83 protein-coding genes and 1 tRNA gene (1 of these 84 running past the window's edge) are annotated in these 115343 nt (G+C 55.2%); 31 read left to right on the top strand and 53 right to left on the bottom strand.

Features of this window, described 5'->3' with window-relative positions; translation table 11 throughout:
* Positions 1–119 precede the first annotated feature (119 nt).
* Positions 120–1025 carry an IS982 family transposase gene (locus tag LX66_RS21350; RefSeq protein ID WP_145715802.1) on the top strand — a complete coding sequence of 302 codons (906 nt, stop codon included), beginning with the start codon at positions 120–122 and terminating at the stop codon, positions 1023–1025.
* A 24-nt stretch (positions 1026–1049) separates the two neighbouring features.
* Here the strand turns inward: LX66_RS21350 and LX66_RS21355 are convergent, their stop codons facing one another.
* The 5 genes from LX66_RS21355 to LX66_RS21375 form a co-directional block, all read right to left on the bottom strand.
* Complete coding sequence (locus LX66_RS21355) at positions 1050–1502, bottom strand: MarR family winged helix-turn-helix transcriptional regulator (RefSeq protein WP_145717398.1); 453 nt, start codon at positions 1500–1502, stop codon at positions 1050–1052.
* Positions 1503–1891: 389 nt separating this feature from the next.
* The gene (locus LX66_RS21360) at positions 1892–3589 is read right to left on the bottom strand and encodes a sodium:solute symporter family transporter (RefSeq protein ID WP_145717400.1); all 1698 of its coding nucleotides are present in this window, start codon (positions 3587–3589) and stop codon (positions 1892–1894) included.
* Positions 3590–3693: 104 nt separating this feature from the next.
* A complete protein-coding gene (locus LX66_RS21365; RefSeq protein ID WP_145717402.1) occupies positions 3694–4725 on the bottom strand; it encodes a metallophosphoesterase in 1032 nt (343 codons plus the stop codon).
* Between the two features lie 116 nt (positions 4726–4841).
* Positions 4842–5999 (bottom strand): FecR family protein, encoded by a 1158-nt coding sequence (locus LX66_RS21370; protein ID WP_145717404.1) that lies wholly within the window; start codon positions 5997–5999, stop codon positions 4842–4844.
* A gap of 162 nt (positions 6000–6161) precedes the next feature.
* On the bottom strand, positions 6162–6638 hold the full coding sequence (locus tag LX66_RS21375; protein ID WP_145717406.1) for a hypothetical protein: 477 nt from the start codon (positions 6636–6638) through the stop codon (positions 6162–6164).
* A gap of 244 nt (positions 6639–6882) precedes the next feature.
* On the opposite strand from LX66_RS21375, the gene LX66_RS21380 reads away from it, so the two are divergent.
* The gene (locus LX66_RS21380; RefSeq protein WP_145717408.1) at positions 6883–8424 is read left to right on the top strand and encodes an alpha-N-arabinofuranosidase; all 1542 of its coding nucleotides are present in this window, start codon (positions 6883–6885) and stop codon (positions 8422–8424) included.
* 125 nt (positions 8425–8549) lie between these two features.
* Here the strand turns inward: LX66_RS21380 and LX66_RS21385 are convergent, their stop codons facing one another.
* The 6 genes from LX66_RS21385 to LX66_RS21410 form a co-directional block, all read right to left on the bottom strand.
* Positions 8550–8771, bottom strand: coding sequence for a hypothetical protein (locus tag LX66_RS21385; protein ID WP_145717410.1), 222 nt, complete (start codon positions 8769–8771; stop codon positions 8550–8552).
* 73 nt (positions 8772–8844) lie between these two features.
* Entirely contained in the window at positions 8845–9714 is an 870-nt protein-coding gene (locus LX66_RS21390) for an aldose 1-epimerase family protein (RefSeq protein WP_145717412.1), read from the bottom strand.
* Between the two features lie 49 nt (positions 9715–9763).
* On the bottom strand, positions 9764–11203 hold the full coding sequence (locus tag LX66_RS21395; RefSeq protein ID WP_211366459.1) for a glycoside hydrolase family 30 protein: 1440 nt from the start codon (positions 11201–11203) through the stop codon (positions 9764–9766).
* A gap of 240 nt (positions 11204–11443) precedes the next feature.
* Complete coding sequence (locus tag LX66_RS21400; protein ID WP_145717417.1) at positions 11444–12913, bottom strand: RagB/SusD family nutrient uptake outer membrane protein; 1470 nt, start codon at positions 12911–12913, stop codon at positions 11444–11446.
* Between the two features lie 11 nt (positions 12914–12924).
* The gene (locus tag LX66_RS21405; RefSeq protein WP_145717419.1) at positions 12925–15861 is read right to left on the bottom strand and encodes a SusC/RagA family TonB-linked outer membrane protein; all 2937 of its coding nucleotides are present in this window, start codon (positions 15859–15861) and stop codon (positions 12925–12927) included.
* 292 nt (positions 15862–16153) lie between these two features.
* Positions 16154–18073 (bottom strand): 7TM diverse intracellular signaling domain-containing protein, encoded by a 1920-nt coding sequence (locus tag LX66_RS21410; RefSeq protein ID WP_145717421.1) that lies wholly within the window; start codon positions 18071–18073, stop codon positions 16154–16156.
* A gap of 86 nt (positions 18074–18159) precedes the next feature.
* Between LX66_RS21410 and LX66_RS21415 the strand changes: the two genes are divergently transcribed.
* Complete coding sequence (locus LX66_RS21415; RefSeq protein WP_145717423.1) at positions 18160–18801, top strand: LysE family translocator; 642 nt, start codon at positions 18160–18162, stop codon at positions 18799–18801.
* A gap of 3 nt (positions 18802–18804) precedes the next feature.
* Here the strand turns inward: LX66_RS21415 and LX66_RS21420 are convergent, their stop codons facing one another.
* The 7 genes from LX66_RS21420 to LX66_RS21450 all read right to left on the bottom strand — a co-directional run bounded on the left by LX66_RS21420 (position 18805) and on the right by LX66_RS21450 (position 25946).
* Positions 18805–19215 carry a copper resistance protein NlpE N-terminal domain-containing protein gene (locus LX66_RS21420; RefSeq protein WP_145717425.1) on the bottom strand — a complete coding sequence of 137 codons (411 nt, stop codon included), beginning with the start codon at positions 19213–19215 and terminating at the stop codon, positions 18805–18807.
* A 32-nt stretch (positions 19216–19247) separates the two neighbouring features.
* Entirely contained in the window at positions 19248–20267 is a 1020-nt protein-coding gene (locus LX66_RS21425; RefSeq protein ID WP_145717427.1) for a zinc-binding alcohol dehydrogenase family protein, read from the bottom strand.
* Between the two features lie 46 nt (positions 20268–20313).
* Entirely contained in the window at positions 20314–21540 is a 1227-nt protein-coding gene (locus LX66_RS21430; RefSeq protein WP_145717429.1) for an MFS transporter, read from the bottom strand.
* 185 nt (positions 21541–21725) lie between these two features.
* Positions 21726–22493: a 3-ketoacyl-ACP reductase gene (locus LX66_RS21435; protein WP_145717431.1), complete on the bottom strand. Its 768-nt coding sequence runs from the start codon at positions 22491–22493 to the stop codon at positions 21726–21728.
* 49 nt (positions 22494–22542) lie between these two features.
* Complete coding sequence (locus LX66_RS21440; protein WP_244620478.1) at positions 22543–23706, bottom strand: Gfo/Idh/MocA family protein; 1164 nt, start codon at positions 23704–23706, stop codon at positions 22543–22545.
* A gap of 27 nt (positions 23707–23733) precedes the next feature.
* Positions 23734–24567, bottom strand: coding sequence for a sugar phosphate isomerase/epimerase family protein (locus LX66_RS21445; RefSeq protein WP_145717433.1), 834 nt, complete (start codon positions 24565–24567; stop codon positions 23734–23736).
* Positions 24564–25946 carry a glycoside hydrolase family 88 protein gene (locus LX66_RS21450; RefSeq protein ID WP_145717435.1) on the bottom strand — a complete coding sequence of 461 codons (1383 nt, stop codon included), beginning with the start codon at positions 25944–25946 and terminating at the stop codon, positions 24564–24566. The genes LX66_RS21445 and LX66_RS21450 overlap by 4 nt, the downstream gene beginning before the upstream one ends.
* Before the next feature lie 134 nt (positions 25947–26080).
* Between LX66_RS21450 and LX66_RS21455 the strand changes: the two genes are divergently transcribed.
* From LX66_RS21455 to LX66_RS21465, 3 genes are all read left to right on the top strand, one after another.
* Positions 26081–27538, top strand: coding sequence for a M20 family metallopeptidase (locus tag LX66_RS21455; protein ID WP_244620479.1), 1458 nt, complete (start codon positions 26081–26083; stop codon positions 27536–27538).
* 62 nt (positions 27539–27600) lie between these two features.
* Positions 27601–28863 carry an alpha/beta hydrolase family protein gene (locus tag LX66_RS21460; protein ID WP_158642704.1) on the top strand — a complete coding sequence of 421 codons (1263 nt, stop codon included), beginning with the start codon at positions 27601–27603 and terminating at the stop codon, positions 28861–28863.
* A gap of 113 nt (positions 28864–28976) precedes the next feature.
* A complete protein-coding gene (locus LX66_RS21465) occupies positions 28977–29951 on the top strand; it encodes a sugar phosphate isomerase/epimerase family protein (protein WP_145717439.1) in 975 nt (324 codons plus the stop codon).
* 51 nt (positions 29952–30002) lie between these two features.
* Here the strand turns inward: LX66_RS21465 and LX66_RS21470 are convergent, their stop codons facing one another.
* The 14 genes from LX66_RS21470 to LX66_RS21535 form a co-directional block, all read right to left on the bottom strand.
* Complete coding sequence (locus tag LX66_RS21470) at positions 30003–32435, bottom strand: ABC transporter permease (RefSeq protein WP_145717441.1); 2433 nt, start codon at positions 32433–32435, stop codon at positions 30003–30005.
* A 132-nt stretch (positions 32436–32567) separates the two neighbouring features.
* Complete coding sequence (locus LX66_RS21475; protein ID WP_145717443.1) at positions 32568–33602, bottom strand: sialidase family protein; 1035 nt, start codon at positions 33600–33602, stop codon at positions 32568–32570.
* Positions 33603–33757: 155 nt separating this feature from the next.
* The gene (gene eutC / locus LX66_RS21480; protein WP_317130588.1) at positions 33758–34534 is read right to left on the bottom strand and encodes an ethanolamine ammonia-lyase subunit EutC; all 777 of its coding nucleotides are present in this window, start codon (positions 34532–34534) and stop codon (positions 33758–33760) included.
* Positions 34535–34563: 29 nt separating this feature from the next.
* Complete coding sequence (locus tag LX66_RS21485; RefSeq protein WP_145717444.1) at positions 34564–35946, bottom strand: ethanolamine ammonia-lyase subunit EutB; 1383 nt, start codon at positions 35944–35946, stop codon at positions 34564–34566.
* Between the two features lie 3 nt (positions 35947–35949).
* The gene (gene eat, locus LX66_RS21490; protein ID WP_145717446.1) at positions 35950–37266 is read right to left on the bottom strand and encodes an ethanolamine permease; all 1317 of its coding nucleotides are present in this window, start codon (positions 37264–37266) and stop codon (positions 35950–35952) included.
* A 378-nt stretch (positions 37267–37644) separates the two neighbouring features.
* A complete protein-coding gene (locus tag LX66_RS21495; RefSeq protein ID WP_145717448.1) occupies positions 37645–38889 on the bottom strand; it encodes a sensor histidine kinase in 1245 nt (414 codons plus the stop codon).
* A gap of 38 nt (positions 38890–38927) precedes the next feature.
* Complete coding sequence (locus LX66_RS21500; protein WP_211366462.1) at positions 38928–42050, bottom strand: glycoside hydrolase family 2 TIM barrel-domain containing protein; 3123 nt, start codon at positions 42048–42050, stop codon at positions 38928–38930.
* A 37-nt stretch (positions 42051–42087) separates the two neighbouring features.
* Entirely contained in the window at positions 42088–42939 is an 852-nt protein-coding gene (locus tag LX66_RS21505; protein WP_244620481.1) for a LamG domain-containing protein, read from the bottom strand.
* A gap of 46 nt (positions 42940–42985) precedes the next feature.
* Complete coding sequence (locus tag LX66_RS21510) at positions 42986–44395, bottom strand: right-handed parallel beta-helix repeat-containing protein (RefSeq protein WP_158642705.1); 1410 nt, start codon at positions 44393–44395, stop codon at positions 42986–42988.
* A gap of 20 nt (positions 44396–44415) precedes the next feature.
* Complete coding sequence (locus tag LX66_RS21515; RefSeq protein ID WP_211366465.1) at positions 44416–46083, bottom strand: RagB/SusD family nutrient uptake outer membrane protein; 1668 nt, start codon at positions 46081–46083, stop codon at positions 44416–44418.
* Positions 46084–46105: 22 nt separating this feature from the next.
* Positions 46106–48904: a SusC/RagA family TonB-linked outer membrane protein gene (locus LX66_RS21520; protein WP_145717452.1), complete on the bottom strand. Its 2799-nt coding sequence runs from the start codon at positions 48902–48904 to the stop codon at positions 46106–46108.
* A 29-nt stretch (positions 48905–48933) separates the two neighbouring features.
* Positions 48934–50649 carry a RagB/SusD family nutrient uptake outer membrane protein gene (locus tag LX66_RS21525; protein ID WP_145717454.1) on the bottom strand — a complete coding sequence of 572 codons (1716 nt, stop codon included), beginning with the start codon at positions 50647–50649 and terminating at the stop codon, positions 48934–48936.
* 101 nt (positions 50650–50750) lie between these two features.
* Positions 50751–53873 carry a SusC/RagA family TonB-linked outer membrane protein gene (locus LX66_RS21530; protein WP_145717455.1) on the bottom strand — a complete coding sequence of 1041 codons (3123 nt, stop codon included), beginning with the start codon at positions 53871–53873 and terminating at the stop codon, positions 50751–50753.
* A gap of 106 nt (positions 53874–53979) precedes the next feature.
* Positions 53980–57999: a hybrid sensor histidine kinase/response regulator transcription factor gene (locus LX66_RS21535; protein WP_145717457.1), complete on the bottom strand. Its 4020-nt coding sequence runs from the start codon at positions 57997–57999 to the stop codon at positions 53980–53982.
* Between the two features lie 51 nt (positions 58000–58050).
* Here LX66_RS21535 and LX66_RS28510 point away from each other — a divergent pair, with 51 nt between their 5' ends.
* Positions 58051–58167 carry a YdeI/OmpD-associated family protein gene (locus LX66_RS28510; RefSeq protein ID WP_244620482.1) on the top strand — a complete coding sequence of 39 codons (117 nt, stop codon included), beginning with the start codon at positions 58051–58053 and terminating at the stop codon, positions 58165–58167.
* A gap of 3 nt (positions 58168–58170) precedes the next feature.
* Here the strand turns inward: LX66_RS28510 and LX66_RS21545 are convergent, their stop codons facing one another.
* The 5 genes from LX66_RS21545 to LX66_RS21565 form a co-directional block, all read right to left on the bottom strand.
* Entirely contained in the window at positions 58171–59115 is a 945-nt protein-coding gene (locus LX66_RS21545) for a PorP/SprF family type IX secretion system membrane protein (protein WP_145717461.1), read from the bottom strand.
* 13 nt (positions 59116–59128) lie between these two features.
* Positions 59129–63481: a Calx-beta domain-containing protein gene (locus LX66_RS21550; protein ID WP_158642706.1), complete on the bottom strand. Its 4353-nt coding sequence runs from the start codon at positions 63479–63481 to the stop codon at positions 59129–59131.
* 219 nt (positions 63482–63700) lie between these two features.
* Complete coding sequence (locus tag LX66_RS21555; RefSeq protein WP_145717465.1) at positions 63701–64375, bottom strand: response regulator transcription factor; 675 nt, start codon at positions 64373–64375, stop codon at positions 63701–63703.
* A gap of 677 nt (positions 64376–65052) precedes the next feature.
* The gene (locus LX66_RS21560; RefSeq protein ID WP_145717467.1) at positions 65053–65751 is read right to left on the bottom strand and encodes a DUF6515 family protein; all 699 of its coding nucleotides are present in this window, start codon (positions 65749–65751) and stop codon (positions 65053–65055) included.
* A gap of 132 nt (positions 65752–65883) precedes the next feature.
* Positions 65884–67866, bottom strand: coding sequence for a PI-PLC domain-containing protein (locus LX66_RS21565; protein WP_145717469.1), 1983 nt, complete (start codon positions 67864–67866; stop codon positions 65884–65886).
* A gap of 51 nt (positions 67867–67917) precedes the next feature.
* Between LX66_RS21565 and LX66_RS21570 the strand changes: the two genes are divergently transcribed.
* From LX66_RS21570 to LX66_RS21580, 3 genes are read left to right on the top strand one after another with little or no spacing between them, the layout of a single operon-like run.
* The gene (locus tag LX66_RS21570) at positions 67918–69366 is read left to right on the top strand and encodes a hypothetical protein (RefSeq protein WP_145717471.1); all 1449 of its coding nucleotides are present in this window, start codon (positions 67918–67920) and stop codon (positions 69364–69366) included.
* A gap of 10 nt (positions 69367–69376) precedes the next feature.
* A complete protein-coding gene (locus tag LX66_RS21575) occupies positions 69377–72745 on the top strand; it encodes a DEAD/DEAH box helicase (protein ID WP_145717473.1) in 3369 nt (1122 codons plus the stop codon).
* A gap of 31 nt (positions 72746–72776) precedes the next feature.
* Positions 72777–74240, top strand: coding sequence for an MFS transporter (locus LX66_RS21580; protein ID WP_145717475.1), 1464 nt, complete (start codon positions 72777–72779; stop codon positions 74238–74240).
* Here the strand turns inward: LX66_RS21580 and LX66_RS21585 are convergent.
* Positions 74237–77443: a GH92 family glycosyl hydrolase gene (locus LX66_RS21585; protein ID WP_145717477.1), complete on the bottom strand. Its 3207-nt coding sequence runs from the start codon at positions 77441–77443 to the stop codon at positions 74237–74239. The two genes, LX66_RS21580 and LX66_RS21585, sit on opposite strands and share 4 nt — an antisense overlap.
* 87 nt (positions 77444–77530) lie before the next feature.
* Here LX66_RS21585 and LX66_RS28215 point away from each other — a divergent pair, with 87 nt between their 5' ends.
* Positions 77531–77692, top strand: a complete 162-nt coding sequence (locus LX66_RS28215; protein ID WP_158642707.1) for a hypothetical protein — start codon at positions 77531–77533, stop codon at positions 77690–77692.
* 37 nt (positions 77693–77729) lie between these two features.
* Here the strand turns inward: LX66_RS28215 and LX66_RS21590 are convergent, their stop codons facing one another.
* Positions 77730–78074 (bottom strand): TfoX/Sxy family protein, encoded by a 345-nt coding sequence (locus tag LX66_RS21590; protein ID WP_145717479.1) that lies wholly within the window; start codon positions 78072–78074, stop codon positions 77730–77732.
* A 169-nt stretch (positions 78075–78243) separates the two neighbouring features.
* Here LX66_RS21590 and LX66_RS21595 point away from each other — a divergent pair, with 169 nt between their 5' ends.
* The 6 genes from LX66_RS21595 to LX66_RS21620 all read left to right on the top strand — a co-directional run bounded on the left by LX66_RS21595 (position 78244) and on the right by LX66_RS21620 (position 81405).
* Positions 78244–78750 (top strand): RNA polymerase sigma factor, encoded by a 507-nt coding sequence (locus LX66_RS21595; protein ID WP_145717481.1) that lies wholly within the window; start codon positions 78244–78246, stop codon positions 78748–78750.
* Between the two features lie 11 nt (positions 78751–78761).
* Positions 78762–79424 (top strand): hypothetical protein, encoded by a 663-nt coding sequence (locus tag LX66_RS21600; protein WP_145717484.1) that lies wholly within the window; start codon positions 78762–78764, stop codon positions 79422–79424.
* A 73-nt stretch (positions 79425–79497) separates the two neighbouring features.
* Positions 79498–79571, top strand: a tRNA-Pro gene (locus tag LX66_RS21605).
* Positions 79572–79834: 263 nt separating this feature from the next.
* Positions 79835–80407: a Crp/Fnr family transcriptional regulator gene (locus LX66_RS21610; protein ID WP_145717485.1), complete on the top strand. Its 573-nt coding sequence runs from the start codon at positions 79835–79837 to the stop codon at positions 80405–80407.
* A 142-nt stretch (positions 80408–80549) separates the two neighbouring features.
* Positions 80550–80957, top strand: a complete 408-nt coding sequence (locus LX66_RS21615; RefSeq protein WP_145717487.1) for a VOC family protein — start codon at positions 80550–80552, stop codon at positions 80955–80957.
* Positions 80958–81042: 85 nt separating this feature from the next.
* The gene (locus tag LX66_RS21620) at positions 81043–81405 is read left to right on the top strand and encodes a DUF1801 domain-containing protein (protein ID WP_145717489.1); all 363 of its coding nucleotides are present in this window, start codon (positions 81043–81045) and stop codon (positions 81403–81405) included.
* A gap of 67 nt (positions 81406–81472) precedes the next feature.
* Here LX66_RS21620 and LX66_RS21625 read toward each other — a convergent pair whose 3' ends face one another.
* Positions 81473–82732 (bottom strand): hypothetical protein, encoded by a 1260-nt coding sequence (locus tag LX66_RS21625; protein WP_145718348.1) that lies wholly within the window; start codon positions 82730–82732, stop codon positions 81473–81475.
* Positions 82733–82851: 119 nt separating this feature from the next.
* Here LX66_RS21625 and LX66_RS21630 point away from each other — a divergent pair, with 119 nt between their 5' ends.
* Entirely contained in the window at positions 82852–84048 is a 1197-nt protein-coding gene (locus tag LX66_RS21630) for a hypothetical protein (protein WP_145717491.1), read from the top strand.
* Positions 84049–84141: 93 nt separating this feature from the next.
* On the opposite strand, the gene LX66_RS21635 is transcribed toward LX66_RS21630, so the two are convergent.
* Positions 84142–85746 carry a serine hydrolase domain-containing protein gene (locus LX66_RS21635; protein ID WP_145717493.1) on the bottom strand — a complete coding sequence of 535 codons (1605 nt, stop codon included), beginning with the start codon at positions 85744–85746 and terminating at the stop codon, positions 84142–84144.
* 16 nt (positions 85747–85762) lie between these two features.
* Positions 85763–86611, bottom strand: a complete 849-nt coding sequence (locus LX66_RS21640) for an AraC family transcriptional regulator (RefSeq protein WP_145717494.1) — start codon at positions 86609–86611, stop codon at positions 85763–85765.
* A gap of 108 nt (positions 86612–86719) precedes the next feature.
* On the opposite strand from LX66_RS21640, the gene LX66_RS21645 reads away from it, so the two are divergent.
* From LX66_RS21645 to LX66_RS21655, 3 genes are all read left to right on the top strand, one after another.
* Positions 86720–87235 (top strand): lipocalin-like domain-containing protein, encoded by a 516-nt coding sequence (locus tag LX66_RS21645; RefSeq protein WP_145717496.1) that lies wholly within the window; start codon positions 86720–86722, stop codon positions 87233–87235.
* Between the two features lie 202 nt (positions 87236–87437).
* The gene (locus LX66_RS21650) at positions 87438–88463 is read left to right on the top strand and encodes an SDR family NAD(P)-dependent oxidoreductase (RefSeq protein WP_145717498.1); all 1026 of its coding nucleotides are present in this window, start codon (positions 87438–87440) and stop codon (positions 88461–88463) included.
* 35 nt (positions 88464–88498) lie between these two features.
* Positions 88499–89311, top strand: a complete 813-nt coding sequence (locus tag LX66_RS21655) for a helix-turn-helix domain-containing protein (protein WP_145717500.1) — start codon at positions 88499–88501, stop codon at positions 89309–89311.
* 39 nt (positions 89312–89350) lie between these two features.
* Here the strand turns inward: LX66_RS21655 and LX66_RS21660 are convergent, their stop codons facing one another.
* Positions 89351–89950: a Crp/Fnr family transcriptional regulator gene (locus tag LX66_RS21660; protein ID WP_145717502.1), complete on the bottom strand. Its 600-nt coding sequence runs from the start codon at positions 89948–89950 to the stop codon at positions 89351–89353.
* 162 nt (positions 89951–90112) lie between these two features.
* On the opposite strand from LX66_RS21660, the gene LX66_RS21665 reads away from it, so the two are divergent.
* Positions 90113–91000, top strand: coding sequence for an SDR family oxidoreductase (locus tag LX66_RS21665; protein WP_145717504.1), 888 nt, complete (start codon positions 90113–90115; stop codon positions 90998–91000).
* A 71-nt stretch (positions 91001–91071) separates the two neighbouring features.
* On the opposite strand, the gene LX66_RS21670 is transcribed toward LX66_RS21665, so the two are convergent.
* A complete protein-coding gene (locus LX66_RS21670) occupies positions 91072–91683 on the bottom strand; it encodes an HAD family hydrolase (protein WP_145717506.1) in 612 nt (203 codons plus the stop codon).
* Between the two features lie 151 nt (positions 91684–91834).
* Here LX66_RS21670 and LX66_RS21675 point away from each other — a divergent pair, with 151 nt between their 5' ends.
* Complete coding sequence (locus tag LX66_RS21675; RefSeq protein ID WP_145717508.1) at positions 91835–93862, top strand: GxGYxYP domain-containing protein; 2028 nt, start codon at positions 91835–91837, stop codon at positions 93860–93862.
* 196 nt (positions 93863–94058) lie between these two features.
* Positions 94059–95015 (top strand): CvpA family protein, encoded by a 957-nt coding sequence (locus LX66_RS21680; RefSeq protein ID WP_145717509.1) that lies wholly within the window; start codon positions 94059–94061, stop codon positions 95013–95015.
* A gap of 10 nt (positions 95016–95025) precedes the next feature.
* On the opposite strand, the gene LX66_RS21685 is transcribed toward LX66_RS21680, so the two are convergent.
* Positions 95026–95952, bottom strand: coding sequence for a helix-turn-helix domain-containing protein (locus tag LX66_RS21685; RefSeq protein ID WP_244620483.1), 927 nt, complete (start codon positions 95950–95952; stop codon positions 95026–95028).
* 63 nt (positions 95953–96015) lie between these two features.
* Entirely contained in the window at positions 96016–96780 is a 765-nt protein-coding gene (locus tag LX66_RS21690; RefSeq protein WP_145717511.1) for an SDR family NAD(P)-dependent oxidoreductase, read from the bottom strand.
* Positions 96781–96896: 116 nt separating this feature from the next.
* Between LX66_RS21690 and LX66_RS21695 the strand changes: the two genes are divergently transcribed.
* From LX66_RS21695 to LX66_RS21705, 3 genes are all read left to right on the top strand, one after another.
* On the top strand, positions 96897–97991 hold the full coding sequence (locus LX66_RS21695; RefSeq protein ID WP_145717513.1) for a transporter substrate-binding domain-containing protein: 1095 nt from the start codon (positions 96897–96899) through the stop codon (positions 97989–97991).
* Positions 97992–98195: 204 nt separating this feature from the next.
* On the top strand, positions 98196–99245 hold the full coding sequence (locus LX66_RS21700) for a hypothetical protein (RefSeq protein ID WP_145717515.1): 1050 nt from the start codon (positions 98196–98198) through the stop codon (positions 99243–99245).
* Positions 99246–99329: 84 nt separating this feature from the next.
* On the top strand, positions 99330–101501 hold the full coding sequence (locus LX66_RS21705) for a xanthine dehydrogenase family protein molybdopterin-binding subunit (RefSeq protein WP_145717517.1): 2172 nt from the start codon (positions 99330–99332) through the stop codon (positions 101499–101501).
* On the opposite strand, the gene LX66_RS21710 is transcribed toward LX66_RS21705, so the two are convergent.
* From LX66_RS21710 to LX66_RS21740, 7 genes are all read right to left on the bottom strand, one after another.
* The gene (locus tag LX66_RS21710; RefSeq protein ID WP_145717519.1) at positions 101479–102510 is read right to left on the bottom strand and encodes an AI-2E family transporter; all 1032 of its coding nucleotides are present in this window, start codon (positions 102508–102510) and stop codon (positions 101479–101481) included. The genes LX66_RS21705 and LX66_RS21710 overlap by 23 nt on opposite strands.
* Before the next feature lie 9 nt (positions 102511–102519).
* The gene (locus LX66_RS21715; RefSeq protein WP_145717535.1) at positions 102520–103527 is read right to left on the bottom strand and encodes a YihY/virulence factor BrkB family protein; all 1008 of its coding nucleotides are present in this window, start codon (positions 103525–103527) and stop codon (positions 102520–102522) included.
* Positions 103528–103662: 135 nt separating this feature from the next.
* Positions 103663–104805 carry an efflux RND transporter periplasmic adaptor subunit gene (locus tag LX66_RS21720; protein WP_145717537.1) on the bottom strand — a complete coding sequence of 381 codons (1143 nt, stop codon included), beginning with the start codon at positions 104803–104805 and terminating at the stop codon, positions 103663–103665.
* 20 nt (positions 104806–104825) lie between these two features.
* The gene (locus tag LX66_RS21725; protein WP_145717539.1) at positions 104826–108113 is read right to left on the bottom strand and encodes an efflux RND transporter permease subunit; all 3288 of its coding nucleotides are present in this window, start codon (positions 108111–108113) and stop codon (positions 104826–104828) included.
* A 19-nt stretch (positions 108114–108132) separates the two neighbouring features.
* A complete protein-coding gene (locus LX66_RS21730; protein WP_145717542.1) occupies positions 108133–109524 on the bottom strand; it encodes a TolC family protein in 1392 nt (463 codons plus the stop codon).
* Between the two features lie 199 nt (positions 109525–109723).
* A complete protein-coding gene (locus LX66_RS21735) occupies positions 109724–111031 on the bottom strand; it encodes a sensor histidine kinase (protein WP_145717544.1) in 1308 nt (435 codons plus the stop codon).
* 3 nt (positions 111032–111034) lie between these two features.
* On the bottom strand, positions 111035–111718 hold the full coding sequence (locus LX66_RS21740; protein WP_145717546.1) for a response regulator transcription factor: 684 nt from the start codon (positions 111716–111718) through the stop codon (positions 111035–111037).
* 440 nt (positions 111719–112158) lie between these two features.
* On the opposite strand from LX66_RS21740, the gene LX66_RS21745 reads away from it, so the two are divergent.
* The 4 genes in view from LX66_RS21745 to LX66_RS21760 are tightly spaced (at most 45 nt apart) and all read left to right on the top strand, a layout consistent with a single transcriptional unit that may run on beyond the window.
* Positions 112159–112584, top strand: coding sequence for a hypothetical protein (locus LX66_RS21745; RefSeq protein WP_145717548.1), 426 nt, complete (start codon positions 112159–112161; stop codon positions 112582–112584).
* A gap of 38 nt (positions 112585–112622) precedes the next feature.
* Entirely contained in the window at positions 112623–113132 is a 510-nt protein-coding gene (locus LX66_RS21750) for a hypothetical protein (protein ID WP_145717550.1), read from the top strand.
* Positions 113133–113145: 13 nt separating this feature from the next.
* A complete protein-coding gene (locus LX66_RS21755; protein WP_145717552.1) occupies positions 113146–114732 on the top strand; it encodes a tyrosinase family protein in 1587 nt (528 codons plus the stop codon).
* A 45-nt stretch (positions 114733–114777) separates the two neighbouring features.
* Positions 114778–115343, top strand: partial view of a hypothetical protein gene (locus LX66_RS21760; RefSeq protein WP_145717554.1) — the 5' end (the start) only. It continues 931 nt past the right edge of the window; only the first 566 of its 1497 coding nucleotides appear in the window; its start codon is at positions 114778–114780; its stop codon lies off the right edge, out of view.

Here is a 115343-nt window from a genome sequence, read left to right on the forward strand (position 1 = left end):
TAACGTGTTGTGCTATTAAAAAGGCAAGTTGTATTTTAACAATAAATATATGTAGCTCAATGAAATAAAAAATGTTGTGCAATCGTCCTGGTAAGTAACCACACAAACCAGAACGATAGATGCACAACATCCGCACGAATTTCAGGAAATTCTACAGCATTTGCAAAGAGCTCTTTGAAAAAGAAGTAAATAGTCGGAACAATTTTCAATTCTATCCAGTTGCACCCAAGATGAACGATTTACAGATCGTTGCACTTTCTTGTTGTATGGAAGCCCTGGGCATTGATTCCGAAAATTTACTCTGGAGTAAGTTGAAGACCGATTATGCTGACCAGTTTCCCCACCTGATTGATCGAAGCCGTTTTAACCGTCGTCGCAGACGTCTGACAGCGGTTATCGAACGTGTACAAGGCCATGTAGGACAGCATTTGGAACATCTGAGTCAGACAATGATCGTGGACAGTATCCCGGTTCCTGTAATAAAGATGGTAAGGGAAAAGTCCTTCCGATCCTTTAAACAGGATTTTGAAACCGCACCGGCTAAAGCTTACAGTGCCATAAACAGAAGTTGGTATATTGGCTACAAATTACATCTGATCATCTATGATAACGGTGTTATTCAGCAGGCCGGTATCACCAAAGCCAATATCCATGATATCAACTTCCTGAAGGATCTGGATGCTTTACCTGAACAGAAAGTAATGTTAGGTGATCGTGCCTATATCTCTAAAACGGTTCAAATGGATTTGTTTGATCATTACCAGGTTAAGTTAAACGTTCCTTTTCGAGTCAATCAGCATAACTACAGAAAGTATCCCAAGAAGAACCGGTCGAAACGACAGATGGTAGAAACGGTATTTGCACAGTTATGTGATCAATTCCATTTGCGAAGAAACTACGCTAAATCATTTACAGGATTAGCTGCCAGGTTGACTTCCAAGCTATCGGCAACCTCCTTACTCCAGTTTATCAATTTTAAAAATGGTCTCAAAATTTCAAAGATCAAACACACTTTATGTTTTTAATAGCACAACACGTTAATTATTAATTTATCGGCGAACGCGGTCCAGCAGGTCGCTCAGGAGCAGCGCCTCTTCCTGGCTCAGGCGGGTTGCCAGGTCTTCATAAAAAGACGCTATGGGCGCTTCCAGTTCTTCCAGGAGCTGCAGGCCTTTGGTAGTAATGGTAATATCCATCTTACGGCGGTTGTACTCACAGAGCTGCCGCTTTACATAACCCTGCTTTACCAGTTTGTCCAGCAGGCGGGTCACATCACTGGCCTTATCCAGCAGCACATCCTTTATTTCACCGGCCGATACCGGTTTGGGACAACGGCCCTTGATAATGCGCAGCGCATTGAAATGTTGCGGCAGGATATCATATTTTTTAAAAATATCCGCCTGCGTATCCCGTAGCCAGTTGCTGGTGTAGATCAGGTTCACCACCGCCTTCTGGAAATTGTTGCCGAACCGGGCCTGTTTAATGGCTTCTTCTATTTTCATTCGTCAATAACTTTTTGTTAGCGGTTGCATGGAACCTCCCGGTCTCATCCGCTAGCATTTTGCCGGGTGTTACAGGCCCAAAGTTAACGAAAACAACAGATGTTGTAACATACTTCCCCCGGAACGGCTGACAATATTTCACCCATACTGCCATATTTCGTAGATATTTCATCGTTAGCCTCCCGGTCATTTGTTAATTCCTCGTTAAGAAGCCCGTTTTTCCCACGTTAACTAGACAAAATCATGTCTTCACCAAATGATGCCGGTTTGCTGGCAGCAGGAATATACCTTTGTACCAGGTTTTTCATAGGATATGGTTAAAAAATTAGGCGGTATTCCTACCGCCTTTTTTATTTTGATGATTTTAGCAAAGTAACTTTTACTTCCCCCTACCAGAAACGGATATACAGCGCGCTCAATATCAGCAACGTAACAACGATCAGCACCATGGTGGACGGCTTTACGCGGAACATGCTGGTATCCAGCTCAAAGGCTTTGGGATTGACCCTGGGCCCCGCCAGGCTCATCACCACCATCACCAGTACGGTAAAGAAGAAAGACCAGCCCATGCAGATGAGGAATGGAATTTCGTATTCCCCCTTCCCGTTAGGGAAAGCCGTATACAGCCAGGTTTCATGACCAAACCAGGCCGGCGCATAGTTATTGAACACCACGGACAAGAGGAAGCCGGTGATCACGCCCGCCACGGCTGCAGCGCCGGTAGTGCGCTTCCAGAACATACCCAGCAGGAACATGGCAAAAACGCCCGGGCTGATAAAGCCGGTGTACTTCTGGATGAAGGTAAAGCCGCCCTCACCGCCAATGCCCAGCAGGTCGTTCCAGGTGAAGAGGATTGCCAGCAGCATAGCCGCTACAATGGTAAAACGGCCGATCCATACCAACTGCTTTTCGTCCGCGTCTTTGCGGATATATTTCTTGTAAATATCCAGTGTAAAAATAGTGGAGATACTGTTGGCCTTACCCGCCAGGGAAGCCACGATCGCCGCGGTCAATGCCGCCAGGGAAAGCCCTTTGAGGCCGGTGGGCAGAAAGCCCAGGATGGCGGAATAGGCATTGTCTGCATTAAAACGGCCACCGGGCGCCATTTCCTGCTGCAGGGCGCCATTCTTGTACAGCACATAAGCCGCAATGCCCGGCAACATTACGATAACGGGCATCATCAGCTTCAGCAAACCGGCAAAGAGGATGCCATTGCGCGCTGTCTGCAGGTCGGCCCCGAGGGCCCGCTGCGTGATGTATTGATTACAGCCCCAGTAATTCAGGTTTACGATCCACTGGCCGGCAAAGTACATGGTGATACCGGGCAGCATCAGGTATTTGTTGATCTCCGCCTGCGGCGCATCCTGCGATGGCTTTTCCAGTATCATCTTAAAATGGTCCGGCGCATCTTTTATTAAGGCGTTAAAGCCGGCCAGCACGTTCCTGCCCAGGCCAAAATGCTCGCTTACCATGCTCAGGGCCAGGTAAGTGGTGGCCAGACCACCGATGATGAGCACCGCTACCTGTATCACGTCTGTATAACCGATCACTTTCATACCGCCCAGGGTGATCAGCAGGGCAAACACGGACAACCCGATCATGATCAGGTGGAAATTGCCGTTGCCCACCAGGCTGTTGATGGCCAGGGCTCCCAGGAACAGGATGGAGGTCAGGTTCACGAATATGTACAGGAACAGCCAGAAAACAGCCATAATGAGGCTTACCGTTTCATTGTACCGGGTTTTCAGGAACTGCGGCATCGTAAAAATGTGGTTCTTCAGGTACACGGGCATAAACCACACGGCCACGATGATCAGCGCGATGGCGGCGATCCATTCATAGGCCGCTACCGCCACACCCACGGAAAAGCCGTTGCCGCTCATGCCGATGAACTGCTCCGCGGAAATGTTGGATGCGATCAGCGAGGCGCCGATGGCCCACCAGGTAAGGGAACCCTCGGCCAGGAAAAAGTCCTTGGTGTCCATGCTGGTCTTCTTCTTTCGCTGGTAGATCCAGTACCCGTAGAGGGCTACTATAAGGAAGTAGATAATAAAGATTACGTAGTCAATAAATACCAGTTTGTTCATAACGCTTTGTTGCGGGTTTATTAGCCCTCTAATATATGTCTATTTGACAATTATTCAAACAGGAAAAAAATTCACCGGGTTCTTTTAAAAAGATCCATTCATTTTTATACCATCCGTTTCCCCCTTCCCTCCTTCCCCACCCTCCATATCTTCCCTTGCTTTATTAACACCCCTTCCGACATACCAAACGCATGCGGCGTATCAATATCAATCACTTTCCCCTCAAAAAAAGCAGTGGCTTGCTCCACCGTTGTATGGCCGATCACGATATGGCGCACGTCAAACTTTTCCAAAGTAGCAGCCACCTGCTGCAAGGTAGCGCCTCCCATGGCGTAGCCCCGGTACCAGAAGGGCGCATCGGAAGAGAACAGGAGATCATACAACACCGCCAGTTGCGCCGGCGCCGCTAATGGCGGCATAAAATACCAGGGCCGGCATAGCCCGTTCAACTCGGCGAGGGAATAAGGCAGGGCATTGACGGCCGCGGACACACCGCCATGCACAAACAGCACAGGGCCTATCTTTTCCATAATGTTCTTGGTAGCCAGCCAGCGCCCGAGCTCCGTGTCCGGCGTATAAAAAAGCCCGTAGTCCTTCCGCAGCAGCCGGGCGCTGACCAGGTATTTTTCATGCACATAGCGCAGGTCATGCGTCATGTTCATGATCTCGTGATTGCCGAGTATAAAATGTACATACCCGCCCTGTTGCCGGGCTTTTTCCTCCAGGCCATACAGCAGCCAGAGGCATTCCGTCACGTGCTCGCCCCGGTCAAAACAATCACCGTTCATTACCAGGTGCCCGGGCCCAAAGGTCCAGTTGTACTGTTCATCTATAACGCCGCCGGCCAGCAGCAGGTGCCGGAACGCTTCAAAATTGCCTTCTATGTCTGAAATGGCGAAGATCCTGGCGGCTTCCGGGAAAACGGCCGGCTCCGGGTGCAGGGCCTCTTTCAGGGGAATGGAAAAATTCCAGCCGGGGTGCCCGGGAAAAGTACAGTTGACCGTAATAGCAGCCTTCTGCTGCGGGGTAAAATAGGCTGTTTGCGGCTGGGGTTTGCCGCTCCTGGTAGCAATGGACTTTACCAGTATCCTGTTTCCCTGGTAAAAGATATATGGGCCGTCAGTTACTGCGTTCATGATAATGGTAAATTACGAATTATCATGAGGCCTGTAAAAAGAAGAAGGGTGAGATGCGAAAGCAGCTTCAACTTCCACATTCACCCTTGCAATGGTTATTCGGAATATCTTATTGCTTACTGTGCGGCGGACCTGAGGTGCAGCGTTTCCCCGCTGAAATAATAGTCCACCCCAAAACCGGTGTTCTTCAGGTTCTTCAGGAAAAAGTCCAGTTCATGGTGCTTATCCAGCACGCCGGTAAAGAGGGAATTGGCCAGCGCCGGATCATCAAACTCCACCTTTACGCCAAACCAGCGTTTGATCACCGGGGCCAGGTCGCCCAGGCGGGTATTATCAAACTGGAAAACCCCGTTCATCCAGGATAGCACCATGTCTTTATCAAACTGCTGCACCGTAAAACCGAGGCGTTTTGTATACACGGCTTCCTGGCCGGGCCGCAACTCGATAACGGAAGCGCCGGAGCGGGCGGATACGGCGCCGGACACCAGGGCGGTGCTGGTAATGCCTGCTTTATAGGTGTTGATATTAAATTCCGTGCCCAGCACCTCCACATCTGTTTGCGGCGTGTGCACGATAAAGGGCTTTTCGGCATTCCTGGCCACTTTGAAGTATCCCTCCCCTTCCAGGTACACTTCCCGGCGGTTTTCCCGGAAATTAAAGGGGAATTTCAGGGTAGAGGTGGCGTTCAGCCATACCTCCGTACCGTCTGACAGGATGATGCGGTAGTCCATCCTGGGCGGCACCACCAGGGTATTATAGCCGCTCAGGCCATAATCCTCACCGCTGTACTGCAGGGTCCGGGCGCCGGCATTCAGGGCCATATTCCCCGTGGTGATCTGCTGTGCGGGGCTGTTATAAGGCAGTTGGATGGTTTTTCCATTGGCCATTTGCAGGCGCAGCCCCTTTGCCCGGGCGGCATTCTCTTCCGTAAGGTTTGCAAAGTTACCGGCCGGGGGCGTCAGCAGGAAGTAAATGCCGGTACCGATGATACCAATGGTACAGGCCGCTACCAGCCATTTTTTTACGGATAATCGCACGATGCGGCGCCTGGTGCGCAGCAGCTCCGGTGCTACTTTCTCCCAGGCTGCCTCGCTGTCCGCTATCTCATACCAAACGTTCTCGTCAAAATCATGCTCCCGGATGTCCTCCCACAGCCGGCTGACGGCTTCATCCTCCTCCATTAACTGCTCCAGGTACTGATCATCCGGGTGATCAATACCTCCTTTTTTCTTGCGTAGCAGCAACTCATAAATATGCTCCTGAGTATATTCCATTTGTTTGATTAGCGGCCTGTTAATGAAATTTAAGAACGAACAGCACTTTGAGGAAAAATGTACAATGATCAGTTCAGATAGCTGTTCTCATTGTGTGGGTAGCAGTTCCAAAAATAGCACTAATCAATTTGACACCTCGTTAATACGCGGTTAATTCGCTTGTTAACAAAATGTTAAAGCGGGCTCCGCGAGCAATTGGTTATAAGGAATTTTCACCTGTTGTAACAGCCTCTCTTCCAGCAGGGTAGCAAATGTTTCCATATACAGGATCACATCTTCCCGCTGGTTGCGCTTCAGCCAGCGGAAGCCTCCCGGCAGGTGCTCCAGCACCGTCCGGTCCTGTAAATATTCAATATTGTGAATATCTGACGGGGTCAGGCCCTTTTCCATCAGTCTGGAGATCAGGAGGCCTACCGGGGCATTGGAGGTTACGCAGTAATCTTCTGCCAGCTCCGTCCATTCTCCCATACCCGTATGGGCATAACGCAGGATGTCTTCTTTGCTGTAACGGGTGATCACCTGCAGCAGGTTACCGCAATTGCAGGTACCGTGATTTCCCCAGGCATAAGGCGCTCCGTTCTTTAACCGGCGGGCTGTTTCCCGCAGCGCTGCAATCAGTTCCACGTTAGGATGTGCCATAAAAAAACTTTTTCTTTAAAGTTACAAAATATTGTGCAGCCCGCGACCATCGCGTACAAGCGGAAATTTCACCCCGTTCGGGAAGGAATAATTTTAATTGTATAATTGACATTTATAAAAATAATGGCTAGATTCGGGCTCTAATCCTCACGTTATGATGAAACCGAACATGATACATTTTTCTCACACCGGGCCGCTTAAGGCGGGGTTCCGCGAGACCACTGAGAAAAACAAAACTTTACGAATGAAAAAGATAATGTACTCCCTTGGCCTCCTGCTTGTGTCGCTGTACGCAGCCGGGCAAAGCAACGCCACCCTTACCATTCAGCAGAACAACACCGGGCTTACCATCAGCCGGCATATTTACGGGCACTTCTCGGAGCACCTGGGCCGTTGCATCTATGGCGGATTTTGGGTAGATCCTTCCCTGCCGGTAAAAAAGCAGGACCGCATCCGCCTGGACGTGGTGGAAGCCCTCCGTAAGATCAAAATTCCCAACCTCCGCTGGCCGGGCGGCTGTTTTGCCGATGAATACCACTGGCGGGACGGCATCGGTCCCCGCGAGCAGCGGCCCAAAATGGTAAATACCCACTGGGGCGGTGTTACGGAAGACAACAGCTTTGGCACGCACGAGTTCCTGGAGCTTTGCAGCCTCCTGGATTGCGAGCCTTATATCAGCGCCAACGTAGGTAGCGGCACCGTAGAGGAAATGTCCAAATGGGTAGAATACCTCAACTTCAACGGCGAAAGCCCGATGTCCAAAATACGGAAGCAAAACGGCCGGGAGCAACCCTGGAACGTGCATTTCTGGGGCGTAGGCAATGAAAGCTGGGGCTGTGGCGGCAATATGACGGCCGCCTACTACGCGGGCGAATACCGCCGCTATGCCACCTTTGCCAAGAACTACCCCGGCGCACCGCTCAAAAAGATCGCCGGCGGCGCCAATTCCGGGGACTACTCCTGGACGGAGACCTGCATGAAGAACATTCCGCTTAACCAGATGTGGGGCCTTTCCCTGCACTACTACACCGTGCCAGGCACCTGGGGGAAGAAAGGCTCCGCCACTGCTTTTGACGAGCAGGAGTACTTTACTACCATGAAGAAATGCCTGCACATGGAAGAACTGGTCAGCCGTCACAGCGCTATTATGGATCACTATGACCCGGAGAAAAAAGTGGCCCTGGCCGTGGATGAATGGGGTATCTGGACAGATGTGGAGCCTGGCACCAATCCCGGCTTCCTGTACCAGCAAAACAGCCTGCGCGATGCGCTGATAGCCGCCACCACGCTCAACATATTCAACAATCACTGCGACCGCGTGCGCCTGGCCAACCTGGCCCAGATCGTGAACGTACTGCAGTCGCTGATACTGACCGACAAGGAAAAAATGCTGCTGACGCCTACCTACCATGTATTTGACCTGTACAAGGTGCACCAGGACGCCAAACTGCTGCCGGTGCTGCTCAACAGTCCCGACTACAGCGTAGGCAAGGAAAAAATACCGGCAGTAAATGCTTCCGCATCCGTGGATTCCAATAACGTGATACACGTGACCCTGGTAAACCTGGACGCGCATAAGAACATCGATGTATCTACCATGATCAGCAACCTTCCCTGGAAGACGGTGGAAGGCCAGGTTTTGACGGCTGATAAATTCGCTGCCATCAATACTTTTGATGCACCGAACACCGTGCAGCCGGCAAAATTCTCAGGCGCTAAAAAGAACGGGGCCAACCTGAGCGTAAGCCTGCCGCCACACTCGGTAGTGCTGCTGGAGCTGAAGTAAATTCAAAAAATCCAAATCCCAAATTCCAAAATCCGGACAAGTCATCAAAATAATAGATAACTGTTATTAGTCAGGTGACTACTACCATTTTGGAATTTGGAATTTGGAATTTGGGATTTGGATTTTTATTTACGTTTAGTAACCGCAGTGGTTTGCTTTTTAGCCGGCATACGTTTCGAGCGTTCAGCGGCTGTTTTTTTCTCCTTACGTTTCCTGTTCTGCACAATGATATCAGAGGTATCCACACCTTTCGCCTTACGGCTCAGGTCCCTGCTGTAATCATTCCCCATATTAGGGCCGCCCTGCTCTAAACCTTTGCTTCCTATAGACCTGTCTCTTACTGGCATACCATACAATTTTAACGGTTAGATAATGGTGTTTCCTGTAATCAGGCCGCTAAAATGGTGCCATTCCACATCTCTAAAACACCCTTACCCACCACGCTTTCTCAAACACCTCCCCTGCTTCCAGCCGCATAATGCCCTCCTTTTCTTCCAGCTCGCCGCTGGCATCCACATGATCTGCAATGCCGCACCAGGGCTCTATGCAAACGAAATCCGCATCTTTGGCGGCCCAGATGCCCAGGTAGGGAAAGCCCCCGAAATGAAATTCCAGCCCATGGGGTGTTTTATCACTTTTCAGCGTAACGGTATCGGAAGCCAGCGCTTTCAGCACCAGCGCATCCTCGTAGAACAAAGGTTTGGTTAAAGGCAGGGCATGCGAGTGCTCCAGCAGCGGCTGCGGCATGCGCTCTATCAGTCCATCAGGCGACAAAGGCCACCTGCCGGCATCTTCTGCCTGGTTAAAGTAAAGGTAATAGTCCTCGTAAGCCGTGCCCGGCGCCAGCGGCACTTTAAAGGCCGGGTGACCGCCCACGGAAAAAAACAGGGGGCCGTCCCCTGTATTGAGCACCTTGTATGTAACGGTCAGTTGGGTTCCCTGGAGGGTGTAGGTTATTTCAAAACGGAACGGGAAAGGGTATACCTGCAGGGTGCCGGCGTCATTTACAAGCTGCAGGCGGAGGGTATCGGCTGTTTGCTCCACTACGGTAAACACGCGGTCCCTGGCAAAGCCGTGCCGGCCCAAAGTGTAGGTTTGCCCGTTATACCGGTAGCTGTTCTGCTTCAGTCCGCCTACCACAGGGAACAATACCGGGCTTTTCTTTCCCCAGAAAGCGGGGTCGCCGCTCCACAGGTACTCCTGCCGGAGGTCTTTACGGGTAAGGCTTTGCAGCTCCGCGCCTTTCTCAGCGATCGTAATGCTTAGCTGTTCGTTGGATAATTGCAGCATTGTCTTCGGGTTTGGTTCCGGCTGCAAAATAGTAAAAAGTGAAAGGTGTTCACCAAACAATCGTGGCTACGGCATCTCCTTCCAGGGAACAATCAAAGCTGCGGTCGCCGTCGGCAACGGTAAAGGTGCGCGCATGGCTGTCCGTATTCAGCACCACCAGCACTTTGGCGCCATCGCCGTTCAGGAAGGCCACCGTTTCCAGCCCGCCGGTGTTGCTACCGGTCAGCGTTACACGAAAAGCGCCCGGCCGCACAAACCTGGACAGGTGGCCGATGGCGTAATACTCCACGTTGCGGGTAATGCTCCCATCGGCGCCAATGGTCACTACGCCGCGACAGTCCTGGCAGCCACCGTTCCGGGGGCCGTGCTGCGGGTCCAGCGCCAGGTTCCAGAGCAGGGCGGTTTTAGACCAGTTGTTCATACTGCCGATGAAAATATTACGCATGTTCCATTCCAGGTTGTCTGAAAAATCCGGCGCCCAGGCTCCGCCCGATATCTCGGTAAAGTACAACCCTTTGTCCGGGTGCTGCGCATGCACCTGCGTCATGGCGGACACCTGGCCGGCATAGGCATGAAAGGCGGAGCCGGTCACATATTGACGGGCAGCGCTGTCGTCCAGGATGCTGATGGGGTACTGCGGCGCGTCCCAGTTATGATCATAAATAATGATGCCGGTATTAAGCTGGTGCTGTTTGAACGCAGGGCCCAGGTGGTCCCTGATAAAAGCGGCCTGCTCCCCTGCTTCCATACGCATGGAAGGATAGGCGGCCTCATGCAGCGGCTCGTTCTGCGGCGTCACCGCGTGGATGGTGATGCCCTCCTGCCGGAATGCCTGTAGGTATTTCACGAAATAGGCGGCATATGCGCTGTACCATTCCGGCTTCAGCTTACCGCCGGCCAGCCTGCCATTGTCCTTCATCCAGGCGGGCGGGCTCCAGGGGGAGCTTATGATCTTTATACCCGGCGCAATCGCCTGAATGGATTGCAGCACCGGCACCAGGTCCTCCTTATCTTTTGCAATGGTAAACTCCGACAGGTCAGGGTCCGTTTGCCCCGCAGGCATGTCGTCGTATGTAAAGTCCGACAGGGAAAAATCCGATGCACCCATGGTGATGCGCAGGTAGCTGATGCCAATGCCCTGCTGCGGATCAAACAGCTCCTGCAGCAGTTGGCTGCGCTGCGCACTGTTCAGCTTTTGATGGATCAGGTAAGCGGAGGAGCCGGTGAGCGCTGCACCAAAGCCCTCCACTTCCTGCAGGGTCTTTGAAAAATCGACGGTGATGCGCGAAGCGCCGGCTACGGCGCCGGTTTTAATGTTGATGTCCGGTTGCTGCTGCAGCAGCTTTACCTGGTTGCCGGTGGTCACCCATACCCGGGCCTTGCCTACCACCCTGGCGGAGTCTGCGGGCGGCGGGGCCGTATCCTTCGGGCCATTGCTTTTTGCGCAACCAACGTTCCAAATTCCAAAGAAGAAAATCCAAATCCCCAAGAAGAAAATCCTAAATCCCAAATTCCAAATTCCAAAACCTAAATTCCAAATTCCAAACCCCAAATTCCAAATCCCCAAATGCGGACGAGCCCCAAAATAACAGGGAACGGTTGCTGTAGTTAGGTGTTTCCCGCCAGTTTGGAATTTGGATTTTGGATTTTGGGATTTTGTCTTTGCATTTTTCATTTTGGATCTGATTTTTGGGTTTTGGAATTTGGATTTTGGATTTTGGATTTTTTCCTAATTATATCCCGGGTTCTGGTCTAACTGTTTGTTGCGGTCCCGTTCCAGTTGCGGGATGGGCAGCAGTTCCTTTTCTTTTGTCATGTTGTAGTTCACGGGCTGGCCGGTGCGCAGGTCTGTTTCCTGCAGGTTGTTCATCACCGTTTCCGCGCGTCCGTAACGGCGCAGGTCATCCCAGCGCTGCGCTTCCTGGGCCAGTTCCAGCCGCCGTTCCTTTTCAATGGCCAGTTGCATGGCTTCCTGTGTGGCGGCGGTGGTGGCCGGCAGGTTTACCCGGCCGCGGATGGCGTTCAGTTCCGTAGCCGCCTCGCCGGTACGGCCCAGCTCATTCAGGGCTTCGGCCTTCAGCAAGATGATATCCGCCAGGCGAAGCAGGTATTGCCGGTTGGTGCTGGCCCAGCCGTTGGCGCTTTTCCATTTGTAGGCAAAGGGCACGCTGCCGCCGCCAATGGCCCAGTACTCATCCGTCCAGGTCACCTCTTCAAAGAGGATGCTGGCGTTCTTGCGGATAGTGTCCTGCTCGCTGTCAAATGCCTTTACCAGGTCCTGCGAGGGCGTTACGAATTTGCGCCAGGAATCGCCGCTTTTGGAGGGCGGCAGCAGCAACTGCGGTCCCCAGTTGGCTTCCGCGCCGCCGGTGAACTGCACTTCCAGGATGGATTCGTCATTGTTGTAATGGTTGCCATCAAACAGGAAGCTGTAATTGCCCAGCAACTGGTAGCCGGCCGGGCTGCTGATCACCGCGTTACAGTATTCCAGCACCTTGTTGTAATCGCGGTCGGGCTTTTGCGCGTACACCTTGGCCAGCAGGGCGTTGGCAGCTCCTTTGGTGGCGCGGGCCTTGCTGATGCTGGCATCCCCTTCGTAAATATCCGGCAGGCGGCTCGCGGCAAATTCCAGGTCCGTGATGATCTGCGCATACACTTCGGCCTGGGAGCTGCGGGGCTTGTTAGTCTCCGCAGGATCGGCGGAAGTGGCGGGCGCCAGCACCAGGGGCACGCCGCCCCACATCTTCACCAACTGGTAATAATGGTAGGCGCGCAGGAAAGCGGCTTCGCCCAGTATCTGCTCCTTGCGGTTGTTGGCGTCCAGCTTGGGATCGTTGATCTGCGGCACTTTATCCAGGATGATATTGACCCGGGCGATGCCGTCGTAGATCTGGCTCCAGTTGTTGAACAGGCGACTGTTTACCGGCGTAATGTTCAGCAGGTCCACGGCAAAAAGCTCCGGGTTGTCGCCGCCGGCGTAGTAGTTGTCGGAGATCACATCGTTGAAATTAACATTGTCCCAGATGTAGTACTCCGTCTGGAAAGCGTCGTAGGCCCCTACCAGCGCGGCTTCTGCATCGCTGGCGGTCCGGTATGCGTTGTCGGTGGTGGCCTCAGAAATGGGAGAAAGGTCCACGAACTTGCTGCAGGCGCCCAGGGCCAGGACCATCACGAATAGTAAAATATATCTTGCTTGCATGGTAGTAAGAATTAGAATGAAACATTCAGTCCAACGATCAGGTTGCGCGTTTGGGGGTAGGTGCCGAAATCAACGCCCAGCGAGGTGTTGCTGTTGCCGGCAAAGTTCACTTCCGGGTCAAAGCCGCTGTAGCCGGTAAAGGTGAACAGGTTCTCGCCCGTAACGTATACCCGCAGGCTGTTCAGCTTTATCCGCTTCAGAAGGTTGCCCGGCAGGTCGTAGCTCAGGGTGGCGGATTTTACACGCAGGTAAGAACCGTCTTCCACGTAGCGGGTAGAGATGCGCGAGTTGTCGGCGTTATTGGGCGTAGCCCTGGGAATATCCGTTACCTGTCCCGGCGTGGTCCAGCGGCGCAGCACGGCGGTGGACTGGTTCCGCGGGTCGGTCATGGATTCCGTTTCTATGCGGGAGGCGTTGAACATGTCATTGCCCTGGGAGCCCTGCAGGAAAACGCTGAGGCGGAAGTTCCGGTAGCTGAAATGATTGGTCATCCCGTAAATAAAATCCGGGTTGGGATTACCAATCACCACGCGATCGTCCGCAGCAGGCGCGAAGGTTCGTTGCCCCTTCTTGTCCAGGTACCACATGTTACCGGTTTCCGGGTCCACGCCGGCGGCTACATAACCGTAGAACAGCCCCAGCGGCTCTCCTTCACGGGTAAGGCTGACATTGCCCCGGCCGGCTACTTCGGAGCTGAACAGGTCCGTTCCTACGATGTCCACCACCTCATTCCGGTTGATGGAAATATTGAGATCCGTTTCCCACTGGAAAGCGCCGGTAAAGTTGCGGGAGCTGACCAGGAATTCCAGGCCCTTGTTCCGCAGCTTGCCGATGTTCTGGGTGGATACATTGAAGCCGGTGGACCTGGGCACCGGTACGTCCAGCAGCAGGTCGGAGGTATTTTTCACATAGGCGTCCGCGCTGAAGGTAAGGCGGGACTGCAGGATGGCTACATCCAGCCCGATATTGAACTGTTCGGTGGACTCCCATTTCAGGTTCTTGTTCTCAAAAGAAGACGGGGTGGTGCCCGGCAATACGGTACCGCCTATCGGGTAATTTTTGCCGGAGCCTACGCGGCCCAGCCAGGGATAACGCTGGTCGCCCAACTGATCGTTCCCTACCAGGCCCCAGCCGGCGCGCAGCTTCAGGTCGTTGATCCCCGTTACATCCTGCATGAAATCCTCGTTGGAGATACGCCAGCCGGCGGATACGGAGGGGAAATAGCCCCAGCGGTGGTCCGGCCCGAAGATGGAGGATGCGTCGGCCCTGAAATTGGCGGTGAGCAGGTATTTATCGGCATAGCTGTAATTGATCCTGCCCAGGAAGGAAGCGTTCCGCTTTTCCGCCTTGGTGTTTTCCGCGGTCTGGAAAACGGAGCCGGCATTGGTGGTGGGAATGCCGCTGCTGGAAAAACCGATCTTTTCGATGCGGGCGCTTTCCCAGCGGGTTTGCTGCGCTACCACACCGGCCAGCGCGCCCACGGTATGCTTGCCGAAGGTATTGTCGTAGGACAGCGTATTTTCTGCTATCCAGTAATTGATCAAATCGGTATTATTCTGGCCGATGCCCTGCTTGGCGCGGCCAAAGCTGGTGCGGAAGGGGTCCAGGAAATAGTCGTACACGGCATTGTTGTAGTCAATACCAAAATTGCTCCTGAACTTCAGCTCCGGCAGCAGATGCACCTCTGCGTACACATTGCCCAGCAGGCGTTGCTGCTTGTAGTTGCGGTCCGGCCCGTCAGTGCTGGCCACAGGGTTTTCCCAGTCCTGGAAGGGATTGCTGGTAAAGGTGCCATTGTCATTATAAATGCCTATCACCGGCGGGGTGGCCAGGGCGCCCAGCAGCACGCCGCCCCTGTCTACACCGGTATTATCGGTCACATCCACATCGTGCCAGCGGCTGTAGGCCACATTGGTGCCCATGGTGAGCCAGTTGTTCACCTGCTGCTCCAGGTTCACTTTAAAGTTGAAGCGGTCCATGGTGGCGGAACGAACGGCGCCGTTCTGCTGTACCCAGCCGCCGGACAGGTAGTAGGTCGTCTTGTCGTTCTTACCGGAAACGGAAAGCTGGTAGTTCTGGGAAGTGCCCTTGCGGAATATCTCGTCCTGCCAGTTGGTGTTATGGTTGTATTTGTCCCAGTCGGTGATGTAGCCCATTTCCGTCATCAGATCCCGGTACTGGGCGCCGTTGAGCACGTCCAGCTTTTTCCATACGGAGGCATAGCCGGCATAGGCATTGAACTCAAAGCGGGGCGGGCCGGTTTTGCCCTTGCGGGTGGTGACCAGCACTACGCCGTTGGCGCCGGAAGCGCCGTAGATAGCGGCGGAGGAAGCGTCCTTCAGGATGGATACGCTTTCAATATCCGCCGGGTTCAGGGAGCGGGTGTCTGTAGTGGGCACGCCATCTATTACATACAGCGGGTCGCTGCTGGCGGTAATGGAGTTGGTGCCGCGGATGCGGATATTCAACCCGGCGGAAGGTTTGCCCGAAGGGGCCTGCACCTGCACGCCGGCGGCCTTGCCCTGCAGTACGGCGCCCAGTTGCGTATTGGGACGGGAGGCAAATTCCTCTTCTCCCACTACGGATACCGCGCCGGTGATATCTTTCTTTTTCTGGGTGCCGTAGCCCACTACCACTACTTCATTGAGCTGTTTGTTCTCTTCCTGCATCACGAGGTCAATGGTGCTGCGGCCGTTTACCTGCACCTCCTGCGGACTGAAGCCGATGTAGGAGAATACCAGCACGTCCGTACCGGAGGCCTGTAAGGCATAGGTGCCATCCGGGCGGGTGGTGGCGCCCCGGTTGGTGTCCTTGATTTTTACGGATACGCCCGGCAGGGCATTGCCCTGTGCGTCCCTGATCAGTCCTTTCACGGAAATGTCCTGCGCGCTGGCCCATGAAACGGCCATAAACAGGACGGCCATTAAAAGCGCTACCTTTTTTTGCATACGTTAAGCATAAATGGTGATAGGATAAAAATTGCTGCGATCCTGGTGTTCCCCCTCATAACATGGATAAGTTTATGTGGAATCGTTGCCGTAAAGTTATCCGAAAATTCTGCTTTCTACCAAAAAATATTTTATGTAACTTGTTGATAATTAAATGTTTGCACAAAAAATGATACGCTTGGTTACCGTAAGCCGGAAGCGGGTGATACGCCTGATAATCAAAGGTATCCGGCCGGGCAGGCGCAGCGCCCGGCAACGAACCTGATACGGATGACTACCCCGGAAAAAAGTTTTAATCGTATTCCATCACCAGCTTGCTCCAGCCTTTTTCGTCCGATTGCAGGAGGGTTTTCTTTCGTTCCGCCATCACTTTTTTGATGCGGCTGCTGTAGGACCAGCAGGTGCTTTGCCGGATATTGAGGATCGCGGAGAGCTTGTGGGAGGAGATCTTGCCTTTAGTGGAATACACCAGGAAGATCATGTAGAAGGCTTTATTGATATCTATGCGGGTGTTCTGTAAAATGGTATTGGCGGTTACGGACTCTTCGTAGCCGCATTTGGCGCAGCGGCGGCTGTACAGCAGGTGCCCGCTGAAGTAATGGTCATGCCCGCATTTGCGGCAGGTGTAGCCCTGGTTCCATTTCAGCTCCGCCAGGAAGCGGAAGCAGCTTTCCTTGTCGGGGTATATTTTGCTGAATTCCTCGAAGTCCACCGGGGCGGACAGCACCCTGGCCCTGGACACCTTTTCCACGTTGGTCTGTAATTGCCGGTTGTCCTGCTCCAGCAGGGTATTCATGCGGGATATTTCCTCTGCCTGGGCCTTCAGCAGCAGGTTGGCCTGCTGCAGCTCCTCGTTCTGCCGGGCTATCAGCCCCGATTTTTCAGACAACTCCCGGGTACGCTCCTGCACCTGGCTTTCCAGCTCCCGGTTTAGAGTGTCCTTCAGGCGGGCGTTCTCCACCATCTGCCGGATGATCTGCCGCTGGGCCTTGTCCTTTTTGCGTTTGAGCAGGCGCACCTTGTCGCCGATGGCGAAGGAAAGGAAGAACATTTCCAGGATAAAACAGAAGCTCAGGCTGTAATAGCTTACCACGCCGAAATTGAGCCAGTCATACCCCAGCATAATAAAGAACTTGAGCATAAAGCCCAGGAACAGGAAGCTGTAGGCCAGCACAAAGAAACGGGCCGGCCGGTACCCGCGCCGCCAGATGTAGATACCGGTATAAAAGGCCACCGCCAGCGGGATCACTTCAATGAACTTGTAGTTGAACCAGGAGCGGTCCAGCAGCAGTGCGGCCAGGAAGAAGGCCGTGCGAGCGGCGATAATGCCCAGGAGCACCTTGTCCAGCAGGGGCGCCCGGGAGCGCACGTGCAGCAACTGGCGGGTAAAGAGCAGGGCAAAAATGCTCATGCAGTACAGCGGTACGGCAAAGGCGTACTGGTTCCAGGCCGGGGCGTTGGGCCAGAGGTACTGGTAGGCAATACCGTCCGTGCACATTTCGTACAGGGCCACGCTCAGGTTGTACAGCACATAGTACAGGTACTGGCGTTGGCGCACGGCCAGGAACATGATCAGGTTGTAGAAGCTGAAGATCAGGATCATGCCGTAAAAGATCCCGAAGGAGAAATATTCGCTGAGGGCGTAGCCGATGAACATGTGCACGGAGCGCAGCACGATGATCACGTCGGCTATCTGGGCGGAGCGCACCCGGAAATAATAGACCTGCTCCCCGGCGCGGCTGTTGTCCAGCTCCAGCTCAAAATTCTTGTGGCGGAACAGGCGCTGCCCAAAGGGATAGCGGTCGCCCATCTGCCTTACCCGGTACTGCCCGCTGCCATCCGGCAGGTAAGCGGTGATCTCGTCGATGGTCTGGTCAAAGTATTCGAGGATGAAATGTTTCCTGGCTGCAGGATCGTGCCGTATTTTAATGCGGTACCAGTAAGCGGCGCCCAGGTGATGGTTCTGCGGGGTGCTCTGCGTGCTGGGCCTGAACTGCCGGCTGAAGGGCGGGCTGCTCACTTCCGCGATGGTGAGCTGTCCGCCGGTATCTTCCAGGCATTCGATCTCCGCATAGGTAAAGATATGCTGCTCCACTTCATCGCTGATAGCTACCGCCTGCTGCGCCCGGGCGGGTAGCGCCGCCAGTACAGCCAGGCAGCAAAATAATACAAGACGGTATCCTTTAGCAGGTGTGAAACAGTGGCCCCCCATGTGCAGTGTGCGCTGATTAGTGCATTAAAGGTAGGAGATTAGCAGCTATTTCCTATATTTAGCCTGTTCATTAACGCATATAACCGATGTTTGACCTTCATACCCTCCTGGCTTTTATAGGTGCTTCCCTCCTGCTGCTCGTCATTCCCGGACCGGCCGTACTATACATTATCGCCAAAAGCGCGGAGCAGGGCCGGAAAGCCGGTATGGCCTCAGTAGCAGGTATCGAAACCGGCACCCTGGTGCATGTATGCGCTTCCGCAATAGGGATATCCGCCCTGCTGCTGGCATCCGCTACGGCTTTTGCGGTATTGAAATATGCCGGGGCTTTCTACCTGATATGGATGGGACTTAAAAAAGTGTGCACGCGGCAGCCAGTGCCCCTGGCTGCGCAGGAAAGGAAGCAACCATCCCTGCGGGCCATTTTCTGGCAGGGCGCGATCGTGAATATCCTGAACCCCAAAACTGCGCTTTTCTTCTTTGCATTCCTGCCACAGTTCGTAAACCCGGCCCGGGGAGCGGTAACATTGCAACTGGCAGTGCTGGGCGTGATCTTTGTAATGCTGGCTACTATTACGGACAGCGTGTTTGCGTTAGCAGCCGGCAGCCTGTCCGACTGGCTCAGGCGCCAGCCGCGTTACCTTGTTATACAGCATTATATCAGCGGGGGTATCTATATTTTCCTGGGATTACTGACCATGCTGGTGCAGCCCTCCCAAAAGAAGTAAAAGTTATTCCACCCTTTCCAGGTAGTAGGTATCCACTTCCTGCTCATCCGCGTCCAGTTCCACCAGGCGGGAGCCTTTCACCTTGTAGTAGCGGGTAGCTTCGCCGCTGTCGCCGTGCAGTACATACACCGGCTCCTTTCCCTTGCGGATATACCACTCCCCTTCATCCCGGAAGGTATTGTTGTTATCCTTGCAGCGCTGTATCATCTGGTAGGTGCCGGTATCTGCTCCCTGTTTGCGCATAAAAGATATCTTCACTTCTATATCCTCGCAGGTAACGGCATGCACCGTCCCCTCCCATTGCTCCGCCACGGTCAGCGTATCGGTAACGGTGTCCTTCTTGTTCCCGCCACACTGCCGGGCATTACACGACCAAAGGAATAAACAAGACCAGAAAAGTAACCATACTCTCATATTTACAGCGCTTTCGGGCAAAGCTACAGAAATTATGCTTCCATGGTCACCATGGCTTTTATTACCCCGTTGGCCGGGTCCAGCCAGCTTTCAAACTCATCTTTTACGCGGTCAAACGTTACGCGGTGGGTGATATAGGTGGCCGGCTGCACCCATCCTTTTTTCATGGAGGCGATCACATGCTCAAAATCCTCGCGGGTGGCGTTGCGGCTGCTCATCAGCGTAGCTTCCCTTTTGTGGAATTCCGGGTGGGAAAAACTGATCTCCCCTTTCTGCAGCCCTACCAGCACATAACGCGCGCCATGCGCCATGTAGGGGAAGGCGCCGCGGATAGCCTGCTGGCTGCCGGTAGCATCTATGACCACCGTAGGCATATCGCCGTTAGTGATCTCCAGCAGCCGGGCGGTGACATCCTCCTCCTTTGCATTTACAGTATGCGCCACCTGCAGGCGCTCCCGGCAAAAGGCCAGGCGGCGCTCGTTAATATCCATGGCAATTACCTGCGCGCCGGCAATCCTGGAAAACTCCATGATGCCCAGGCCAATGGGACCGGCGCCCACCACCAGCACAAACTCTCCCGGCTGCACGCCTGCCCGGCGCACGCCATGCGCGCCAATGGCCAGCGGCTCCACCAGGGCCAGCTCGTCGAAAGAAAGCCCCTGCCCGTGGACCAGGCTATGCGCAGGCACGGAAAGATATTCCACCATGCCGCCGTCCACATGTACGCCGCAAACTTTCAGGCTGGTGCAGCAATTGGGCTTGCCGGAACGGCAGGCAATGCAGGCGCCGCAATGGAAGTACGGTATAAAAGTAACGGCCTCGCCCTGCTGAAAACCGGGTGCAACGTCCGCTTCCACCAGCTCGCCGGCCAGCTCATGCCCCAGGATGCGGGGATATTCAAAATAAGGCTGGGTGCCTTCAAAGGCGTGCAGGTCCGTGCCGCAGATGCCGATCCGGCTGATCTTAATAATGGCCTGCCCCTTGCTGAGCACAGGTTTTTCTTTCTCTCCGTAGGCAAATTGCCCGGGCGTAGTGCAGATAAGTGTCTTCATGTAGTGATCGTGAAATTCGTATTTGATTTTAACAGGTAAAGTTAATCTAATTGGCTTCTACATAATCCAGGTCTTTGGTAAATGTTTCATCAATGAAGTACAGGGCCGCCAATGCCAGCAGCACAGTGAGCGCGCCCACCGCCATGGCGCTGTACACCAGGCCCCAGGCGGGCCGCAGGTACAGGAACAGCGTGGTGAGCGGAATAACGGCGCCGCGCACAAAATTAGGCACCGTAGTGGCCACGGTAGCCCGCAGGTTGGCGCCAAACAGCTCTGCCGCCACGGTAACGAACAGCGCCCAGTAGCCATTGGTGAACCCCAGCAGCGCGCACACCACGTAAAACGCACCCGTGGTCCTTACCGGCAGCAGCAGGTACCCGCCTATGAACAGGCAGGACAGCAGGATGAAAAGCAGCACGATCTTCCGGCGGCTTTTCGTGTACTGGCTCAAAAGGCCGCTCACAATATCGCCCGCTACCTGGCCGGCAAAGGCCAGCATCACCGCCTTGCCGGCCACTACCGGCTGCTGCAGGTCCAGTGCCTGGCCAAACTCCGGCGAGAAGGTGATCAGGATGCCTACCACAAACCAGATGGGCAGCCCGATGGCAATACATTGCAGGTATTTCAGGAAGCGGCGGGGCTTCAGCAGCATCAGCAGGTTGCCACGCTGCACCGGCATGCTTTTCATTTTCGTATACACCGGCGATTCAAACACTTTCATGCGCATCACCAGCAGCAACAGGCCCAGCCCGCCGCCAATGAAATAGGCCATGCGCCAGTCAAAAATATCAGCCACAAAATAGGCGAGTATGGCGCCTATTACACCCAGCGTAGCCACCAGCGTGGTACCGTATCCGCGGATCTGTTTGGGCAGCACTTCCGTAACCAGCGTGACGCCTGCTCCCAGCTCGCCGGCCAGGCCGATACCGGCAATGAAGCGGAACACCGCGTACTGCGGCACCGTTTGTACAAAACCGTTAGCCATGTTGGCCAGGGAATAGATCAGGATGGAACCGAACAATACGGACAAACGGCCTTTCTTGTCGCCCAGGATGCCCCAGCCAATACCGCCCAGCAGCAGGCCGGCCATCTGCATATTCAGCAGCAGCACCCCGTGCCGCAGCAGCTCATCGCCGCTGGCGCCAATGGCGCGCAGGCTGGGCACCCGCACCACGCTGAACAGGAAGAGGTCGTACATATCCACCAGGTAACCGAAAGCGGCGGCCATGACCGGCAACCGGAGGAGTTCTTTTAATACAGGGGTTTCAGCCATTAATTAATAATTAAGAATTAATAATTAAGAATCGTTATGCAGGTCTTTAAATATAGATCAAGCGTGCTATGAAGCCCTGGTAGTAATTAATGAAGTAATTAATAATAGTAATAACCGTTACACCAATGCATCTGCGAAAGCCTGCCCTACGATTATTAATTATTCATTCTTAATTGTCAATTACCTCACAGCCGCGGCAGGCTCAATCCTCCATCCACCATGATCACCTGGCCGGTGGAATAGGGAAAATCGCCGCCGGCCAGGGCCGCCACCGCTTTGCCTACATCCTCCGGGAAGCCCCAGCGGGGCTGCACGCAAAGGCCGGACGCGATCAACTGGTCGTATTTTTCCTTTACGCCGGCGGTCATATCCGTGGCAATAATGCCCGGCCGCACTTCGTACACGGGTATGTTATAAGAGCCCAGCCGCACGGCAAACAGTTGCGTGGCCATGCTCAGCGCCGCTTTGGCCAGGCAATACTCGCCCCGGTTCACGGAAGCCACGGTAGCGGATATGGAAGAGATGTTGATAATGCAGCCCCGGAAATCACGGTCTGCCTGCTGCTGCGAGATCATCCAGTTGGCGGCTGCCTGCGTAAGAAAATAAGGCCCTTTCAGGTTGGTGGACAGCACATGGTCAAAGCTTTCTTCCGTGGCTTCCAGGACATCCTTCCTTTCTTTGGGCGCTACGCCGGCATTGTTCACCAGCACATGCAGGCAACCGTAATGCGCAGCAACATCCTGCAGCAGTTGCCGGCGCTGTTCGCCGTCCGCAATATCCGCCTGGCAGTACAGCACCTGCCGCTTATAGGCCGCCAGTTCGCTGATCACGTCCTGCACCGCCTCCCGGGGACGCAGGCCGTTAATGGCCAGGTCAAAACCTTTGGCGGCCAGTTCCCGGGCAATGCCCAGTCCTATGCCCCGGCTGCCGCCGGTAATTAAAGCAACTTTCATAGCAGCGTTTTTTTACGTGAAAAGTGAAAGGCGAAAAGTGAGCTCTTCACTATTCTCCCAGCTCCGGCACCTCCACCCAACAGCGTTTGGCCCAGCTTTCCAGGCCCTTTTCTGCCAGTTGTACGCCCCTGGCGCCGGCTTTCAGGTCCCAGGGAAAGGGATCATTCTTTACCACGTGGCGCAGGAACAATTCCCACTGCACTTTAAAGGCGTTATCATAAGCTTCCTGTTCCGGCACCCTGGTCCAGCCCTCAAAAAAGCGGATGGGCTGCTCCACGTCCGGGTTCCATACCGGTTTGGGCGTGTTGCCGTAGTGCTGTATGTAGCAATCCCGCAACCCGGCCACGGCAGAGCCCTGGGTGCCGTCTACCTGTATGGTCAGCAGGTCGTCGCGGCGCACGCGCACCGCCCAGGATGAATTGAAATGCGCAATGATGCCGCCCTCCAGCTCAAAAGTGGCATAGGCCGCATCATCGGCGGTGCATTGATACGGCTTGCCCTGTTCATCGATGCGCTCGGGAATGTGCGTGGCGCCCAGGCAGGATACCGCCTTTACATTGCCGAACAGGTTGTCCAGCACATAGCGCCAGTGGCAGAGCATATCCACGATAATGCCGCCGTCATCCTCCTTGCGGTAGTTCCAGGAAGGGCGCTGTGGTGCAATGGTATGCCCTTCAAACACCCAGTAACCAAACTCGCCGCGAACGGAAAGGATGCGGCCAAAGAAATTTTGCTGTACCAGCCTTTTCAGCTTCAGCAGCCCGGGGAGCCAGAGCTTGTCCTGCACTACGCCGTGCTTTACACCGGCCTCCCTGCACAGCGCATACAGCTCCAAGGCTGCTTCCGTGCTGGTGGCCACCGGCTTTTCACAGTAGATGTGCTTGCCCGCCTTTACCGCCTGCTTTACGGCGGCGGCGCGGCGGCCGGTGGTCTGCGCATCAAAATAGATCGTATAGGCATCATCGTTCAGCACGCTGTCGAGGTCTGTTGTGAACTTTGTAATGCCGGTGCGCTGCGCCAACTGCTGCAGCTTGGCGGCGTTGCGGCCTACCAGTACCGGGTCGGGCATGATGTATTCCGTATCGCTCACCTTTACGCCGCCGCCGGCAATGATGGCGGCAATAGAGCGCAGCAGGTGCTGGTTGGTGCCCATGCGGCCGGTTACGCCGTTCATAATAATGCCTGTTCTGTGAATAGTGATCGGTGCTTGCATACCCGTTGGATTTTTTTAGCCATCAGTTCATCCGTGCGCCAGGTACGCGTCGCGGATACGCTGCAGGAAGGCGTGCTGGTCCTGCGCCCAGTATTCGTCGGAAAATATCTCTACTTCATGGAAGCCGGTAAAGCCGGTGGACTCCACCCATTCCCGTATCTGCCGGATGGGAATGCAGCCTTCTCCCATGATGCCGCGGTCGTACAACAGGTGCCGGGTGGGCACGCGCCAGTCGCAGATATGGAAGGCCAGCAGGTGCCCGTTGCTCCCGCAGCGGATGATCTGCTCCTGCAGCGCGGGGTCCCACCATACATGGTATACATCCACGGCTACGCCCAGCCAGGGGGAGTTAAAGGCGGCGGCCATGTCATTGGCCTGCGCCAGCGTATTGATAGCGGAGCGGGTATCCGCATACACCGGGTGCATGGGCTCTATGGCCAGCTTTACGCCGGCTGCTTTTGCCTGCGGCAGCACGGCGGCAATCCCTTCGTATATCTGCCGGCGTGACTCCTCCAGCGGCTGCGCCGGGTCTGCCCCGCATACCAGCACTACCAGGGGCGCACCCAGCAGGGCGGCTTCCTCAATGGCCAGCAGGTTGTCGTCAATCGCTTTCTGGCGGCCGATAGCGGTGGTATGCGGGAAAAAACCGCCCCGGCACAGGGACACGATTTCCAATCCCTGCCCCCGTATCATCTGGCCGGTGGCCCGTATATCCCTGCCCGTGAGCGCGTCGCGCCACACGGTAATGCCTTTTACACCCGCCTGTGCATACTGCTGTACGGCCGTATCAATATCCCAGGGCCGGGTAGTAATGGTGTGCACGCACAGGCGCGACAAGTCTGTTACCGTTTGTATGCTCATGGTACGCAATTGAAGAATGCATAATAAGGTTCCCCGTTCATGACGCGCTGCACATACAACGCCAGCTCGCGCAGGTGGTAATCGCCCCACATGCTGGACTCGCCATAGGGTATGTTACTCCCGGCGGGAACATAGTCCCAGCCGTTAGGGCGGTGATAAATGGAATGCAGCAGCAGTCCCTGGTGCGCCGGGTCTGTGCTCAGGTAAGGCTCCGCCAGCAGGGTATTGCAAACGGTGAGCCCTGCCTGCCAGTACCGCGCGCCTTTTTCACGCTCCCCCTTTTGCTGCAGGTAGTGGCCCAGGCGCAGCAGGCCCTGTGCGCCAATGGCCGCAGCGGAGCTGTCCACCGGCTCCTCCTTGTTAAAAGGATCGGCCGGGCGGTCCAGGTAATTACCCAGGCGCGCCAGGCCCGGAGCGCCGGTATCCCAGTAGGGAATGCCGTCCGCAGGCGTATGCTGCAGGTAAAAATCGCAGGTAGCGGTGGCGGCCTTCAGCAGCATGGCCTCCACCTGTTCCCGTCCGCCCCGGGTATCCAGGGTGGCATCATCCGCCAGCGGCAAAAATTCCAGCAGCTCGCTGAAGCCGCACATGGCCCAGGCCAGCCCGCGGGTCCAGGTGGTGAACCCGGAAAAGCCCTGCTGCGCGTTGGGCGAGCGGAAACGGCCATCCTTTGTATTGAAGATGCATTCATGCGCGGTGCGGCCCCATTCATCGTAGGTGTCGCGCCCCTCCCCGTAATAGATGGAATAGGCGGCCGTGCTGCGGGCATGCTGCAAGGCGCGCGCCAGCAGGTTGATGCGCAGGTCGCCTTCTCCCTGCAGCACATGGCCCAGGGCATGGCTCACTGCCAGTATACGGCAGGAGCGGATGGTATCCACGAACAGGGAATGCGGTCCGTTAAAAGAGTACATGAAACCGCCATCCGGCAACGGGGTCCAGCGGGCCGCCTGTACCGCGCCGGAAATTTTCAGGGCCAGCATGTAAAAATGCTGCTCCCATTCATTAAAAGGTATTTTACCCTCCGTCATCAGGCGCAGCAGGTTGCCGTAGGTGCTGATGTTGTTAAACCCGTGGTCATGCACACCGGTATGGCTGATGTGAGGAGCCATCACGCTGACGGTGCTACGTTTTCCCATATCCAGGAAAGCGGCATCACCGGTAGCGTCGTATTGCAGCACCGCGGCGCCATACTGGAAGCCCTGCGTCCATTCCGTCCAGCCGCGGGTGGTGTAGCGCCCTTCCCGTGTAAATACGGGCGCGCCCTGCGAGGGGGCATACTGCCGTTCTATAAGCATTATTTTTTCTGCGGACAGTTGCCAGCAGCGCTCCAGCCTGCTTTTGAGTGCAATCGTTTGCAGCGAAAGGTCGATGTTTATCATACGTGGACGGGTTTTTCCGGGTCTATTCGTACATAAGATGGGAAAAAAATCGCAGAATCCCTATAAAAAGGGGCCAAAATTCCATATTTTAAATCATCACATACTTCCCGGTAAAAACCCAACACATGCTGATCATGAAGAAAAACCAACTGTTCCCTGCCTGTATGGCTTACCTGTTATGGTGCTCACTGCCTGTAATGGCCCAAAAGCAAACGGCCGCTTTAAAACAAACTGCCATCAGCGACCTGCAGTCGCAGTATGATCATTACAAACAAACGGCCCTGCAGATCTGGGAATATGCCGAAGTGGGCTACCAGGAATACAAAAGCGCGGCCCTGCTGGCACAAACCCTCCGCAGCAGCGGATTTAGCGTAGACACCGGCGTGGCCGGCATTCCCACCGCATTTGTAGCCACCTATGGCAGCGGTAAACCGGTGATCGGCATCCTGGCGGAGTACGATGCGCTGCCGGGCCTCTCGCAGCAAGCGGTGCCGGAGAAAAAGCCCCGGGAAGGCGCCAGCGCCGGGCATGCCTGCGGGCATCACCTGTTTGGCACAGCCTCCGTGGCGGCGGGCATTGAATTGAAAAAGCTGATCGAAGCCGGTAAACTAAAAGGTACGGTAAAAGTATATGGCTGCCCGGCGGAAGAAGGCGGCTCCGGTAAAGTATACATGGTGCGGGCCGGCCTGTTCAACGATGTGGACGCCGTGCTGCACTGGCACCCCGGTGACCGCAACGGCGTGAGCCTGGGCCGCTCCATGGCCAACATCAGCGCCAAGTTCCGCTTCCACGGCCTTTCCGCCCACGCAGCCGCTGCGCCGGAAAAAGGACGCTCTGCACTGGATGGCGTGGAAGCCATGAACCATATGGTGAATATGCTGCGCGAGCACATCCCCTCCTCCACCCGCATCCATTACGTGATCACGAGCGGCGGCAAGGCCCCCAACGTGGTGCCGGACTTCGCAGAAGTATATTACTATGTGCGTAACCGTGACCGGGATATTGTGCGCGATGTTTTTGAACGGGTGGTGAATGCCGCCAAAGGCGCGGCCCTGGGCACCGGCACCACCATGGAATATGAAATCACCGGCGGCGTGTACGATATGCTGCCCAACCGCACCCTGGCGCTGGCCATGCACAAAAACCTGCAGCAGGTGGGCGGCGTACCTTATACACCGGGGGAAAAGGCTTTCGGGGAAAAGATACAAGCCACCTTTGCCTATACCCCTCCTCCCATCAGCAAAGCCGGTACCGTAGATACCCTGCAGGCAGAACGGCCAGGTGACGGCGGCGGCTCTACCGATGTGGCGGACGTGAGCTGGACCGTACCTACCATGGGCCTCAGCGCCGCTACCTGGGTGCCCGGCACGCCGGCACATAGCTGGCAGGCAGTGGCAGCCGGCGGTACGGACATCGGCGCAAAAGGTATGATGGTAGCCGCTAAAACCATCGCGCTGACCGGCATCGATCTCTTTACCGACCCGGCGCTGATCCAAAAGGCCAGGGCGGAATTCCTGCAGGCGAAAGGACCTGGTTTCCAATATAAGGCGCTGCTGGGCGACCGGCCACCGGCGCTGAATTACAGGAAGTAGGAAACGGAGTAAGGTAGCTCAGGGTTTCAGGTAAACCATTTATGTACCATAAGAACTGTAACATGAAAAGATCCGGATCAATATGTTTCCCGGTGTTCTTGCTGTTTATATTAGCATCATGGCCACAACGATCATGGTCACAGTACTTGCCACAGCCTTCAGGCAAGTTCAGCATAGGGTATCACCGGTTTGAGTGGACAGATACCTCCCGCACCGAAATTTTAACGGCGGACAATGTGATGCGCAGGATCGTGGCCGATGTTTGGTATCCTGCGGAAAAATCCGGCGGTGTAACAGTTCCCTATCTTGACACCCTTGCTGCTAACCGTATTTTTGGAAATAGCGGGTTACAATCACTGCTCGGTACACAGGGCGCAACGGCGGTAAGGTCGGGTAAAGTGCTTACCCATGCTTCTGAAGATGCAGCTTTTGATCCGTATGTGGGACTGGCTCCGGTAGTTTTTTTTTCGCATGGCATGGGTATGATCACACAAGTATATACGGCGCAAATAGAAGATCTGGTAAGCCACGGATACATAGTAGTGGCCCTTTCGCACGCCTACGATGCGTGGCTTGTTTCCTTTGCTGATGGGAGACAGGCACCCTTTGAAACAAAACAGCGGAGCGCCGCCGGCAGCACAGAAGAGCAGCATATCGCCTACGAGAACAAACGAATTGAATGGTGGGCGGCAGACATCCGTTTTGCACTGGATCAACTGGTAATAATCAACAAGATGAAAAACACCGGGATTCCCTTTGCCGGTCACCTGGACCTTGCCAAGGTAGGGGCTATGGGGCATTCGGCAGGAGGACGCGCAGCGGCGCGGGCCTGTCAGCTAGATACGCGCATAAAAAGCTGTGCTGACCAGGATGGTGTAGCTATGATGCAACCTTTTTACTTAAGATCAGATGGTGTGGGGATGAAACAGCCTTTTTTATTGTTCGAGCGCGTTCGTAATATTCCACCCGACGAGGCTGATGCTGCATCGATGGGCATGACGCTCACGGAGCTGAACGCCCTCGTGGATAGCCTTCGCCGTAATAAAGAAGCAGCATTAGCTGCCACGGGAGGCAGTTTCCATGTGCTGCTTCATTTCGACAGTTCAAGTCATATGAGTTTTAGCGATTTACCTTTATTACAAGCGAAGAACGGTGTTGAAACTGCTGCTGCCTACCGGGTATTACAGGTAACCTGCCGCTACACGCGCGAGTTTTTCGACAAAACGTTACGGGGCATCGCAGCGCCATTGTTTGACGGCAGCAGGAAGCTCCATTATATTGACCTTGTCCGGGAATACCCAAAAGCAGGAGATCATTGCCAGTAAGGAAAAGCGGGTTAAGGTACTGGATTAGCTGGCTTCCAGGCAGAATGATGGTGGAACTAATATTTACATTTCGTATTTTGACCACCTAATCAATGACCTTTAAACTCAAAGTAATGCAAACGAGACGCTCATTCCTGCAACAGGCAGCACTGGTAGCCGCGGGCCTGGCCATCCATCCCATCGGCCTGTCCTCCTGCAGCGAAAAGAAAAGCATGATTCCACGCAAGCTGGGCATACAGCTCTATACCCTGCGCGACGAACTGGCTAAAGACGTAAGGTCCACCATCGCCAAAGTGGCGGAGGCAGGCTATGAACAGGTGGAAACCTTTTATTCGTATGAAGGTCCCGCGTCCAATTTCTGGGGACTGAGCACCCAGGAGTTCAAAGCATTACTGCAACAACACAACCTGACCACCCCCAGCGGGCACTATCAACTGAACGACTACCTGACTAAAGGCAACGGCAACGACAGCGCGCTGAAGGCGCAACTGGAGATTGCGGCAGCCGCCGGGCAGTCCTACTTTACCGTGCCCATACCGCCCCTGTACCTGTGGGATAAATATCCCGTGCCCGTGGATGATTACAAGTTCATTGCCACGCAACTGAACCGGGCGGGCGAGCTGGCCAAAGCGTCCAACCTGAAAGTGGCCTACCACAACCACTTCTGGGAATTCCGCAAATTGCCGGACGGCCAAAGCACGGCTTACGACATCCTGCTGAATGAAACCGATCCTGCACTGGTAGCCTTTGAGCTGGACCTGTTCTGGGCGGTAAAAGGCGGGCAAAACCCGGACGACCTGTTCAATAAGGCAAAAGGCCGCTTCCCCATGTGGCATGTAAAGGACATGGATAAAACCGCTACTGCCAGCGTACCGGATACGGTAGGCGTGCGCATACAGGATATTGAAAGTGAAATAAAGTTCGCCGAAGTAGGCAGCGGCAGCATCGACTTCAAGGATATCTTCGCCCACGCGGAAACTGCCGGCGTGCAGTACCTGTTTGTAGAGCAGGACCGCATCACGATCGATCCCTTTGAAAGCATCCGCAAAAGCGCGGCGTATGTGAAGGGGACTTTGATGAAGGCGTAGCAGCATATAAAAGATGGTAACTGCCGGGTAACGGCGGCTACCATCTTTTTTTTATTCAGACCTCAATGATCTCACAGGATTCATGAGCGCCGCTTTTATGGACTGGAAGCTGACCGTCAGCAAAGCAATCGTTACCGCCAGCAAGCCAGCCATGACAAACACATCCCAACGGATATCCGCCCGGTAAGCAAAATTCTCCAGCCATTGCCCCATGGCGAACCAGGCCAGCGGAGCAGCCAGGATAACGGCCACCAGCACTAATTTGAGAAAATCTTTTGATAGCAGCACTACCAGGTGCTGTACGCTGGCGCCTAACACCTTGCGTATGCCTATTTCCTTGGTACGCTGTTCCGCCATGAAAGCCGAAAGGCCCAGCAATCCCAGGCAGGCCACAATAACGGCCAGGATGGAAAAAGTGGTGAAGATACGGCCGGTTCGCTGCACGTCTGCATACATCCTGGCAAAACTTTCGTCCAGGAAGGTATAGCGGATAGGCTGATGCGGGGCATAGTCTTTCCATACTGCCGTTACCGCGCCTATCAGGGTTTGCAGGTTGACGGTGCTCACCTTTACGGCTACGTTGTCCCGGCTGCCGCCCAACACCAGGCAAAGCGGCCCGATCGTTTGCTTCATGGACTCGAAATGAAAATCTTCCATCACGCCAATAACCGGCCAGGTTTGCCAGGAATTGGTTACCCGTTTTCCCACCGGGTCTTTCAACTGCAGTTGCCTGGCCATTGCCTGGTTAATGATAATGGCCTGGGAATCGGTAGGCATTTCTGCAGAAAAATTGCGGCCTGCCACTATCTTCATGCCCATGGTCTTTATGTAGTCATGATCTACGCTCCATTTCTGGGCGCCAATGCCGCTTTCTGTTTCCCGCATTCCTTCTTTCCAGAACGGGTTCTGGTCGCGCCGGGTGCCTTCTATGGGAAAGTAGCCGCTTACGGTGGCACTTTCCACTCCGGGCACCTGCAACAGCGCTTGCTTGAATGCCTGTGCACGATCTCCCAGCGTGCCGGCGCCCTGTATCATCAATACCTGCTCCTTATTGAACCCCAGCTTTTTGTGCAGCATATAATTCATTTGCCGGTAAATGACCAATGTGCCAATGACCAGGATCACAGAAGCCGTGAACTGGAATACGACCAGTACGCTTCGCGTAGCAGCGCCCTTGCCGCCCCGCGCCAGCACACCTTTAAGCGCCTGTACCGGCTTGAACGAGGAAAGGTAAAAGGCCGGGTACAGGCCGGCCGTAATGCCGACGATCACGATCGCAACAAGTATCCCGGGAGCAAACCACCATTTGGCCCAGGGGATGCTCAGCGACCCGGAAGCCAGCGCGTTGAAATAAGGCAGCAGCAGCCAGGCTAACGCGATCCCCAGTACGAAGGAGAGGAAGCTGTATAGCAAAGATTCCGTGAGGAACTGGCGGATGAGGCCCGTCCGTTCCGCCCCTATGGCCTTTCTAAGCCCTACCTCCTTTGCCCTGCCGGCCGACCGGGCAGTGGCGAGGTTAATGAAATTGATACAGGCTATCAGGAGAATGAACACGGCCACCGCCCCGAAAAGCCACACCAGACGTATGTCGCCATGATGCAACCTGTCGCGGATATCTGCGGACCGCAGGTGAATATCCGTTACCGGCTGCAGGACCAGGCTGGCATTTTCCGCCAGGCTGGCGGCTTCTACATTGCCTGCCTCCTGCATGGCGGGAATAAAGTAATTCTTTATAATGCCGTCCGACATTTTCTTTTCCTGCGCTGCAATAGCGGTTCCCTGCTTTAACAGCACATAGGTGGTATAATTGCTGGCTCCCCAGGAGGTTTGCTCCCCGGGCCAGAATTCAATGCCTTCCAGGGTGATCAGAAAATCATACCGAAAGTGGGAAGTGGATGGATAATCGGCTATCACTCCTCCTATCCTGTACGGTTTATCCGTCTTGTTATTCAGGATCAGCAGCTTGCCCACCGGGTTCTCACCGGGAAAGTATTTCTCTGCCTTGCGCCGGGTAATTACGATTGTACGGGGCGCTGCGAGGGCCTGCGCCGGGTTGCCGTAGATAAAAGGCGGCTGCAGGATATCCAGCAATTCCTGGTCGGCATAGACCAGGCCTTCTTCATAAGTATTCTCTGCCTGGCCTGCCCGGCGCACCTGGCTGTCGCCGGCATCTCCCCAGCCCGGGCTTTCCAGGTACCGGCCGGCCTTTTCCACTTCCGGGTAGTCGTTTTTAAGGGCCGTCACCATCGGCGCCGGCCAGTCATTGCCTTTCTGGATATTTCCCTTGTCGTTATAAACGCCTATTACCCGGTAAATGCGGTCGGCATGGGGATAATGCCGGTCGTAGCTAAGCTCATGCATGATATACAAAAAGATCAGCAGGCAGGCAGCAATGCCCAGCGCAAACCCGCCGATCTTAATGGCGGCATACATTTTCTGCTTCAATAAATGTCGCCAGGCGATCCTGCAATAGTTCTTTAACATATCCCGGTAATTTCCAGCGAGATCACAAGAATGCTACCAATTCGTCAATATATTGTACATGAACGGTTTGCGTGGTTTTGCCCCCTGTATATTTGTCCATATATGAACAATGTTGTCCGGAACCGGACTTTCCTACTCCACCCGCAGCACCACGTGCTTTATATTCTTCCGGTCTGCCGTATACGTAATATGCACCAGGCCATCGGGGCTTTGGATCACGGCGGGATAGCTGTACTCCCCTTTGGGCTCGTCTTCCAGCTTGTACACATCCTGCCAGTGCCGGCCGTCCCTGGACACGGCTACGTTTAGCTTGCTCCGGCCTTCCCACCATTCCTTTCCTGCCAGCAGGGGATTGTATACCAGCACCTGCAGGCCGCTGCGCAGGGTCACCGCGTCCGTGCCGGAATTGGGATTGGGCAGTTCCGTTTTGCTCAGCGGGCTCCAGGTAGCGCCGTCGTCAGCGGACCAGGTTTGTACCACGAAGTTCTGCCGGCTCCTGCACAGTAGTTGCAGGCTGTCGCCCGGGTAAAAGAGAATGCTGGGCTGTATCACGCCAAAAGTATCGCAGTCCACCGGTATGTACTGCCAGTGGCGCGCCTCCGCATCGGATTTTTCAAGGTGGATATGCCATTGCTTTTCATCCTTGCTCTCCGTGCTGGACGGATAGAGGATGTCCCCGTTCGCCAGTTGCACCGGTTTGTTTTTTATAGGCCCCAGCAGGCTGTCCGGCAGCCTTTCCGGGGCAGACCAGGTAAGGCCGTCGTTATGGGAGCGGCGCAGCATGCCCCACCAGTCGCGGGGTGTTTTGCCCACCTTGTAAAAGAGGAACAGCCGGCCGGCGCGGGTGCGGAACAATACCGGGTTCCAGCAGGGATAGCGCAGCGTATCGTTAATAACGCCGTCGGCCACACGCTGCGGCGCTGTCCACCGCCCCTCCTGGTACACCGATGTCCAGATGCATACATCGGGACTACCTTCGTGCGCGCCGCCGAACCAGGCCGCCATCAGTTGCTTGCCGGGCAGGCTGGTAATGGTAGAGGCATGGCAGGCGGCAAAGGGCGGGTCTTTTAGTATGAGCTCGCTTTCTACAAGCGTAGCGTTTATTTGTTGTGCCTGTGCGGTTGCCAGTAACAGGAGGAATATGGAAAGGAAGATCAGGTATCTCATGGGAGGCAAATGTAAAATGCAAGATTTCAAATGTAAAATATTAAATGATAAATGTAAAAGTTGGCGGCAAGGTACCATGAAGGTACTAAAGCTGCATTGAAACATATCTTCCAACTTTTACATTTTACATTCATCATTTTACATTTTACATTCTTCTATTCTATCAACCGCTCATTATCCTTCAACTGCACGCCGGACAGTTGTCGGCGCAGGGATTCCTGCAGCAGGTAAAAGGCCTTGCCGGCGGCGGCTTTGTAAGACAACCCCTCCGGGCGGATGTTGGAGATACAGTTGCGCGATTCATCCGTCAGGCCCGGGCGGGGCTGAAAGGTAAGATAGATACCCAGGCTGTCCGGTGAGCTAAGGCCCGGCCGTTCACCGATCAGCACCAGCACCACGCGCGCCTGTAACAGCGCGCCTGCTTCATCGCCTACGGCTACCCGCCCCTGCTGCACCATGCACGCCGGCGCCAGGGATAAGCCCGCATCGCGCAGCAGGAGCAGCAGCTCCTGCAACAAGGGCGCCGCGTGCCGGTTCACCGCCGTAGCGGACAGACCGTCCGCTATCACGATCGCTACGTCACTGCCCGCCTGACTGCCGGCGGCCGACAGCGTAGCGATGGAGGCATCATCCAGCCGGCGACCTTTGTCCGGTCGCTGCAGGTATTCATACCGGTCTGCCGCAAGACTGTGCAATACCAGTACGGGTAGCTGCAAAGCCTGTAGTTGTGTGGTCAGCCCTTTTATATCCATCGTGGAAAAAACGGCATCCCTGGCATGGGCATGCGCCATCCTGAAGCGCAGCACTTCTTCCAGGGGAACGGCCGTTCCGGTTCTACCCAGGGCAATACGGGCGGTAGTAAACGCTTTTAATGATATCCAGGGATCTTGCATAATGCTGTCTGTTTCCATTTGCCTGCTGTCACAGTACATCTGTCATCTTACTTCCTTTTTCTTACTGCTTACTTCATATTTCCTACTTCCAACAGCAACTTATGCGATGCCTGCACGGGCAACTGGCGGCCCAGCTCATCCATAATACCCTGCTGCTGCAGCCATTGCTCAAATTCCGGGGCCGGGCGCAGCCCCAGCACCCTGCGCAGGTACAGGGCGTCGTGAAAGGAGGTGCTCTGGTAGTTCAGCATAATATCGTCCGCGCCCGGTACGCCCATAATATAGTTACAACCGGCCACCCCCAGCAGGGTCAGGAGGTTGTCCATATCGTCCTGGTCTGCTTCGGCATGGTTGGTATAGCATACGTCCACGCCCATGGGCAATCCCAGCAGCTTGCCGCAAAAATGATCTTCCAGTGCGGCGCGTATGATCTGCTTCCCGTCAAACAGGTATTCCGGCCCTATAAAGCCCACCACGGTATTGACCAGCAGGGGTTTGAAATGCCGGGCTACGGCGTAAGCCCTGGCCTCGCAGGTCTGCTGGTCCATCCCGGCGTGCGCATTGGCAGATAAAGCGCTGCCCTGCCCCGTTTCAAAATACATGACGTTGTTGCCAATGGTCCCCCGCCGTAAAGCCAACGCCCCTTCATAGGCCTCCTGCAGCAGCGACAGGCTCACGCCAAAGCTGCGGTTGGTCTTTTCCGTACCGCCGATGGACTGGAACACCAGGTCTACCGGCGCCTGCTGCATGATCTCCAGGGCCGTGGTCACATGGCATAATACGCAGGACTGCGTGGGAATATTGAACTGCTGGCGCAGGTGGTCCAGCATCTGCAGCAGCGTAACAGTGGCAGCCGGGCTGTCCGTAGCCGGGTTGATGCCGATCACCGCATCCCCGCTGCCGTACAGCAGCCCGTCTATAATGCTGGCGGCTATGCCTTTGGGATCGTCCGTCGTATGGTTGGGCTGCAGGCGTACAGCCAGGCGGCCCTTTAGCCCCAGGGTATTGCGGAAGCGGGTCACCACCTCGCATTTGCGGGCCACGCTGACCAGGTCCTGGTTGCGCATCAGCTTCGATACTGCAGCGGCCATTTCCGGGGTAATGCCGGGCGCCAGTTGCTGCAGCACGGACGTATCCGCTTCATCGCTCAGCAGCCAGTCGCGCCACTCCCCTACGGTCATCTGCCGGATGCGGGCAAAAGCGCCGGCATCATGCGTATCCAGTATCAGCCGGGTAACCTCATCTTCCTCGTAGGGCACCAATGCTTCCTGCAGGAATTGCGTCAGCGGCACATCCGCCAGCGCCAACTGGGCCGCCACCCGCTCCTCGTAGCTGCCGGCGCAAAGACCTGCCAGGGCATCCCCGGAGCGGAAGGGCGAAGCCTTTGCCAGCAAGGTTTTCAGGTCGTCAAACCGGTAGCGCGTGCTTTGTATGGTGTAGTGGTATCCCATCGCTTATTGCAACTGGTATAAAGATAGGTCTTCCTGTGTTTGTTTATGCCGGCCGCCCAGCACGAATGCCAGCAGCGTAAGCCCCAGCCCGCCGAAGAACAGCACGCTCAGCCAGGGATTGTAGTACACAATGGCCACCAGCGACAATACGGAAAGCAACAGCGCAATGAGCGGGAACCAGGGATACAACGGCGCTTTGTAGGGCCGCTTCAGCGCCGGCTCCTTTTTACGCAGCACAAACAGGCTGGCCATGCTCAGGATGTACATGACCACGGCGCCCAGCACGGAGAGGATCACCAACTGGTCCGTTTTACCCAGGCACAGCGCTACGATGCCCAGCAGGCCGCCGATGATCAGCGCCATATCCGGCGTTTGATGGCGGCGGCTCAGCTTCGAGAGCAGGGCAGGCAGGTAGCGGCTGCGGGAGAGCGCAAATAACTGCCGGGAATAGCTGATGATAATGCCGTTAAAAGAGGCCAGCAGCCCGAACAGGCCAATGCCGGCAAATATTTTCGTAATGCTGTTCTGCTTGCCCAGCACAATGCCGATGGATTCCGGCAGCGGGTAATCAATGTCCGCCAAACGCCGCCAGTCTGTAATACCGCCGGTCAGCACCATCACCCCGATGGCCAGCAGCATGAGCGTAAGGATGCCGGAGATGTAGCCCTTCGGAATATTCTTCTCCGGGTCTTTCACTTCCTCCGCCACCATGGCTACGCCTTCTATGCACACGTACAGCCACATGGCAAAAGGCAGCGCGGCAAACACGCCGGGTATGCCCTGCGGCATGGCATTGTGCAGGAAATTGGCCGTACGGTAGGCCGGGGCTATAATGCCCATGTATACCAGCAGCTCCGCTACGGCCAGCAGCGTAATGACCAGTGAAAACAGCGCGGACTCCTTAATGCCCAGCATATTCATGCCCGTTAGTGCGGCATAGAAGGCAATGGCCGTCCACAGCACCGGCAGGCCGGGGTGCAGGAAATGAATGTAACTGCCCAGCGCAAACGCAATGGCCGGCGTGGCCAGCAGGAACTCCACCAGCGTGGCGTATCCCGCTACCAGCCCGCCAATAGGGCCAAAAGCCCGGTGCGAGTAGGCAAAGGGGCCACCTGCATGCGGGATGGAAGTGGTGAGCTCCGTAAAGCTGAAAATGAAGGTTACATACATCACGGTGATCAGCAGCGTGGCGACCAGGAAACCTACGGTGCCGGCAACGCCCCAGCCGTAGTTCCAGCCGAAATACTCGCCGGAGATGACCAGCCCTACCGCGATGGCCCATAAATGAATGGGCTTAATGACTTTTTTAAGTGAAGACATGTTACAAGATAATGATTTCAGGAAGGAGTAGTATGGCTGTCCGCAAGCGGAGAGCGAAAGCTAATTGTGAAAGCTATTTGTCCCGCCGGTAGGCTGATAACCGCGCCGGCGGGACGGGGTGTGTAAAAACACTGTCTTTAACGGGACAGTTGCAGGTGTAGGTGTAGGCTTCACAGACCATTCATTGCACGCTGTTCTATATAAAACATCGTTTCGCACTTATATGGCTGATGACGTGAACAGGTTGAATGAAATTTTGCTGACCTCCAGGTAATAAGTAGAATAACAAGTGCGCTCGACTGCCAAAGTAGTATAAACCTGCGTAATAATGCATAAAACTTTTGTGTGATAATGTCAGCGGACAGTGCAGTTGGCCGCTCAGCGTGGCTGCGTGCGCGGTAGTATCACGTGGAATGCGGCGCCGGACGCCTCTGCAGACACGGCATGTATAACGCCATGATGGTTGATGACGATCTTCCTGCAAAGCGCCAGCCCGATACCGGTGCCGGGATAGGATTGCCGGTAGTTCAGGCGCTGGAAGATGGTGAATATCTGCTCGGCGTACTGCTGGTCAAAACCGATGCCGTTGTCGCGGAACACCAGCTCCACATATTCCAGCGAAGGGTCCAGGCCGGGCTGTGCCGCAATTTCCTGCGGTAGCAACGCCCTGGAGCGAATAGTAATTTCGGGAGACGTTTCCTTGCCGGAAAATTTCAGGGAGTTGCTGACGAGGTTGTAAAAAAGCTGGTGCATTTGCAGGGGAATGGCCACAATGGTGGGCAGTACCTCGTTGTTCAGCATGGCCTGCTTTTCCTGTATGATCAGTTCCAGGTCGTTCTTTACATGATCCAGTACGCCGTTCAGATCCACGGACACCGGCGTTTCATCCTTTACGCCCAGGCGGGAAAAGTTCAGCAGGTCCTTGATCAGGGTCATCATCCTTTCAGCGGAAGCAGCGATCTTACCCAGGAACCAGGCGGCTTTTTCAGGATCGTGTAACTGCCCTTCCAGTATGCCGGCAAACACCTGGATCTTGCGCAAGGGCTCCTGCAGGTCGTGGCTGGCTACGTAGGCAAACTGCTCCAGCTCGTTGTTGGTCTTTTCCAGCTCCTTATTGAGGCGGCGCAGTTCCAGGGTCCTTTCCTCCACTTCCTTTTCCAGCCGCGCCCGGTACTGTTCTTCCTTTTCATGCAGCGCCTGCTGGGCTTTCTTGTGCTCGGTAATATCCACCAGCATGTTTACGCCTTCCACTACTTCGCCGGCCATGTTAAAGATCGGCTCCGGGTGCGGCAGCACGTTCCTGCGTGAGCCATCCGGCCGCTCCACGATGATCTCATGCCCCAGCACCGCGCGCCCTTCCTTTAATGCAATGGCCATGGGACATTCATCCAGCGGCATGGGGGTGCCATCCGTGTAGTAGATCTTCCATGATCCGCACCACAGGTCCCGGCCCGGTTCCGGCATGCGACCCCACAGCGCTACCGCCGCCTGGTTATAGAGTTTGATCCGGCCGGCGGCATCACAGGTGTAAATAGCCGCATGCAGTCTTTGAAATATTTCGTGGTAATGATGCTCACTTTCACCTTCAAAGGGGTCTGACTTGTTCCGTTTAGATTCCACCATGCTATAAAAATAACAAAATCATGCGGGAAAAACCTCCATCACAGCAGCCTGATCAGGTAGCTATACACATATTTTTTCTCCAGCAAACGATAAGGTAAATGAGGCAATGCGCCCCAACTGTCGTCGCCGCCTACGCCCCGTTGCCGCAGGTCCACCTGCAGGCATACCAGGTTGCGCGGTTGAATGTCGGTAATATGCTGCTGTTTTTTGGTAAGCCCCGGGTCCAGGTCTTCCGTAAGATAGTTCAGCGCGCTGAAGCATACCGGCTGCAACCCTTTTATCATTAACCCTGCGCCGGTGCTGTCCGTGAGCTTCAGCCAGCGCACATCTGTTCTATACCCGCTTTCCTGCGGGCGGATATAAGGGAAGAACTGATCGTATACCCCGGCCCGGTATATGCCGAGCAATGCAGCCGAATTGCGGTCGCTGTAATTCTCCCAGGGCCCGCGCCCGTAATACTCCAGCTTGTTGCAGGCGGCGGGCAGCATCATGCGCATGCCAAAACGCGGCAGTTCCGGTAAAGTGCGGCCCTCCATGTCAATGGCCGCCGTTACCTGCAAAGCACCGTCGGGCTGTACCAGGTAGGTGACCGTGTAGGCGGCCTGTATATCCGTCAGCTCATATTCCATGGTCACCGGCAGGCCCTGCGGCCCCTGCTCCCCTACTACGGCCCGGCGCAGGCGGCGATTGGCATGAGCGGTGCGCCACACGCCCAGGCGCTCCGGCATCTGGTTGCCAAAATCATTGTCCGTAGGCGCCCGCCAGAAGTACGGTTCGGGGAAGCGTTCTATAAGGCGGCGGCCCTGCCTGCTGTAAGCAGCCAGCCGCCCGTGCTCCAGGTCAAATACGCCGCTAACATCCCCTGCGCTGAACTGCAGTTGCCGCCCGGAGCGTTTTACCTGCAAGGTTCCCGGCGGGGCCTCCTGTGTGAAATAAGCGCTGTCCCCTATGAAAAACTGCTCCCTGGCCACTTCATGGCCGGCAGGCAGCAGCGGGGCGGCATGCCGGGTGTATGCAAACAGGTTCAGGAAATATTCTGTTCCCGGTGCCGGCGTAATACCCGGCAGGGGCAAGGTCAGCGTTTGCTGCCGGTGCGGGGCCAGCGTTACGGCAAAATCCGCCGCTTTTATCACTCCCCCGTTCCGCAGCAATTCCCAACGAAATGTGTACTGGTCCAGGTTGGTAAAGTCAAGATCGTTGCGGATGGTAATGATCCCTTTTGCGGGATCAACGGCGCTGAACAATACGGGCTGGTACCCTTTCTTCACTTCGTACAGGCCGGGGTCCGGCTGGCGGTTGGAGGCCAGCAGTCCATCGGCCACGCCATTTTCATCATGTTGCATGGCATAAGCGCCAAAATCGCCGCCGTAGCCCCAGTAAGTGCGGCCGGCGGCATCCTTTGCGCGCAGGCCCTGGTCCACCCAGTCCCAGATAAAGCCGCCCTGCATGTGCGGGCTGCTGCGTATAATGTTCCAGTACTCCTGGAAATTGCCGTTGCTGTTGCCCATGGCATGCGCATATTCGCACATGATATAAGGCCGTTCCTTAGCCGCTTCGGCGTATGCTTTCATATGGCGGATGCGGGGATACATGGGGCAAACGATATCCGTGTTCCAGTCCTCGCCGGCCTGTTCAAACTGCACCGGCCGGGTGTGGTCGCGCTGCTTTATCCATTGATAGGCGTCGTGGAAAACAGGGCCGTTGCCACATTCATTGCCAGGCGACCATATGATCACGGACGCGTGGTTCTTGTCGCGCTCCACCAGCCGGCGTATGCGGTCCATATGCGCCGGCGCCCATTCCGGCCGGTAGGCCGGGTGCCGGCTCTTGTCAAACCATGCCTGGAACTCCGCGCCCATGCCATGCGTTTCAATATTGGCCTCGTCCACAAGGTAAAGGCCGTATTGATCGCAGAGCTTGTACCAGCGCGGGTCATTGGGGTAATGGCTGGTGCGCACGGCATTGATGTTGAACTGCTTCATCAGGCGGATGTCCTGCAGCATCAGGGTATCATCGGGCACATGCCCGTTCACATCATCATGCTCATGCCGGTTCACGCCTTTTATTGTCACGGGCACGCCGTTCACCAGCAACTGTGCCTGCTTTATTTCCACCTTGCGGAAGCCCAGCTTGCTGCCGGTAACCGCCACGGTATTGCCGGCTGCATCCCGGTGCGTAATGATACAGTCGTAAAGCACCGGGTTTTCTGCGCTCCACTTGCTTACATCATTGATCCTGCCGCTGAACGTAAAGGATTGCATACTGTCTGCACCGGCGGGCAAGGTACGGCTTTGCGCAAACACCTGCCGGCCGCTGCTGTCCAGCAACGCCACCCTTACCATGTTGCTGCCGCGGCCTTGCACAAAATGGCGAAGGTCTACCGTTGCATGGAACAGGCCGTTGCGGTACCGGGCATCCAGGTCGCCGGTAATAAAAAAATCCCACAAAGAAGAGGAAGGATAGGCCTGCAGGAACACATCCCTTTCAATGCCGCTCAGCCGCCAGAAATCCTGGTCCTCCAGGTAGCTGCCGTCGTGCCAGCGGAACACCTGCACCGCCAGCAGGTTGCCGCCTTCGCGGAGGTAAGGGGTAATATTGAATTCCGCGGGAGATTTTGCCGCTTTGCTCATGCCGGCTTTCCGCCCGTTCACATACACCTGCGCGTAGCCGGATATGGAACCGAAGTGTAGGATCACCTGCTGCCCTTTCCAGCCGGCAGGCACGGTAAAGGTAGTACGATAAGTGCCTACGGGATTATATTGGTTGTTTACATAAGGCGGGTTGGCGGGGAAAGGGTAGATAATGTTGGTATAAATGGGAATGCCCCAGCCTTTCAGCTCCCAGTTGGAAGGCACGGGTATCTGCGCCCAGCCGGTATCCTGCAGGTCTTCCCGGAAAAAGTCCAGTGGCCGGTCCGCAGGCCGGTCTGCATAGGTGAATTTCCAGTTGCCGTTCAGCAGGCGGTAGCGGGAAGCGCGCGCGTGCACATCCGCCCGGGCATCGGCGGCATTGTTGTACAGCACCAGGTCCACATGCGGCGGCTCCTTGCGCCATTCATACACCGCGGGGTTCTCCCACTCGTTTTGCTGTGCTGCCAGGCGCAGCGCGGCCATACAAAATAACAAACAGGCGATCGTATACTTGCTCATCGGTTGTGACATAAAACCACAGGTTTGACGGGTTTAAGAAAAAGTACGGTTAATAATTACGGGTACGGCCTATGTAAACATTGCGCGCATGCAGATAGGTGTCCGCGGAAGGACCGGGGCTTCCGCTGGAACCTTCCATCTGCAGGTTGATGATCACGTAAAAGGGCTTGCCCACAAAATTGCCGCGGTGCACCGCTTTCCAGTTGCCATCTATATAGTAATGGATGTCTACATCGGTATCGTTCACCTTGGTGATCCATACGCGGTAGGTATGCCAGTTGCCGGGGGAAGATACCCAGGTAATGGTGCTGGACACATCGGACGGCGTTCTGAAGGTGTTCTGCCAGTTATTGGCGTCGCCCTTGAATTCCATGATATCGCTTTCCGGCGGCCAGCTATTTACGCCGGTGAGCCAGAAGGCCGGCCAGGAGCCTTTTACGGAAGGCGCCTGGAAATCGCATTTCACTTCCCAGTTGGGAAACTGGTCATTGACCAGCACATGGGTTTTGGCATGCACGGCGCCGGAGTGGTAACGGATGGGCAGGTAGGGATCGGCGCTGCTGTTGCCTTCATCCCAGTTGATACGTGTTGCCTTTTCCGTTAGCACGCCATTGCTCAGGTAAATATGGTTATGATCCGTGGGGCTGCCATACATACGGGCGGTGCCGTTATGGTCGGAGCCCCAGGGATACAGGTAGTTCCAGGCGGCTTCAAATGCGGAGTAGCTGTTAAAGGAGTTGCCGTCTATCACGGTTTCCCAGGTAGCGGCGGCCATTACGGCGCTTTGGCTTGCGGAGGCCTGCAGCGGGGCTTGCTGCAACTGCTCCTGTTGGGCCTGTTTGGCGCAGGAGCATATAAAGAGAGGAGTGCACACCAGCAGGGTGTTAAATAGTGTTCTCATAATGTGGGTTTTGAAGGTGAGTGAATATATGGTCAAACCTGTGGTTTTATAGTAGCCTGTACGCGAGGAAAGCAGCCAGCCAGGCAATGTCCGCCGGGCCTTTGTCTGCGGGTTTATCCAGGTGGCGGCCGGTATACACGTTGCCGCGGAAATAGTTCCGGCGGCTGCCTGCAAACCGGTAATCTGCTACTGCTTTTGTACAGAAAATATTGCTGCCGAAAAAAGTGCTGTCTGCATAGCCGTGCCAGTCGCCCATTTCCACCAGCGTGCTATCCATTTGCGGGCTGCGCGGCGGCAGGATGATGAGGTTGTTATAAATGCGGGTGTTCAGCACCGGGCCGGCTATATGAAATATGGGCGCGAACCCGGCATGCCTGCCGCTGGTGCGTAACCCGTCGTTGATGCTTACGTTGTACCTGACAATGGTGTTGCGGTTGCCGGCATTGTGGGGCGGCTTTGCACTGCCGTCATTGCATACCAGCAGGAAACCACCTTCATTGTCGTGGCTGTAGTTGTACTGTATCACGGTGTTGTTGCAGTTCCAGTCGGAGTCAAAGCCCTGGCCGTCCCAGGGCGCTTTGTGATCGCTTACCTCGTTGTACTGCACCAGGGTGTTATCGCAGCTCCAGGGCCAGATGCCGGCGGCCGCCTCCCCGTCCGGCAACAGGCGGGGACAGTCGCGCATCACATTATGCTCCACCAGCGCGCCATCGCAGCCGGTAGGCACAATGCCGTCGCCCGGCACGCCTTCCAGCAGGTTGTTGCGGATCACTACATGCAGGTTGGGATGCCATTCCGTGCGCGACCAGTAACCGTTCACCAGTATGCCGTTCCGTTCGCAGCGGCGGATCGTGCAGTCCGCGATCAGCAGGCCGTCGAACCGGGAAGGCTGCCGGCGGCCGCCATTCTGTACTATGATGCCGGCCCCTCCTCCCTCCTTCTTCACCAGGCTGCCGTTCACATCATGCACATCCAGGAACTGCAGCACGATGGAAGCGGCCGTGCCGAAGTCCTGCAACTGCACCAGCACGCCGGCGCGGCGCGGGCTCCGTTCCGGCCCGTAATTGGAAATGTCCAGGTTGCGCACCTGCCAGTGCGCCACGTTATACAGGTGCAGGGCGGCCGGCATTACACCGTTGCCCTGGATGCGGGGCTTGTATCCCGCACCATACCGGTCCATCACAATGGCCTGCTCCCTGCTGCCGCTTCCCTGCGGCTTTAACTGTCCTTCATAAATGCGGCCGGCGCGGAAAAAGAGGGTATCGCCGGGTTGAAAAACATGACGGTTCACCTTTTCCAGGCTACGCCAGGCCTGCTGCGGCGAGCGGCCGGTGCAGGCATCGCTGCCGGCAATGGCATCCACGTAATAGGCGGCCGGCGTAGCGGCCAGGGCCGGCAAGCTCCAGGCAGCCAACCCAATTAATAACAAGCGCAATAGTTTCCTGTTTCCGATCATGATAATCACCAAATTGAATGTCACCATCCCGGTGTTTGCTCCAGGGCGGGCGATTTTATTTTTTCCGATTGCGGCACCGGGTACCAGTACATTTTAGGCAGGAACACCCGTGGCTCCAGCTCAAAAGGCGCGTAGGAGAAGGTGGTATCATCCACCCGCGTTACACGAACGCCTTTCAGCGGGGCGCTGAGCATATCCGCCGCCAGTTTCCAGCGGCGCAGGTCCCAGTAGCGGTGCTCTTCAAAGGCCAGCTCCACCCGGCGCTCGTTCCTTACTTTTTCCCGGAAATCCGCCTGGTTCCACTGCCCTGCCAGCAACGGCGGCATGTTTACGGAAGCGCGGCCGCGCACGGCATTCACCGCCGCTATGGCGCTAAGGCCCCAGCCCTGCGGGTCCTGGTCGGGGCCATAAGCTTCATTCATGGCCTCCGCGTAGTTCAGGTACATTTCCGCCAGGCGGAAATATATCCAGGTATGCACGCTGGCCTTGTTCTGCACCAGGTCCAGGTTCTCATCCATATATTTTTTCAGGTAGTAGCCGGTCCTGGAGGCGCGGTCTATTTCCGGCCCGTCTTTTCCACCGGTCCATATTTCCATGCTGCGCCCCCTCCAGGTAGTATTGTTGGCGATCACGGTCATGCTTAAACGTGGATCGCGGTCCTTGTAGGGCGCGCTGGCATGTGCGGGATTATTCCAGTCAAAGCGGCTGCCGTCCGTAAGCTCGTAAGCATCCACCAGGTTCTGCGAAGGCGTGGTGCCGCTCTGCCCACCATCGTATACGGGATAGTTGGCGCTTTCAAAACTGTTGGCGGCCCCTGCCCTGCGGGCAAAGATGATCTCACTGTTGTTGTAGGTGTTGAAAAGCGCCCGGTAATTGCCTGCCAGTTGGTACACATTCAGGTCTATGACCGCTTTGGCCGCTGCTGCGGCCTGCTCCCAGCGGCTTTGCATACCGCCGCCGCTATAGCCTTCGCTGGCCCAATACAGCAGCACGCGGCTTTTCAGGGCCAGGGCGGCGCCTTTTACGGCACGGCCGGTATTGGTGTCATCGGTAGTAAGCGGCAAGCCGGCAGCGGCGCTGTCGCATTCCGCGGCAATGAACTGCACGCACTCCTCCAGGCTGTTGCGCGGCAGGTCCAGGTTATCGGTCAGCTCCAGCACCCGGGTGATCAGGGGCACGCCTCCATATCTTTTCACCAGCTCAAAGTAAAAAAAGGCGCGGAGGAAACGGGCTTCATGCCGCCAGCGTTCCAGGTCGGCCACCATATTGTTATACGTTTGCTGCGCGGTAGGGTCCGGGTTCAGCTTATAAGTGTCCAGGTTCACATTGCCGGATTTTTCCAGGAACTGGTTGGTGCGGCGTATGGCGGCATAAGTGGCATTCCAGTTATCGTCCGGGTTAATGTAAGGGCTCCAGCTACCATTGTTATACCGTTGAATAGCGCCGCCTTCCCAGGTAAACTCCGCATCATCCGTGGCGGCGGCCAGCATGGCGTTGTCTATCCTGTTAAAGCCCGCCGGCAGCGCGGCATAGGTGCCTACCAGGAAATCCCGCGTGCGGGCGTAGGAAGTAAACACCTGCTCTTCGGTCAGCTCCGTGCTGATCTGCCGGTCCAGGAAATCTTTCTGGCAGGCGACTGACAGCATCCCCATCATCGCCGCAAAAAGCATGCATATTCTATATCGCATAAAGTGCATTGTTTTAGTAAGGTTATAACTCCAGCCGCAGCCCTGCGTTCACGGAGCGCATCACCGGGTACCCGTACAGTACTTCCGGGTCTGCGATCTTAACATGGTCCAGTGTGAACAGGTTTACAGCATTTACGTATACACGGGCATGATCCAGCTTTACCAGCCGGGTAAGCGACAGCGGTAAGGTATAGCCCAGCTCTATGTTGCGCAGCTTTATAAAGCTGCCGTCCCGCTGCCAGAAATCAGCGCTGCGATAGTTATTATCGTTGGGCGCCGTGGTCAGCCTGGGATAGGTGGCGGTAGCGGCCGTTTCGGGCGTCCACCTGCCCTGCGCCATGGGAGGTGCGCCGGCGTTGTTCACAAAAGCCCATACCAGCGGCCCCTGCAGCATCACGCTGCGGTTGGCCACTCCCTGGAAAAAAGCGTCCAGGTCAAAGCCTTTGTACTGCAGCCCCAGGTGCAGACCAAAGGTCCATTCTGGGACAAAAGGATGGCCGATCGCTACTTCGTCGTAAATGTCTATGATATTATCCCCGTTCTGGTCCTTGTACTTGATGTCGCCGGGGCGCACCGGGGCAAACACCTGCTGCGGGCTGGCGGCTATATCGGCCTCGTTCCGGAAGAAGCCGATGGCCTGCAGGCCAAAGGGCTGGTTTACCCGCTGCCCGGTGCGGTTCAGGTACGCATAAGGTTGCTGCACTTCCGCCATGTACAATATCTTGTTGCGGGCATAAGCGGCAGATGCTTCCACAAAATAGCCAGGGCCGCGCTTTCCGGCGGGACGGCGATAGCCCAACTGCAGCTCCAGCCCGCGGTTGCGCACGCTGCCCACATTCTCCGCGGGCAGTCCTACGCCTATGTAACCGGGCACGGAACTGTTGCGCTCCGCCAGTATATCATAACGCTTCTCGTCAAACACATCCAGCGTGAAGGTGATACGGTTGCGCAGCAGCACGGCGTCCAGGCCCGCATTCAACCTGCGGGAAGTTTCCCAGGTAATGCCGGGATTGGCCAGGCTGCCTTCATCAATGCCGCTGGCGGCGTGATTATCCGTACCAAAGTAATAGCCGGCGCCACCGCTGTAGTACTGGTTGTAGGGGAACCGGCGACCGCCCACCTGGTCATTGCCCGTAAGGCCCCAGGAGGCGCGCAGCTTCAGGAAATCCAGCCAGGCTGCCTGCGGCTGCAGGAAACTTTCTTCGGACAGCACCCAGCCGGCAGACAGGGCGGGAAAGAAACCGAAGCGACTCCCTTTGGGAAAGTTTTCGGAGCCGCTGTAGCCGAAAGTGAACTCACCAATGTATTTACGTTTATACGCGTAGGTAACACGGCCGGCAATGCCCTGGTGCGCGTAAGGCACATTATTGCCGGAGATGGTATACACATCCTGCTGGTATTGCAGCAGGGCATTTACCTCCTGCTGGCCGAAGCTGCGGTCATAGGCCAGGCTAAGCAGCGCGTTGGTGCGGCGCCACTGGTCATTCTGCCAGTCGTTCACGGCTACGGGAGTGTTGTCGCCAAATTTGGTATATACCGTGTCCCCGGCGGTGTTGCGGGACAACTGGAATACGGCAAACTCTTTTGTCTTATCATCATTGCCCCGGAACCAGTTATTGAAGGACACGGCGGCGGAGGCTACCAGCCCTTCCGCCAACTGGTCCAGGCGGTAATTCAGCCGCATGGTGGCCTGCAGGCTGCGGTCGTGCGTAGAGGCCACGCCGGTGCCCAGCACCAGGCCCACCGGGTTGTTGCGGTACACGGAGGTGCCGCCGTAGCTCTCGTCCGGGTTGCGCACCGGGAAAGCATTGGGCGGTATCAGCATCATATTGTACCAGAGTGTAGGCGCATCCGTACCCGGGTACGTGCGGTCTTCCACGCGGCCGGCCAGGTCCAGCGAGGCGCTTAAACGGCGGGTAACATTGATGTCTACATTGGAGCGGAAATTATAGCGGAGGAAGCTGGCGTTGGCGCTTTCCTCCTTTTCCGGGTCCGTGTTCTTATACAGGCCGGTGTTCTTCAGCACGTTCAGCAGCACAAAGTAGCGGGCATTGTTGTTGCCGCCGCGTATATTCAGGTTATAGTTGGCGGTGGGCGCTGTTTTCTTCAGCACTTCATCATACCAGTTCACGTTGGGATGGAAATAGGGGTCGTTACCGGCCCTGTAGGCATCCAGGTCGGCCTGGGAATACCGGGGCGCCCGTCCCTCCTGCTGCAGCGCTTCGTTATAGAGGCGCGCGTAATCATAGGCGCCCAGGAAATCCGGCAGCCGTAAAGGGCTCTGCCAGCCGGTTTGCGCACTGAAGGCAATGCGGGGTTTCCCGACAAACCCGCGTTTGGTAGTAACCAGTAACACCCCGTTAGCCCCGCGTATGCCATACATGGCGGTAGCGGCAGCGTCTTTCAGCACGGTGATGCTGGCTATTTCATCTGCAGCAAACTGGTCGAAGGGGCTTTCAAAACCGTCCACAAAGGTGAGCAGGCGCGTACCGCGGTACGAGCTGATGCCGCGCACCAGCATGGAAGGCGCATCGTAGCCCGGCTCCCCGTTGCCCTGCATTACCGTAAGACCCGGCAGCCGGCCAAACAAGGCATTGCTCAATGTGGGCACGGACGACCGGCGCAGCTCCTCCCCGCTGATGCCTGCGATGGCGGCGGTTGTTTTCCAGCGGGGCTGCTCCGCGTAGGCTACGCTTTGCAGGGTATCCAGGGATGCGGGAATGGTATCCCTTGCTGCATCCGCCCGCAGGCTGCCGGCGGCCAGTATGCCCATGCCCGTTAGTATGCATGCCGTGAGCTGTTTATATCTGAAATGGTTCATTCAATTGTTTTTTGTGTTTGAAAAATGTGCTACCATCCGGGGTTCTGCTGCAGGTATTGCTTGTATATCTCGGTGTTGGGAAAGGGATAGAGATACATTTTATCCTCCCATATCCTTTCTTCAAACACCACCTGCTCAAAATGGAATTCGCTGCTGTTGGCAATGGGCCGCAACCGCAGTCCATACATTTTTCCTTTCATGACGCCTTCTTCCCCGGCAATTTTCCAGCGCCGCACATCCCAGTAGCGGTGCTCTTCAAAGGCCAGCTCCACGGCGCGCTCATTGCGGATGGCAGTGCGCATGTCCTCTTTGCTGAGGCCCGACAAGGCGGGCATGCCGGAGCGGGCGCGGATGGCATTGATAGCGGTATACACTTCCGCCACGGGGCCCTGGGCTTCATTCAGCGCCTCCGCATAGTTGAGGTAAAATTCCGCCAGCCGGAACACCGGCCAGTTGAGCGTAGCGCCGTAAGAGGCCCAGGTAACGGTGCGGGGCAGGAACTTGTGCAGCCATTGGCCGCCGCCCCGGTTGCCGCCATGCGTGGCCGGCTTATCGTCCGGCTTGATGTACACCTGCAGGGCGCCCACCTCGTCATTCCAAACGGCGCCGTTATACCCGATGGACTGGGCAAAGCGGGGGTCCAGCTCTGCATACAACTGGTTGATGTTATCGCCGGAAGCCGGCCAGGTTTGCGGGCCGCCGGTCTTCTTCTCATACAGCTTCACGAAGTTGAGCGGTACGGATATGCCGTACCAGCCGCCATAGATGCCGGGCGGCATGGTAAAGTTGAAATAGTCGCTGTAAATGCCCCACCAGCCATTTCTTTTATTGGCCAGTATGATCTCCGCGTTATCCGGCTGGGACCATACATACTCGTAATTCTTATCCGGCCCGTATTCCGTGATCAGGCGGCAACTGCCGGCCGGCGCCCAGTCCAGTACGGCTTTGGCGGCATCCGCAGCCTGTTGCCAGCGGGCGGCGCTGTAATTATGATAGCTTACCAGCCTGGCAATGGAGTCTGTAGTGCTTACGTAAGGATCGGCGCTGTTGAACAGGGGGCTGGCGGCGTATAGCAGTACCCGTGCTTTCAGGGCCAGGGCCGCGCCCTTGTGCACACGGCCGCGCAGGAAACCAAGTTGAGATACCGGGAGAGCGGGCAATGCGGCATCGCAATCGCTTACAATAAAATTCACGCAGTCCTCGAACGTGTTGCGCGGCAACTGCAGGTTGTCCGCCCCCTGCAGGCGCTTATCCACAATAGGTACGCCCCCGTAGCGCTTCAGCAGATCGAAATAGCGGAGCGCCCGCAGGAACTGCGCTTCGGCCTTCAACTGGGCCTTGTATTCGGCGCTGGCATCCGGCACGTCGTCTATCCGTTCTATAAAAATGTTGGTCTTCCGGATGGCCTTGTAGTGCTGGTTAAAATCATCTTCCGGGTTATTGTTCGCGTTCCACTGCCCGGCATTGAAGCGGTTGGCCCCCGGCCAGTCATCCGCAATATCCCCTTCGTCACAAGCGGCCGCCAGCACGCCGGCCACTATGCCGCCGCTGCTGCTGGCGCTCCAGCCGGTAGGGAAACCGGAGGGGATACAGTTACCATAAGTATCCCACAGGAAACTTTCGGCATGCCGCAGCTTTGAAAAAATAGTGTCCTCCGTAACATCCACTGAGGGCGGCTTCTCCAGGAAGTCTTTCTGACAGGAGAACAGTATGATAGTGGTAAATAATATAATTGCCTGTTTCATAATACACGTGTTTAGCTTGGATTTTTTGAAGCAAGAAGTATGAAGTATGATGATCTTCGCGGATTCCTACCTCCTACTTCCTACATCCTACCTCCTACTACTCAGAACTGGAGGTTCAGCCCCATGTTATACACCTTTTGCTGCGGATAGAATTGCCCGCGGCCGTCCGGCGCTTCCGGGTCGTAGGTTTTCATTTCCGACCAGGTCAGGAGGTTCATGCCGTTGGCGTAAATGCGCAGGCTGGACAAGCGCAGGCGCTTCAGGAAACCGTCCGTAAAGGTGTAGCCGATCTCGGCGTTCTTCAGCCGCAGGTAGCTGGCGTCCTTCAGCCAGAAACTGGAACGCACGTAGTTGTGGCCGGCAGGACTGGGCGAGAGCCGCGGGAAAGTAATGGGCGCGCCCTGCTCATAACGTTCCTGGTTCCAGCGCTCCAGGTGGGTTTTGTTGGCGCCGCGCCAGTCGGTATCAAAAGGCCAGGCCGCCATCTGGTCCAGGTACACGGAGGCTTTGTCCGCCCCCTGGAACAGTACGGAAAAATCCAGCCCCTTTATGCTGCCACCCAGGGAGAAGCCGTAGATCACCTGCGGGAACTGCGAATAGCCAATGGGCATCTGGTCGTCATTATTAATGATCCCGTCGCCGTTCACATCGCGGTAGCGGATGTCGCCTGGCTGCAGGGCGTCCTGGCTGCCGCTGCCCGGTGCAAAAGAAGACTGTGGCCGTTTGGGATCATTGATCTCATCCCAGGTATTGTACAGGCCTTCTGCTACCAGCCCGAAGTTCTGCCCTACCGGGTTGCCGGTCTCATTCTGGTAGGCATAGGTGCGGGGGGCTTCGTCCTTAAACACCACTTTGTTGCGGGCCAGGGAGTAGTTGGCCTTTACCCAGTAGCTGAGCGCACCGGCTTCCCCGTTGTAGCCGCCTTCCAGCTCAAAGCCTTTATTGCTGACACGGCCCAGGTTATACGCCGGCAGCTCGCTCACCCCGATAATACCGGGTATGGCCCCACGATTAATGAGAATATTGTTCCGTTTCTCCTGGAAATAATCGCCGGTAAGGAAAAAGCGGTTGTCAAACAGTTTCAGCTCCAGGCCGGCATTCATCTTCCGGGCCTTTTCCCAGGTAATGTCCGGGTTGCCCAGCTTGCCTTCGTAAGCGCCGCCATACCACTGGTAAGAGAAGCCTACTTCGCCGAAGTTGTAGCCGCCGCCATAGGCATAAGCGGAAGGCAGGTACAGGAAGCGTGGCCCGCCGTTAAAGATATCGGAGATTTTATCGTTGCCTACTTCGCCGTAAGAACCGCGGATCTTCAGGAAAGACACCCAGCTCTTTTGCGGGAAGAAAGGCTCGTCGGAGGCCACCCAGCCCAGGGAATAGGCCGGGAACCAGCCAAAACGCTTTCCTTTGGGGAAGTTCTCGGAGCCGTTGTAGCCCATGTTGAACTCCGCTATATAACGGTTCTTGTAATTGTAGGTAACGCGCGCCACCAGCCCCTGGTACGCATTGGGCACCTTGTAGGTAAGCCCGGGCGCGTAGGCCTTGCTCTGGTTGTACAATACCAGCCCGCCGAAAGTGTGCGCGCCAAAAGTGCGGTTATAGTCCAGCGCCAGCTCCTGGTACACCTTGCGGTTCTTGCCATAGCTTTCGGAGAAGCCCAGTGTGCCATCCTCTCCCTGCGGTATCAGCAGGGCCTGCGTGGAATCGTCCGGGTCCCTTACGGCCAGGTAGGTGATATTGTTCTTGCTGCGCGCTACGGTATGGCGGTACCAGCTATCATAGGCAATGGTAGCGCGGGCGGAAAGACCCGGCGTAATAAAGTCCAGCTTGTGGCCCAGTATCACGGAGGCATTTACATTACTGTTAAAATTGCGCTGGTAGCCTGCGTTGAGCATGGTGGTAAGCGGGTTGGTGCCGTTTACCGCGCCGCTCAGCGTTACCAGCTTGCCGTCCACCATACCGGGACTGCTGAAGGGATTGGCCTTCAATACATCGAAGAATATATCGGCGGCCGATTTGGCCGGGTAGTTCTGATCTTCCACCTGCCCCGCCAGGTTTACCTTCACGGTGAACATGGGGGTTACATCAAAATCAAAATTGGAGCGGAAATTATAGCGCTTGTACTTGGGATTGGCGCTGTACTCCGGGTGGTAATCCGCGTAGCGGTAAGCGCCATTCTGATCAAAATAGCCGGCGGATATGAAATAGCGGGTCATTTCCGTGCCGCCGCTGATGTTGAGATTGTACTGCGACTGCAGGGAATGGGGCTTCAGCATGGTTTTGAACCAGTCCACGCTGGGATGGAAAATGGGATCTTCGCCGGATTGGAACAGCTCCAGGTCCCGCTCCGTGAAGTAAGGCGCCTTGCCATCGTTGGCCAGGGCTTCGTTCTTGAGCAGGGCATAGTCATAGCTGTTCAGCATTTCCGGCAACTGCGTAGGTTTTTGCATGCCTACATTGCTGGTGAAGCTGAACTGCGGCGGCCCTACCTTGCCCCTGCGCGTGGTGATCAGTATAACGCCGTTGGCGCCACGCACGCCATATACGGCCGTGGCGGAAGCGTCCTTTAAAATGTTGATAGTCTCGATCTCGTTCGGATCGATCTGGTTCATGTTGCTGCGCTCTATGCCGTCCACCATGATGAGCGGGTCCGAGCCTTTGCCGGCATCCAGGGTGCTGATACCCCTTATTTTCAGAGAGGAGCCATCCTGCCCGGGCTCGCCGCTGCGCTGCACGGCTATCAGCCCCGGCATGCGGCCTACCAGCATGTTGCTCACATTGGCCACGGGCGACTGCAGCAGCTCTTTGGTGTTGATGGAAGCCACGGCTCCGGTAACGGTCACTTTCTTCTGCACGCCATAGCCCACTACCACCACTTCGCCCAGGCTTTTTTCATCGGTCTGCATCTGCAGGTTGATGACAGTGCGGTTGTTGAGAGGCACCTTGCGGGTCATGTAGCCGATGCAGGAAAATACCAGCACCTTTCCGCCATCGGGCACCTCGATCCGGTAATTGCCATCGGCATCTGCGGAGGTGGAGCGCTGGCTGCCTTCCACCAGCACGGTGGCGCCCACCACCGGGGCGCCATTTTCATCTGTCACCTTGCCGGTAACAATGACACCCGGGGGCGGCTTCTTTAATACCGCGGACCGGGCGCGGGGCAAACAGGCCAGGGATAGCAGGACAATACAGCATATCCTTAAACAGGACGGGACGTTGAACTTCATAACGTTAGATAATGGTTGAACGGGGCTAAAATTCGCATGAATACGGGGAAAACACAGGGGGGAAAATCGTTTTTTAAGGGGGTGTGATTGGCGGGATCAGGCCATTTCACTCATAACTGGTGAATTTTTTCCGGTACCTTTTTATATAGGCGGAGGGATTCATTTCAAACAGCTTGCAGAACTGCTCCCGGAAATACTTCACATCACTGAAGCCCACCCGGAAGGCGGCCTCATTTACATTACAGGGCGTATTGATCAGGAGCTCGGCGGCTTTCCGCAGGCGGATGAACCGGATGAACTCACTGACAGAATGGCCTGAAATGGATTTTACCTTCTTGTAAAGGATGGAATGGCTGATGCCTATTTCCTGCGCCAGCATTTTTATATTAAAGCCCGGATCGTCCAGGTGCTGCTCCGTAATGGCGATGCAGCGGTCCAGGAACTCCTTGTACTCGGCGGAGATCTTCTGTTTGCCCGAATGCAGGGTGATCTCATTGTAGAAATACTGCTGCAGGGTGTTGCGGCTTTTAATAATATTGGTGATGCGCGCTACAAACAGGTCTTTTTCAAAAGGCTTGGTGATATAATCATCCGCGCCGCCCTCCAGGCCTTTCAGCTTTATTTCAGAGGAGGCGCTGGCCGTCAGCAGCACTACGGGGATATGGCTCAGGGAAGGATTGGCCCGCAGTTGCCGGCACAGCTCAATGCCGCTCAGGCCTTCCATCAGCACATCGCTGATGATGATGTCCGGCAAATGCGTCATGGCCAGTTGGTAGCCAGTTGCTCCATCCTCCGCTTCATAAATGATAAAGGAGGAACGGAATATGCCCTTCATGTACTGGCGTAACTGGCTGTTATCGTCCACGATCAGCATGGAAGGCCGCGGCGACATCAGCATGTCCCAGGTTTCTTCGGCGGTTGCGCCGGGCATTTCCGGCAGGTCCGCATCCTCATCCGCCACCAGTTCCTCCAGCAGCGTAGGCTGCGGGGCCGCTTCCTCCAGGATCGTATAGCCCTGCAGGTGGGCGGCGCCTTTGGGCAGGCGCACGGTAAACAGGGTGCCGGCCCCGGGGCTGCTTTCATAGCTTACCTCCCCCCGGTGGGCGTCCACAAACTTTTTCACGAGGTACAGTCCAATGCCAAAACCGTTCTTCAGGGGCGTTTCCTTTTCCTGTACCTGGTAGAAGCGCTCAAACAGGCGGTCGCCTACTGCCGCGGGTATGCCGCAGCCGCTATCCCGGATGCTGATCTCCGCGCTGGCGGCCGTTTCCCCGACGAAAAAGCAGATGGCGCCCCCTTCCGGCGTATATTTAAATGCGTTGGAAAGCAGGTTAAAGAACACGATCTCCGCTTTCTCCCGGTCCGCGCAGATCATGAGCGGTTCCGGCCCGCATGCAAAATCAAAGCGGATCTTCTTTTGCTCCGCCTGGTGCTGGAAGCACAGGAACACCTCCCGGCAAAGCGCCGTGATATCCAGTTGCACCGGTTTGAGCATACCGTCTTCCCGGTCGGCCCTGCGAAACAGCAGCAACTGGTCCACCAGGCTTAAAAGGCGGCGGGCATTGCGGTATACAATGGCCAGGTCCTTGGGATGGCTGTTCTTCCCATCGCTGTAGAGCAGCTCCTTCACGGGATTGATGATCAGGGTAAGCGGGGTCCTGAACTCGTGGGATATGTCGGTAAAGAAAGCCAGCTTTTTTTCATGCAGCTCCCGGTCCTTTTCCGCCTGCAGGCGGGACAGCTCTATTTCGTACTGCAGCCTGGCCTGCCTGCGCTGGTAGTGCCGGTAGCCGTACAGCGCCAGCACCAGCAGGGCGCAGTAAATGCTGTAGGCCCACCACGTGCGGTACCAGGGCGGCAGCACCGTGATGCGGAGGGCGCATTCCTGCGGGCTCCAGATGCCATCTGCATTGGTGCTTTTGACCCGCAGCAGGTAGCTGCCCTCCTTTAAGCGGGAATAGTTGGCGGTGCGCAGCCGGTCCACATGGTTCCAGTCATTATCCCAGCCTTCGAGGTAATAGGCATACGCGATCTTGCCGGGCGAGGAATATTCCAGCGCCACGTAGTCCAGCGACAGCATGGCCTTGTCATAGGGCAAGGTAAGGCCCTCGCCTGCAGGCGGCAGGGCCACCGGCGCATTCAGTATGCGCAGCCCGGTGATCAGCAGCCGGGGAAAGGCCCGGCCTTCTGCAATGCTGTCCGGGTGAAAGATGTTGAAGCCCTTGATGCCGCCAAAAAGCATTTCTCCCGAGGCCAGTTGCAGGGACGCGTTATAGTTGAACTGGTTGCTCTGCAGCCCGTCTGACTCATAATAATTCTTGCACTGCCCGGTGGAGGGATTGAACCGGGCAAGCCCGTTGTAAGTGCTTAGCCACAAATTGCCGCCGGCATCTTCCAGTATGTTGAGCACCGCGTTGTTAGGCAGCCCTTCCTGCTCGCTGTAGGTAATGAAGGCGCCGGTATTGCGGTCCAGTTGCAGCAGCCCGCCGCCCTCCGTGCCTACCCAGCAGCGGCCCACCGCGTCTTCATAGACCGCCCGCACCGGGTAGCCTACCGGGTAGGAGCGGTAGTGACCGGTTTTCTTGTCCAACTGTATCAGCTTGCTGAAAGTGCCCAGCCACAAGGTACCGGGCCGGCCGGCCGCAATGGTGATCACGTCCCGCAACCCGGGATCGTATGCTTCAAAACGGTCCTCCTTTTTATGATAGCGGTACAGGCGGCCGCCCATGCAGGCGCCTGCCCAGAGGTCATTGTCCGCGTCCAGGAACAGCTTCCATGCAAAGCGGTCCGTGTAACCATTGTAGGTGCAGGCATAGTGCCTGAATGTGCGCGTAGCCCCGTCATACCTGTTGATACCACCGCCGTAGGTAGCTACCCAAACAGCGCCCTGCGCATCTTTCACGATGCTGGTCACATTGTTGTTGCTCAGGGCGCCCGGCTGGCCGCTGTGCTGCTCGTAATGCGTATAGCGGTCCCGCCGCCGGTCCCATATGGAAATGCCGCCGCCATCCGTACCTATCCAGATGTTCCCGCTGTTATCCTCGCAGAAAGAAAAAGTAAAGTCGTTCACCAGGCTGTTGGCGGTCAACGGATCGTGGGAAACAGTGCTGAAACGGGTCCGCTGTGCGTCAATGATATTGATACCGCCCCGCAGCGTGCCTATCCATTTACGCAGCTCCCCATCCTCATGCACGGCGTATACGGCATTGCTGGTCAGGGCCTGCTTCCCCTGCCCTGCTTTCAGGTGCCGGGCCGCTCCTTCCTGCAAAGGCAGCACGTGTATGCCTTCCCCATCCGTAGCGATCCACAACTGCTGCGCATGATCCACGCAGAGGCTGATCACCTTGCTGCCTTCCATGCCGGCCAGGCTGTTGTAACTCTCATAGGCATCGGTGCGGGCATTGTACCGGAACACGCCGTTGTCCGCGCCTACCCACAGGAAGCCGGCCGCATCCACGGCCATGCAGTTGGCGGTGCGCAGCCGGTCGTTCACCAACTGCACCCTGCCTGCGCCCGCATCATAGCGGCACAGCCCTGCGCCCTGCACTACCAGCCAGCACCGCCCCCGGCGGTCAAACTGCAGGGCCGCCACCGCATAGGGCCGGAAATCCTCCCCGGGATGAAAAGGCACCTGCAGGGCGATATCCCGCCCGGGGGGCTTTACCAGCAGCCCCTGGTCCGTAGTGCCGATGAAAACAGTGCCGGCGGCATCTGTGCCAATGCTGTATATTTCCCCTGTCACCTGTTGCACGGGGCCTTTGTTACAGGGCTGGAAATAAACGGGGAAAAAGCTGCCGGAGCGTTGATCGTAGCGGTTGATGCCATGCTTGGTGCCTACCCATATATAACCCAGGGAGTCTTCTGCAATGACCACGATGCGGTTGTTGATCAGGGAAGCGGTATCGTGCAGGCGGTTGCGGAAAGTTTTAAAAGCGTAGCCGTCAAAGCGGTTCAGGCCGTCGTAGGTGCCAAACCACATAAAGCCCAACTGGTCCCTATGTATACAGGTAACAGAATTATTGGAAAGTCCCTGTCCTATGCCCAGGTAGCCGCTAGGGTCATATTGCGCATAGCCTGCGTGACAGGTAAGCCAACAGATAAATAAGACAATAATGCTGTTTTTCATACAACGGGATACCGGAAAGGTACTAATCAATTGTCATTCAGACAATAAATATTGGCGCCCCCGCTGACCGAAGCCCGGACGGAAGCCACCCGCGCCAAAAGGCTGGCCACTGCCATTGAATGGATGGCGGAGGGCAAAGTAAGGAACTGGAAATACATGAAAAAGTAAAGGCTAGAAATACCGCGGGTCCGCATCGTCATTCCTGCCGGAGGGGAACAGTATGCCCAGGGATATCTCGTGCGAGGGGCCTGCACCCGCCAGGTTGCTCATATTCATATCATAGGCATAACCCAGCCGGAACGTAGGGCCGTTGAACACCGCCATAATGCTGGCATTGTTGGTAGTACGGTAGGAACCACCCACCCAGAACTTCTCCGCTACGATCAGGAAAGAGTTGAAGTCAATGCTGATGGGGCCTTTCAGGTCCGTTTTCACCATCAGCGAAGGCTTCATCTTGAAATTCTCCGAGAAAGCAAAGATGGTGCCGCCGGAAAGGTAGACATGCTGCGTTTTTTTGATGGTCTCAAACTTATATCCCTTCCAGGAATAGCTCATATTGGAATAGGAAGAAAGCAGGTCCATCACGGACAGGCCCAGGTAAAAACCGGAGGAATAATAATACAGGCCAAAGCGTGCATCCGGCGCTATGGAAGCAGCGGCAGCCACCGGTATGGCCGGGTCGTTCTCGTCCGCGTATTCAAAGGTGGCGCCGTCTATCCGGTATTGCGTTACGCCCAGGCCAATGCCCAGGCACAGGCGGCTGGTACCATCATAATCCATCGGTATGCGGTAAGCATAGGAGCCGTACAGGGAAAAAGCGCCCTGCGGCCCCAGCGCATCCATGCTGGCCTGCAGGCCAATGCCTACGCGGCGGTCGTTATCGTCGCCGCGGAAAAGGCCGTCCACCGAAAAGCTGCCGGTACGGGGCGCGCCGGGAAAACCGGCCCACTGCTGCCGGTACACGGCATTCACATACCAGTCTTCCTTGTTGCCTGCATAGGCAGGGTTCACACTTAGCTCATTGAAAATGTACTGGCTGAACTGTATGTTCTGCTGCGCCGCACCGCTCATCCGCAGCCCCAGTAACAATAAACCTATGTATGTTATCTTACGCATAAGTGATCTTGCATTACCTCAGTATTTCCACCCAGCCTTTATACAGTTTTTCTTCTTCTCCTATTTTTACCCGCAGTACGTAGAAGTAGGTGCCTTCATTCAGCCCGTTGCCATTCCAGTCGTTGCGGTAGTCCTTTGCAGCAAATACCTGCCCGCCCCAACGGTTATAGATATACAGCTCGGAGCCGGGATACGTTTCCACGTTTGTTATCTTAAAGTATTCGTTCAGGCCGTCGCCGTTAGGCGTGAACACGTTGGGGAAGCTCAGCTCCGCGCCCTGGGCGGGTCCCTGGTCCACGGGTATCACGGTGGTGTCGGCCACGCCGCTGCAATTGGAGCTGGCGGGGTCGCAGAGGCCGGTCAGGGCCGTGGAATCCGCCGTGCTTACGGTAGCCTGGTTGGCGATCCGTGTTACGCCGGTCACATCGTCCACCACTTTTACCAGGAAGGTCACAGAGTCCTTCACTTTCACACCTATGCTCCTGTTCCAACTGATGGTATTGGTGCCGGGGTCATAGATGCCGCCGGTGGCATTGCTCACATACACGGTATTGGCCGGTATGGTATCCACAATGTTGACGGAGGACAGCAGTACGCCGCCGGTGTTACGCACGTATATACGGTACAGCAGCTCCTCGCCGGCATTGGCGGTAGCGCTGTTATCCTGTGTTTTCACGGTCTTCCAGGTCACAAAGCCGCCCGATTTGTTGACCGGTATGGCGGTGGCCGGGTCGTTGGGGCCTGAATTAAGTATGGGCACGTTCGGGTCCAGCGGGTCGGCCGGGTGCAGGGGCTGTTCGCCCAGGGCGTCGCCAAAATCCACGGAGCCGGTATTATAGATGGTATCGGCGCCTGTAAGGTCGTCGGCTACGTTCACGCGCAGCTCCAGGGTAACGGTGGTGCCCCTGGCTATCTGCGGGATCACCCAGGTAAGGAGGCCGCTGGCATCGGGCCTTACGCCGCCTTCCGCGTATACGAACACGGTGTAGGCCGGCACGCGGTCCCGCACGATCACGTTCACCTGGTCCGTATCGCTGCCGTTGCTGATGTGGATGGTATAGGTAATGGCATCGCCGGCGCTTACAAATTCCCGGTCGTGACGGGCGCTCAGCCAGGCGGCTGTGAGTACCGTATCATCATCCAGCACATTCACGGTGGCGCTGCTGTTGGGCCCGAAGGTAAAGGGCAGCGCGCCGCTCACGTTATTGATGGTCAGCGATACGGTTTCCAGCCCTTCCGGCCGGATATCGTCTATCACGCGGATGGGAATGGCAATGCTGCCGCTGCCGGCGGGGATCACCGCCTGGGCAGGGATGGTATCATAGTCCGTACCATTCAGCGCAGAACCGCCTACGGCATAGCTCACATCAATATCCTGGGCCGCGGTTTTACCAGAAGCCAGGCGGATGGTGAACTCACCCTCCCTGGCAGGATCGTCGCCCGGCTCTGCCGCCTCGGGCTTGCTGGCGATCACTTCGATGTTCATGTTATCGTCATCATCATCATCAATGGTCACGGCGGCATTGTTCTGCGTGCCTATATTATATAATACGGCAGAAGTCAGGTTCTGCAGGGTGACCAGGATATTTTCCGGCCCTTCCACCAGGTCGTCGTCCAGCACGGATATGGGTATGGTCACACTGCTGCTGCCGGCGGGGATCACCGCCGTGGATGCAATGTTCGTATAATCCACCCCGTTGGTGGCGGTACCGGCAATTTCGTAGTCTATGGTAATATCCGCGGTGGCCGGCGTGCCGGAAGCAATGTGGATGGTGAGCTGGCCTGCATTGGCCGGCTCGCCCGCATCGGGATCGGCCGCCGTGATGATCACCTGTTCGGTGTCATCATCGTCTATGATCACGGTATCCCTATCCGGTGCGCCTACGGTAAACGGCATGGTGGCCGTCACCCCGGTCAGTTGTACGATCACCGTCTCATCGGTCTCCGCGATGGTATCATTCAGCACCGGCACCGGGAAGGTGGCGCTGCTGCTGTTGGCCGGGATCGTCACCGTACCGGAAAGCGCCGTATAGTCGTCGCCGCTGGCAGCGGTGCCTGCTACGGTATAGGTAATGGTGATGGGCACCAGGGGGATCTTGCCGGAGGCCAGGCTCACGGTGAATTCACCGGGGGTATTGGGCTCTGCCCCGTTGGCGCTGGCGCTGATCACAATGCCCATGTTCACATCATCATCGTCATTGATGGTCACCGTGTCGCTGTTTTGCGCGCCGATCACAAAGGGCAGGCCGGCAGTGGCCCCGTCGAGGGTGAGGCTCACGGTTTCATCCCCTTCCACCAGGTCGTCGTCCAGCACCGGCACCATTACCGTGGCGCTGGTGCTGCCGGGGGGGATCGTTACCGTACCGGGAAACGCCGTGTAATCCGTGCCGCTGGTGGCCGTGCCCGCGCTGGTGTAGGTCACGTCAATGGGCACACTGGTAATTTTGCCGGAGGCCAGGCTCACGGTAAACTCGCCTACGGTGCCGGGCTCGGCGCCATTGGGAATGGTGGCATCCACCACGATGTCCATATTAATATTATCATCATCGGCAATGGTCACGGAGTCTGTATCCTGGCTGCCGTCCACGCTGAAGGGCAGCGTGGAGGTAACGCCTTCCAGCGTCAGCTTCACGGATTCCATGCCCTCTACCAGCTCATCATCCTTCACGATCACCGGTATAAATACCCCGCTGCTGTCTACCGGTATCACCACGGTACCGGTCAGCGTATCATAGTCGGTACCGTTGATGGCGGTACCTTCCACGGAATAGGTTACCGTTACCGGTACGGAAGCGGCATTGCCATTGGGCAGGCTTACCCTGAACAGGGCGGTATCGCCCGGCTCGCCGCCGGTAGTGTCATAAGCGTTGACCGCCACTTTCAGGTTGTCATCATCATCATCTATGATCATGACCGTACAGGGATCGCCTGCGGCAAAATGGAATGTATCCACGGTTACGGGCTCCGGCGTGATCACCACGCTTTCATCCCCTTCAATCAGGGCATCGTTCAGCACGGGCACGGTAACCAGCACGCTGTTCTGCCCGGCCACCAGGGTAGCGGAGCCGGAAAGCGCCGTATAGTCTGTGCCCGGTACGGCGGAGCCACTCACGGTATAGGTTACCGTCATATCCTCTTTGAAGGTATAGGTGCCGGGCAGGGCCAGCTTAAAGCTGCCGTCGCCGGTGGATTCGCCGCCATCGGCCACAAACAGCGCATGGATCTGCCGGTTGAGCGGTATGTTGTCGTCGTCTTCGATATTTATGATCGTGGTATTGGCCGTGGGGTTAATGGCAAAGGTGGCCAGGTCGCTGGAGCTGCCGCTCAGCAGCGTGATCACGATATCCTCGAGGCCTTCTATCACCATGTCGTTGGTAACGGGAATAATAACGTTCACGCTGCCCTTGTTCTTGGAGATGAAAGCCTTGCCGGTAAGCGTAGTGTAGTCTATCCCGTTGGTAGCTGTGCCGCTGATGGAATATACCACGGTAATAATATTGTCGGTGGTAACGCCATCCGGCAGGCTGATGGTGAACCGGCCGGGACTACTGGGATTTTCCTTACCGTCAATGTTGCCGGCAATGCCGATGCTCAGCTCGGAGTCGTCGTCCAGGATGGAGGAGCTTACAGACCGGCTGGTGGACAGCGTCAGGTTAAAGCTGGGCGCAGTAGCGTCGGAAAGGGTGATCTTTACGGTCTCGTTGCCCTCAATGATCTTGTCGTCTATCACGGGGATGGACAGCACTACGCTGTTGGACCCTGCGGGCAGCACAATCTGCCCGGAAGGCGTCTGGTAATCCACCCCGTTGGTGGCGGTGCCGCCATCTATAAAATAATCGATGGTGATATCCTCCGGTGCGGTGAGGGAGCCGGGCAACTGGAACTTGGCGGTAATATCGCTGCCCGGTTCGGCCGCCTGCATGCCGGTGCTGTAGGCGGTGATCACGTTATCGTTGTCGATGATGAGGAAAGTGCCTTCCGAGGGGTCGCCCAGGGCGTAGCTGGCGCCGCTGGTGAGGCCGGTGGCGCCGGTAATGGTGATGATCACCGTTTCATCCCCTTCTACCAGGTTGTCGTTAATGGCCCCCAGCAGGATATGCGTGGAGGTTTGCCCGGTGAGGATGGTGGTGCTGCCGGAAAGGGAGCCGGCATAATAGTCCGAACCCTGTACGGCGGTGCCGCCTATTTCGTAGGTAATGCTGATGTCCTCCGTGGCGGGGCTTTCTGTCAGCAGGATATCCAGGCCGCCATAGCCACCGCTTTCCTGTGCATTTACGGGATTGCCGGTCATGACCGTTTGCGCCCTTTTGACTTTCACGGCCTTTCCCGGACCGCTGGCGGCAAAAGCCCCGGCGGTTGCCAGCAAGCAGGCAATGATAGTGCAACGTACGATTTTGTAGCAATAACTCATAAATAACGGCATAACAGGCGGTTACGGCAACGGCAATTGCCGGTTGATAACAATTGCCCCAATATTCATATCACAAATTAATATATAAAATTATAAATATTTATTTAATAAAATAATATTAGTTAAATAAAATATCAAAAATAAGTTCATATAAAAGACACAAGACACTGAATATCAGGGCTTTTTATAGGGCTGGATAATATTTTTAATGACGTACTCCGTCAGGGAATTCCGGCCGGTCAGGCCCAGCTTGCGGGTAATGTTATAGCGGTGGTTCTCAACGGTTTTCACACTTACGTACAGCTCGGCGGCTATTTCCCGGGTGTTCTTGCCTTCAGCTATGAGCTTGATCACGCGGGCTTCGGTTTTGCTGAGGCTATACCTTTCCTGTAAAGCGGGGGGTATCAGGGGTACGGAGATGGGGTTCTCCGGGATACTCTCCACGGCCCGGCGCATGTTGTCGAAGATGGAGAAACGGGAAAGCCGGGCGCGCACGCTCAGCAGCAGTTCCTGCTTTTTGAAGGGCTGCACCAGGTAATCGTCCGCACCCAGGTTCATGGCCATACGCATTTCCTCCCGGGTATCCTTATGGCCGATGAAGATCAAAGGGATATGAGTCAGCCGCGGATCGTTCCGCAGGGCTACCAGGAAATGATGGCCGCCGGCGTCCCGCAGCGTAACACCGCAGATGATCAGATCAGGCAGTTGCTCCAGGCAAAGCTGCAATCCTTCCCCGGCAGATAGCGCAGTATGGATATCATAATTTTCCGAAACCAGCAGTTGTCCAATTTGTTTGATGAATAAATGGTTCCCGTCCACCAGTAATATTTTACGAGTGGCTTCATTCATCAGACGGTATGTTTGAAAAATTCGGCATAGGTCGGGCCCGGAAAAAAAGGACGGCTGTATAGCTATACGTATACGGATCAAGCTGGCATCAGGGCGGTTCGGATCGTGTTATTACCATATTTTCTTCACCTTGGCTGGGATAAAGCGCCAATATACTGCTAAGTTTTTGTTGTTCAATGGTTTACACAAAATAGAAGTGCATGATGTCCATAAAACGTAAATATGACGCAAAATAACGGGTACCGATATACGTTTACAGGCCAGTATTGCACAAAATGGGTATCAGTGCCCAAAATTGGGTATATACACTCATTTTAGGGTGTTTCGGTAAAAAAAGCATCGCAGGTTAACGTCACTTTCTCAAATTTGCAAACAACCAAAAAGCTACGCACGCCATACCTTACGAAAATCCCGCTTAGCCTGTAGCATTTGTGTAGCATTCGCATGATGCAAAATAACCTATGCCAGGCAAAAGCAACCAGTTAACAATAACAAAATATACTCTCTATAACTCAAAACTAACAGGATTAGCTTGCGAAAGCAAGTTTTCATAGGATAGTTATCAGCCTGTCCCCCATTCCTGGGGGACAGTTTTCGTTTATAGGTGCCCGCTGGAAAAGAAAAAGGCGCCTCCACAACAGGAAGCGCCCTCAACAAGGTACACCGTTGCAGGATCGCTAGTCCGCCCGCTGCTTACCTACAACCCGGTACCCGGTAATAGTGTCTCCCTGCCGTACTTCCTCGTAATACATACCGTCCGGCGATACGTACAGCACCTGCCCGTTGATCTCCACCTCATGGCAGTCCTGCGGCAGGTCGGTAATAATTTCCCCCGGCACGGCCGGCTCACTGCCCGGTACAGGATTGTTGTCCTCCCCGCCAATGGCCAGTTGCCCGTTCTTACCCACGATGGCGTAGCGGCGCTCGTTCTGCCTGATCACCTCCTGGTAATAGGTGCCCTTGTATTCGTAATACGTATTCCCGTCTATCACCACTTCCCGCGCACCGGAGGGCAAAGACGGCACATCGGCCCCGATGGGCGGTTCCGCTACCTCGTATTCCTGCTTCCTTTCACTGTCGCCCCGGGAGCGGTAAAAAACGCCGTCGTAATAAAAATACGGTCCCCAGGCCGTGCCCAGCGTAACAAAGCCATAGGGCAGCACGCTTACCCGCATGCCAAAGGGATAATAGTACGGGTAAAAAGGCCGGGGATAGGCCCGGTAATAACGTACCGGCGGATGGTAATAATAGCGGGGGCCGCCAAAATGCGCCCCTACGCCTACGTGTACACGGGCACGCTGTGCCCTGGCCTCTCCTGCCAGCCCGGTGATGAGGCCACCCGCCAGCGCCGCCGCTAGGAATATGCTCGCTTTCATTCGTTGAACATTTTATCCGGTTAGATCATGGTGCTCCACCGCTTCACAGCCTGCTGAGCACTTTGCCGTTTTAGATCGTGACAGGAAGACAAGGTTTAATGACGGGCACGCTAAAATTATCTTAAAAAAAGCCTACTTCCGGTACAAGGGGCTGTTGTTCAGGTCAATGCAATAATCGGTGATCCAGCCGCCGGCCACGTCGACGTACAGAATGTTGGGCTTATTGCGTGCATTCACCGTACCGTTGGCGATCCACTCATCGAGGGTAGGCAGCAGGTAGCGGTTGCCTTTGGCGGACAGGTCCAGGATGGTCTGGTTCTTTTTCAGCGCATTGGTCAGCAGGATCACGCCGCTCACCAGGGCGCCGGTGCGGTCCGGCCGGAGGCCGTTGCAGACCAGCGCGGCCTCCTGGCTGCTCTGGGTCAACTGCCAGTCCAGGCGCACCAGGTCGTTATCCCGCACGCCGTCCTGCATGCTGTTGAAAAAGCCGGCCTGTGCGGCCAGCAGCTTGTTGATATCATTGGTAGCAGCGTATTTCCGGCGGATATTGATGAACGCCCCGGAAGCATCGGTCATGGTGCTGGAATCAATGGCCCCGTTGCGGTAAGCGCGCTGCTCAAATACCACGATGGCCTTGCCGGCCAGGTCTTTCAGGGGCAGGTCGGACAGTTTTTGGCCGCTGCGGCGGTACAGGTGCGGGCCCAGGGTGGCGATTATGGTATCCGCCAGCTCCGATGTGGGCACATCTGCATCGCAGAAATGACTGAAAGTGAGGATCACGGTTTCCATCCGGCTGCTGTCCAGGAAGCTGCGCACGCCCCCCAGCACATCGTCCAGCTTTTCCCCGTAACCCGCGCCTACCGCATCCGTATCGCAGTCGGATTCGGCATGCTTCGTATACAATGCACCGTTATACCGGCCCACCCGCAGGTCAAACATGCGCAACCCTTCGCGCAACTGGGTGCGGATGGGTATTTGCTGGGTAAGCGTGTTGCAGGCATTAATAGCTTCCTTCATCTGCCCGCCGGTGCCGCTTAGCACGGACATGCCGGCATCGTGGGAACCGGGTATCACAATATCCTTAAGCGTATGATCCGCCCGTTCGGGAAAGAACAGGTCCTGCATCCAGGTAGCGGGGTTGTAGGCGGCAAAATAGCTGAGGTACAGGCGGCCCGCGGCATCGGGATAAGCCATGATAAAGTTATTGGCATCCACCTCGCAAACAGCTACCGGGAATGCCGCGGTAAAATAGGCCGGCAACACTTTTACTGTACCGGCCGCCTGCCCGGTGGCCGCGGTGGTGTAATACAGGCGGGCGTCCCTTTCAGGCCCCTTCCAGATATAGAACAGGCGGCGGGTGTCCCACACATGGTACAGGGCGGGCGCCGCCCCGGCACTGGCGCCGTCCAGCGGCAGGGCGTCCGTCCAGGTACCGGCAGGCAAATGGCAGTCCGCATAATACACCTGCTGCTCTTTATACCCGCGCCAGCAAATACGGACGTCCGTATCCGTGAGACGGGTTACAAAGGGGTATTCCGCCGCTTTTTTACCGGGGATCACCTGCATGGCGGCATCTGCCAGCAGGCCATCCGGGCCCGGCTCCAGCAGGGCGTATACCAGGCTGCTCCTGTCGCTGCCGTGCGCAGCCAGGAATATGCGCTTGCCCACGGCAGTGGTGGTAATACCATAGGCCGGCTGCGGACCGCTGAGCTTCACCGTATATACATGGCTGATGTCCAGGCTGGTATCGGTGTCGTTCATCACGTACTGCAGGGCGCCGTTGCCTGCCGGCCACAGCAGGTACAGGCGCTGGCCCAGCACCTGCAGCACGGGCGCCATGCTGCTGCCCGCGCCCGGCACCTGCACTTCCTGCCGGCTGAAGGCCGTATCCTGGTGCCGGCCCAGGAAGGAGGCGTAAATGCCGCCACTGCTGCCCGCGGCCTTCCAGGCCACGAAATAGCCGTCCCCGAAACGGGTAATATCTATCGCTTTATCGGTAACCGCATGCGGCAAAAAACTGACAGGCGGGGTGAACGACAGGTTCTGCGCGCGCAAACCGGCGGTCAGCAGCAGGAAAAACGAGCTAAGATGCAGGATGTAAGATGAATAACTCAACCTTTTATAGGATTAATGCGTTAACAATCAATATCATCTAATATAACACCTATGGTCCGCTTTCTGTTACTGTTGCCATGCTTTATTTTTTCCTTTTTCCTCTCCTTCGCGCAGGATGCGCATTACTGGTCGTCCAACTACGGGCCGGGCGTGATGCTTACGCCGGGCTCGGTGATCGCCAGCAACGGCGACAGCGGGGTGCTGTTTTACAATCCCGCGCTGCTGAGCCATTCCAACAAGGGGCGCATCGCTATCAGCTCCATTACCGCCAATATTTACCAGTTGGAGTCCATTAAGGTGAAGGACGGTACGGGTACCGGGATGGATCTTAAATCCCGTTCCATACGCATTGTGCCGCAGATGCTGTCCGGCAGCGTGTCCCTGGGCAAAAAAGCGCCGGTAGTGGTGGCCTATGCGCTGATCAACGCGCCGGGTATGCGGATGCAGGCATCGCAGCGCCGGGACGACCGGTTTAACGTACTGGACGATGATTACAGCCCCGGCCCGGAATTTTATACGGGCGATTATGTGACGGAGAACCGGGTTTCCAATATCACCGCCCTGCTCAGCACGGGGTTCCGGCTTTCTCCTCAACTGTCCGCCGGGTTTTCCATGGAGGCGCAGTTACACGAGCAGCGTTACAGCGTCAACTACCATTCGCGGGCCCTGGCCAATGCGGACGTCGACAGCTCCACCCTGCCCATTGTGAGCAGCGATGGCTATTACCTGGCCACCTACTCTCACCTGGGGCTGCAGTTCAAGGCAGGCCTGGCCTATGACGCAGGACGGCATCACCTGGGACTGATGGTGTCCTCTCCCCTGGTGCACCTGTGGGGCAGCGGCACGATTGTGAACGATCTCATGTTAAGTAACATCCGGATTACTGACGGTATTTTTTTAGACCAGCTCGCCAACGCCCGGCAGGACAAGCTGCCGGCAAAATGGAAAGTCCCCCTAAGCATAGGGGCTGGCTATGCCTATGACTACGGCCGTGGACAACTGTACCTGGCTGCGGAATATTTTCTGCGCGTAAAGGCATACAATGTCCTCACGCCCCGCAACGAAGCCTTTATACGGCCAGATACCGGCAATAACCGGGAGTCTACCATCAACCTGCTGCGGCTGATAGACCAGCGTAAAGCCGTGGTGAACTTTGCGCTGGGCGCCAGCTACCGGCTCCGGCCCTCCGTTACCGCCTACTGCGCTTTCCGTACCGACATGAGCTATGCAGAGCGGGATGTACCGGAAGATACCTACAGCAATGAAGCCTACACCGCTTACTGGAACAACCTGCACTGCGCGCTGGGCGCGAACTTCCGGCAGAAAAAATTCAATTTCCGCACCGGCCTGCTGCTGGCCTACGGCCTGACCAGCAACTACCCGCAGGACATTAATTTTGACCATCCCAATGAAGGCAACCTGTTGCTGGGAGATACCCGGAATGTAAAGGCCCGGCGTTTTTCCCTGGGCTTTATGCTGTCTTATATTCATAACCTGTAGCTTTGCAGGTATGAATGAATATGTGCTGGAAGATTTTGACAGCTCCAGCTTGACGAACAGCCTTGTTTTAAAGCACAGCGCCACCGCCATCCAGGCGGATGCCAAAGGTTTCCTGGACATAGCGCCGGAACGCATTACCGTCAATGAAGGCATTTTCGCCCTTCCGGCTCCCGCCACAGACGGCTACCTGCCTGTAAAAGTGGCCCTGCAGGCGCAGCGGCTCCTGCTTTCCTGCGGCTGCAACGGCCCGGCGCAAAGGCTGTGCGCCCACCAGGCGCAGGTGCTGTACAATATCGTGAACCGGGAGGAGCTGCGCATTTTCTTTGATGAAAAGCTACGCCATCAAAAGCTGCGGAAGTTTGCCGCGGATTACGGGCTGGAAAACACCCCGGACCCCGATCAATATTTTGACATTGCCTACAGCAACCGGCAGCTACGGATGCAACCCCGGATACCGGCGCTGCTGCCGGTGACCAAAGAAAGCCTGCAGTCCATGGAGGCTGCCCTGTTCTCCACGCCACGCCCTCCCTTCCGCGAGCTGGCAGACCTGGCAGATCAAACCATGCTCTGCGTGGTGCTGCGGCAACACAAATATTACAAGCACCTGTACATAGAATTGTGCCGGGCCGCTACCACCAAAGAAGGAAAGATTAAGAACCCGCTTACGCCCGTGAACCCGCTGGACCTGATCTGGGGCAGCGAACAGCACCAGGAGATCAAGTTCTTTACCGCTATTACCCGCTTCCAGCAAAACTATAATACGGAGCGCTCCGCAGCAGATGTTGCGGGGCTGAAGGCCATTGTGGCCAACCCGCGCGGGCTGCCCTTTTTCCAGCATGACAGCGAGGTATCGGAGCATATTACCGCCGCATCCGTAACGCCGGTAACGTTGCGGATGCTACCTGCCAGTATATCCGTTACCGTGGTGCGCAACGGAGATTTTTTCGAGCTGGGCGGACAGCTCAGCATCGACAACCAGGCCTACCCTTTGCAGGAACTGCCGGTGAGATACCACTACTTCCTGCAGGCGGGCGATACGCTGTACCTGCCGGAAGACAGCGGCGTGCCGGACCTGGTGACCTTCTTCAAAAAATATCCCGGCGATGTAACGGTGCACCATTCCCGCTTTGGCGAGTTCCGGCGCAACATACTGGCGCGGCTGGAAGACCGCGTACAGGTGTACCATGCCTACATGGAGCCCGCCACTGCCGCTCAACTGCGGCAACAGGGATTTGACGGCCCCGGGGAAAGGATCATCTACCTATCCGACCTCGGCGGCTTTGTAATGATCAACCCCGTGATTAAATACGGCGAGGTGGAAGTGCCCGTGCTCAGCAAACGGCAGGTATACGGCGTGGACGATAAGGGCCGCGAGTTCCTGGTACGCCGCAACGATGCGGCGGAGATCGCGCTGACGGCCCTGCTGAGCAAACAGCATCCTTACTTCCGGGAACAGGTGGAAGAAGGACAGCATTACTTTTACCTGCCCAAAGCGCGGTTCCTGGAAGACGACTGGTTCCTGCAGGCCATAGATGAGTGGCATGAGCAGCACATTACCGTATTGGGCTTTAATGAGCTGCGGGGCAAAAAGCTGCGCCCTTCCCGGGCGCATATCACCATAGAAGTGAACAGCGGTATCAACTGGTTCAATACCGTGATCACCGCCCGTTTCGGCAAAAAGAAAGCTTCCCTGAAACAACTGCAGCAGGCTGTAAAGGACAAAAGCCGCTATGTGCAACTGGACGACGGCACACTGGGCATACTGCCGGCCAGGTGGCTGGAGAAATTTGCCGCCTGGTTCCAGGCCGGCGAAGTTGCAGATGATGTGCTGCACACGCCCCGGATCAATTTTGCCGCTATTGACCAGCTATATGACGAAGATATGCTGGCCCCGGAAGTGCGGCAGGAGCTGGCCCTGTACAAGGAAAAATTCACCTCCTTTGACAGCATCCGGCCCATCCCCCCGCCACCGGAGCTACAGGGCACACTGCGCCCCTACCAGCAGCAGGGGCTGAACTGGCTGAACTTCCTGGATGATTTCAGCTTTGGCGGCTGCCTGGCGGATGACATGGGCCTGGGAAAATCCCTGCAGATCATTGCCTTCATCCTTTCCCAGCGCAGCAAAGTGCAGCACAATACCAACCTGCTGGTAGCGCCTACCTCCCTGATCTTTAACTGGCAGGAAGAGGTGAGGAAGTTTGCGCCTTCCATGAAAGTGCTCACCTTTTACGGCGCGGACCGGGAACGGGATACCAGGGCATTTGATGATCACGAGATCGTGCTGACCTCTTACGGCACGCTGCTGTCCGACACCGCCCTGCTGCGCAAATACACCTTCAACTACATTTTCCTGGACGAATCGCAGCACATCAAGAACCCTGCCTCCCAACGCTACCGCGCCGCGCGGCAACTGCGGGCCCGCAACCGTATAGCCATTACCGGTACCCCGGTGGAGAACAACACTTTTGACCTCTACGGTCAGTTCTCCTTTGCCTGTCCCGGCCTGCTGGGCGGCAAGCTGTATTTCAAGCATACCTACGCCATTCCCATCGACCAGTTCAAGGACCGCCGGCGGGCCGCCGAGCTGCAGCAGCGCATACACCCTTTTATTTTAAGGCGCACCAAGCAGCAGGTGGAAAAGGAACTGCCGGATAAAACGGAGATGGTCATCTATTGTGAAATGCCGGCGGAGCAACGCAAGGTATACGACGCGGCCGAAAAAGAGCTGCGGGAATACATTGCCACCCGCACGGAAGAAGACCTGCCCAAAAGCTCCATGTACGTACTGAAAGGACTTACCCGCCTGCGGCAGTTGTGCAACTCGCCCGTGCTGCTGAAAGAAGGCCCGGCGCCGGAATACCCCGCCGCCAAGATAGCGGTGCTGACCGAACAGATTGAAAGCAAGGCGCCACAGCATAAGATCCTGGTCTTCTCCCAGTTTGTGCGCATGCTGGACCTGGTAGGAGCAGCCCTGCAGGCCAGGAACATCCCGTTTGCCTGTCTTACCGGCAGCACCCGCAACCGGGAGCAGGTAGTAAGCGATTTCCGGAACAACGACGCCCTGCGCGTGTTCCTCGTCAGCCTCAAAGCAGGCGGCACCGGGCTGAACCTCACAGAAGCCGATTACGTGTACATTACAGATCCCTGGTGGAACCCCGCCGTGGAAAACCAGGCGATAGACCGCTGCTACCGCATCGGGCAGCATAAGAACGTAATGGCCATACGGCTTATCTGCCCGGATACGGTGGAGGAAAAGATCATGCAACTGCAGGCTTCCAAGAAAGAGCTGGCCGAAGGGCTGGTAAGAACGGACATGCCTGTATTAAAATCCTTATCCAGGTCGGACCTGATCGGGTTACTGGACAATCATTTGGTATAATCATTGTCGTGCTTTTCCAACAAGCCGGCATATGAATTTAAGACCCAAAGCAGTATTAAGCGAGCAGGAAGTGCAGCGGGGCCTGAAGCTGGTAATTGGCGATGGCCTGGCCGCAGAAGCCATGACAACGCTTACCGGGGGCGCTTTCCTGGTAGCCATGGCATTACTGCTGGGCGCCTCCAACTTCCAGATCGGGCTACTGGCCTCCATGCCTACTTTCACCCACGCCTCCCAGTTGATATCCATATGGCTGGTGCGCCGCTATAATAACCGCCGGGCTGTGGCTGTGCTATGCACCCTGCTGGCGCGCCTGCCCCTGCTGGTCACCGGCTGTATAGCGCTGTTCCTGCCGGGCTCCGCTTCCATAGAGCTGATCATTTTTTTCCTGGTCTTTTATTATTTATTTGGCTCCATAGCCGGGCCCAGTTGGAATTCCTGGATAAAGGACCTGGTGCCGGAGCAGCGTATGGGGGCCTACTTCTCCCGCCGCAGCAGCTATACGCAGGCGCTGAATGTAGTGCTGAGCCTGAGCGTGGCCCTGCTGGTGGATTACATAAAGCGGAACTATCCGCAATACGAGCTGAACACCTATGCCGTTATGTTCATTGCAGGGGGCGTTATCGGCATAACCGGCGGCTTTATCCTGTCCATGGCGCCGGAGCCGCAGTCGTACCTGGCGCGGGAGAATATTTTCCGGCTGCTGAAGCGTCCGCTGCAAAACCGCAATTTCAGGAACCTGCTGGTGTTTAACTCCGCCTGGGTATTTGCGCTGAATATCGCCACGCCTTTTTTTACCGTGTTCATGATGAAAAGCCTCGGGCTTTCGCTTTCCTATATTATCGGGTTAAGCATTCTCAGCCAGTTGTGCAGCATTTTTACCGTCCGGATATGGGGCCTGTTTGCGGACCGCTACAGCAACAAGACCATTATTGCCATCAGCGCCCCCCTGTATATCGGCTGCTTTATCGCCTGGTGCTTTGTGGGCATTTACAGCCGCCTGTACGCCAACCTGGCGCTGTTGGCCATCATTCACATTGTGACCGGTATTTCCACCGCGGGGATCAACCTGTCGCTGACCAATATCGGCCTCAAACTGGCCCCGCGCGATGATGCCGTGGTATACCTGTCTGCCAAGAACATCATCACCTCCATCTTTTCTTCCATTGCGCCCCTGATCGGCGGTATTTTAGCGGACTTCTTCGCTGGCCGGCACCTGAGCATAGACGCCACCTGGGGCGGCCCCAGGCTGCAAAAGACGCTACACCTGGTAGCGCTCCATGACTGGAACTTCCTGTTCCTGTTAGGCGCTATACTGGCGCTAATGGCGCTGGACCTGCTGGGCTGGGTGCGGGAAACCGGGGAAGTGAAAAAAGACGTGGTGGTGCGCGTCATGCGCAGCACCCTCAAAAGCAGCCTGAAAGACGCTTTCCTGATCGGCAATTTGCTGAGCTGGCATTCGCAGTTGCGGGCTATTATAAAGAAGAAAACCTCTTAGGGCCGGGCGCCCATTTCCGCCTGTATGGCCGCTGCCGGCAGCGGTGCGGCAAAGAGCTTCACATCCTGCAGGTAGCCGTTAAATATCCTGGCGGAAGGAAACTCTTCATTGCGGCCGATGGTCCAGTGGCTGTGCACATCCGGGATGCCCGCTTCCGATAAAGGTGTCACCGCTTTCAACGCACCATCAATGTATAGCCGGAGGCTGACGCCATCGCAAACGCCGGCCACATGGTGCCAGTGATGCAGCCAGTTATCCGGCAGGGGCGCACTGCATTCTCCCCTGCCCCAGCCGCCGGCAAAAAAATTAAGCGTTTTCTGATCCACTACCTGCAGCACGTGCGCATCGCCTTTGGTGAACAGGTCTACCAGCCCCTCGCCGGCAGCGGCAGGTTTCACCCAGGCCATCATGGTAAGGGTTTGCCCCACCTGGTCTAACCCTGGCGCATGGGGCACTTCCACGAAACAGTCCTCTCCCAACAGCAGCGGTTGCCGCGCGGGCAACTGCTCCTTTCCACTATAGATCACACGCGCGTTATTATCAAAACCGGAAAGGTCCGGCGCCATGCCATCCCTATGCTGTTCCGGCTGCAGGTGCAGCAGCAGTGTTGCGCGGGCGCTGTCGTATACTTTGAACTTTTCCTTTGTGCCGTAGATCGCCAGTGTTTGCCAACCCGTGCGATGCATGGGCAGTTCCAGGTGCAGGCGCTTTTTTTCCCCGGGCTGCAGGGTAATGGCTACTGTGCGCAGCAGGCTATCATGCAGCAGGACCGGTATGCGAAAGCGGCGGGCCACTCCCCCGGTATTCTGTGCCGTAAATGTCACGGTCTGCAGCGCTCCTTTTTCCACCAGCGATGACAACCGCCAGTCACTGATCTCCGGCTGGCCGGGATACGGATGCTCCGGCTGCTGCACGGTGACCGTTACAGGCGGCAGACCGTTCAACGACAAATGCGCTCTTCCCGGCCGGTACAGGCGGAAAGGGATGGAATCCGTGATGGTAGCGCCGCTGTCTGCCAGGCAGTTCTTATAGGCGTACACTTTATCATTCACCTTCAGTTGCATTTGCAGGGTGCCCATGCTGCCGGTGTTGCGCAGGGAAAAGCGTATCCAGCCCGGGGCATGCGGCGTTAATGTATCTGCCGACAACGCATAATGGGTAATGTGGAAATGCGGGCGGCCGGGGGCATCGGCCGTATCAAGCACCGGCCAGCGCTGCGAGGGTGCATCCGCAGTTTCAAAGCGCAGGGTCCCTCCCTTCATAATACGTATATGCGGAATAGTGAGACGGGGGTATGGCTTGCCATCCAGGGCCAGGGATTGTATGTAAGGCCCATCCGCAGCGCTGCGCTCAATGACAAGCTGCTTCCCGTTTTGCAGGTGTATGCGTATCCGGCGGAAAAGCGGCGCGCCTATGGTATACTCCGGCAGGCCGGGGCATAGCGGGTACAGGCCCATAGCGCTTAAAAGGTACCAGCCGGATGTTGAGCCCAGGTCGTCATTGCCCGGCAATCCGCCGGGTGTGGCCGTAAAGCGCGTGCGCAGGATATGACCTACCCACTGCTGCGTTTTCTGCGGGGCGCCGGCTGCATTGAACAGCCAGGGCACGTGAAAGACGGTTTCATTATCAAACAATACCTGCTGCTGCGCCAGCGCGCTGTCCAGCCGGCGCGTAAAAAGCGCCGGCCCGCCCATCAGGTTCACCAGGTCCTGCGGGTGCTGCGGCACAAACCAGGAATAGATCCAGGCATCGCCTTCCTTGTAGCCGGAGGTGCCGGGCTGCAGGCGGAACGTGCTATCCTTGCGGGGCAGCAGCAACATCTCCCCGGGATGGAACAGGTGACGGTACGCATAACTGCTGTGCAGGAAAAGGCGATGATCCGCATCATTGCCCATCACCTGCCTGGCAAACTGCGCCAGCGCCCAGTCGTCATACGCGTATTCCACTGTACGGGTCACGGATTCCGGCCAGGAGAAGGGAACGTATCCCTGCCGGCGGAAAACCGGCATATCCGCTTGTATAAAGGGAGTATCCGCAATACTTTTTTTGAGTGCGGTATAGGTCAGGATGCTGTCGGCGCCCCGGATGCCCTTCAACCAGCTATCCACGATCACCGGTACGGCATGGTTGCCCGTCATGCTCTCCACCGGGAGATGGCCGGTTTGCCGGAATACGTTCAGCATGGAGCGCACCATATCCTGCTGCTTGTCCGGGTACAGCAGGCACAACAAAGGATGCAGGGAGCGAAAAGTATCCCAGGGTGAAAAGCCGCCGTACTCATTTTTGCCATCCGTGGTATGCACCTGTCCGTCGGCACCGCGATAGCGCCCGTCCACATCTGAAATGATCCAGGGCATCAGGAGGGTATGATACAGGGCGGTATAAAATACTTTTTTGCGGGCCTCGTCATCATCCGTTACCTCCACTGCGGACAATGCCTGTAACCAGGCGCGGCGGGTGCGCTCCCGCACTTCGTCAAAGCCGGCATCCAGCTCCACCGCCATGTTCCGCTCCGCGCTCTCCTTTCCCACGCCGGAAGCGCTCAACCGGAGCAGCAGCGTTTTATCCCCGGATGCCGATGGCGGAAAGGAGAAAAGATACCCGCCTGCTACGGCCCGTATGCCGGTGTACGGTTCACTGCAGCGCATCGCCATACCATACCGTCCGCTGTCGCTGATGAACAGTTGCGGCGTTACGCCCTGTGGAAAAGTAAAGCGGAACATGCCGGCCCTTGTAGTGGCCGTGGCTTCTACCCGTGTATGGTTGTCGCGGAACAATACGCTGTAATAGCCGGGCGCGGCCTTTTCATCCGTATGGGAAAAACGGCGGCGGTAATTGCCGGGGCTGAAACCCGCCGTATCCGCTACGGGCATTACCAGCAGGTGGCCCGCCGAACCGGAGGGGAAACCGCTGTAATGCCGCAGGCAACTGAAATAATAAATAACGCTGTCGGTATAGTCATATCCCTTCGCGCCGGCGGCCCTGGTTTCCGGCGTAAGCTGCAGGTAGCCTGCCGGCGCTACGGCGCCGGGATAGGTCCCCCCCTCACTGCCCCAGCGGGTAGGTACATTGCTTTTAGTGGTACCGATGAGCGGATCTACATAAGACAGCAGATCCTTTTCCTGTGCAGCGGCAGGAAGGAAGGCCAGGCAATATAAAAGACTGCAGGTATGCAGGAAACGGTTTCCGGATGGCAGGATCAAAGCTCACTGTTTTTGATGACGGCGATTAAATTATCAAAAAAATTTCAATATATTTAGTACACTTCATTACCTCAAAATAATACCGCTATGAAAAAGAAAACCGCCAAAAAGCTACGCCTGGACAAGATCCGGATCGCCAAACTCAATAATGTGCCGCCCGCTACCGCCAAAGGCTCCTTTGTGAGCGGGGCCATCACGATTTGCGGCGCCTCCATCTGCATTTGTAGCTGGCCAACGGAAGATTGTTAAACAACAGGCCGGCATGGCCGGCCCGTTGTTGCATCTGTTATTTCTTTTTGGAAGCTTTAGCAAGGGGATTATAATCCAGGGCCTTTTGCACCCAATACTGCAGTTGCTTTTTAGTAGCCAGAACGGAGTCATCCACATACAGGAAGCCTTTCATTACCCGGTCTCCCATCACCATAGGCTTGCAGCCCTCCTTTTCCAACGCCTCCTCAAAAAAGGCGGGGGCCAGGCGCACCATGATATATTCTTCCCGCACCCCTACGCACATTTTATCATCCACCATAAAGCACAGGCCCCCGAACATTTTTTTTTCTGCTATTGACTTGTCTGTTGCGGCTGCAATCAGTTCCCTGACGCGATCGGCCAGTTGCCCGTTAAATGCCATATCTGAACGTTTTGCTAAAAATAAAAATATTTTGCCGCCCGGGTGTGATTTTCGGGAGCTTGCTGCGAATAATATTACAGTACGCCGCCCGATTTACCTGCAGGGACCTTCAAGCGGTACCATCATGACAGGGAAACCTGTAATTTAATACGTAATAATCACTACCTGAATGGATTTTGAACAAGCGACAGCGGACAGGTTCCTTTCCGTGATAGCGGAGTACAAAGGCATCATCTACAAGGTGGCCAGCTTTTACTGCCGGCAGGCGGAAGACCGGAAGGACCTGGTACAGGAGATCATTTACCAGTTATGGCGATCGTTCCCGCAGTACAATGAGCAATACAAGCTGTCTACCTGGATGTACAAAGTGGCGCTGAACGTGTCCATCTCCTTTTACCGGAAGGACAAAAGGCGGCAGGAACATAGCAGTGTGCTGACGGACAGCATACTGGACCTTGTACCCGACAACGGGCCACCGGAAACCGAGCAGCACCTGCAGTTGCTGCAACAATTGATAAACGAGCTGCCGCCACTGGAAAGGGCTTTAATGATCCTGTACCTGGAGGAAAAAAGCTACCGGGAAATTGCGGAGATCCTGGGGCTAACGGAGACCAATACCGCCACCAAGATTAGCCGGGTGAAGGACAAGCTGAAACAAAAATTTCGTAACTATTAACAACTATCATCATGGAAGATATTGAACTGAAAGCGCTGTGGCAGGCATATGACCAAAAGCTGGAAAGATCGCTGGCGCTGAACCTGCACCTGGTAAAGGAACTACAGACCCAGAAAGTGCGGTCTGCCCTGCGGTCGCTGACCTGGTACAAAGTGCTGCTTATTGTGCTGGGCCTGCTATGGACGGGCATCCTGGGCTGGCTGATGTACCGCTTATCCGGTCCCCAGCTAATATCGTTTACCATATCGGCCGGGATGGTGGTCCTGTTCAACCTGGTTGGTATTGTATCCTATATCCGGCACCTGGTGCTGATACACCGGATTGACAACAGCGACAGTGTGCTGGCCACACAAAAGCACCTGGCGGAGCTGCAGGCCTCTACCCTGCGTGTGATGCGGATACTGTACCTACAGATGCCGTTTTACACCACCTTCCTTTATACGCCGGCGATGTTCGTCCACGGCGGGCTATGGTTCTGGCTGTCCACCGTGCCGGTGACGCTGGCCTTTACGGCCGCCTCTATCTGGCTGTACCGGAACATCCGGCTGGAGAACAGCCATAAAAAATGGTTCCGGCGGATGTTTGACGGGCCGGAATGGAGGCCGGTGACCAGGGCTATTGCTTTCCTGGAAGAGATCGATGCGTTTGAGCGGGAGGATGCGATAAAAAAGTGAGGAATAAGTTTTTAGAAATAAAAAATATGCTTACTTTTGCATCCCGTCAGTAAAACTACTGGCATTACCGGTTCGGGACGTAGCGCAGCCCGGTAGCGCACTTGCATGGGGTGCAAGGGGTCGCTAGTTCGAATCTAGTCGTCCCGACGAAAAAATCAAGCCTTTATGGAAAATCCATAAAGGCTTTTTCATTTAGGTAAAAATCAAGGTAAAACCTGTAATGCATTCGCAGCAGAATGTAACCCATCACTTTGCTAATAAACAAGAAAAATATAACTTGCTTCCCATCGTTTAACTTAAGTGGTATAAAAATCCTTTATGAACCACTGTTGCGACTTACAAAGATGACAGGGGAAGGTACCGGAAATGCATCAGATCCAGTAATACTCAAGCGCTGATAAACGCCAGCTATGGAAGATTTTTTCAGGAAGGTCGCGGAATATACCACCCTTAGTAAAGAAGCGGAGTGGGCCTGGGTAAACATCCTGCGCAGCCGCCGGTATACCAAAGGCGATTTCCTGGTACGCCAGGGAGAAACTGCCCGTACTGTCGCCTTTGTTTCCAAAGGATTGTTTAGCCAATACTCGCTTGCAGATGATGGCAGCGCTTTTACAAAGCGGTTCTTTTCTGAAGGCTATTTTGCCGCCTCCACTACCTCCCTGCTAAGTAAGTCCCCCAGTATAACCAGCATTGAGGCTATCGAAAACACGGTCGCCTGGGAATACGATTTTTGGGCGTTCAAAAATCTCACAGAACAATACAAAGACATTGCAGCCTTTTATATTGCTTATATGGAACGTCATTGGATCCTGGAAAAAGAGCCGGAGGAAATTGGCTTCCGCCAAAATACAGCCAAAGACAGGTACGATGATTTTGTCAAAAAATACCCGCACCTCGTCAACCGTATAAAAAAACACCAGATCGCTTCTTACCTGGGAATTACTCCTACACAAATGAGCCGCATCTTCTTTGCAAATAAGTAAGGTTATACCCCCCCAAAGCTATCACCTGTCGAATCACTCAACATTTGTTGAGTGAATTGCCCAATTTCTGCCCGTGTCTCAACATATGTAAAGGGAAAGACCTGGTGCCCGTCCTAATTTTGTTGTACAAAAACATCACACAATGGCAACAAAAATCTTTATCAATCTTCCGGTAAAAGAACTTACCAAATCGATGAATTTCTTTTCAGCCCTGGGATTCAGTTTCAATCCGCAGTTTACTGATGACAAAGCTGCCTGTATGGTTATCAGCGATCACATCTTTGCCATGCTGCTCACGGATGCGTATTTCACCACTTTCACCCCCAAAAAAGTGTGTGATACAAAAACGACCACTGAAGTGCTCATCGCCCTCGATGCAGCTTCAAAAGAAGAAGTGCAGCAATACGTCCATAAGGCCAGGCAGGCAGGCGCCCGGATTTACGCGGAGCCGCAGGACCATGGCTGGATGTACCAGCACAGTTTTGAAGATATCGACGGACATCAATGGGAGATCATATATATGGATGAAACCCAGCTTCCGCAACATTAACCCGGTATCATACTGCCTGGTAAAGTGGGGCCAGCAGTCCTTCCCATCATTATTGCTTTTATTCTGACCATCAAAAGAAAAAACTATGAGCAAGACAAAAAATAAGATTGATGAATTTGTAAGCAAGCTTCAGCATCCCTTAAAACCCGAAATGGAAGCCGTTATACAAATTATCCGTGAAGCCAGTCCGAAAATGGAAGAAGATGTAAAATGGGGCGGCCCCAGCTTTGACTACAAAGAGCCTATGGCGACATTCAATCCACGGATAACCGGTTATGTGGCGGTGATCTTTCACAAGGGCGAATTGCTAAACGACAAAACCGGGGTGCTGGAACCCGCTCCGAAAGGCAAAGCCTATGCAAAATTCCATTCTATGGAAGATGTAAAAAAACACAAAGCGGATTTGCAAAAGGTGGTAAGGGATTGGATAGCATTAATGAATGGCTGATCTCCAGTCGTCCCGGCTTTAACTGGACAAATGAGCGTTACTCTTGTTTGTCCGGTTTTCACGCCCCCTAATCCATCTCCCACACCTTCCCCCTGCTCCCAAACCTGGTGTCCTTCACCGCCGCTGCGCCATTAAACCGGTACTGTACCCCGACAATCTCCGTTGGATGATTCGGGAATGTCAAGGTATACGCCTTCCGGCCGTTCACATATATACGCGCCGTCTTATTGACCGTCTCTACCCGCAACGATGTCCATTGCGTAAGGTCGCAACCGAAACCCGACAGGTCGGCTGACTTACTTTCCACCCGTGCGCCGCAGAAATAGAGCAGCAGGTCGCCTACACAGGGCTTCGCAGTTAACGGTATGAAGATAATATCATCCTTGCACTGGATCAGTACTTCCGTATGGTGACAGGCATTCGCCCCATCGTCAAATTCGTTCTTCACCTTGGTCTCGAATGTAAAATTGTCATTCACCAGGCCCGGCATCTCGCGCTGGTTGAAAAAACGGACCCGTGCCCCCGCCGCTAACCTGCGATGTCGCTCCAGCATAGCCGCGTTTACCTCCACAACGCCGTTTTGCACACATTCCTCCTGCTTGAAGTAAATGGGAGCCGGCTCTTCTTCCAGGAGGCATAACCATCCGCCGGAGGTGATCCACAGGTCATGCGTTTTCATGACCTGGCCATCGGCAACGAGCTTGGCTTTGAAGTAACCGGGGTAGTAATAAATGGCGGAATGCTGGTGCTTATTGCCCGATACAAGGGTTTTACGGGACATATCCCATGTTTGCACAATAAATAAGGATTCCGGCTTTTCCCGTGCGGTATAATTAAATATAACGGAGTTGGGTACGCCTTCCGTGACCACCTTGTTGGCGCTGAACTCAAATTGACTGGAATGATACACCCGGCCTTTTTCCCCGGCAGAGATGAAGAAAAAATAAAGCGCTGCGGCAAGCATGAGCGTACCCGCCAGCCCGAGGACCAGGCGCTTTGATTTCCGGGGAGACTTTCCCACCGTGGCACCCATCTCCGGGGTTGCCGGCTGGTCCAGCTTTTGGGTAAGGTCTTTCCAGTCGGCATAGCCGGCAAACCGGGCCAGCGCATTAAGAGTCGTGATCGTTGGTGCGCTGCCATACTTTAATTTTCCCCAGATGCGTTTGAGGGTGGTTACGCTCAAGCGTACCTCCGTACGCTCATAGATGGCGTCCGACAGTTTTTCAAAGTCATACGTCGCCCATTGATCGCTGGCGCCCCGCTCAAATATGGCTTCGATCCGTTCAAGGCACCGGGACAGGTAATATTCAGCACTGTTATTATCCATTTTTCCGTTTGAATAAGCCATGCATGGTTTTGCACGGGTTTGGCGCGCGCTTGCACAGACCTCCCTGCCCACGCCGGTGTAAATTGGCTGTCGATACCTAAAGTTAAAAACTAAAATTTATGAAACGAACAATCCAAAAAGCCATCCCCCTCTTTGCCGGCCTTTCTCTTTTCGCCTTAAGCGCCATCTCCCAGGAAACCAGTTCCGGAACAGCGGAAGTGATCAGGATACCAATGCAGCCACAATATTGGGAGTATGACACGGCCGGTGCTGAATTTATCATGAACAGGGGTGTCGAGGCCGTCCGTATAAAAACCGGGGCGCCGCTGTTCGCCAGGGGCCAGCAGTTCTCAAACGGTACGATCGAGTACGATATAGAGCTGGGAGAGGGTTTCCCGGGCATTTGTTTCCGTTTGTCAGCCGACAGGAAGAATGGCGAGAACTTTTATCTCCGGTATTTCGGCTCCACTTCGCCGGAGGGGCGTACTACCTTGCAATATGCAGCCATGCTGGATAGTATGAGTCTCTGGGACCTGACCGACGAATACCAGGCCGGCGCAAAACTCAATATTCCCGGGTGGAACCATGTAAAGCTGGTCGTATCAGGGAAGCAAATGAAGGCATATGTAAATGATATGGATCGCCCGGCTTTGATAGTGCCGGAGCTGGAGGCCGGTACAACAAAAGGCGGGATATTCTTCTTTGGCGGCAGGGTGACGATGGCCAACCTGGTGATCCGGCCCGGTGCAGTGGAAAACCTGGACCCGGCGCCAGGGTATACTTCCGTTTATAACGATACCCGGTACCTGCGGAGCTGGCTGGTAAGCCCCGCAACAGATTTCGCATATGGAAAAGATGTGGTGCCGGTACTGCCGTACATGGGTGCGACAACCGCCAGGGCGGACCTGCCGGACAGCACCCTCAAATGGAGACCGGTAAAGGCGGAAGCACGGGGCATTGTCAACCTCACCAGGATCTACGGACGGGTAGTGAACAATGGCCGGCGACTGGCCTGGCTCAAAACAACGATCTACTCCGACCGGCCCCAGGAACGCATGCTGCACCTTGGCTTCAGCGACGAAATATGGATGTTTGTCAACGGACAAACGATGTATATTGACAAGAATCATTTCGGGTCGCCAGCGCAGAAATTCCCGAAGGGAAGGTGTACTATAGAAAATGCCGTTATAAAATTGCCACTAAAACAAGGTAAAAACGAGATATTGATAGCACTGGCTAACTACTTTTATGGCTGGGGGATGATTGCACGGCTGGACGATACGGAGGGAATTCATTTAAGCGCCGACGGACAATAAAAAATCAGCAGACCGGGTATAACACGCAAGGAAAGGCCGGCAGTGATGCAGCTAGATGCAGCTACAAGCCTTTCCCTGCGTGTGAAACTGCCATTATTGGCTTTTTGCCCCCTCCAGCATCTCCTTCGCTTCCTTATACTGCTGATCATTTGCGTTAATGTATCCCTTAAAGCGGATCAACGCTTCAAGCACTTCCCTGCATCGTTGCGCATCAGTATCCCTGTACCATTTGGCAAGCGCCATCATGGCATTGAACTTATAGCTTTGCTCCCGGTACGCATCGCCCCTGGCAAGCCGTTCAAAACAAGCCGCTGCCTTTTCCGGTTTCCCGTTTTTCTGATAGATCAGGCCTGCATACCATGCTTTTACCGGGTGCAATGCTCCGGACCTGGCATATTCCTCTGCCATCTGTAACCCGAATTCCAAAATTTGCGGGTTCCCTGATGCGCTCACCAGTTCAAAAGCTGTCGGCGTTTGCCAGATCGTATCTGATGGAAATTCCTTCATCATCCCCTGCAAAAGATTTTCTACGGCAAATGAATCGGGATGAAATGAAGCAGGTAGAAAAGCCAGGGTCGTTGCCCTGGCAAATTTTTCCTCCACCGGAAGCCGCGAATTGGGGAGCTCCGTCTGAACATAATTCCGGAAGAAGGAGCATACCAGCATCGCGTTAAAGGGATTGCCATAACCGAGCCTTGTTGCAGCCGAGGGCAGGGAACAGGGAGAGAGCATGATAAGCGTAAGATCCTTTGAAGGCACCCGCAGCAACAGAGCGGCATCATTATCCCCATAGCCGTAAGCCCAGTGCATTTCCGTACCTTCAAAGCTGGCAGTGAACCATCCGGCGCCATAAGGGCTGCCCGGGTAAAAAGGCGAGGTGAGCTGCCTGTATTGTAATGCCGTCAATAATTTATCCCGGCTAAGCGCCGATGAATATCTTACAAGATCGTTCACGGAACTCATCATCCCAAAACCCGGTCCGCTTTGCAGGATAACAGGGTTAAAATCAACAGGGATGAACCTCCCTTCCGTATTATCCAGGCGGTAAATCTGTGCAAACCATTTCCTTAAATATCCATGTTCACTTTCTGAAAACCGCAGCAGGGTATGCTCCATCTTCAACGGCGTCAATATCCGTCCTTGTATCTCCTCCGTAAAGGGCCGTGCTATATCATTAGGGACCCTGGTTTTATTAATGGCAGCAAAGGCGTTGAACACGATGTTGAATTTACTGCCATTGTAAATGAACCGGGTACCGGGCGGGCTACTTTCAGCAGTATTGCTTAGCAGTTGCCCAAGTGTGGTGCGCTGGCTCCACCTGTCAGGGGTAAAGTATTGGTTGGGGAATTTCGAAACCGGGTCCTCCAGCGACAGTTTCCCCTCTCCTTCCATTTGTTTAAGCGCTACCGCCGTAAAGGTTTTGGTAACCGAGGCAATAGGAAAAATGTGATCCGCGGTGACGGGTTCCTTTGTCAAAGCATTGGCAGCCCCCATGCCCCGGAAAAAAATAAGGCTATCGCCAAGGGCTACCCCAACAGCTAAAGCCGGCAATTGCAGCAGTTTGTAATAATTTTCTATGTCCCTGCCAAATGAGCTGGTGTCATGCAAAGGCCGTAGCCTGGCTTTGCTGCTCTGCGCCTGCAGATCCGTTACGATTAATAATATGATAAACAGTACAAGCTTTGTTCTTCCTGGCATATATTATCTTTTCTGGTTACAAGTTAACCTTATTCATTTTTCTGAACGCTGTAGGGCTCATGCTTTTATATTTTTTAAATACGCGGTTTAGGTGGCTTTCGTCCGTGAAATTAAATTCGTATGCAATTTCGTTAATCCGCATATCGCTGTGCAGTAATCTTGCTTCTACCAGGCGTAGCTTATAATTGGTAATGTAACTCTGTAAAGTTTCACCTGTTTGCTTTTTGAAATAACGTCCCAAATAGTTCAACGATATACTAAAGTGCTTGCTGAGCTTTTTAGCTCTCAAATTTTCCGGCTCAAAAATGTTTTGTTGTATATAATGTAATATTTCCAATACCGGCTCGCCGGTAGTTTCTTTTATATTCTTTGGAAGTTTTAAGGCAATATTCCTTGCTACTATAGTTATAACAGTGCTTACGATCTGCTCTGTAATACGATTGTAGTACAACTGTTGGTTGGTTTGCTCCTTTAAAATGCTTTCAACAAGTGTAGCTATAAGGGGTTTATCTACCTTGTTTTTCAGTATGCAGCCGGGGCGGTGGCTGGCGTTTTGTAAAATATACTCCACCTGCTTTACTGCATCCCGGTCCTTACTTATTTTTTCTTTTACATACAGCTCGTTAAACCGAAGAAAAAAGAAAGTTGTAGCGGTTGCAATATCAAACGAATATACATCCTGCGGGGTTAACAAAAATAAATTTCCCTTGCGGTAATTAAACCTGTTTTTGTTTACCGTTTGGATACCCGTACCATCTATTACATAAATCAACTCAAAAAAATTGTTGCGTTTCATTGCCCTGGCGAAACGTTGCATTTTTTTCCACTCAATCTCATACTGTTTGTATAATACCTGACTTTTCATGAGGATGAAAATACAGAATAAACGTAAAAAAGTACAAGTAGGATGGTAGATGGATTGTATATTTTTGCGCTATCAGGAAATGAAAGTTTACATCAAAAAACACGCAACATGAAAAAAGGAATCGTTGTCATTTTATTTTCCCTGCCATTATTCTCATCAATTGCAGGCGCAGCGCAAACCAGAAACAAAACCGCTGGTTCTCCGCTGGCAGGGACCTGGGTGTTGGAGGCGGCCGAAGTCCTGCACCCCGATGGAACCCGTGTGACTGACACTGCTTATGGGACGAATGCTAAAGGCTTGTTAATGGTTGATGATGAAGGACAATATTCATTACAGATATTTCGCCCCGACCGGCCCAGGTTTGCATCCGGGGATAAGAAACGCGGCACGCCGCAGGAATATGAGGCAGCATGCTTAGGCATTAGCACACACACCGGTCATATCTTCGTTGATACAGCGCAACAAACCTTGCAATTCAAGATTGATTATGCAGCATATCCGAACTGGGAACACACGACGCAGATACGGCAATATAAATTCACTGGCAATATGTTGTCTTACCAGGTGCCAGCCACGGCTGGCGCAGGAAGAATTGCTATTTCTGTCTGGCGACGTGTGAAATAACCACCTGGCCGGTCCGTTGACTATTATACAGCCGGGACGACTGAATTAAAGGCTACCTGCTATCAGGTGGCCTTCCCATTGAGTGGATGAACCCGGGAGCCATCCCCCCCCTGACACGCCCAACAAAGCAAAATTGACACGGGCAACAAAGCCCCCCAACATCCCCTGCCCTACTTTTGCTGCATAACAAAAACAGTACAACATGACAACAAACACGGACAACTATAACGGCGCACTACAACAGCCCCTCCGGTCCGGGTTCTCCGCCACTTCCACCGCTGCCGATGTGATCAGCGGCATTGACCTGCATGGTAAAACCGCTATCGTGACCGGCGGCTATGCCGGTATCGGCCTGGAAACCGTGAAAACACTGGTAAACGCTGGCGCTGCCGTATGGGTACCGGCCAGGGACCCGGAGAAAGCGGCTAAAAACCTGCGGGGCGTTCAAAATGTAACCGTCCGTACCATGGACCTGATGGACCCGGATTCCATTAACCAGTTTGCAGACGAATGCCTGGCTGCCGGCCAGCCGCTGCACCTGCTTATTAACAACGCCGGTATCATGTGGGTGCCCCTTCGCCGCGACAGCCGGGGCATTGAATCACAACTGGCTACCAACCACCTGGGGCATTTCCAGTTGACCGCCAGGCTATGGCCGGCCCTTAAAAAGGCCAATGGCGCCCGGGTGGTCAATGTATCCTCCTTCGGCCACCAGATGGCGCCCTTCCACTTTGATGACCCCAATTTTGAACAAAGGGCATACGAGACCCTGCAGGGCTACGGACAATCCAAAACGGCCAACAACCTGTTCACCGTAGAACTGGATCATCGTGGCAAATCCTTTGGCGTAAGGGCCTATTCCCTGCACCCCGGGTCCATCAACGGTACTGACCTGGGACGGGAGGCGCCGGTAGAATTATTCAGGCAAATGGGGATGTGCGATGACGATGGCCATATTTTGCCGGAAGTAGCCGCCAAACTAAAGACCATTCCCCAGGGTGCGGCTACCACCATCTGGTGCGCTACCAGCCCTTTGCTGAATGGCATCGGCGGGGTTTACTGCGAAGATGCGGATGTGGCCGGGCTGGATACCGGTAACATAGCGCACCGGTACGACGATCCCGCTACACAGCGCGGCGTGCAGCCTTATTCCCTGGATGCGGAAAATGCCAGGCGTTTATGGGCGCTGAGCGAGCAGATGACCGGCATCGCATTTCCGGTACGCTAGCAATGTAATATTGTTAATTTTACAGGTGAAGCCATATGGAATTCAAGACCCGGTATATCACCCCCGATATAAAGCTGTCCTGCTACGAGGATAGCCTGTTCAAAACAGAGATCGCGTTTGAGCATCACATGCTGGTATGGTTCATTTCCGGCGAAACAAAGATCATCCAGGCGGATACCAGTGATGTGTTCAGGCCGGGCGATATTTTCCTGATACCGCGCAACCGGCTTGCCACGATTATCAACTATCCCAGGGATGGCCGGCCGCATAAAGCGGTGGCCATGCATCTCACGGTAGAGCGGCTGAAAAGCTACTATTCCAATATCGATGTCAGGTCCAAAGGCTCACCGCAGCAAAAGATATGCCGCTTCAGCCACCATCCGCTCCTGCAGAGTTGCATGGCTTCGCTCATCCCATATTTTGACCTGCAGGACAGTTTCCCGGAGCACATCGCCTCCTTAAAGATCAACGAGGCGATCAGCATCCTCCGGGTGATCGACCCGGCCATTGATCAGGTGCTGGCCCATTTCGATGATCCGGGTAAAATAGACCTGGTTGATTTCATGGAAAAGAATTTCATGTTCAATATGCCGTTGGAAAAGTTTGCTTACCTGACCGGGCGCAGTCTTTCCACCTTTAACCGGGATTTCCGGAAGAAATTCGATGCCCTGCCCCGTCAATGGCTCACACAAAAGCGGCTGGAGCTGGCGCATTATCAACTGGCCGGACACCGGAAAAAGCCTGCGGAGGTGTACCTGGAAGTAGGCTTTGAAGACCTCTCGCATTTCTCATTCTGTTTTAAAAAACATTTCGGGTACGCACCCACGGCTTTAGCCCACGGAGAGTAGTACACTAAAAGCTGCTGAGCCGGCGCAGAATTATATGGTTCACACCATCCCGTTCTCCCCTTGCCGCTTCAGTTGCGCATGCCTTACACGGCTAAGCGTTTCTCTCGATACGCCCAGGTAAGACGCCACCATGTGCAACGGCACCCGCCTGAAAATGTCCGGGAAGGAAGTAATAAAGGCCTGGTATTTTTCCTCTGCCGTGTAGCTGATATTCATGCGTATGCGGTCCTGGCTGGCGTCCAGGCTGTTGGATTTGAGCCTTTCCGACAGATCGCGGATAGCGGGAATGGCGAGGAGTAACCTGTCAAAATTTTCCCGGGTCCATAATATGATTTCCGTATCCTCCACCGCCTCAATATTGTATTTGGAGGGAGTTTGATCATTGTAGCTTTGATGGTCCACTATCCAGGAATTTTCGGCCGCAAAACGCATAATGTGCTCGGAGCCGTCCTCCCGGGTATAGTAAGTTCTCAGCAGTCCTTTGGTGATAAAGGTCTTCCACCGGCACACTTCGCCCTCCTGCAGCAGCAGTTGCCGACGGCGCAATTTCCGGGTAACGGATAGCGAACGCATATACTTCAGCTCATCGGGCGTAAGGTCCGCGTAGGCGGCAATATGGGCTTCAAATTGCTCAAACATCGGTTTACAGTAAATGCTGTTTAATATGGCAAATTAGGTCAAATGACCGCAAAAAATTGTGTCAAATCTCCTTGTTTTGAGGCAGCCGTTCTGCTCAATTTTGCAATGATAACGGCAGCATTACTGCATGAATGTAAAGAAAGTAAGTTAAAAAAACAGCATATGCGTGTATTTGTAACAGGCGCTACCGGCTTTATCGGGTCCGCCATTGTACAGGAACTGATCAGCGCCGGCCACGAAGTGCTGGGCCTTACCCGCTCGGACGCTGGCGCCAGGGCGCTGACAGCCGCCGGCGCACAGGTGCACCGGGGTGAACTGGAAGACCTGGAAAGCCTGCGCAGCGGCGCAGCACAATCAGACGGTGTGATCCATACCGCTTTTATTCATGACTTCAACAACTACAAGGCCAGTTGTGAAACAGACCAGCGCGCCATTGAAGCGATCGGTGCTGCGCTGGCCGGCTCCGGCCGCCCCCTGGTCGTTACCTCCGGGATCGGGCTGTTAACGCCGGGCCGCCTGGCTACCGAAGAGGATGTACGCGATCCTGTTGCCGCCCCGGTTCCCCGCGTTTCGGAAGAAGCAGCAGCGGCCGCAGCGGCGCAGGGCGTGCGGGCATCGGTAGTCCGCCTGCCGCCCTCCGTGCATGGAGCAGGCGATCATGGCTTCGTTCCGCATCTCATTGAGATCGCGCGCGGGAAAGGCGTTTCAGCATACGTAGGCGACGGGCTCAACTGCTGGCCGGCAGTGCACCGGCTCGATGCCGCTCGCCTCTATCGGCTGGTGCTGGAGAACGGCGCTGCAGGCAGGTTTCACGGCGTAGCCGATGAAGGCGTGCCAACACGGGACATTGCCGAAGTGATCGGACGACGCCTGAACATCCCCGTGGTGTCCAAAGCACCCGAAGAAGCAGCGGAGCATTTTGGCTGGATCGGCCATTTCTTCAGCCTTCACTGCCCGGCTTCCAGCGCGCGCACACAGGCACAACTGGGATGGCGTCCCGCGCAGCCGGGACTGATCCCCGACCTGGATCAACCGCATTATTTCAAATAACAGGTCAGCAAAAAACCGTAGCGGATGCTGCGGTTTTTTTATATACTATCGTCCGGAAGAGGCGTTCAACATTACACCCAATCGATCCTTATCCATTTCATGCCGGCGGCTTCGGCGGCAGCTACACCAGCCGCTCCATCCTCGAACACCAGGCAGTCCGCCGGATCTGCTCCCAGCGCTGCAGCAGCAGCCAGGAACGGGTCCGGACTGGGTTTGCCATGAGGAGTTTCGCCGGCGCAAACCATTACTTCCACCAGGCCGGCAATGCCCAGCACCTCCAGGGTCCGGCTGATGGCTTCGCGGCTGCTGCCAGACACCACGCCTATTCTCACCTTGCCTGCGCTCGCCGCCAGGTGTTCCACCACGTAACCGATCGGCTGTACTTTATCAATATATTCGTCCTTAAAAAGCTGGTACTTCCTGCGGCTGAACTCCTCCGGGTCGAAATGGCTGTTATAGCGCCGGTTGATCTCCTTTACCACCTCTGTAATGGGCCAGCCGGCCAGCTCATTGATCAGCGCCCCGTCCAGTTGCACGCCTGCCTCGGCCGCAACACGCACATACGTTTCGGTATGGGCGGGCATATTATCCGCCAGGGTGCCATCGCAATCATATAAAAAAGCCTTGTAATCGCCGCGGCTCAGCTCCAGCAATTTTGTAAATCGTTGATTATCGGATGCCATGCTTATAAGATGTAAGGCGCAAAGGTAATTATTTGCTGCCGCCGGTTAAATTGTAAATTTTAATACTTATTTTTATTTGGATGGTGTGACTGCTGCACACCGCCACCGTTAACCTTAACCACGTTATATAACCAGGTAAAATTTGCAACCTATGACCCGATCAATGAATTACCCTGTTAAAATGGCGGCAGCGCTGTTGCCGCTGCTCCTGCTGTTCATACTACCATCTACAGGGCAGATCACCTGGCCCGCCGGCCAGTTCCTGCCTTCTTTCCCGGCGTCCGCGCAAACGCAGGACCTGATCATTCTCCGGGAAACGTCCACGCGATGGGAAGGCGAAGGCCCGGCGCTCAGCCACAAGACCGGGCGGCTGGAAACGGACGGCTGGCTTTGCCAGACCGGGATCGACGCGCCCAACGATCATATGATCTACGGACCTTATAACAATAGTATCCCGGCAGGACCTAATGTAGCCGAGTTCCGGATGAAGATCGACAACAATACCGCCAACGACGATCCCGTAGTGGACATTGACGTCAGGAATGCCACTACCGGCCAGGTGCTGGCCTCGCGGACGATCACCCGCACGCAGTTCCCGGTGGCTTCCAACTATACGAATTTCACATTACCTTTTACCATGCCGGCAGACAACCAGTCCATTGAGCTGCGCGTATACTGGCGGGGCACCGCCTATACCAAGGTGGACTGGGTGGCGGTGCAGCAGAATAATTCCTCTGCAGAAATGTACCTGTTCGCTTCACTGAAAGGGATCGTGAACAGAACGCAGCCACGCATCTTCTCTTATGAAGGGGACGCCTTTGCAGAAGGACAGTATACCTGGCTGCAGTCTTTGGGCCTGGGCTGGTCTGAACCAGCGGACAAATGGGACCTGATCACCAAATACCGCAGCGAGCTGTCCGGCCTGATCGTTTACGATCCTGCTCAGATCCATACCGTGAACCTGGCCACCATGCTGGCCAGGGACCAGCACGCGCTGATCGCCGCTCCTACCCTGGTATCACGGCTTACCTCCGCGCCATACAATTTACCGGTGCTGCTGGACCTGCGCGGGCAGTTCAGCAGCAAGCTGCAGGTATACCAGACCTTATACAACACTTACTGGCCCAACCTGGATCACCGTTTATTGATAGGACTGAACCCGGACATACACAAGGCGGCCCTGCGCGAATACGCCACGGCATTGGGCGCCGCCGTTATCTGGCTCGATCCTGAAGTACCCGCCGAAAGCACATTGCTGAACAACTTCCTGTCCTCCATGCCCGCCGGGGCCAATTATATGGGATGGTGGCCCGAGGAGGCGCCCGGTGTGCAAAGAGCTTCTACCTACGGCATCGCCACCATTGCGAGCGACTGGGCGACCAACCTGACGGTACATAGCGGTATGCCCAGGACTGTAAATGTGAAGCCCATGCCTCCGAAACCGGCATTGCTGAACAAGCTGTACGTGGCCTTTATACTAAGTGATGGCGATAATTTACAATACGTGGAGCACCTGATGCGCAAGCTCTGGAACAATCCGGACCGCGGCAGCGTGCCCATTGGGTGGACGCTGTCTCCCGCCATGCTGGACGCCATGCCCGGGGCGCTCAACTATTACTGGCAAAGCTCCACGGACAATGATAACCTGATCTCCGGACCTTCCGGCTACGGTTACGCCTATCCTAACAGTTGGCCCAGCCAGTCCTCGCTGAACCAGTTCGTGGCTAAAACGGAAGATTACAACCAGCGTGCAGGCTTCCGCGTGATCACCATCTGGAACACCATCACCGGCGGCATTAACCAAAACGTAGGCGAGACCTTTGCCAGCCATGCTCCGTCCACGCTGGGCCTGACCGCCCAGAATACCGGCGGCGGGCTGACCATCTATAACAACAGCCTCCCGGGAATGGCGCTTTCCTGCAACTACTGCACGGGAGAGCAGGCCATGAAAGACCATATTGCTTCTGCGGCTGCGGGGTGGGATGGTAATTCCCCGCGCTTTATTATCATACAGGCGCAACCCTGGCAGAATGTGACGCCCACCAGCTTCAAGAATGTAGCCAATTCGCTGAATGCAGATTACATCGTGGTGCGGCCGGATCATATCTTTCAACTGATCCGCGAAGCCAATGGCCTGCCGGTGAATCCCGGCAATAATCCGCTGGTCTTCCGCCGGTAACACAGCTCCCGGGAATGGGGCCTGCGCATCATTGTGCAGGCCCCATTCCATTCACTGCAAAATATGCCGGTCCATATCCCCCAGCTCCCCCTCGCCCCACACTTGCTTCCTTCAGAAATATGCATCATGCGATACCACCATTCAAGGATGTAGTACAGTTTTTGCTCCGGTAATCTTTACATCAAAACATCGGGCTATGAACATCATTGACATCCTGCTGTTCCTGGTTATCCTGCTGGCGGTGTATGCAGGATATCAAAAGGGCTTTATCCTGGGCGCGCTGGACCTGCTGCTGCTGGTGCTCAGCCTGCTCTTCGCCTTTTGGTCCTACCGGTACATTGTTTTCTTTTTTGAGCACTATATCACTTCCCTGGGCGTGTGGACCCCTCCTTTGGCTTTCCTGCTGGCGTATGCCTTTGTCCGCATCCTCCTGGCCGCGCTGGCCGGCAGGCTCGTCAAACAACTACCTGCCCGGGCCAATGAAAACACATTTAATAAAGCCTTCGGGCTGCTGCCCGGGGCCATTAACGGCATTATCTACGCCGCCCTTATCAGCGCCATCCTGATCGGCATGCCACTCTTTGACACCCTGTCTGCAAAAACAAGGGAGAGCGCCATCGCCCGGGCGCTGACACCGCATGTGGAATGGGCGGAGGACAAGCTGGCGCCAGTGTTTGACGAGGCCGTCAACCACGGTATCAATCACCTCAGCATCTCGCCCGGCTTCACGAAATCGGTGGACCTGCCCTTTACGGTAAAAGCGCCGGAGGCCCGGCAACGCCTGGAAGCTGAAATGCTGGGTATGCTGAACGAGGAAAGACGTAAAAACGGGTTGGATCCGCTTAAAGCGGACCCGGAAATGAAAACAGTGGCCAGGTCGCATTCGCAGGACATGCTGGTCAGCGGTTATTTTTCCCATATTGACCTGGAAGGCCAGACACCATCCGAAAGGATGCGGGAAGCGGGTGTACGGTTCCTGGTAGCGGGCGAAAACCTGGCGCTGTCCCCTACCCTGCAGTTAGCGCACAACGGGTTAATGAACTCGCCGGGTCACCGGGCCAATATCCTGAACCCTTCTTTTGGACGGGTAGGCATCGGGATACTGGATGGCGGCAAACATGGGTTAATGGTGACCCAGAATTTCAGGAATTGAGCCGCCGCTGCTAGGAGCGGAACGCCACCGGCGTTAAAGCGGTATGCTTCTTGAAAAAGTTGGAGAAGTGCGCCAGGTCGTCATATCCCAGTGTGTAGGATATTTCGGAAATGTTCCAGTCTGTTTGCCGCAGCAGTATCTTCGCTTCCTGCAGCACACGCTGGCTGATGATCTCGGTGGTAGTGCGGCCGGTCTTTTCCTTCAGCACCTTGTTAAGATGATTGACGTGAACCGCCAGCCGGTCCGCATAGTCCTTGGCGCTGCGCAGCCCCAGCCGCTGCTGCGGCGATTCAATGGGGAACTGCCGTTCCAGCAGCTCAATGAACAGGGAGGATATTCTTTCAGAAGCGTTCTGGGTGGACTTGAGCGTAGACATAGGTTGCAGTTGCTGCCCGTAGTGGATCAGCTCCAGCACCAGGTTACGCAGCAGGTCATATTTATAGAGATAATCGCCGCCCAGCTCCCGGAGCATTTTCCGGAAAATGTATTCCAGCTCTGTTGCCGCTCCCGGCGAAAGCTGGAAAACGGGTAATGTGCCCGGCTGAAAAATGGGCAGGTCGTCCAGTACCACACCGGATTTGTGCCGGGTCAGGAAATCTGCTGTAAAAATGCAGAACATGCCACCCTGGTTGCTGTCCTGGGGCAGGTAGTGATAAGGAATTTTAGGGGTGGCAAAAAGCAGCGCGCTTTCCCGGATGTCGATCACCTTGTCCGCATACTCCGCCCGGTTCCGGCCTTTTATCAGGCTGATCTTGTAATAGGCCCGCCTGCTGTAAGGCATGGTGCGGTTGCCGGTTTTCCGGTCAAAGAGCTTCTCCGTCTCGAATACGTTGAAATGCCCGATCTCCTTTGAGATCCCTTCCGGAAGGCTGGCCGCGGTTTGCCGGTAAAAGTCTTCTATGGATTTATTGCCGATCATATCATTTGCGCCATTCAAATATAGCGGTTTTCCGGGGATCGCAGCACCCGGGAAAGGCTGCTTTTCACGGATCAGCGGCTATCAGAGGCTCATGCCGCCGGATACTTCCACCCGCTGCGCATTGATCCAGCGGGCGTCTTCCGTGCACAGGAAGGCCACTACCCCGCCTATATCCTCCGCCACGCCTACACGCCCTAAAGCTGTTCTGCCAGCCACAGCCTTATTTACCTCCGGGTTGTCCCTCACCATGCCGCCGGAAAAATCCGTGGCAATGGCGCCGGGAGCTACGGTATTGGCTTTTATCTTCCTGGGACCCAGCTCTGCCGCCAGGTAGCGGGTAAATACTTCCACCGCGCCTTTCATGGAGGCATAAGCGGAAGACCCGGGCAGGGACACACGGGCCAGGCCGGAAGAAATGTTGATAATGCCGCCGCCGTCATTCATCAGCGGCAGCGCCTTCTGCGTCAGGAAATAAACGCCTTTGAAATGTACGTTCAGCACCTCGTCGAACGCCGCTTCGGTCACTTCGGGGATGAGGGCATGATAGCCGGTACCGCCGTTGTTGACCAGGTAGTCGAACCGGTCGGTGTTAAACGAATTTTTCAATACCGCTTTCAACTGCTCCGTAAAAGGATCGAAACTTTTTATATCCGCCACGTTAAGCTGCAGCGCGGCTGCCTTTTGCCCGGCCTCTTCTACCTGGGCCACTACTTTCAGCGCTTCGTCCTGCCGGCTGTGATAGGTCAGGATCACATCCAGTCCTTTTTCCGCCAGCCGGAGGGCCATATCCCTGCCCAGTCCGCGGCTGCCCCCAGTTACTAAAGCAATTTTACTTTTGTTGGTCATCTTGCATCGATTTTATGCATGCAAAGTTGGAGCAGGATGGCGATGTTATGTTTGCGCGGATCAATCCATTGTTTGCGAATTTCAAATAACGCGGGCTTTTTCTTATATTTAAACAGATGAAACCAGGCATCTTTCTCAACAAGCCGGCATGCCTGTTCATACTGCTGCTTTCGTTTTATACTATCCGCTTGTCCGCGCAGCAGGTGGACACGGCATCTTATCTTAAAGTAGGCGTTTATGTGAGTCCCCCGTTTGTCATGGAAGAGGCGGCGGGGCTTTCCGGCATGTCCATGGAGCTTTGGGACACGATTGCCGCCCGCCTGCAGCTTCCCTGCCGTTATGAGATCGTTCCTACGCTCCGGGAACTGGTCAGCCGGACTTCAACCGGGAACTTTGACGTAGCCGTTACCAACCTCACCATTACGCAGAACAGGGCCCTGCGCATTGATTTCACGCAGCCCTGGTACGATGCAGGTTTGCGGATCATGATCGATAAAGACCGCGGCGCCGGCCTGTACGATGTGATCTCCGGCTTGTACGATGCCGGGCACCTGCGGGCCTATGCCTGGCTGATACTGGTGATCCTGGTCGCCACATTGCTGCTCACACTGTTTGACCGCAAATTTGACAAGGATTTTCCACGCCGCTGGCGCGAGGGGCTTGCGGAAAGCTTTTATCATGTAATGTCGGTCAGCACATCCGGCGGAACCAGCAGGAAAAATCTCTTTGGCTGGAAGGGACGGATCTTCTCCGCGCTCTGGCTGGTTTGCGGCGTGGCCGTCATTGCCTATGTTACCTCCTCCATTACCAGTGTAATGACCACCTTGTCATTGAGGAACCAGGTCCATGGCCTGGCAGACCTTTCCGGTAAAACGGTGGGCGTTTTTACCGGCAGCGTTTCCGAAGAATACATGAGCGCCAGCGGGATGCAGACCCTTTCCTACAACAATATTGATGAAGCCGTGCGTGCCCTGCATGCCAAAGAGATCGCCGCTATTATCGGCGACGCGCCCGTGCTGGAATATTACGGGCATACGCACCCGGAAGCGCCCGTAGCCGTGGTGGGCCGTCTTTTCAGGCCGGATAAGTACGGATTTGGGCTCCCGCTTCACAGCCCCCTGACCAAACGGATCACCGTAGAGCTGCTGGGCGCACGTGAACGGGGATTGATAGCGGCGTTACGGAGGAAGTATTTGGGGGAGACGCGGTAAAAGCCCTGCGGTCAGAATAGGTTCCGTTAAAGCATGCCATACTCTGGATACAGGCGCCTGTATGTGGATCGTTTTGTGAATAACCGGGTCTGCGCCTGGTAAAATCTCCTGACCGGTCATATTGCTGGATGAATCATTCATCCCAAATATATACAAACCGGGGCAACTGTTCATTAACTTGGCCTCCCTAAAAAAACTATACCCGTGAAGACACACCTGCTACTCGTACTCATGCTGGCGTTTGGCATTTTCTGCACCGTTACTTCCATGCGACCGGGAAATGCTGACAGGCCTGCTACCGCAGCCATCACACCGGACCCTGCCCCGCCGGCAGACACCAACCTAACCATGTTTGGCCGTGGTTTGTACCCGGGCGACGATGTTACTTTTGAGCAACTGAAGACCTCCGGTTTTACCACCATCATCTTATCCAGCTTCTATATCCGGGCTAACGGCGACGTATACTCGGGCGATGACAGCAAAAACCCGATCATTCATGACGGCAAATATGTAGGCGACAAGACATGGCTGAAGCGCGTAGCGTCCCTGAAGCAGCAGCCCAGCTCCATCACCCGTATAGAAATACTGCTGGAAGGCAGGTGGTATAACCAGCCTCCGAACACATTTGATTTCATACGGGACTGGACAGACGCTGCCTATGCCACAACCGGCATCAGCACGGGCACCGGCAGGAACAGCACCCTCTATAAAATATGCAGGGTATTGAAAACCGCATTAGGCGCCGATGCGATCTGTATTGACGATGAAGCCGTATATGACAGCCAGTCCATCATACGGCTGGGCAAAATGATCGGTAAGCTGAACATGCATATGTCGCTTTGCCCTTATAAAAACCCGCCGTACTGGAAAGCTATTATTGACGGGTCCCAACCCGGGCTGATAGATGCCGTGTACCTGCAATGCTATGACGGCGGGGCCCGTAATGTGGCAGGTCCCTGGAAAGACAGCCTGGACGCCGGCATTCCCCTCTACCCGATATTCCTTTGCCGCGGCGCCTTCAGCACCTGCGACAGCTCCCATAACAGCAAAACGCCGGCTGCTATCCGGTCGGAAATGGCCCGGTTCAAAAAAGGATATCCCGGCATGACAGGCGGCGCCATCTGGCAGATGGCGGATGTAAAAAGCTACATTCGCAACAATTGTGCGGTGCGATCACCGGAATCCGGCAGCGCCGCTTCCGTGAGCGAGTACCTCCGGCAGCTAAGGAACAGCCTGCGGGAAGGGCTTCGTTAAACAAAACCCGCTTTTCGTCAATATCCCGTGTTACTTCATCATTTTGATGATGGCGCTGCCGCCCTTTGATGTAGCTTAAGGGCTATGAACAAACATTCCCGGATCCATCGCAGGGATTTTCTCAAAGCGGGCGCACTGGCTGGCGGCGGGCTGCTGATCGCCTTTGCGGTGCCCATGGCAGCCCGGCGCCTTACTTCCGCTGCCGCCACAGCAAACGTATTTGCCCCGAATGCTTTCCTGCGCATCGGTGAAGATGACAGCATACAGGTGATACTCTCCAAAGTAGAAATGGGGCAGGGTATCTGGACCACGCTGCCCATGCTGATAGCGGAAGAACTGGATTGCGACTGGCGTGATATAAAAGTGGCGCACCGGCCACCCGGGAAAGGCGATGATTTTTCAGCGCCGATCTTTGAACAGACCACCGGCGGGTCCAATTCCACCGTTTCCGAATTTGACCGCTACCGGCAGGCCGGCGCCACCGCCCGCGTTATGCTGGTGGCTGCTGCAGCCCAAAGGCTCGGCGTACCGCCGGATGCCTGCCGCACTGAAAACGGCTACGTCATAGCCGGCAGCAAACGTATCCGCTACGGGCAGGTAGCGGCGGATGCCGCCGGGCTGCCGGTACCGGAAACGGTTACGCTACGCCCACCCGAAGCGTGGCGATACATCGGGAAATCGCAAAAACGCCTGGACACGCCTGAAAAGATCAACGGGAAGGCGCAATTCGGCATCGACATCCACTTCCCGGGCCTACTGACAGCGCTGGTGGCGCACCCGCCTGTTTTTGGAGGGAAAGCAGAATCGTTCGACGCCAGCCAGGCCCTGGCCATACCCGGCGTGCGTGACGTTGTGCAGGTGCCTTCCGGCATTGCCGTACTCGGAGATCATTTCTGGGCGGCCAAGCTGGGGCGCGACGCGCTGAAAATTGAATGGGACCGGGAAACAGATGCCGGCATGGACAGTGCAGCGCAACTGGAAGCCTACCGTACCCTGTCAAAAACAAAAGGCATGTCCGTGCAGCAGCAGGGAAATGTGGCCGCTGCTTTGCAGACAGCACCGCAAAGATTAGATGCGGAATATTACTTTCCTTACCTGGCGCATGCGCCCATGGAGCCGCTAAACTGTACGGTGAAGATAGCGAGCGGTACCTGCGAGGTCTGGACCGGCACGCAATCCTCCCTGCTGCACCAGGCGGAAGTAGCCGCCTTCCTTGGCCTGGCGCCAGAGCGGGTGCTGTTCCACACCCCCTTCCTGGGCGGGAGCTTTGGCAGAAGGGGCTCCTTCAGCGACGACTGGGTGATGGAAGCGGTGCATATTGCCAAAGCCAGTGGACGGTTCATCAAGCTGGTATGGTCACGGGAAGATGATATCCGTGGCGGGTGCTACCGGCCCGTCTACCTGCACACCGTTAGCGTTGGCATGGGGCACAACGGGTTACCGCTTGCCTGGCAGCACCGCATTGTAGGACAATCCCTTTTCATCAATACTCCGCTGGAGTCTGCCATTGTTCAGAATGGTATTGACTACAGTTCCGTGGACGGCGTGCACGGTTCCCCCTACCTGGTAGCTGTCCCGGACCATTCCGTCGAACTACATACCACAACCTGCAGCGTACCGGTGCTGGCCTGGCGTTCCGTAGGCAATACGCATACGGCTTTTGTGATGGAAACCCTGATCGATGAACTGGCCACCCTGGCCCACCAGGACCCTGTTGCCTACCGGCGGGCCCTGCTGAAAGAGCATCCCCGTCACCTGGCGGCCCTTGACCTGGCTGCTGAAAAAGCGGCATGGGGAACACCACTGCCGACGGGCAGGCACCAGGGAATAGCCGTACATGCTGCCATGGGCAGCTACGTGTGCCAGGTAGTGGAGCTGTCGGTGGAAGCAGAAAAGATCAACATCCACCGCGTGGTATGTGCCATTGACTGCGGGCTGGCGGTAAACCCCGACGGGGTGCGCGCGCAGATGGAAAGCGGTATCGTGTTCGGGCTCACGGCGGCCTTGTATGGCGAGATCACTTTAGAACAGGGGCGCGTGGCGCAGTGCAATTTCCATGACTACCGCATGCTGCGTATGCAAGAAACGCCGGTCATTGAAGTGCACATTGTACAAAGCACCGATAAAATGGGCGGCACCGGCGAACCGGGCGTACCGCCTGTGGCCCCTGCGCTGGCCAATGCTTTGTTTGCCGCCACGGGAAAGCGCATACGAAAATTGCCGTTGCAGCCTTTCAGGCAGGCTCCATCCGCTTAATATATAACTCGTGCAACAGTATGATCAGGATCACCGTTACCGGCGTGGCCAGCAGCAGGCCCCATCCTCCTGTCAGCACGCCCATGAACAACTGTGCGATGATGATCAGCGCCGGCGGGATGCGAATCAGTCTTTTCTGTATCTGCGGCGTAATAAAGTTGCTCTCCACCATTTGTATCAATGCGTACAAACCCACGATCAGCGCGGCGGTGACGGGGTCTTCCATCAGCCCAACCAGTACGGCAGGGATCATGGCGATCAGGGGACCGAAATTGGGAATGAAGTTCAGCGCGCCCGCCATCAACGACAAAGCCAATACCATGGGCACGCCCAATATCAACAAGCCGATGGCCGTGAGCACCGCCACCACCAGCATGGCCAGCAGCTTGCCTTTCAGCCATTGGGTCAGGTCCGCCCCTACCCTGTTGACCACTTCCTGCGCCCGGGGCCTTGCGTTGGGAGGGATCAGGCGCAGGAAGCCCTTCACATAAATAGCAGGAGCGGCCGTAAAAAACACGCCCAGGAACAGCACTACGTAAATATCCCCCAGCACGCCGAAGGTACCGGTAAAAAAGGATTGGAGGATGCCTGCGGCCTTGCCCGTTTGCTCGCTGGAGCCCAGTCTTTTCAATACCTTCTGGCCAATAGGGTCCGCCTCCAGCCGCTCCCTGAAATTTTCCACCGCCGAAGGCAGCATGTCCGCCAGTTGCGCAACCTGCTGCTGTACCTGGCTGCCGGTGAACCAGCAGAACAATCCCAGCAGCAGCAACGAACTGATAATAGATGCCGGCAGGCTTAACTTTTCCGGTACATGCAGCTTCCTGTTTAGCAACCGGCCCAGCCCCCTGAAATAAAGCGCGATCAGGGCGCCCGCCAGGATGAGCAGGAATACGTTGAAGGTTACTTTAATGATCCAGATAACAATTACCACCAGTGCCGTGATGCCTACCGTGATCCATATTTTTTTCCGAAAACCAGGGCCTGCATTTCCATTCAAAGATGTATTCATGATATTGGTTTAGGAGTTCCTTTCTTCCGGGGCTCTTTTTTTGGCCTGCTGCAATTCCATGGCGGTCCGTTCCTCATCCGCCTCATTTTCCTGCACATTCCGGCTGTCACTCTCCACCTGCACCGCCTGTACCATTACAGCATAGCTGCTGGGTTTTATCTCGGAGCCGAACTTCATGGCGTAGAACTTGGTGAACTCCGCACCGGTGTATAAAATAATGGACGAAAAGTACACCCATAACAACAGTACCACCAAAGACCCCGCGGTGCCGTAGGTACTGCCGATGTCGCTCCGCCCTATATAGAAGGTAATGATGAACTTGCCCAGCATGAACAGCAGCGTGCTGAAGAGCGCACCTACCGACACGTCCTTCCAGCGGATCACCGCGTCGGGCAGCACTTTGTAGATAACGGCAAACAAAAAGCCGATGATCAGCAGGGTCAGCAGCAGGTTCAGCACATAGAAAAAAATGACCGCTACCTGCGGGAACTGGCTGCGGAGCTGGTCCATAAACCCTTCCACCAGGGTATTGATCAATAATGACACCAGCAATAAAAAACCCAGCCCGATCACCAGCGAGAACGACAGCAGCCGGCTCACCAGTAGCTGTATCCATCCTTTGCGGTAGCTGGCTTTCAGCTTCCAGATAGCGTTGATGGAGTCCTGTATCTCGGAAAAAACCGTGGTGGCCCCGATCAGCAGGGCAATAGCGCCTACTACCGCGGTGAGCGCGCTGCTACCGCTTACAGAAGCATTCTTAATCACTTCCTGCACCTGCAGCGCTGCCTGGCTCCCGATCAGCGCCCTGAGCTGCTCGTAGATCCTTCCCTCTATGGCCTGCCGCCCCCAGAACAGGTCGGCCAGGAAGATGATCACGATCATCATGGGGCCCAGCGAGAAGATGGTATAAAAAGCCAGGGAGGCGCTCAGTTTGGGCACTTTATCCCTGCCAAAACCGCCTCCTGTTTGCTTCAGCAGCTGCCAGCCACTTTTTAAAAGTTGCAGGAACCTATTCATACGCGGTTTAGCGTTCAAAAAATGGGCCACCGGGAGGAAAGACCGGGACGACATCACACAAAAAAGCCTGCCAGGCATTACATCCCGACAGGCATATTGAACACTAACACAGGAAAGAAAAAGTTTGTGTGCCGCTTACTTCGCCGCCGCTACAGCGCGATGGTTCACCGGGGCGCCTTCCCTGATTTCCTCGCTGGCCGTTTTCACGATCACGTCATTCAGCGCCAGGCTGTCGCCGTATATCTCCGTTTGCCCTTCTGCGGACTGGCCGGTCCTGACAGGCACCCATACTGCTTTACCATCCACCACTTTAATAACGTATACCCCCCGCGTAGAATTCAGCACGGCAGTGGCCGGCACCACAAAGGCATGATCGCTGCCGGTGCTTAGCGGAATTGCCACTTCGGCCACCATGCCGGGCAACAGCTTTTTATCATCGTTCGCCACGTCCATCTCTATACGTTGCGCGCGTAGCTGCTCGTCCAGCGCGCCGGACAGCCGGGCCACCTTTGCTTTAAAGGTGGCTTCAGGCTGCGCCCGCACGGTAAACGCCACTTCGCTGTTATTATCCAGGTAGCCGGTATATGCTTCCGGTACGCTTACTACTAAACGTAGTTTCCGCTGCTCCTGCAGGGTGAAGATCGGCAGGTCCGATCCTTTGCCCGCAGGCCCTACATAGGCGCCCGCGCTTACATTCCGCTGGCTGATAACGCCATTGAATGGCGCGCGTATCTCCAGGTAATTACGGGTATCGCTGATCTCGCGGTAAGCCGCTTTGGCCGCGTCCAACTGGGCCAGGTCGGATTTTTGTTTGGCAAATGCAATGTCCAGGTCGTTCTGTGATACGGTGCCGGGCGTTTTGCTCGTTTCCAGCAAACGGTCGTAGGTGGCTTTGCTGGACAGGTAAATGGCTTCCTGCGATTTCAGCCGGGACTCCGCGCCGGCCAGTTGAGCATTGAGCTCCGGCGCTTCCATGGTCACCAGTAGCTGCCCCGTGCGCACCTCGCTGCCTACATCTACATACAGTTTTTTCACAAAACTGCTCACCTTGGCGTACAGGTCCACGCGCTGGAAAGCCGTCAGTTCGCCGGGGATCCGGATGGAAGAGGACAGCGTGCCCTTTTGCAGGGGAAAGGTTTCCAGGGCAGGCGCTGCTGCTGCGGCGGTTTTCTTTGCCGCTTCCTCATCATGGGCGGCGGAAGTGCCGCAACCCTGCCAGATAACGGCCAGTACCACAGCCGTTACTGCTATCATAGCGCTTTTGGATATTGATTGCATAAAATGAGTTTTATTTCCGGTTAGTGTGATTGTTTGTTCGCTTTTAAGGGAATATAATGCACGCTCTCTTCGTCTTCCGGGTCCAGGGACACGCTTTGGGTGCCGGCTTTTCCCTGCGCCCAGGCAAAAGCCAGCGGCAGGATGAACAGTGCGGCAAAGGTAGAAGCCACCAGCCCGCCTATCACGGCCCTGCCCAGCGGTGAGGACTGGTCGCCGGCTTCACCCAGGCCGCTGGCCATCGGGATCATACCGGCCACCATCGCCAGCGCCGTCATCAGGATGGGGCGCAGGCGCAACGCGGCTGCTTCCCTGGCGGACAGCATCGCATCGCCGTTATGCCTGCGCAACTGCTCGGCATTGGTAATGAGCAGCACGGCATTGGAAATGGATACCCCCACGGACATGATCATGCCCATATAGGACTGCAGGTTCAGGGTAGACCCGGCCAGCATCAGCAGGCACAGGGAGCCCAGCAGCACCGCCGGCACGGTCACCAGCACAATGGCGGATACTTTAAAGGACTGGAAGTTGGCCGCCAGCATCAGGAATATCACGACCACCGCTACCAGCAGCCCGCTCTGCAGGCTGTCCAGCGTGCTGGTAAGGGTCTCGCTGAGGCCGATCAGCTCTACGTTCAGCCCGCGGGGCAGCTCACCCAGGGAGGCAATGGCCGCCTGTACATCCCGGGAGGCCGTGCCCAGGTCCTTATCGTTCAGGTTAGCCGTTACCGTTAGCATGGGTACGGCGCCCAGGTTGTCATTCTCCCCGTAGGTAGTGTCCGGCGTAATGGTAGCCACATCGCTCAGGATGGGCCGCGGCGCATTGCTGAGCAGGGGTATCTCCCCGATGTCGTGCCGGCTGGTGATCATGTTTTCCGGCACTTGTACCTGCACGTTGTAGCTTAGTCCTATCCTTTCATCTACCCAAATATTCTTTTCCGTCATGCGGGAGGAGGAAGTGCTGGCGATCAGGGAGCGGGATATGTCGTCAATATCCACCCCCAGTTGCGCAGCCCGTACACGGTCTATGTTAATGTTGAGCGCAGGATACTTAATGGACTGCCCCAACTGCACATCGCGCAGGTAAGGGATCTCTTTCAGCCGGTCGATCATCTTCATGGCATACTCTTCGTTCAGCTTTTTACTCCGGCCGGAGAACCGCACCTCTACCGGCGTGGGCGAGCCCTGGCTTAATATCTTATCCGTCAGCTCTATCGGCTCAAAGGAGAGCTTCATACCGGCGTCTATCTGCCGGGCTTTTTCCCGTATCTGGTCTTTCAGCCGGTCCAGGTCTGTTTTATACCCTTCCTGCAGGGCTACCTGTAATACCGCCTCGTGCGGGCCTGCCATCCACAGGAAGATAGAAGCCGTGGAAAAAAGCTGCGGGTGGGTGCCCACGAAAGCAGAAGTAACGGAAATATTCTCCTTGCCCACCAGGTCATTGACGGCGTTGATCAGGGCAATGGTCTTTTTCTCCGTTTCTTCAATACGGGTGCCGTCCGCCACCCGCAGCCGCACCTGGAACTGGCTGCCGTTCACTTTAGGCAGCACATCGCGGCCAATGCTGTTGATCAGCAGGAAAGCCAGTAAGGAAACGATCACCAGGTAAGCGATCACAATGGGTTTCCGGTAATGCATCATTCGGTTGATGAATCGCAGGTAGCGCGCCCGCATTTTTTCAAAGCGGCTTATTTTCCCGTCCTGGTTGCTGTCCGCCCTTTCCACCAGGGCTTTCTTCTGGTCCCAGGTATCGCCCTCTCCTCCTGCCTGCAGGCCGGTAGCGGCAAAGGCTTCGCGGTCGGTCATTTTTTTGCCATGCGGGCCCTTGTGCGGCTTGCCTTTCATGATCCAGTTGGCCATGACCGGCACAAAGGTCTGCGCCAGGAAATAGGAGATGATCATGCTGAAGCCGATGGCCAGCGCCAGGGGCAGGAACAGGGAGCCGGGTATGCCGCCCATGGTGAACGCGGGCGCAAACACGGCCAGGATACAGAACAGGATCAGCAGCTTGGGAAAGGCTATTTCCTTACAGGCGTCCCAGATAGCCAGGGCCTTGGGCTTGCCCAGGTCCAGGTGCTGGTGAATGTTCTCAATGGTGACCGTGCTTTCATCCACCAGGATACCGATGGCCAGCGCCAGGCCGCTGAGGGTCATGATGTTGATGGTTTGCCCGAACAGGTTCAGGAACAGCACACCGGATATGATGGAAGTAGGAATAGTGAGTATCACGATCAGCGCGCCGCGCAGGTCGCCCAGGAACAGCAGCACCATTAAACCGGTCAGTACCGCGCCGATCACGCCTTCACTCATCAGGCTCTTCACAGAATTGATCACGTAGGTGGACTGATCAAATTCATAGCTCAGCTTTACATCTTCCGGCAGTTGCGCCTGTATTTTCGGAAGCGCCTGTTTCAGGCGCTGCACTACTTCCCAGGTAGAGGCATCGGCGGCTTTGGCCACATCGATGTACACGGAGCGGCGGCCGTTGATCAGGGCATAGCCGGCGGTTACATCCGCACCATCCTCCACCGTAGCTACATCGCGCAGGTACAGGTTCTGCACGCCGTTCTTGTAAAGCGGGATGTTCTCAAAATCCTTTACTTCCCGGATGGTGGTATTGGCGGGCGTAATGTAGTTCTTGTCGCCGATGCGCACATTACCGGAGGGCGCGGTCTGGTTGTTAAGGCGCAGCGCTTCCACCAGTTGATCGGGTGTCATGTTGTGCGAACGCAGCAGCGCGGGGTCTGCCTTGATCACCACGGTGCGGATATTGCCGCCAAAGGGCGTGGAGCCTACCAGGCCAGGAATGGACGTAAAAGAGGAACGCACGTAAACGTTGGCCAGGTTCAGCAGATCATTGTTGCTGCGCTTGTCGCTGCTCAGCACCAACTGTCCTACCGGCAGCGTAGACGCATCAAAGCGTATAATGAACGGCGGGTTGGAGCCGGGCGGGAAGATGGCCTGGATACGGTTGGAGAAGGCGCTTACTTCTGCCGCCGCCTGCGCCATGTTGGTACCGGGGTAAAAGTTGATCTTTATCAGCGTCAGGCCCTGTATGTTCTTGGTCTCGATGCTTTTTACCCCGTTCACGAACAACAGGATGTTGATGTACTGCTTGCCGAAAAAGGATTCCATCTGCGTGGCGGTATAGCCGCCAAACGGGTGGGAAAGGTAGATCACCGGCAGGTCCAGCTTCGGGAAGATATCGATCTTGATAGTGTTGACGGCTTTGATGCCAAAAAAGAACAGCCCGGCCACCAGCACCAGGATGGTAATAGGTTTACGAAGCGCAAAACGAATAAGGTTCATACTATGCTTGTCTAATCAGTTAAAGTTCCCTTTCAAACAGTGAGAAAACCCCGGTGGCGGAAGCTTTCAGCAACAGCGCCTGCCATACATTGCTGTAGGCGATATCCCGGTCTGTTTCGGCTCGCACCAGGGCATATAAAGCCTGTGTGACGTCCACCAGGTTGGTCAGCCCGTTTTTATACAACACGGATTTCTGCAGGTAGGCATCGGAAGCAGCCTTTACCTGCACCGGCACTTCATGATAATTGTCCAACGCGTTTTTGATACGGGTCTCGGACAGTTGTAGCTGGGCGCGCAATTGCTGGTCCGCCAGGTCGTACTCCGCCTGCAGGCCTTTGCTGACGGCCTTTTGTGATCTCACCTGCTGCGCAATGCGCCAGGGCTGGGTGAAGTTCCAGGTAATGCCGATGCCGGCCAGGTAGTTGGTGCGGGCAGGTTTAACGCCTTCCCAGTAGTCATGTGTAAAAGCGGTCTGGTCCTGTGCGTAGGTGGCCTCAAATCCCGATCCCCTTGTCTGCAGCACGCCCACCAGGGAGAATACCGGGTAGGCCTGTGTCCTGTAATATTTCACCTGTTCATCGCTGAGCGCGATACGGCTCCGGTACCATTGCAGCACGGGATGGTCATCCAGTGCGGCGGTATCGTTGAGTATGGCCGGCAGGCGGGATACAAAAACGGTGTCCAGCGCAAAAGGCTGCGCCGGTACGCCCATGAGCTGGGCCAGTTGGTTGGCCGCCGTCTGCTCAAAATCCAGGGCCCGGGTCAGCGCCACGCGGGCGCCGGATACTTCCGCACTGGCCTGCGAGGAGTCCACGCCGGGATTGAGCCCGTTCAATACCCGCGTTACCACGATGCGGCGAAAGGTATCCGCCCGGTTCAGGTTCTTCCGGTAGGACAGGGTAAGCTTCTGTGCGGCCAGCAGGTTAAGATAAGCGGCTGCCACCTTTACTTCGTGCTGAAAGATCTCTTGTTGCCAGTCTTTAGAATCCCTGGCGGCAACCGCTTCTGCCGTTTTGATCCGCTCCTTTGCCCTTCCAAAGGCAAAGAAGTCCCAATTTATATTTGTCAGGTACAACGCCCCGAAAGCAGCATTCCAGTTCTGATCCGGCAAGGGCAGGCCGGAAGAAGCTACGCCCAGCCCTCCAAACCCGTACAGGGGGCCGTTCTGCCCGTTAATGGTGCCATAATCCTGCTGGGCGGCCAGGTTCAGGTTAGGCAGGTAATCGCGCCGGGCCTGCACCACGCCAGCTTTTGATGCATCGGCATAGCTGGATTTGGCTTTAATGGTGCCATAATTGCTGATGGCGGTCTGTATAGCGTCCCGCAGGGTCAGTACCTGCTGGGCGCAAAGTGCATGTATATTGGCAATCGTAAGGAACAGTAAAATGGTGATGTGTCTTTTCCCAGGCATGAAGGCGATATTTTGCGGCATGGTCACAAAAAATGTTATTCCATTTGCAAAAAGACACCAACATTTTGAAGCAATCTTGAAGTAGGATACCTTTTAGTGAAAGGTGAAGGGTGAATGGTCAATAGTGAATAGTGAAAGGTGAAAAGTGAAGGGTGAATGGTGAAGGGAAAAAGGAAAAGGGAAATAAGGTGATCCTTCACTATTCACTATTCACCAGGCTTACTCCCGGCACCGCCCTGACCGCTTCCCGGGGCTGGGACCGGAATTGCACCGTTACGGTATGTAGCTGATCGCTGTAGTGATAAGAGATGTAAAAGCCGCACACCTCGCAGATCTGCTTGACGATGGACAGGCCCAGGCCCACGCTCTCGCTGCACTGGTTGCTTTTTTTGAAGCGCTGGAACAGTTCATGGGTGGGCATTTCCGGCGGAAGGCCGGTATTGCGGATCTCCAGCTTCCGCTGGGTAAGGCTAATATCGATATGACCGTCCTGCACATTATGGCGCACGGCGTTGCCCAGCAGGTTATTGATCAGCATATCCGCCAGCACCGGGTGTATCTTCAGCAGCACGTTCTTTTCAAAATCGGACCTCACGGAAAGATTTTTCAGCTCTATGCGGTCCTCGTAGGCGCTCAGCACATCTTTCACCACCCGGCAGAATTTGATGTTCTCCGAAACGGCATACTCGTTATTCTCCATCCGGGCCAGCAGGGTCAGCGAGCGGTTTATTTTCGTGAGTTTTTCAATGGCGTTCTGCATATCGCCCAGCAGGGCGGCCTGCTCCTCCCCGATATTGGTTTCGCTGAGCAGCTCCAGCTTGTTGCGCAGGATGGCCAGCGGGGTCTGTAGCTCATGGGAAGCGTTCTCGCTGAATTCCTTTACAGCGGCATATTCATCCACCGCCTTGTCGGTCATCTTCTGTAAAAAGGCGTTCAGCTCCCTGAACTCGCGGGTACCGGTTTTGGGGAACTGCACTTTCCGCTTCACGTTAAATCCCTGGATCAGCTTCATGGTTTGCCGCAGGGAGGAAAGGATACGCTGGGATACCAGGCGGGCCGTAATGACCACGCAAAGCACGATCAGCAGCAGCTTCCAGGTGATGGTGCCCAGTATGGTGCTGATCACCTGCCTGGAGCTGGGAATGTAGTTATAGGATGAAATGCGGTAATTCCCGCCATTGATGGTTACGTAGGAGTCTACGGTGAGCAGGCTCTCCATACCATTTACGCCCCCGTTGTATACGTCGGTTTTCCTTACCTGCGTTCTTTGCTGCGGCAGCGCGGTAGTAAGCCGCTGCACATCTGTTGCGCCTCCCTTTCCCGGTACGTTTGCGGGAAGTCCTTTGCCCAGGCGGCTGGCGGTCGTGGCATTCACCTCGCTTAAACGGGCTGTTTCCGTGCTGTCTATTTTCTTCACCAGCGTATAGCAGAAGAAATAGGAAGTGATGGGCGTCACCAGGAAAGTGATGGCAATGAACCACAACGTAAACTTATCGACCAGTTTCATACATCATACTTTGGAGGAATTGAATTTATACCCTAATCCATAAACGGTGTCAATATAGTCCGCCCCGTTTGCAGCGCTGATCTTCTTACGGAGATTCTTAATATGCTGATAAACAAAATCAAAATTAGCCAAATTATCGGTATAATCCCCCCAGAGGTGCGTGGCAATGGACTGGCGGGACAGCACGCGGTTCTTGTTGATAACGAGGTACAGCAGCAGGTCAAATTCCTTGCGGGTAATGTCCAGCAGCACATCATTCACTGTTGCTTCCAGGGTATCCGTATTCAGTGTGATCTCGTTGAAGGTGATGATATTGTTGCCAGCCAGCTTTTTGCGCCGGTAGATGGCGCGCAGGCGGGCATGCAGCTCGGGCAGGTGAAAAGGTTTCGTGATATAGTCGTCCGCACCGGCATCCAGCCCGTCTATCTTGTCATCCAGCGCATCTTTGGCGGAGATGATCAATATCCCGCTCTGGATCTTCTCCGTCTTGATGAATTTCAGCAGTTCCAGCCCGCTGCCATCGGGCAACATAATATCCAGCAAAATACAATCGTATGTGAACAGCGCTAATTTTTCCCGTGCTTCATAAAAACTGTAAGCCAGCTCGCAGATATACCCTTCCCGCACCAGGAAGCCGCGTATGCTGCTGCCGATCTCTTTGCTGTCTTCTACTGCAAGTACTTTCATCCTTAATACATAACAATGCCGCTAAGGTAATATCGAATTTTGAATCAATTTTGAAGTTCAGATATACATGAGTGCTATAATTATATATTTATAAAAAATATTTATTGTGCTTTGAGAAACTTTTACTAGTTTCGGAAGCAATTCGAAAGGCTGCAGATTCACGACCACTCAACAGAAAGAAAAAGCATTCGAAAGTTCCCCTTTCAGACAACAAACCGTTTTTTTATAACACCTCAAAATGATCGTACATTTTTTCATACAAAATCAAAATAACTATCACCCGGCATTGCTATAACCACCTGGTATAGTATCTCTCATATCCGTTTTTCCCTGGAACAGCAACGGGGCCCCTTGCTGCAGGGAATGTCATTGAAATAATTTTCATCTGGTTATTTCAGTGATACGGGGGATTCTTTTTCTAACCACTTAAACACCCTATTATGTCTGAAAAAAAACACCTGTTCAAGGATGGCACCTGGGCCTACCGGAGCTTTTATAATGACCCCAAGCTGTCTACCCCGCTGGATAAGCTTGAGCTGGGCACTGCAGAACTTGTTATTGACATAGGCGATGAAGGAAGAATATCCGGCAAGATAGGCGGTCAGGGCTGGCACCTGGAACTGGACGGTTACAAAGATGATGGCAACCCCTCCACGCTCAAGTTCCGCGGCAAGGGAGAGGTAAGCGGCCATCCCTGGATCTACGACTATCTCTGTTATACCGTGCCCCATATTGAGGACGGCAAAGACCAGGTGCCTGCGCTGGTAGGCGCGGTAACCCGCGTTATTCCGCATCCCGGCAGCGACGGCACCATTCACCCCGCCGGCGTAGTGGGCTCCTTTTACGCCGTGCTGCAAGCCAGGTAGGCTGCCGGCCCTCATCCATCGTTCTAAACTTTTATCCTATGACACCACCTGCCACCAGCGGCGGCTGCTGCTGCCATAACGGTAAGGCCGCTACGCCGCCGCCTGCTGCAAAAGATAACCATAAGCCACTGCAGGCCGCCACACAAAAAACAGCCAGGGCGCTGCCTTCCATGCTGCTAAGCGTGCTCATTGCCTTCTTCCCGAAATGCCCGGTATGCTGGGCGGTATATATGAGCATGTTTGGAAGCCTGGGCCTGGCCAAGCTGCCCTATATGCGCTGGTTGCTGCCCGTGCTGCTGGCTTTCCTGGCGCTGCACCTGTTCCTGCTGTACCGGAAAGCGCCACAACGCGGCTACCTGCCTTTTGCGGTCAGCCTGGCCGGCGCCGTACTGATCGTAGCAGGACGCTTTTTTCTTCCAACGGCGCAATGGCTGCTTTTTACCGGCATGGGCCTGATCATATCCGGATCCCTCCTGAACAGCCTGTCCTTTATCCGCTTACCGTTCACTGCGCACAGCAGTACGCAACATTCCAACATTCACCATTAAAAACAGCACTGTAATGGCATCTAAAAAAGAACTACGTGTACGCCGTTCCCTCCGCGAACTTGAAAAGGAATATGAGAACGGCAACAAAAAGCCACTGGAAAAACTGATGAAAGCCTGGAAAGGCATTAAAGAACTTCCCCCGGACGATCCCCGCTCTTTCTTTATGCTGGGCGGTTTTCACGGGGAGCCTTTCAGGGGCGCAGGCTGGGGCCTGAACACCTTCTGGGGCGGCTACTGCAATCATGGCAATGTGCTGTTCCCCACCTGGCACCGCGTATACTGCCTGAAGATAGAAGAAGCGTTACAAAGCATTCCCGGCTGCGAGGATGTGATGCTGCCTTACTGGGACGAAACAGATGAAGAATCGCTCCAGCATGGTATTCCCTGGTCCCTGACCGTAAAGGACTTTGAGCTGGATGGAAAGAAGATATCCAACCCGCTACGCTCCTTTGTATTTCCCATCACCATTACAGACAACGTTTCCGGTGACGATAGCATATATACCAAGCACAAGGACTATGAGACCGTACGCTATCCCTTATCCGGCCTGGTAGGCACCGAAAAGGCCCGCAAGGAAACAAAGGAGCACAACGATAAATTTCCCCACTACGAAGAAAACGTCAAGCTGCTCAACCGGAATGTGATCGCCTGGCTTACCAAGAAGGACGAGCACTTTCCCCCGGATGTTAAGAAGCGCCTGAAGATAAGCGTATCTGATCAATACAAGGAATGCCTGAATGCGCCCAACTACACGGTGTTCTCCAACACGACTTCTGCCCAGCAGTGGAACCAGTTGCATGACGGAGCACCGACGATCATCCCCCTGGAACAGCCGCATAACAACATTCACCTGTCCGTAGGCGGATTCGAGGTGCCGGGAGCCGACTTCTCCCCCATTGACGGCGCCAATGGTGATATGGGCGAGAACGACACCGCCGCGCTGGACCCCATTTTCTACTTCCATCACTGCAATGTGGACCGCATGTTCTGGGTATGGCAGAAAAAGACCGGTCATACCGACAAGCTGGATGTGATCACCGGTTATCCCGGCACCAATACCAGCGACAACCAGGGCGCTACGCCCGGCTTTCCGCCCAATACCTGGCTGGACCTCAACTCCCCGCTGCATCCTTTTACGCTGAAGGAAGGCGGCAAAGAGCGCCCTTACACCTCCATGGATTGCATCAACATAGAAAAACAACTGGGCTTCACCTACAGCAAAGGATCGCTGGACGAGTGGGACGGCGCGGCCAAAGCGCAGGTGGCAAAAGCAGCGGCTGGCGCCCCGGTAAAAAAACTCTGCATATCCCAGATCAACCGTGCGCCTATCGGCGGGTCCTTTATTATATCCGCCTACGCCAATTACAAAGGTGAGCCGGTGCTGCTGGGCTACCATTCCGTGCTGAGCCGCTGGTCTGTAATGGGCTGCGCCAATTGCCAGACCCACCTGGAAGTAAAGGCATTCTTTGACCTGGACTTCATGGAAGAGGCGGATCTGCAGGCAGCCGATTTCAGGGTGGAGATCACCGGTCGCAAGCACAGCGCACCGGCCCTGTCGGCTGTGGTGGAAAAGAACCAGTACCGGCTGGAAGTGCGATGATTCCCATTTTTTAATAAAAAAATTACTCACTAACGTCTACATCTCATGGAAAAAAGACCATTCCTTTTTATAGCAGTGCTCCTGGCAGGAACATTGCTGATCGCCTCCTGCGGTGATCCCGGGCCCTACGAGGGGGGCACGGAGTATGATTTCAACATCCAGTTCCAGCCCTTTCCTCCCAAAGAGCTGGCAGCGGATGCAGACTCCGTACAACTGGCCACCTTTGCCTGGGATGAGTTCTTTGCACTGAACTGGGAGTCGGACTATCCTAACAGCGGGAAGCGGGACTTCCCCGACCTGTCCTGGAACTATAAAACGGACCAGTCGCCCTACCCGGACCTGGTTGTGTGGGAAACCTACGCGCACCGTACAGAGCTACGGCCGGCCAGCAACGACATGGGGCCTTTTGATAAGACCCCCAAATACAGCTTTAAGATCATGCCCGCTATCGCGCCCGGGGCCAGCTTCACCCTGTTCAACAACCTTGATGAGAACAATGAGATCGGCTCCTGCGACGTGTATGCACATGTGGGCAAGTACGATAAAAAGTATATGGTGCTGTACCAGGCCAAGGCCAACCGGGACGAGTATAACTACCTGCTGGAAAACTA

Origin of the sequence: Chitinophaga japonensis (genome assembly GCF_007830125.1) — a bacterium.
Classification (GTDB): Bacteria; Bacteroidota; Bacteroidia; order Chitinophagales; family Chitinophagaceae; genus Chitinophaga; species Chitinophaga japonensis.

Coding starts and splice junctions, on each gene's coding strand:
- LX66_RS21435 (WP_145717431.1), bottom strand. CDS start 22,493: ATGAAAGTTGCTTTAATTACCGGCGGCAGCCGGGGCATAGGACTGGGC.
- LX66_RS21750 (WP_145717550.1), top strand. CDS start 112,623: ATGACACCACCTGCCACCAGCGGCGGCTGCTGCTGCCATAACGGTAAG.
- LX66_RS21455 (WP_244620479.1), top strand. CDS start 26,081: ATGAAGAAAAACCAACTGTTCCCTGCCTGTATGGCTTACCTGTTATGG.
- LX66_RS21415 (WP_145717423.1), top strand. CDS start 18,160: ATGTTTGACCTTCATACCCTCCTGGCTTTTATAGGTGCTTCCCTCCTG.
- LX66_RS21375 (WP_145717406.1), bottom strand. CDS start 6,638: ATGGCACATCCTAACGTGGAACTGATTGCAGCGCTGCGGGAAACAGCC.
- LX66_RS21630 (WP_145717491.1), top strand. CDS start 82,852: ATGAAACGAACAATCCAAAAAGCCATCCCCCTCTTTGCCGGCCTTTCT.
- LX66_RS21360 (WP_145717400.1), bottom strand. CDS start 3,589: ATGAACAAACTGGTATTTATTGACTACGTAATCTTTATTATCTACTTC.
- LX66_RS21530 (WP_145717455.1), bottom strand. CDS start 53,873: ATGAAGTTCAACGTCCCGTCCTGTTTAAGGATATGCTGTATTGTCCTG.
- LX66_RS21470 (WP_145717441.1), bottom strand. CDS start 32,435: ATGTTAAAGAACTATTGCAGGATCGCCTGGCGACATTTATTGAAGCAG.
- LX66_RS21450 (WP_145717435.1), bottom strand. CDS start 25,946: ATGATAAACATCGACCTTTCGCTGCAAACGATTGCACTCAAAAGCAGG.
- LX66_RS21735 (WP_145717544.1), bottom strand. CDS start 111,031: ATGAAACTGGTCGATAAGTTTACGTTGTGGTTCATTGCCATCACTTTC.
- LX66_RS21350 (WP_145715802.1), top strand. CDS start 120: ATGCACAACATCCGCACGAATTTCAGGAAATTCTACAGCATTTGCAAA.
- LX66_RS21715 (WP_145717535.1), bottom strand. CDS start 103,527: ATGAATAGGTTCCTGCAACTTTTAAAAAGTGGCTGGCAGCTGCTGAAG.
- LX66_RS21365 (WP_145717402.1), bottom strand. CDS start 4,725: ATGAACGCAGTAACTGACGGCCCATATATCTTTTACCAGGGAAACAGG.
- LX66_RS21495 (WP_145717448.1), bottom strand. CDS start 38,889: ATGGTGGAATCTAAACGGAACAAGTCAGACCCCTTTGAAGGTGAAAGT.
- LX66_RS21465 (WP_145717439.1), top strand. CDS start 28,977: ATGCAAACGAGACGCTCATTCCTGCAACAGGCAGCACTGGTAGCCGCG.
- LX66_RS21660 (WP_145717502.1), bottom strand. CDS start 89,950: ATGTTTGAGCAATTTGAAGCCCATATTGCCGCCTACGCGGACCTTACG.
- LX66_RS21695 (WP_145717513.1), top strand. CDS start 96,897: ATGAAACCAGGCATCTTTCTCAACAAGCCGGCATGCCTGTTCATACTG.
- LX66_RS21420 (WP_145717425.1), bottom strand. CDS start 19,215: ATGAGAGTATGGTTACTTTTCTGGTCTTGTTTATTCCTTTGGTCGTGT.
- LX66_RS21580 (WP_145717475.1), top strand. CDS start 72,777: ATGAATTTAAGACCCAAAGCAGTATTAAGCGAGCAGGAAGTGCAGCGG.
- LX66_RS21690 (WP_145717511.1), bottom strand. CDS start 96,780: ATGACCAACAAAAGTAAAATTGCTTTAGTAACTGGGGGCAGCCGCGGA.
- LX66_RS21705 (WP_145717517.1), top strand. CDS start 99,330: ATGAACAAACATTCCCGGATCCATCGCAGGGATTTTCTCAAAGCGGGC.
- LX66_RS21680 (WP_145717509.1), top strand. CDS start 94,059: ATGAACATCATTGACATCCTGCTGTTCCTGGTTATCCTGCTGGCGGTG.
- LX66_RS28215 (WP_158642707.1), top strand. CDS start 77,531: ATGAAAAAGAAAACCGCCAAAAAGCTACGCCTGGACAAGATCCGGATC.
- LX66_RS21505 (WP_244620481.1), bottom strand. CDS start 42,939: ATGAGAACACTATTTAACACCCTGCTGGTGTGCACTCCTCTCTTTATA.
- LX66_RS21385 (WP_145717410.1), bottom strand. CDS start 8,771: ATGCCAGTAAGAGACAGGTCTATAGGAAGCAAAGGTTTAGAGCAGGGC.
- LX66_RS21710 (WP_145717519.1), bottom strand. CDS start 102,510: ATGAATACATCTTTGAATGGAAATGCAGGCCCTGGTTTTCGGAAAAAA.
- LX66_RS21615 (WP_145717487.1), top strand. CDS start 80,550: ATGGCAACAAAAATCTTTATCAATCTTCCGGTAAAAGAACTTACCAAA.
- LX66_RS21725 (WP_145717539.1), bottom strand. CDS start 108,113: ATGAACCTTATTCGTTTTGCGCTTCGTAAACCTATTACCATCCTGGTG.
- LX66_RS21670 (WP_145717506.1), bottom strand. CDS start 91,683: ATGGCATCCGATAATCAACGATTTACAAAATTGCTGGAGCTGAGCCGC.
- LX66_RS21675 (WP_145717508.1), top strand. CDS start 91,835: ATGACCCGATCAATGAATTACCCTGTTAAAATGGCGGCAGCGCTGTTG.
- LX66_RS21460 (WP_158642704.1), top strand. CDS start 27,601: ATGAAAAGATCCGGATCAATATGTTTCCCGGTGTTCTTGCTGTTTATA.
- LX66_RS21370 (WP_145717404.1), bottom strand. CDS start 5,999: ATGGAATATACTCAGGAGCATATTTATGAGTTGCTGCTACGCAAGAAA.
- LX66_RS21570 (WP_145717471.1), top strand. CDS start 67,918: ATGGTCCGCTTTCTGTTACTGTTGCCATGCTTTATTTTTTCCTTTTTC.
- LX66_RS21390 (WP_145717412.1), bottom strand. CDS start 9,714: ATGCTGCAATTATCCAACGAACAGCTAAGCATTACGATCGCTGAGAAA.
- LX66_RS21440 (WP_244620478.1), bottom strand. CDS start 23,706: ATGCAAGCACCGATCACTATTCACAGAACAGGCATTATTATGAACGGC.
- LX66_RS21595 (WP_145717481.1), top strand. CDS start 78,244: ATGGATTTTGAACAAGCGACAGCGGACAGGTTCCTTTCCGTGATAGCG.
- LX66_RS21500 (WP_211366462.1), bottom strand. CDS start 42,050: ATGTCACAACCGATGAGCAAGTATACGATCGCCTGTTTGTTATTTTGT.
- LX66_RS21555 (WP_145717465.1), bottom strand. CDS start 64,375: ATGAATGAAGCCACTCGTAAAATATTACTGGTGGACGGGAACCATTTA.
- LX66_RS21620 (WP_145717489.1), top strand. CDS start 81,043: ATGAGCAAGACAAAAAATAAGATTGATGAATTTGTAAGCAAGCTTCAG.
- LX66_RS21520 (WP_145717452.1), bottom strand. CDS start 48,904: ATGAACCATTTCAGATATAAACAGCTCACGGCATGCATACTAACGGGC.
- LX66_RS21475 (WP_145717443.1), bottom strand. CDS start 33,602: ATGAGATACCTGATCTTCCTTTCCATATTCCTCCTGTTACTGGCAACC.
- LX66_RS21635 (WP_145717493.1), bottom strand. CDS start 85,746: ATGCCAGGAAGAACAAAGCTTGTACTGTTTATCATATTATTAATCGTA.
- LX66_RS21560 (WP_145717467.1), bottom strand. CDS start 65,751: ATGAAAGCGAGCATATTCCTAGCGGCGGCGCTGGCGGGTGGCCTCATC.
- LX66_RS21745 (WP_145717548.1), top strand. CDS start 112,159: ATGTCTGAAAAAAAACACCTGTTCAAGGATGGCACCTGGGCCTACCGG.
- LX66_RS21640 (WP_145717494.1), bottom strand. CDS start 86,611: ATGAAAAGTCAGGTATTATACAAACAGTATGAGATTGAGTGGAAAAAA.
- LX66_RS21485 (WP_145717444.1), bottom strand. CDS start 35,946: ATGGGATACCACTACACCATACAAAGCACGCGCTACCGGTTTGACGAC.
- LX66_RS21575 (WP_145717473.1), top strand. CDS start 69,377: ATGAATGAATATGTGCTGGAAGATTTTGACAGCTCCAGCTTGACGAAC.
- eat (WP_145717446.1), bottom strand. CDS start 37,266: ATGTCTTCACTTAAAAAAGTCATTAAGCCCATTCATTTATGGGCCATC.
- LX66_RS21755 (WP_145717552.1), top strand. CDS start 113,146: ATGGCATCTAAAAAAGAACTACGTGTACGCCGTTCCCTCCGCGAACTT.
- LX66_RS21545 (WP_145717461.1), bottom strand. CDS start 59,115: ATGCGTAAGATAACATACATAGGTTTATTGTTACTGGGGCTGCGGATG.
- LX66_RS21610 (WP_145717485.1), top strand. CDS start 79,835: ATGGAAGATTTTTTCAGGAAGGTCGCGGAATATACCACCCTTAGTAAA.
- LX66_RS21410 (WP_145717421.1), bottom strand. CDS start 18,073: ATGGGGGGCCACTGTTTCACACCTGCTAAAGGATACCGTCTTGTATTA.
- LX66_RS21665 (WP_145717504.1), top strand. CDS start 90,113: ATGCGTGTATTTGTAACAGGCGCTACCGGCTTTATCGGGTCCGCCATT.
- LX66_RS21400 (WP_145717417.1), bottom strand. CDS start 12,913: ATGCAAGCAAGATATATTTTACTATTCGTGATGGTCCTGGCCCTGGGC.
- LX66_RS21720 (WP_145717537.1), bottom strand. CDS start 104,805: ATGCAATCAATATCCAAAAGCGCTATGATAGCAGTAACGGCTGTGGTA.
- LX66_RS21525 (WP_145717454.1), bottom strand. CDS start 50,649: ATGAAACAGGCAATTATATTATTTACCACTATCATACTGTTCTCCTGT.
- LX66_RS21590 (WP_145717479.1), bottom strand. CDS start 78,074: ATGGCATTTAACGGGCAACTGGCCGATCGCGTCAGGGAACTGATTGCA.
- LX66_RS21380 (WP_145717408.1), top strand. CDS start 6,883: ATGAAAAAGATAATGTACTCCCTTGGCCTCCTGCTTGTGTCGCTGTAC.
- LX66_RS21625 (WP_145718348.1), bottom strand. CDS start 82,732: ATGGATAATAACAGTGCTGAATATTACCTGTCCCGGTGCCTTGAACGG.
- LX66_RS21445 (WP_145717433.1), bottom strand. CDS start 24,567: ATGAGCATACAAACGGTAACAGACTTGTCGCGCCTGTGCGTGCACACC.
- LX66_RS21740 (WP_145717546.1), bottom strand. CDS start 111,718: ATGAAAGTACTTGCAGTAGAAGACAGCAAAGAGATCGGCAGCAGCATA.
- LX66_RS21645 (WP_145717496.1), top strand. CDS start 86,720: ATGAAAAAAGGAATCGTTGTCATTTTATTTTCCCTGCCATTATTCTCA.
- LX66_RS21515 (WP_211366465.1), bottom strand. CDS start 46,083: ATGCGATATAGAATATGCATGCTTTTTGCGGCGATGATGGGGATGCTG.
- LX66_RS21535 (WP_145717457.1), bottom strand. CDS start 57,999: ATGAAAAACAGCATTATTGTCTTATTTATCTGTTGGCTTACCTGTCAC.
- eutC (WP_317130588.1), bottom strand. CDS start 34,534: ATGTACTGTGACAGCAGGCAAATGGAAACAGACAGCATTATGCAAGAT.
- LX66_RS21405 (WP_145717419.1), bottom strand. CDS start 15,861: ATGCAAAAAAAGGTAGCGCTTTTAATGGCCGTCCTGTTTATGGCCGTT.
- LX66_RS21355 (WP_145717398.1), bottom strand. CDS start 1,502: ATGAAAATAGAAGAAGCCATTAAACAGGCCCGGTTCGGCAACAATTTC.
- LX66_RS21510 (WP_158642705.1), bottom strand. CDS start 44,395: ATGATCGGAAACAGGAAACTATTGCGCTTGTTATTAATTGGGTTGGCT.
- LX66_RS21430 (WP_145717429.1), bottom strand. CDS start 21,540: ATGGCTGAAACCCCTGTATTAAAAGAACTCCTCCGGTTGCCGGTCATG.
- LX66_RS21650 (WP_145717498.1), top strand. CDS start 87,438: ATGACAACAAACACGGACAACTATAACGGCGCACTACAACAGCCCCTC.
- LX66_RS21730 (WP_145717542.1), bottom strand. CDS start 109,524: ATGCCTGGGAAAAGACACATCACCATTTTACTGTTCCTTACGATTGCC.
- LX66_RS21600 (WP_145717484.1), top strand. CDS start 78,762: ATGGAAGATATTGAACTGAAAGCGCTGTGGCAGGCATATGACCAAAAG.
- LX66_RS21655 (WP_145717500.1), top strand. CDS start 88,499: ATGGAATTCAAGACCCGGTATATCACCCCCGATATAAAGCTGTCCTGC.
- LX66_RS21425 (WP_145717427.1), bottom strand. CDS start 20,267: ATGAAGACACTTATCTGCACTACGCCCGGGCAATTTGCCTACGGAGAG.